A 115,343-nucleotide genomic window follows, 5' to 3' on the forward strand; every position below is an offset into this window, starting at 1 on the left:
GAGCGACAGTCTGAGCGTAAGCGAAGACCGGCCCGACGCAGGTAGTAACTAGAAAGCACGCTGAAAGACGCGCCGCTGGCCTGCCCGGCGCATCCAGCTAAACAGCTCTAACTTGACAGGGAGGGACGTTTAGCGGAAACAGCAAAAGCACTCCCCCGTGAACCCCTGACAACGTATGAACGGGATACCTTCAGCACGAACTGCCCAACAAACTGCAATTTGAAAAAGTCCGTTGACACGTTGTGAATGAACTGCTCCCCCTATGAGTACAGTTTTATGTTTCTCTGTATCTCATAGGGGGAGCATATCCTTCTGGCAACGAACTTTTCTAATTAAGGAACTATTTCACAGCCCTTTAGTATTCTCTTTTACAGCTTTGCAATCTCATGCAAGGTTTCCACAATCAGATCTACCTGCGGTTTGACCGTTTCTAAGAGCAGGCGTTCTTTCGGGCTGTGGATATCCATAGTGGTCACACCGATAGACACCATATCAAGCTGCGGATTCTTGCGGAAGTGCCAGCCGCATTCGAGGCCGGCATGGATGGTTTCAACCTTCATGTCCTTGCCGTTCTGCTTCTTGAAAGTATCCGCCATGATCTTGGCCAGCTTGCTGTCCTTGTTTTCTTTCCAGCCCGGGGACTGCGTGCCGATATGGGCCGTGAAGCCCGTCAGTGCGCCCCATTCTTCGGCCATGAAGCGGAATTCGTCGAGCTTCTGGTCCACAGCGGAACGCGGGAAGTACTGGATCTTGACTTCCGTGTCCGTGATCTCAACCACGCCCAAATTGGCAGAAGTCTCCACGAGCCCCGGAATCACCGTAGACATGGCAAACGTACCCGTATGCAGGATGGTCAGCAAACGAATCAGACGGGTTTTATCCCCGGCCGTCATGACCTGTTCCGGTGCAGTTACACTCGTCAGCACAAACTGTGCATGCGGATCTACACTGCCATACATCTTGTTAAAACGCTCTTCCTGATCTTTGAGTACCTTTTCAATCACAGCCTTATCCAAATCCGTCACGATAACCATGCGGGCATCGTCAGGAATCGCATTGCGGGCCTTGCCGCCATTGAAGGCTGCCAGTTCCACTTCGCCCTCCCCGGACAAAGCTGCCAGCGTCATAGCCAGCGTGCGGATGGCATTGCCCCGGCCATCGCCGATGCGCTCGCCGGAGTGGCCGCCTAAGAGGCCCTTGACCTCGATCTGCCAGGCAGCGGAAAGTTCCGGCTTCACCCATTTTACTTCCCGAGAAAAGTCAAGGTTGACACTGCCGGCACTGCCCACCGTCAATTCATCGTAGTTTTCCGAATCGCAGTTGATCAGGAATTTGGCATCCTGCAGGTGTTTGGCATCGAGATGGATGGCACCGGTCATGCCCTGCTCTTCATCCACGGTCACGATCATGCGCAGCGGACCATGGTCCTTGGCATTCTTCAGGATATAGATGGCTTCCGCCACGCCGATGCCGTCATCGGCGCCGAGACTCGTGCCATCAGCACGCAGGAATTTCTCGTCGCGTACGAGCTTGATCGCATCCTTGAGCGGATCGAAAGCCACGCCTTCTGCAGCTACGCAGACCATATCCATATGCCCCTGCAGAATGGTCAGCGGAGCATTTTCAAAGCCCGGGCAGGCAGGCTTGTCGGCGATGATATTATTTTTCTCGTCCTGCGTTACCTTCAAGCCCATTTCCTGCAGATAATTTTTCAGGAAATCGCTGACGGCCTGTTCATGGCCGGACTTGCGGGGAATCGCAGCAAGTTTAGCAAATTCAGCTAATACGCCTTCTAAAATTTCGTTGTTCTGTTCCATAATATCTCCACCTTTATACATAGAAATAGACCAGACAATCCCCGCAGGACTGCCTGGTCTAACTAAAGCTAAATTATCAACGGGCAGTTATCAATCCGTCAATGCCATCGTCATGGCTTCTGTCACATCCACCCCATTGGGCACATAAAGCATAATCTGATTGGAAACGCGCTTAGCTGAGCCATCCAGAACATAGCATACACCGTTTACGAAATCACAGATACGGCGCTGTTCTGCAGCCTCAATCTGCTCGTAATTCACCACGCAAGCTTTGCCAGCTTTGAGATCATCCGCAATCGCCGTCACCTGGTCAAAGTTCTTCGGTGCAAAGATCTGCATCTTGAGCTGCGGCTGCTTCGTGGTATGCACGGTCAGCTGCGGCTGCTGCTTCTTCTGCCGGAACACCGGTTCCTGAGTATAGCTGGAACGTTCCATGCGAATGGGTTCACCATTGGCTACCTTGTATTCCTCTGCATAGCTGGTGCTGGCTGCCGCACTGCGACGGCTGGCCTTTGCTGACTTCTGCTGCTGTTTGGCTGCCTTTGCCTCTTCCTCTGCTTCTTCAGTGTAATCAATCTCATCCTCTTCAGGAATAGGCATAATGAGATCTGCCAATCCCATCAACTTGTCCGTAATCTTTGACACTGCCCCCATTTTCGATCGTCCTTCCAGTAATTTAGTAGTTTATATTGCCTGTAGTCAAATACATCAACAAATAATTCCATTTAACATATCTTATAATAGCATAGTTCTTTTCAAAATGCAAAATTCCTGCTGAAAAAATATTTTTTCAGCAGGAATTATTTTACTTATTTATCATTATCAGCCTTTGCGGGCATTCTTGGCTGCACGGCCACGAACCGTACGGTCAAGGATGGACTTGCGCAGACGGATGTGTTCCGGCGTTACTTCGACCATTTCATCATTGTTGATGTATTCGATAGCCTGTTCCAAGGAGAGGATTCTCGGCGGCGTCAGGCGGATTGCTTCATCGGAGGAAGACGTACGCATGTTGGATACGTTCTTCTTCTTGCAAGGGTTGATGTCGATATCGTTATCGCGGGAGTTTTCACCAACAATCATACCTTCATAAACCTGTTCGCCCGGCTCGATGAACATCACGCCGCGATCCTGCAGGGAGAAGATACCATAACCGGTGGTCTCGCCCTGTTCGAAGGCAACGAGGGAACCGCGCGTACGGCCCGGGATGTCACCCTTGTACGGAGCATAGCCATGGAACACGTGGTTCATGATGCCGTTACCCTTCGTGCTCGTGAGCAGTTCGGAACGGAAACCAATCAGGCCGCGGGCCGGAATGGTGAATTCGAGGCGCATGTAACCAGCCGTCTCCGTCATGTTCGTGAGCTCAGCCTTACGCGTGCCAAGACCTTCCATAACAGCGCCCATGTATTCCTGCGGCACTTCAACCGTCAGGTTCTCGATCGGTTCGCAGAGCTGGCCATTGATGGTCTTGTAAACAACTTCCGGTTTGCCGACCTGCAGTTCATAGCCTTCACGGCGCATAGTTTCGATCAGGATGGAGAGATGCAGTTCGCCACGGCCGGAAACCTTGAACACATCAGCAGAATCCGTTTCCTCAACCTTCATAGCCACGTTGGTCTCGATTTCCTTGAACAGGCGGTCACGCAGGTGACGGGACGTTACGAACTGACCTTCACGGCCGGCAAAGGGGCTCGTGTTGACACCGAAAGTCATGGACAGCGTCGGCTCGTCGATGTTGATGGTCGGCAGAGCTTCCGGATTTTCAGCATCGGCAACCGTGTAACCGATGGATACATCGCCGAGGCCGGTCAGGGCAACGATCTCACCCATGCTGGCAGATTCGCTCTCTACGCGCTGCAGGCCCTGATACGTGAATACCTTGCCAATCTTGGCCTTGGTTTCCTGGTCGCCATTGATGATGCAGACATTCTGGTTCGGCTTAGCCGTACCGCGGATGATACGGCCGATGGCCACGCGGCCTACAAAAGCATCGGATTCGAGCGTCGTAATCATCATCTGCAGCGGAGCATCCGGATCACCATGCGGAGCCGGGATTTCCTTGACGATGGTTTCCATCAGCGGTTCGAGGTTGTCGTTGTCGTCATCCATGCTGTACTTGGCAATACCGTCACGGGCCGTAGCATAGATAACCGGGAAGTCGAGCTGTTCATCATCGGCATCGAGTTCCATGAAGAGTTCGAGAACTTCATCATAAACATCGTCTACACGCTGATTCGGCTTATCGATCTTGTTGATGACCACGATCGGCTTGAGCTTCTGCTCAAGAGCCTTGCGCAGCACGTACTTCGTCTGAGGCATCGGGCCTTCAAAGGCATCTACGAGCAGGACAACGCCGTCAACCATGTTGAGAACACGTTCAACTTCACCGCCGAAGTCAGCATGGCCCGGGGTGTCCACGATGTTGATCTTTACGCCGTTGTACATAACAGCCGTGTTCTTGGACAGGATCGTAATGCCGCGCTCACGCTCGATATCGCCGGAGTCCATGACGCGTTCCGCAACCTGCTCGTTGGAACGGAACACATGGCTCTGCTTCAGCATGCCATCAACCAGGGTGGTCTTACCATGGTCAACGTGGGCGATAATGGCAATGTTTCTCAGATTTTCATTGGTCGTCATACTCATTTTAGTGTAATCTGCCTCCTAATATAAAACAAGAAAGGATACAAAATTGTATCCTCACTTCAACTCAACATAACGTATAAATTTTATCCTAAGGAACCGTACCTGTCAAGGATTTTCTAACATTATTCCAACTCCAGGCCAACAGGACAATGATCGCTGCCAAAAATCTCATTGTGGATGGTGGCATCCTTGATTCTTTCCTGTAACCGCTTGGACGTCACAAAATAGTCAATCCGCCATCCGGCGTTGTTGTCCCGGGCTTTGCGCAGGTAAGACCACCAGGTATAGATGCCCGTGCGCTCCGGATACAGGGTGCGGAAGGTGTCGATAAAGCCGGCATCCAGAAGCTCGCCAAACTTGCCGCGCTCTTCATCAGTGAAGCCGGCATTGTGATGGTTCGTCTTCGGATTCTTGAGGTCAATCTCCTGATGGGCCACATTGAGGTCCCCGCAGATGACCACGGGTTTCGTTTCATCCAGCTTCATTAAATAGGCCCGGAAGGCATCCTCCCATTCCATGCGGTAGGAAAGCCTCTCCAGTTCCCGCTTGGAGTTCGGCGTATAGACCGTAACCAGAAACATTTCGGGAAATTCCAGCGTGATCACACGGCCTTCATGGTCGTGCTCCTCAATGCCGAGGCCATAGGTGACACGCATCGGCTCGATGCGGGAAAACACCGCCGTACCAGAGTAACCTTTCTTTTCAGCACTGTTCCAATACTGCTTATAGCCCGGCAGATCGAGGATGGCCTGATCCGGCTGCATCTTCGTTTCCTGCAGGCAGAACACATCGGCGTCCAGCTTGCAGAATGACTCCATAAATCCCTTTTTCAGGCAGGCCCGCAGGCCATTGACATTCCAGGAAATAAACTTCATCGTCTACGCCTCCCCTGTTACGGCAGTGTCTTGAACTGCCCAATCGGCCAGAACACCAGCATGGCCTTGCCCTTGATGAGATCTAAAGGAACAAAGCCAACATCGGCAAAGCGGCTGTCCTCGGAATTGTTGCGGTTATCCCCCATCACGAAGATGGTGCCTTTCGGAACTGTGGATTTCGGATATTCGCTGCGGGTGGGTTCGAGGATATAATCCTCATTCAGGAGCTGGTCATTGACAAAGACCTTGCCCGCCTTGATTTCCACCGTATCACCGGCCGTCGCGATCACGCGCTTGATGAAATCGCGGCTGCGGTCGCGGGGATATTCAAATACGAGGATCTCGTTCTTCTGCGGCTCGCGGAAGTTATAGATGAACTTATTGACCACCAGCCGCTCCTGCGATTGCAGTGTCGGCCGCATGGACGGGCCATCCACGATGTATAATTCCACGATAAACTCGCGGATAAAGAAGGCCAGCACCACCGCAATGACGATGGATATCAGCCAATCCTTTGCTTCTTCGCCTAATGAACTCATAGGGGTTCCTCCTCTTGTTGTATTTGCTCATCTTACGCAAAAATAGGGACTGCTCGGAAGCAGTCCCTACCGTTACGCAGATTAGCGTTTTTCTTTGATACGAGCAGCTTTACCCGTAAGGTTGCGCAGATAATAAAGTTTTGCACGACGGACAACACCGCGGCTGACAACTTCAATCTTAGCAATACGCGGAGAATGAACCGGGAACAGACGTTCTACGCCGATGCCGTAGGAAATACGACGAACGGTGAAAGTCTCACGAACGCCAACGCCCTGACGAGCGATTACGCGGCCTTCGAATACCTGAATACGCTCACGGTTGCCTTCGACGATCTTTGCATGTACGCGAACCTTGTCGCCAGGTGCAAAAACGGGAATGTCGCTGCGGAGCTGTTCTTTCTCCAGAGTCTCGATGATGTTCATTTTTATTTTCCTCCTTAATCAGACGTTCGTGGCAAGCTCATGCCTGCTCAGAGGACCGCCCACATACCTAAGTAGTTTATCATAAATACAGGAACGCTTCAATACCTAAAAAAAATATTTTTACATTTTCTCTGCCAGTATATCGGCGGCGGCCAGAAGCCCCGCAATCATCGCGCTCGGGCGCGGTGGGCAGCCCGGGATGTAGATATCCACAGGCACGACCTGGTCTGCGGCACCGACGATGGCATAGCTGGCGCCATAGGTTTCGCCGCCTGCGGCACAGGCACCGCAGGCCATCACGAGACGCGGTTCCGGCATGGCTTCATAGGACATCCTAAGTGCCTGTTCCAAATTCCGCGTGACCACGCCCGTGACCATCAACAAATCTGCATGGCGCGGGCTGGCATCAACATGGACACCATAGCGGTGCAGGTCGTAGATGGGATTGGACATGGCACCCATCTCGAAGTCACAGGCATTGCAGGAACCGGCGTCGAGATGACGCACATGGAGGCTGCGGCCCAATTTCTGCCGAATCACTTCTGCCGTAACTTCAGCGGCCTCCTCAGTGATGACCGGCATGGCCTCTTCCCGGCTATGCTGCAGGCTGCCCATGGCCCGCTCCACACATTTGCCGCAGAAGATGCATTTTTTATAGTCAACGGCATATCCCTGCCCATTGTCTGAAGCGGCAAAGGCGCCCACCGGGCAGGCTTTGGCACAGGCTTCGCGCATGGCTATACTGCAGCTGCCCGTGATTTTCCCGCGGAAGCGTTCACTGCCGGTGAGGGAAATCTTTTCGGTGGCGATCTTATCGCCCAATAATCGTTCTATTACCTTAAACATATTCGCTCCTCACTTAACGGTCAATGCAGGCATAGCAAAGCTCGAAACTCTTATTGATCAGCGGGAAATCGGGAATGATATCCCCCTGCACCGCAATGGTCACGGCCGGCCAGTTCGGATAGGACGCACTGCGAACAAAGATACGGTCAATCTTGCCCTCCTGCATGGCCACGAACTGGAAGTTGCTGCCCCGGGCCGATTCGCTGAGGCCCCAGTCATCGCCGCTTACTTTTGACCAATCAATCTGACAAGTCAGATTGACGGCGTCATTTGACTTGTCATTCTGGAGCATGCCTATGAGCTGGCGCACAAGCTTAAAGGATTCCGTAAGTTCGGCAATGCGCACAGCAAGTCTTGCTGCCACATCACCAGTTTTTTCTGTGACCATATTGAAGTCCAGTTCCGGATACAGGCCGTAGGCAAAGTCCTTGCGGCTGTCATGGGCAAAGCCCGAAGCGCGGGCGCCCACGCCCACCATGGCCAGATCCACGGCCGTTTCCTTGCGCACAATACCGGTCGTGCGCACACGGTTCTGGAAGTTGGCCTGCTGGGCAAACATTTCCGTCAGGTCATTTACGCTGACCTCTGTCTTATCCATGATATCGGCAATATCCTTGCAGAGTGCACTACTGATATCCTGGCGCACGCCACCCGGAACGATCACGCCGCGCAGGAAACGGTTGCCCGCAATGCGTTCCTGCAGGCGCATCAGCATTTCCTTCGTGCGGCCACCGAGGCTGATGGCGGGATTGAAGCCCACACCGGCGGGGATATTGCCCAGGTCACCCACATGGTTGGTGATGCGCTCGATTTCCATGAGCAGGGTGCGGATGATTTCCGCCCGCCGGGAAATCTTTACGCCCGCAATCTTTTCCACAGCCTGACAGAAACTCCAGGTATTAGCAATGGAGCAGGCACCACAGATACGCTCCACGATGGGCAGCGCCTCCTCCGGCGTCTTACCTTCCATGACTTTTTCGAGGCCGCGATGGGTATAGAACAGGCGCGCATCCAACTGCAGCATGGATTCGCCGGCCTGACTGAAGCGGAAATGCCCCGGCTCGATGATGCCCGCATGGATGGGCCCCACCGGCACTTCATAAACGCCCTCACCGCGGGCCACGCTCATATCCATGCGGCGGCTGCCATGCACATCGGCGTCTTTCTCCACGGACTTGCGCAGGGGATAGAAACCTTCGGGGAAAGTGTCATGAAGCACCAGCGGACGCGGATCGGGATGGCCCTGCGGCACGATGCCGAACATATCCTGAATCTCCCGCTCGTACCAGGCAGCAGCCGGGATGAGGGGCGTCAGGGACTCATAGCAAAGGGACTCCCCTTCGCCGAACACTGCCTTGACCGCTTCGAGCTTATGCTCGCCCAGGTTCTCAAACACCGCATAGATGGCATAACCCTTGACTGCCGGATTTTCCGTTTCATCCCGGCCAAACATAGCCGTCAACGGATTCTTGCCGCCGTTGGACAAGATATTAGCCGTGCCGCGGAAATTTTCGGGTTTGACGATTTTCAAAGACCAATCTGCCATCAGCATACACCTCCCAGTACTATCTTCGCTGCTGCCTTCAGCATGGTGCCCACAAAGGGAATCTCATAGGCAAAGGCACTCACCAAGCCGCTGGCCGCCAGCATCAAAAACAGCACGGCGCTGTCCAGACGCCCCATCAGCTCACCAGCCGCCTTGCGGGTGGGCTTGCCACCCAGCATGCGCATGGCATGATAGAGGATACCAATCAGCATACCGGCAAGCAGAACCAAAGCCAGGATACCCAGATACGGATGCTCCGCCTGGAAGAAACTGGCAATGATATAGAACTTGCTGAAGAACACGCCCATGGGCGGCATGCCCAGAATGCCCACGATGCCCAGCAGCCAGAACATTGCCGTCTTGGGGGCCTGCTGCATCATGCCATGGATGCGCATCATATTTTTCGTGGCGTAGGTTTCCATGATGGTACCCGCCGTATAGAACAGCATGTATTTGACCAGAGCATGGTTAAACATATGCAGGAGTGATGCCTCTGCGGCCATCGGCATGAACAGGCCGAAACCTGCTGCCAGAAGGCCGAAGTTTTCCATGGAGGAATAGGCCAGCATGCGCTTCACGTCACGCTGCACCACCACAAAGGGCACGGCCAGCGCAATGGTCAGCAGACCAAAGCCCACATACATGGAACTGATGAAATCCAGCCCGACCACGGGCATCACAATGGCCGTAGCGCGCAGGAGCACATAGAGCGCACAGATGCAAAGTGCGCCCGAGAGCAGGCCACTCGTAAGTGCCGGCGCTTCCGAATGGGCATCGGGCAGCCAGGCATGCATGGGCGCCAGGCCAATCTTCGTGCCATAGCCTACGAACAGGAAGGCAAAGGCGAGCTTTGCCACTTCTGGATCGAGCATCTGGGCATGAATAGCCATAAACTCCCAGTTCAGAGGCAAAACATCTCCCATGGACTGCAGCTGGCCGTAGTAGAGGATAATCGTACCCAAAAGTGCCAGACAGATGCCCACGGTGCAGACCATGACATATTTCCAGGCCGCTTCGAGGGAGGTACGGGTGAATTTGAAGGCCACCAGCAGGGCCGAAACCAAGGTCGTGGCTTCAATAGTCACCCACATCAGACCGAGGCTGTCCACCGTCACCACGAGCATCATGGTCCAGACGAAGATATGGGACAGCGCATAGAAACGGCCTTCGAGATGCGTGAAGCGCCGCAGATAGCCATAGCGGATATTCGTATCGCGCTCCAGATAAGCCTTGCTCGTCCAGGCAAAGGCCAGATAAAGTGCCCCCACGATCAGGAGCATCCAGATGCTCAGGGCATCCACATAGAAAAATCCCATCCGGATTGGCGTATCCGGATGCAAGGAGAAGTTCATCCCCAGATCCAGGATCAGGCCGAAAACCACCGTGGCCGTCAGCCGGTCGGCAACGTGCAGGAGCTTCAGTCCCAGCACATTAGAGGCTGCCACCACTGCAAAGAGCAGCGGCAGTCCCAGTATATAATAAAGTTCCATAAACTACCTCAGCCCTTCAACTTTCTCATTACCGTCGTATCCGTGGTCATAAAGGAAAGACTCATGCGATTGGTCAGGATCACCAATACCACCACGGCAATCAATACATCCAGGAACACGCCCAGCTCCACCACGAGCGGCAGACCTTCCGTGATGATCAACCCCAGCAGATAAATGCCGTTTTCCAGCGTGATCAGGCCGCATATCTGCAGGATGGCGCGCTTGCGCATGACCATCAAAGCCAGCCCTGTCATGATCATCATGATGGTGGCCGCAAAGATATCCTGCTCCATCGGATTGAGCATAAAGCGGTTGCCCAGCACATAGCCGAAGACCAGGAAAGCCGCCGCAGCCACCGTCGAATAGTTTACATTGATATCGGAAAAGATTTCCCGGTCATCGGTAATGCGTTTGATGAGCTTCAGCATCGCCATGGGAATAAAGATGACCTTTACCCCCAGCGTCAAAGCAAAGGGAATCAGCGCATGCATCAGCCCATGATTGAGACCGGCCAAGAGACAGGCACAAGCTACGATCACCGACTGGGCCATCAGCGCCAGCACCGAGCGGCGCAGCTCCATCACGCGTGTCTGTACAAAGACCACGAAGAGGAGCAAAACTACCAAATATTCCATTTTCTCCTCCTTACTGCGCAATGATGGCTACGGCCAGCATGATGACCGCCGCCGACAGATAAACACGGACTTTGAACAGGCGCATCTTATTGTTGAGGATTTCCACCAGACCAATCAGAAGCGCACTCAGGAGAACCTTGACCGCAATGGGCAGCGGCAAGGGCAGATAAAGCGTGCCGAACAGCACCAGGAACGAAAGCATCTTGAGCATGCTGCCCAGATGGATATAGCTCAGGAGACGTCCGGAATATTCCAGCGTCATGCACTCGTGGATCATCGTGAGCTCCAGATGCGTATCGGGGTTATCCACCGGCAGGCGGCTGTTTTCCGCCAGCATCACGAGGAAGAAGGCCACGCCGCCCAGTACGGCCGGAACCGTGAAATAGAAGGCATTGTAGTCAATGACCATCTGCGAGAGCATCGTCGAACCATAGCGGGAGGCATTCAGGAGGATGGCCAGCATCACCGCCGGTTCCACTAGTACGGAAATGTAGATTTCACGGGAGCCGCCCATGCCGCCAAAGGCCGTGGCCGAATCCATCGAGGCCAGTGTCATGAAGAAGCGACCGAGCGCCAGCACATAGACGAACACAAAGGCATCACCGAAACGGATATTGCCCGTAAGCAGCCCCGGCAGCATCATCGCCGCCATGATGCTGGTCACCAGATAGACGATTGGTGCAGCCAGGAATACCCAGCTCGTATACTTCGTCACAATGACGGGTTTGCGCCACCATTTCCAGAGGTCGAAATACTCCTGGAAGATGCTGGCCCCCTGCCGCTTCTGCAAAAATGCCTTCGTCTTGTTGACAATTCCGGCAATCAGGGGAGCACAGGCCAGTAAAATCAGGGCCTGCAGCGCCGCATTATAGAAACTCAAGGCCATCTTTTACATTCCTCCCCAAATAAGCACAATGACCATGGCAATCATGGTATAACCGATATAGAGCCGCACACTGCCCTGCTGCACAATGCGCAGGGTGTCGGCCACTTTTACCATGATGTGTTCCACCGGATGGTAGAGACGATCCGTGAACTGGTCGGGAATCATCAGATTATAATGTAGCTTGCGTCCAAAATAAGCATGATCCCGCTGCAAGAATACGCGCTCGCGGCGGGGCTTCAGGATAAAGTCAAACGCCCGGCGCAGCGGCTTAGAAAAGCCCGTGGCCGTATACTGCTGGCGGCGGGTTGGTTCCGTACCGCAGTTCCAGGTCACATCCTGATGGACGATGACCTTATTACCGCCCAGCGTCAACGCCAGCAGCGCAAACAGCAGGAGCCCTGCAATCATGATCAGCCAGGGATTGAAGACCGCTTCCGACTGGCCGCCATTCCACCAGAGGCCGATAAAGTCACCGGCCGGAATGGCCAGCGGGCTGTCAATAAGAACCTGACGCATCAGGTTGACAACCGGTGCCGGCATGATGCCCATCGCAAGGATGGCCACGGCTTCAAGTCCCATGCCACAAAGCATCGTAAACGGCATCTCATGGGCTTTGAGCACGAGATTGGAACGGCGGCGCCCTAAGAAAGCCACGCCATAGAGCCGCACGAAGCAGCCCAGCGCCAGAGCACCGGTCAGCCCCAGCAGAATAAAGGCAAAGATGACGAGCAGGCGCAGTTCCGGCCGGCCTGCTTCATAGGCCAGGGACATCATGCCCTGCAAGGTCAGCCACTCGCCCACCAGACCTGCCGTAAAGGGCAGCGAAGCCAAAGACATGGAGCCCACCAGTGTAAAGGCCGCCGTCCAGGGCATCTTCTTCAATAGCCCCCCCAACAGTTCCACATTGCGGGTCCCCGTGGCATGCATGACCGCACCTGCGCTCATGAAGAGCAGGCATTTCATCAGGCTGTGGGCCACAGAGTGCACCAGCACCGCCGTAAAGGCCACCACCGAAAGATACGGCTTATCCATGGCCATCAGGAGCATGCCGCAGCCAAAGGCCGCAAAGATGATGCCCATATTCTCCACCGAGGAATAGGCCAGGATGCGCTTCATATCCTTTTCCATGGAAGCATAGAGCACACCCAGGAAGGCCGAAATCAGGCCAATCACCATCACGATCAGGCCGTAAGCAAAAATATCTGCCCCGATAAATTCAAACACGAAGCGGCCAAAACCATAGACCGCCACCTTCAGCATCACGCCGCTCATGAGTGCCGACACATGGGACGGTGCCGCCGGATGAGCATTGGGCAGCCAGACATGCAGCGGCATCAGACCGGACTTCAGGGCAAAGCCAGCAAAGGCACAGCCAAAGGCGATATGCTTCATGACCGGCGAAAGTTCGCTATGCGCTAAATCCACAAAGGCAAAGCTCTCCGCCCCGCTGCCAAGGATGTAGAAGGCCACGAGGATGGCCGCCGTGCCCAGGTGCGTCATGACCATATACTGATAGGCCGCACCCACCACATGCTTCTTCCCGCTCTCGTGGTTGACCAGCAGGAAAGATACCAAAGCCATGACTTCCCAAGCCAGGATAAAGGTAAAGGCGTCACCAGCCAGTACCACCAGCACCATGGAGCCTAAGAACAGGTTCCAAAGGCCGGCCAGCTGCCGGATGCGCTCACCTAAATACCCCCGGCCATAGCCCAGGCCATAGATGCTAACCGCCGTGCCTGACAAGCCGATGATCAGCAGGAAAGCTGCGGCCCAGCCGTCCACCACCATTGAATAACGGCCCAGCTGCCACAGGCCGCCAGTGCCCAGCCCCATGATTTCCAGCAGGGCCAGACCAAATACCATGAAGCTTGCCACCGAGGCCAGCCCCATGGATACATAATGGGCAGCCAGTTCCAGCCGTTTGGGCCAGACTAACGCCAAAGTGCCAAGGCCATAAAGCCCCAGCGCCCCCATAAATGATTCCATACGTTCCTCCCTAATATAATAGCTTATGATAAATTATAGTAACCTTGACATTATAACGCAAAGAAAGTTTGCTGAAAAGGCCTGCTATAAAAAAAGTGATTGACCAGTCAATTGACCGGTCAATCACCCTTATTCTGCCTCATTCTGCATTGCTTCAATTCCCTGCTGGAACTCTTCCAGACTCAAGGTGAAGTACGGAAGTTCCTGCAGGATTCCATAGACTTCCTGCTGGCTCTTCGCTTCATCCAAACGTGCTTCCAGTGATTCTTCCGTCAGCGCATGGAACAGCATATGCTTGATCTCTTCGATATCCATCATACAGCCGCCTTTTTCTTCACATCATCATCTTCGGTCAGACGGGCCGCATATTCCGGCTGGTCTTCAAAGATAATCGTCGGTGCCAGATAGAAACCATTGAAGCGCGTGGCGCTGACGCTCGTATAGGAACCCATTTCCGTCACGAGCACCTTGTCCCCGATCTTGAGCTCCGGCGCCATGAAATCGCGATAGAGCACATCAATGCCATCGCAGCTCGGACCGCCAAAAGTCGAAGGCTTCTTCGCCCCCTTGCCGAAGCAATGCAGGGGATAAGTCCAATGGTCATACATGATGCCGGAGAAGCAGCCGTAGATGCCTTCATCCAGGATATACCAAGGTTTCTCACCGCGCGTTTTCGTGCCAATAACCGACGTGACGAGATTCACAGCCGTACCGCACATATAGCGCCCCGGCTCCGTCCAGACGGCCGTATCCGGGAACAGGCGGTCAATCTGCTTGTTGATGGCTTCCATCATCGCCGCGAGGTCCACATTGAGACCTTTGGCATCAGGAACCGGGAAACCGCCGCCGATATCGAGGTCCGTCAGGTGCATGCCCATCTCCTCAGCTTCATCAAATAGCCGGCGGGCCACGAGCAGAGCTTCCTCATAAGCCGCCGTGGACAGGGACTGACTGCCCACATGGAAGCAGATGCCCATGGCATGCAGGCCGGCATCCTGTGCAGCCTTCAAGAGTTCAAGCGCCTCTTCCACGGGTGCACCGAACTTCGTATTGAGATCGACCAGGGCCTTGTTGTTGCGCACGGCAATGCGCACCAGCACATCAGCCCCGGGTACTGCCTTGGCCATCTTGTCAATTTCCGACGGATCATCAAAGGTAAACCGGCGTACATTATAGTCAGCCGCAGCCTTGAGGCCGCGCGCATCCTTTACCGGATTGGCATATATCATCTGCGAACCATCTACGCCCAATTCATGGAGCATCTCCATCTCACCAGCCGAAGCCACATCAAAGTGGGAACCAAGACCGGCCAGCAGAGATAAGATCTCCGGCGTAGGATTCGCCTTCATCGCATAGAACACTCCCGCCCGCGGCAAATGACGGCGCATAAACTGGTAGTTTTCCTCAACCTTGTCCAGTGAAGCCACCAAAAAGGGCGTCGGGATACGCTTGGCAAGCGTTTTTACCTCTTTTTCGCTAAGTCTGAAATTTTTCATAACACAACCCATTCCAATAATAGATTTAAGATGAATTGACAACTGTTCATCTCATAGGTTACATTGTAATATAAATGATACAAATTAACAATATAAAATAAAAATAAAAACTCCATTTGCCCAAAACTGCGCAAGAACTACAATACGCAAAAATTTTTTCAAGGGTGTCAAGTAAAAATACTTGCACCCCCCCGCTTTTTGTGCTAAAATACCATTATTGTGTGTTAGGAGCAGTAGGCTCCCACAGGTTTAAGGAGGTGTAACACATGGCAAGTGTTTGCGAAATCTGCGCTAAAGGCGAACTGTCTGGCAACAATGTCAGCCATTCCCATCTGAAGACGAGACGCACTTGGAAGCCGAACATCCAGCGTGTACGCGCTGTTGTTGAAGGCGAAGTTAAGCGTGTCAATGTCTGCACGCGTTGCCTGCGTTCTGGTAAGGTTCAGCGTGCCCTTTAATTTGCGCATAATATCACCAAAAGCTGATATATCATAAAATAACCCTATCGCGATTGCGGTAGGGTTATTTTATTTCTAATGAAATTAGTGTAAGATAGGAATATATTCTTTATGAAAGCAGGTTCGCCATGAAAGTCAAAGATAATTTTATGCTGATAAAAAATGCCCGCATTGAAAACAACGAACGCCTCTCCCTGAAGGCCAAGCGGCGCCTGGAAAAATCCAAGGCCGACAACACGCTCAAGGCCTATGCCTGCGACTGGAGCGATTTTTCCGACTGGTGTGAGCACCACGGCGTGTCAGACCTGCCCGCCACGCCGGAAACCATCGTCAACTACATCAATGACCTGGCCGACGATGCCAAGGCCAATACCGTTTCCCGCCGGGTCACGGCCATTTCCGAGAACCATATCGCCGCCGGCTTCAGTGGGCGCCATAACCCCGCCAAAGACGGCATCGTACGGGCTGCCATGTCCGCCATCCGCCGCGAAAAAGGCACCTTCCAGCGAGGCAAGTCTCCGATTCTGATGGAAACTCTCTACCTGCTGGCTGACCTGTTCGATGAGGAAAAACTCTCCGGCCTGCGGGACAAGGCCCTGATCTTCCTGGGCTTTGCCGGCGCTTTCCGCCGTTCAGAACTCGTGCGCATCCAATATGAGGACTTATCATTCACCCCGCAGGGTTTGATCATCTTCGTCGCCCATTCCAAAGGGGACCAGCTCGGCCACGGCGAACAGATTGCCATCCCCTACGCCCCCCAGGCGGAAATCTGCGCAGTACGAGCGCTAAAAAAATGGCTGGATACCGCGCAGATCCATCAGGGCCCGATCTTCCGCCCTGTCACCAAAGTGCAAAGTCTGCGCAATACCCAGCTCTCGGATAAATCCGTAGCCTTGATTGTCAAGAAATATGTACGCCTGGCCGGCCTCGACGAGCACCTCTTCGCCGGCCACAGCCTACGCCGCGGCTTTGCCACCAGCGCCGCCCAGCACGATATCGATGCCCTGACCATCATGCGCCAGACACGGCACAAATCCGAAAAGATGGTCCACCGCTATATCGAGCAAGGCAATATCTTCAAGGATAACGCCCTTAGCCGTATGTACAACAAATAATATATTCCAAAAACGGGAACCCTCAAATAAAGGGCTCCCGTTTTACTTACTTGAATTCCACAAACTCATCGATCCGGGCTCCGCCCTTGATCATGGGCTCCACAAAGCTGCGCCATACGTTGAGGACAATGATCCGCGGATGGTCTTTATCTTCCAAGGCACGTTTCAGCGCCTCGGCAAATTCCTCCTGCGTGGATACCGTTTCAGCCTTGATGCCGAAACTGCCTGCATAGGCGGCATAATCCATCTGATAGTCAAATTCGCAGGCGATATAGCGTTCCTGATACATAACCTTTTGCAGCTGGCGGATCATGCCCAGGCTGGTGTTGTTGACAATAAGGGAAATCACCGGCAGGTTCAGCCGGGCGATGGTATAGAACTCGTTGCCCGTCATCTTGATGCCGCCATCGCCAGCCACGTGGATGACGCGTCGGCTGTCGCCGTAGTACATCTGCGCGCCCATGGCGGCCGGCAGTCCAAAGCCCATCGTGCCAAGGCCGCCGGAGGTCAGCCATGTACGCGGTTCTTCAATGCGCAGATGCAAGGCCGCCCACATCTGATGCTGGCCTACATCCGTAGCAAAGGCATAGGGCTTGCCCTTGGTATTCTGCGCCACCTGATGCAAAGCCCAGGGAACCGTCAGACGGTTGACATGATAGTCATAGTCATAGGTCTCTTTCCAGGATTGGATCTGTGACCACCATTCATCGATATTGCCCGTGGCTTCCTGCTTCATCAAGAGGCCAAGGATTACCTTCATATCGCCGGCTAACCCCAGGCTGTTGCCGATATTCTTGTCGATTTCTGCCGGATCGATGTCGATATGGATGAACTTGGTGTCCTGCGTGTATTTCTTGACGTTGCCCGTCTGGCGGTCACCGAAGCGGCTGCCAATGGCAATGATCAGGTCAGCGGCCGCAATGGCATGGTTCGCGGCCTTCTCCCCGTGCATGCCCGCAAAGCCCAGGGACTGCGGATGTTCCCGCGGGATTGCCCCAAGCCCCATCAAGGTATGGGCTACGGGCAGATTATACTTTTCCACAAAGGCCATGACTTCAGCCGTGGCCCCTGCCGAAATCACACCGCCGCCCACAATGACCACGGGCTTTTGCGCCTTGACGATTTCCCGAGCCGCTTCGGCCACACAAATCAGAAAATCCGCATCGGGCTTGCCTGCTTTCTTCGTGCAGGCCGGTGCATCCTCCCAAGCCACTTCCTTGAAGAACAGATCTCTGGGCACGTCCACCAGCACAGGGCCCGGACGCCCCTTTTTCGCCAAGGTGAAGGCTTCACGGATCGTGCTGATCAACAGGCGGGCATCCTTGATCTTGTAGTTATGTTTGGTTATGGGCATGGTCACATCGAGGATATCCGTCTCCTGGAAGGCATCCCGCCCCAGAAGCGCCGTATCCACCTGACCGGTGATGGCCACTACGGGGATGGAATCCATAAAGGCCGTGGCCAGCCCCGTCACAAGGTTCGTGGCTCCCGGACCGGAGGTAGCGATGCAGACACCCACTTTTCCCGAAGCACGGGCATAGCCGTCAGCGGCGTGCGCGGCGTTCTGCTCGTGAGTCACGAGAACCTGCTTTATCTCCTTGCTATCATATAAAGCGTCGTATAAAGGCAGAATCATCCCCCCGGGATAGCCAAACACCGTATCGACGCCCTGTTCTTTTAAACATGCAACGACTGCCTGTGCTCCGTTCATAATTACACCCTCTCGCTGATGATTTTGGTGATTTCGCTGGTATTTACCTTCGTAAAGCCTTCCTTCCAGAGATCCGGCGTGCGATACCCCTCGGCCAAGGCCGTATCCACGGCTGCCTCAATGGCATCGGCCGCCTTCTCTTCGTGCAGGGAATATCTGAGCAGCATAGCCGCCGACAAGATCGTGCCAATCGGATTGGCGATGCCCTGTCCGGCAATATCCGGTGCACTGCCATGGATGGGTTCATAGAGGCTCGTGCATTCGCCGATGGATGCGGACGGCAGCATGCCGATGGAACCACCGACCACGGCTGCCTCGTCCGAAAGGATATCGCCAAAGAGGTTGCCCGTCACGATGACGTCAAACTGCGTCGGCTTTACGGCAATCTGCATGGCGCAGTTGTCCACATAGAGATTGTTGCACTCCACTTCCGGATATGCTTTCGCTACTTCTGTCACCGTACGGCGCCAGAGGCGGGAAGTGGCCAGCACATTGGACTTGTCTACAGAAGTAACCTTGCCACGGCGCAGTTTGGCCGTTTCAAAGGCCAGCTTGGCAATGCGCTCAACTTCGGGCACGGAGTAGTTCTCCAAATCCCAGGCGCGCTCTGCACCATTATGTTGCTCAGACTCGCATTTCTCGCCAAAGTAGATACCGCCAATAAGTTCACGCACGATAACCAAATCTGCACCGCGCACCAGTTCCGGCTTCAGTGGCGAGTATTCGATCAGGGCATCGGCGACCTTGACCGGACGCAGGTTGGCATAGAGCCCGAGTTCCTTGCGCAAGCCTAAGATAGCTTTTTCCGGACGCTTGGCCGGTTCCACCTTATCCCATTTATCGCCGCCCACGGCACCAAACAGCACGCCATCGGCAGCCTTGCAGGCATCGATGGTTTCCTGCGGCAGCGGCGTGCCGAATTTATCGTAGGCCGTACCGCCCGCATCATGGTAAACAAATTCCAGCCCCAAGCCGAATTTTTTATCCGCAACTTTTAATACTTCGACAGCAGAATCCGTGATTTCCTTGCCAATACCATCACCAGGAATAACCGCAATCTTATATGCCATAGATATCACACTTATCCTTTCTGTTTGATATACTCAATCAAGCCGCCGGCCTCGGCAATCTCCTGCACGAAACCCGGCAGGGGATGCGCATGGAACACGTCACCTGTGGTGAGGTTCTTGATTTCGCCGGTGGTCACATCCACCTGCAGTTTGTCGTCGGCATGGATCTTTTCCACATCATCGCCGATCTCGAGCAGGGGCAGGCCGATATTGATGCCATTGCGGTAGAAAATCCGTGCAAAGCTCGCAGCAATCACCACGGGAATGCCGCTGGCCTTGATGGCTACCGGCGCATGCTCGCGGGAAGAACCGCAGCCGAAGTTGCGGCCGCCCACCATGATATCGCCTTCCTGAACATTGCCTGCAAAACTTTCGTCAATATCCACCATGCAGTGACTGGCCAGTTCTTTCGGATCAAAGGTATTGAGATATCTTGCGGGGATAATCACATCGGTATCAATATTATCCCCATAGCGCCAAACTTTTCCTTCTAATTTCATCACTGTACCTCCTCTGCCGTGGCAATCCGGCCCAGGATTGCACTTGCCGCCGCCACATGAGGGCCAGCTAAGTAAACTTCACTATCCACATGGCCCATACGGCCACGGAAATTGCGATTGGTCGTGGAAACGCATTTTTCCCCGGCCGCCATGATGCCCATATAACCGCCCAGGCACGGACCGCAGGTCGGCGTGGAAACAGCACAGTCCGCATCGATAAAGGTATCGATATAACCGCGCTTCATGGCTTCCTTATAGACTGTCGGGCTGCCCGGAATCACGATGCAGCGCACGCCATCGGCCACCTTATGGCCTTTGAAGATTTCCGCCGCAATCTGCAGGTCTTCCAAACGGCCATTGGTGCAGGAACCGATGATGACCTGCTGGATAGCGATAGGCTCCTTGATATCCTCCACTGCTTTCGTATTACCTGGCAGATGCGGGAAGGCCACTACAGGTTTCAGCGTTGACAAGTTAATCTCGACTACCTGGCAGTATGCCGCGTCATCGTCAGCAGCTACCGGTTCAAAGGGCTTCTTGACTCTGTCTTTGACATATTCTGCCGTGATTTCATCATAGGGGAAGATACCGGCCTTGCCGCCCGCTTCAATGGCCATATTGGAAATGGTCAGACGGTCGGTCATGGTCAGGCTCTTGACGCCTTCACCGGCAAATTCCAGCGACTTATAGAGGGCACCATCGACGCCAATCTGACCAATCAATGTCAAAATGACATCCTTGCCGCTGATGCCGGCAGGTTTTTGACCGGTCAATTCGACTTTGATGGCCTGCGGCACCTTGAACCAGGCTTCGCCCGTAGCCATTGCCGCGCCCAAATCCGTGGAGCCTACGCCCGTGGCAAAACCGTTGACCGCACCATAGGTGCAGGTATGGGAATCCGCGCCGATAGTCAGCATGCCCGGTGCCACAATGCCCTGTTCGGGCAGGATGACATGCTCGATGCCCACGCGTCCCTGCTCAAAGTAATGGACAATCTTATGTTTGACCGCAAAGTCCCGGACAATCTTGGCCAGTTCTGCGGATTTGATATCCTTGGCAGGCTGGAAATGGTCCGGTACCAGCGCAATCTTCTCGTTATCAAAGACCGGACGGCCAATGCTCTCAAAGATTTTGATGGAAGGCGGGGCCGTGATATCGTTGGCCAGCACCATATCCAGTTTACAGGTCACCAGCTGGCCCGCTTCCACGCGTTCCAGGCCGGCATGTTTCGCGAGAATCTTCTCGCTCATCGTCATACCCATGCTCTCACTCTCCCGTTATCTACAAGAAAAGCCTTCCCGATAGGTGGAAGGGGAAGGCTTCTCACTACTGTTCAATTTAAAACATTCGACTTAAATGGATATATTCCTGCTTTTCAGGCGTTTCATACTTAGTCTTTGGCCAGATCATCTGCACCTCTGAGCCACGGCATCATGTTGCGGAGCTCCTTGCCGACCTTCTCAATCTGATGTTCGGAATGGAGACGGCGCTGAGCATTGAAGTTTGCACGGCCGGCAGCACGGTTTTCGAGCAGCCAGTTGCGGGCGAAGGTACCATCCTGGATTTCTTTCAGGACTTTCTTCATTTCCTTCTTGGTCTCTTCCGTGATGATGCGCGGGCCTACCATGTAGTCGCCATATTCAGCCGTATCGGAGATGGATTTGCGCATCTTCGTGAAGCCGCCTTCATAGCAGAGGTCAACGATGAGCTTCATCTCATGGAAGCATTCGAAGTATGCCATTTCAGGCGGATAACCTGCTTCTACGAGGACTTCGAAGCCGGTCTGCATCAGCTGGCAGACACCGCCGCAGAGGACAGCCTGCTCACCGAAGAGGTCTTCTTCCGTCTCATCGCGGAAGGTAGTCTGCAGAACGCCGGAACGCGTAGCACCGAGGCCTTTGGCATAGGCCAGGGCAATGTCAAAGCACTTGCCGGAAGCATCCTGATGCACAGCGAACACAGCGGGAACGCCAGAACCTTCCGTATACGTACGGCGCACGAGGTGGCCAGGGCCCTTCGGCGCAACCATGAACACATCGACATTAGCGGGAGGAACGATCTGCTGGTAATGGATGTTGAAACCATGGGCAAAAGCGAGAGCACTGCCGTCCTTCAGGTTCGGGGCAATCTCATTCTTGTAGACGTCAGACTGCTTCTCGTCCGGAATCAGGACCATCGTGATGTCTGCTTCTTTGACAGCATCGGCGACGTTCTTGACCGTCAGGCCGTGTTCCTCGGCAACTTTCTTGGACTTGGAACCTTCATAGAGGCCGACGACCACATCAACGCCGCTCTCCTTGAGGTTCAGGGCATGTGCATGGCCCTGGCTGCCGTAACCAATGATGGCAACCTTCTTGCCGTTCAGAACTTCCCAGTTAACATCCTGATCATAATAAGTTTTTGCCATAGTACTCTCTCTCCTCACAATGTTCATAAATAGTATGCTCACCGCGTTCCAACGCAATCAGGCCTGTACGAATGACCTCGGCGATGCCATAAGGCTTGACGAGATTCAAAAATGCCGTCACCTTATCATCGCTGCCCGTCAGCTCGAAGATCAGCGTGGAGGAATCCACATCCACCACATGAGCCCGAAAAAGTTCGGCCATCTTCAAGATATCCAGGCGGCTCGTGTCACTAGCCTTGACCTTTATCAGCGTAAGTCCCCGGCAGACTGCATTCTTCTCATCCAAACGCTGTACGGCCTGCACCACCGGCATCTTCTCAAGCTGCTTGATGATCTGCTCGATGAGATCCTCATCGCCGTGAATCACCACCGTGATGCGCGAATACCCCTCTTTCTCCGTCACGCCAACCGCGAGACTGTCGATATTGAATTCGCGTCTGGAAAACATACTTACAACACGGACCAGCACACCAGTCTGATTTTCCACAAACACAGACAAGACATGTTTCATCCTGCAATCCCCCTCTGGAATCGTACATCACACGCAAACATCATAACACAAACTCCGTGCACATTCAACATGTAACGTTGTAAATATGTATACATTATTGCGCGAATAAACATTTTTGTCAACAGTATTTTGTAACTTTTCTTGAGTTATTTACGGATTTTTTGTATATTATTCCACCCTTAACATACATACCCCCTTGTATTCCGTGTATCGGTTGCACTTTTGTCCATTTCAGCGAATTAAAAAGTTTTTCTTGTTACTTTTTTGCGAAAATTATCGCGAATTGTATAATCTTGCGATAGCCTCACTGAATATGATACAATTTACCTTCACTATAAATTCTCATCCAGATAATTGGATTTTGCTTTAGAAAGGATTATATCTTGCGAAAAACGATCAATCTTCCCCATACAGAACTGATTCCTGATCTGCTGGCTATCCTGCCTGACTGGTACCGTGGACAGGCAGACGCCCGGGAACTTCCCTGGCGCAGCGCCCCTACGCCCTATCATACCTGGCTGTCGGAAATCATGCTGCAGCAGACACGAGCCAGTGCCGTGATTCCCTATTATGAACGCTTCCTGTCCGCTTTGCCCGACATCGAAGCACTAGCAGCCTGTGATGATGACCGGCTCATGAAACTTTGGCAGGGCCTTGGCTATTATTCCCGGGCCCGCAATCTCAAGAAAGCCGCCATTGTCATCTGTCAGGAATACGGAGGGAAGCTGCCACAGGATTTCACAGCTCTGCTAAAACTTCCCGGCATCGGCCGCTATACTGCCAGCGCCATCGGCTCCATTGTCTTTGGCCAGCCCTGCCCCGCCGTTGACGGCAACGTACTGCGGGTTCTATCCCGGGTACTTGCCTCAACCGCCGACATCGCTGCCCCTGCCACGAAAAAAGCCATGGAAGATACGCTTGCTCCTCATTATCCCAGTGGCAGCACTGCTGGTGAGCTCAATCAGGCCTTCATGGACCTGGGTGCCACCATCTGCCTGCCGCATGGCATGCCTCATTGCGCTTGCTGTCCTCTCGCCAGGATTTGTCTGGCGCATGCCGAGGGCCTGGAACTGGAGCTTCCTCAAAAGAGCTCCGCCCGCCAACGCCGGCAGGAAAAACATACCATCCTACTGCTCCGGCAGGGAGATACCATTGCACTGCATCAGCGCCCCGCCAAAGGGTTGCTGGCAGGTCTCTGGGAATTTCCCAACCTGCCGGGCAAACTCCGGAAAGACGAAGTCATCCGCTGGCTGGCAGAACATGATTTAGAGGCAGAAAAATTGCAGATACTCCCCCCCGCCAAACATACCTTTTCTCATATCGAATGGCAGCTTTCCGGCTGGCTGGTAGAAGTTGCTCCCGCTACGGGGCTGACCGTCAGGGATAACAATCTGCCTTTTGTCTGGGCAAATTCGCAGGAAATTGCAGAACACTACAGCCTGCCTTCGGCTTTTCAATATTATTTTCCTTTTTCATAATAAATAAGCCCTAAGCAGCAGGAATTTTATTTGCAAGCACGAATAAAAGAAGCAAAGAGTTTATATGGATGTGGGATACTGATAGAACTTTTGAGAGGTGTTTGCATATGTTCAAATTTTTCGATGCGCCCCAACGAGCCGAAGCCGCTGCGCCGGCACCAGTCCCTACGGCAGCCACAGAACTGACCGATATAAAAACTGCTTATCTATCCAAGAGCGAGCTGACCGCCCTGCGATTGAAAGATCTGGCAGATGTAGCACAAGGCGCCGCCATGATCGTCGGTTTCGTTTCCCCTGATCTGGATGTACCGGAAGTTGCCCGGCTGATTAAAGCTGAGATTCCCTCCAGTACCAAATTGCTGCTGATGACCACATCGGGTGAGCTCTGCCGTCCGCAGGGCAGCCATACACTATATTGCGAAGCACCAGAGCATCGAGGCAAAGTCCTTTTGCAAGCCTTCTCCAATCGCATGATTGAGAACACCTACACCATGCATATCCCCCTGCCGGATGCAGACCTGCGCAGCGGCAATGTGGATATGACGGTCAATGACCGCGTAAAGGCCATCCAGAGGGAAATCGAGCGGCATACACCGCCTTTCCGTCTCAGCATCGGCCATTGCTTTGCCATGGTCTACATCGATGGTGTTTCCAGTTGTGAAACCTTCGTTTCCGAAGCCATGTTTGCCTCGGGCAAGTTCCCCATCCCCTTTATTGGTGGCAGTTCTGCTGGCAACCTGGATTTCGCCCATACTTATATCTATGACGACAACACCTGTTTGGAAAATCATGCGGTAATCATCCTTGTGCGTTTGCATAAAGAATACCGTTACGGCATTTTCAAGTCTCAGGCCGTTGAACGTACTGACAGCTCCGTAATCATCGGCTCAGCCAACAGCGCCCTGCGCTATGTGGAAACCGTCGAAGGCCCTGAAGGGGAAGTTCCCATCATCGATGCTCTCAAACATTATTTCCACGTGGAAACCACCGCTGAAGTACAGGCCAGGATGCAGGATTATACCTTTGCCACCGATGTCAACGGCGAAGACTTCATCCGCACTTTGTCGGGCTTTGATGAGGCTAATAACCGTATCAACTTCTTCTGCGATGTGGTTACCGGCGAGCGGCTTTACCTGATGAAGCGTATTTCCCTGGATCAATCTTTGTCCCGTGACCTGCGCAAATACAATCAGAATAAGCCTCAGCCTATAGGCGGCATCTTAAACGACTGTATCCTGCGCCGCTTAGGCTATCCGGATGAAATCAAGCATATCGATGAATTCAAGGATATTCCTGTTGCCGGTTTCTCTAGCTTCGGTGAAATCGCCGGCCTGCATGTCAACGAAACCCTGACTGCCATCTTCTTCTACCATGTACCGACAGGTACCATTTTCTCCGATGAATACATCGATAATTTTGCCAAAATCTATGCCAACTGCAATGCGTTCTTCTACAACCGCATCATCGATCGGCAGAAACACACGGACAAGCTCAAGGATAACCTTATCAGCATGTTCCAGGATTATCAGTCCAAGATGCCGGATATCGTCAAGACCATTATGCGGATGTCTCAGGACGTAGATCAGATCCAGGCTGCCATCCAACAGCTTTCCGGCGGCATCGACGAACAGAACGGCCTGTTCAACCAGCTTACGGACAGAAATCGGGAAATCACCCCGAAACTGGATATGCTCTCCCAAAGCACCCAGAAAATCGACGATGTCATGAAGATGATTAACGAGATTGCCGCCCAGACCAACCTGCTGGCCCTCAATGCGGCTATCGAGGCCGCCCGGGCTGGAGAAGCAGGACGTGGCTTCTCCGTTGTCGCTCAGGAAGTACGCAAGCTGGCAGAAAACACCCAGACCAATCTGCACGTCTCTGACGAAGCCATCAGTTCCCTGCTCCATGACGTAAACGAAATCGACAAGATTCTCGTGGACAACAAGGACTTTGAACAGCAAATCAATGAATTTGACGAAAACTTCTCTAAGCAGATGAAGGCGCTGCATAAAAGCCTCAACGAAGGCATCGCGCATATCCAGAAATCCACCCAGTCCATCAAGGCACTCGAAGCAATCAATAACCGTACGAGTTTGGAAATGGAAAAACTCACCACGATTATCCACAATATTGAAATGGGCATTTAAACCATAAAAAGACAGCCTGACCAGTAATTGATCAGGCTGTTTTCTTATGCGCATTTCTCTTTACGAGGTAAAATTCTTTTCGGCATAATCCTTGATAAACTCAATAAATTGCGTATCTACTGCAGACAGGCCCTTATAGGTTCCCCAATTGAGTGCAATCTGCACCTTGAGCGCCGGTTTCAACGACCGGCGTACAAAAATCTTTTCCGAACGGGTAACAAAATCCGGCAAAATGGATATCCCCATGCTGTTAGCCACCAATTGCTTAATCGTTTTGATCTGCGTCGTACACAGGGTTATCTTCGGAACAAAACCTGCCTTATGGCATTGTTCATAGACAGCCTTATACTGATAAGTATTGGGATGCTGCATGATGAATTTCTCATTTTTCAGCTGAGAAAAAAGTATTTCCTTCTCGGCTGCCAGCTTGTGCTGAGGCGGAATACAGATACTCATGGAATCCCGCATGATGATCAGTTCATTTTCTCTGGCATTTCCAGGCTCTCCCAGGACAATCCCAAAATCCAGTTCACCGAGCTCAATGCGTTTGCGCACCTCTTCAGAATCATTGAACTCCTGCACATCCAGATCGACGTCGGTGAATATCTGCTTGAACTTGGTGAACAGATCCGGAAATAAATAAGCCTCCACCATGGGGGGAATCCCGAAATGAATGGTTTCGCGCTTATCCTGGCGATAGCGCTCCATATCCTTCAGCGCCACGGCTGCAGCCTTCATGATATGTTTGGCATGAAACAGGAAGGCCTGTCCTTCTTCCGTCAAATGTACCTGCTTCTGCCGCCGGTCAATAAGCAGCAGCCCCAACTCTGCTTCCAAGGCCTTTATCGCTTTCGTAACAGAAGGCTGCGAAACATGCAGTGCCTCTGCCGTGCGGGTAAAATTCTTCAACTCGCTGATTGCACAAAAATACTCTAACTGCCGAAATTCCATAAACCGTGCCCCCATACGTAAAATTTCAGTTCTATATCCCATCTGCTTGTCTATTCTCTATGCAGAAGCAACGTTATAATCCATTATACTACATTTTTAATTTCTGGGCATGGCTAATTTCAACGCATCACCGATGGTTTCCGCACCATAAAGTTTGATTCCGTTTACCTCACCGGTCAGCTGGCGATAATTCTTCATGGGCAGCACCACATGTTCAAACCCTAAACGCTTGGCCTCGTTGATGCGTACATCTGCCTGACCTACGGCCCGGACTTCGCCGGACAGCCCCACTTCGCCGAAGACAATGGTCTTGGGCCGGATCTGCCGGTTGGCAAAGCTCGAAGCCATGGCTACGCAGATGCCTAAGTCGGCGGCAGGTTCATCAATCTTGATGCCGCCTGCGACCTTGACATAGACATCACAGGCACCGACCTGCAGATGCACGCGTTTTTCAAGCACCGCCAACAATAACTGAATCCGCTTGATATCCACAGAATCAGCCGTGCGCCTTGGCGGCACGTAGGGAGTAGGTGCAACCAGGGCCTGCAGTTCCACGAGCAGGGGCCGTGTGCCTTCCACTGTAGGAATGATGACCGTACCGCTATCCCCCTCCCTGTCGGACAGGAATAATTTGGACGCATCCGGCACATCCACGAGCCCCACATCACGCATCTCAAAGAGCCCTAGCTCATTGGTGCTGCCGAAGCGGTTCTTGACCGCCCGCAGCACCCGGTATTCGGCATTGCGCTCTCCTTCGAAATAAAGCACGGTATCCACGATATGTTCCAACACACGGGGACCGGCTAAGTTGCCCTCTTTGGTCACATGACCAATCACAAACGCCGCAATGCCCCGGCCCTTGGCAATACGCAGGATGTCCACAGCACACTCGCGTACCTGGGATACGCTGCCCGGCGCACTCTGCACTTCCGGCTTGAACACAGTCTGGATGGAGTCGATAACCAGCAGATCCGGCTTGGTATTTTCAATATGTGCTTCGATGGTCTCCATATTGGTCTCGCTGACCACATAGAGCTTATCCGCAATGGCCTTGAGCCGGTCACCGCGCATCCGCACCTGCCGGGTGCTTTCCTCGCCTGTCACATAGAGCACACTGCGGCCAGCACGGGCCACATCCGCACAGACGCGCAAGGTCAGGCTGGACTTACCCACACCGGGATCGCCCACAATTAGCACCATGGAACCAGGAATCACGCCGCCGCCCAGCACCCGGTCCAGCTCTCCTGAACCCGTACCAAAACGCGGTAAATCTTCAATGGCTACTTCGCCTATCGGCTGTGGCTTCTGAGCATCCGAAAGCCCCAGCCGCAGACCGCCGCTGCTGGAACTGCCCCCCGTTTCCGGTGCCACTACCTCTTCCACCATGGTATTCCAAGCCCCACATCCCGGACATTTCCCGAGCCACTTGGGCACTTCATAGCCGCAATCCTGACAGACAAAGACTGTCTTTTTCTTTTTGGCCAATAATATCCATCCCTTCGGTTCAAAAACTTCAAAGAAGAGCAGGTAATCCTGCTCTTCTCGTTATATCTTCTTTTTTACGATCCGTATAATACTCCGCCCCAGCCAGACGATGGCCCAGAAAAAATTCACGACGAAGTTCCAAAGCCGCCCGCTAGTATCCTGCGGAGTGAGTTTATTGCGGGACATGTTCCAGCTCCTTGCGCTTTACAGACCGCTTGGCTTTTTTCGTGAATTCCAATTCATTGCCACTCTTGCGCACAACGATGGTATCGCCGGCCTTGAACTTGCCTGCCAGCAGCATTTCGGCAATCTCGTCCTCGACCAGCTTCTGGATAGCCCGTTTCAACGGACGGGCACCGAATTTGAAATCCGTGCCTTCGTCCACCAGCTTGCCCCGGGCAGAGGGACTGATATCCAGCTGGATATCCTTTTCCTGCAGGCGGCTGCGCACATCCTGCAACAGGATATCCACGATTTTTGCCAGATCTGTGCGTCCCAACGGATGGAACACCAGCTGTTCGTCCACGCGGTTCAGGAATTCCGGCTTGAAAATATGCTTTACAGCTTCCAGCACGCGCTTTTCTGCTGCCTTTTCCTCAGCTTCTTTTTCGTCCACATTGCCCACGGCAAAGCCCATGGAGCTCTTGGCTTTCTTCAGAAGGTTCGAGCCAGCATTGGAAGTCATGATGATCACGCTGTTGCGAAAATCCACGGTGCGGCCCTGGCCATCGGTCAGACGGCCATCATCGAGCACCTGCAGCAGCAGGTTGAACACATCCGGATGGGCTTTCTCGATTTCATCCAAGAGGATAATCGAATAAGGCTTGCGGCGCACCGCATCTGTAAGCTGCCCGCCCTCCTGATAGCCTACATAGCCCGGAGGCGCCCCGACCATCCGGGAAACCGTGTGCTTCTCCATATATTCGCTCATGTCGAAGCGGATAATTGCCTCTTCCGAGCCAAAGAGGGCATCGGCCAACGTACGCGCCAGCTCGGTCTTGCCCACACCGGTAGGCCCTAAGAACAGGAACGAACCGATGGGACGCTTGGGATCCTTGAGCCCCGAACGCGCGCGGCGGATAGCCTTGGCCACGGCCTTGACAGCCTCTGACTGACCGATTACCCGCTTGCCCAGAATCTTTTCGAGCTTCAACAGCCGTGCCGATTCCGTAGCAGCCAACTGGCTCACTGGAATGCCCGTCCATTGGGAGGTCACGGCCGCAATATCCTCAGCTGTCACCGTGATATGGCTCTGGCCCTTTTTCGACCAATCCTTGCGGTTTTCATCCAATTCTTCCTTGATTTTCAAGGCCTTATCCCGGATGCGGGCCGCCTTTTCATAATCCTGGGCAGTAATCGCCGCTTCCTTCTCCACCAGCAGCTGCTGAAGCTGATCGCGCAGTTCCTGCAATCTGGCAGTAGGCACAACCTGACTCATACGCACCTTGGATGCCGCTTCGTCCATCAAATCGATGGCCTTATCCGGCAGGAACCGGTCCGTGATATAACGGTGTGACAGGCGCACCGCAGCCTTGATGGCCTCATCTTCAATGGTCGCATGATGGAATTCCTCATATTTGCTGCGCAGGCCATAGAGAATCTTCTCTGCATCCCCCAGATCCGGTTCCTCCACCATGATGGGCTGGAAGCGGCGGGACAGGGCCGCATCTTTTTCGAGATACTTCTTGTACTCATCCAGCGTGGTCGCACCGATAATCTGGATTTCGCCACGGGACAGGGCCGGTTTCAGGATATTAGCTGCATCCAACGCGCCTTCACCTGCGCCAGCTCCCACTAAGGTATGCATTTCATCGATAAAGAGAATGATATTGCCCGCCTGCTGGATTTCTTCAATCACGCCCTTCAGGCGTTCCTCAAATTCCCCGCGGTATTTGGCCCCAGCTACCAGCGAAGCCATAGACAGGGAAACCACTTTCTTATCCTGCAGCATATAGGGCACCGTGCCGTCCACGATGCGCTGGGCCATTCCTTCGGCAATGGCCGTCTTGCCCACGCCCGGCTCACCTAAGAGCACGGGATTGTTTTTCGTGCGGCGGGACAGGATCTGAATCACCCGCTGGATTTCCGTTTTCCGGCCAATCACCGGGTCCATCTGCTCTTCACGGGCCATCTTATTGAGGTCACGCCCGTATTTTTTGAGCAACGGTGTACCTTCCCGTTGATGACGGCCATGCTTGTGTTCCGGCAGCGGGCCGTCGCCTTCGGGGTGCTGGCCGTCGATGCGGTCCATGACTTCCTCCTGCAAAGCATCGGGATCGATGCCCATGAGCTCCAGGACTTCTACAGCCGCGCCTTCGGTTTCTTCCAACAGACTCAGCAGGATATGTTCCGTGCCGATATAATTATGCCCCAGATTCTGGGCCTCTTCATACGCCCCCTCCATCACCCGCTTGGCACGGGGAGTATAGTAGGGATTGTCCCCGGGATACTCCGCCTCCCGGGAGGCTATGCGCTGCACCTGGGCAGCCACCTTTTCAAAGCTCATACCCAAAGCGCCCATGGCCCGAGCCGCCAGGCCTTCTCGTTCATGGAGAAGGCCCAGCAGGATATGTTCCGTGCCAATATAGTCCTGGGCCAGGTCCCTTGCCGCATATTGGGCAAATTCAATGGCTTTGATGGCCATATTGGTAAAATGATTGCGATAATCCATAGTCATTCCTCCCGGCGTACATGATGCTGCTCCATCAGCCGCCGCATATGCTGCGCCCGCAACCGGTCAATTTCCGTCTTGGACAGGTTCTCGTTGGCCGCCAGATTCTGCAGGAAGCTGGTACGGCTGCTCAGCAGCAGCTGTCCATAACATTCCGGTGCCAGACCGCGGATCAATTTCAAATCCATTCCCAACCGCAGGCGGGACAGCAGTTCCAAAGCTTCCTTTTCCGATAGCAAGCGAGCGTAAGACAACGTACCAAATGCCCGCCAGACTTCATCTTCCAGCCGTTCCTTCATGTAGAGAGCCAATGCCTTGCGGGCCCGGCGTTCATGGGCCACGATCTCCGTCACAGCTCCGCGCAGGTTATCGATCAGCTCCTGCTCGGAATAGCCCAAAGTCAGCTGATTGGCAATCTGGAACAAACAGCCCGGCTGCTCCTTCTCATCGCCGAATAGTGGCCGTACAGCCAACCCCAATTGCGGTGAGATATTGATGATATTGCTGACATTGCGGGTAAAGACGAGGCCCGGCAGATGCAGCAGGACACTGGCCCGCAGGCCCGTTCCTAAATTGGTGGGGCTCGAAGTCAGATATCCCATCTTTTCATCAAAGGCAATATCCAATTTGCTCTCTAGCAGATCATCCATCGCAAAGGCCAGCTTGAGCGGCTTGGCCAGATCCAATCCCGTTGTCACACATTGGATGCGGATATGATCTTCTTCGTTGACCATTACGCTGGCCTGCTGGCTAGCACCTAAGAACACCGTCCGGTGTTGAGGATTGCGCAGGAGATTTTCGCTGATCAGCTGCTTCTCCCGCAGGACTTCCCGCTGCAGATGGGAAAGTTTTTCCATTTCCACACCAACAAGTTCCTCCCCAGTTACCTGAGAAAGCTCCGGCATCACCGCAGCCAAGCGGTCTTCCACCAGCTTGAGTTCCGACAGGCTGGCCCGATTGGGGAAGGGCAGATCCCGCAGATTCCGGGAAAGCAGAATCCGGCTGGCCAGTACCACATCACCATCGGCCTCCGCGGGCTTCAGCCAGCAGAGACTACTATCCTGTAATAACTGTTCAAGCATTCTTTCTGCCCCCTTCCTTGGCAGCCAATTCCTGTTTCATAGCCCGCACCTTGTCGCGCAGCTCCGCGGCCTTTTCATATTCTTCCTTCTCCACGCAGGCCTTCAACTCCTGCTGCAAGAGCACAATGTTTTGTTTGAGTTCCAGGGTTCCGCCGCTGCGATGGGGAATCTTGCCTCGATGGACGCTGGAACCATGGATACGCCGAAGCATGGGTTCCAGCTGCTGGCGGAAGGTCGCATAGCAGGCAGCACAGCCAATCTTGCCCTGCTGGCTGAAATCCCGGTAACTCATACCGCAGCGGGGACATACCAACTCCCCGGCCGCATTCTTTTCCGGATTTTCTCCGGCAGGAGCACTGTTGGTGCTGTTGAAGATTCCCCGCAGGAAATCATCTACCGACACATGCCGCTTATCCTGATGCGGCACATTCACAAATTCACTATAATTAGCGGCGCAGGACTCGCAGAGGTTCTTCTCCACCCGGCCATTGGGACCAATCTGGGTGATATGCACCACGGCTTCATGGCGCCCGCAATCATCACATAACATATCCGTTCCCCCTTACGAGAAATTTTCCAAGGTCAGCAGCATCGTCTTGAGCATCCGTACCCGTTCTTTATCCGTGATGCTCTCGGACTGGAAGATGGACACGACAAACTGCATCATCAGCGAGGCCTCACGCGCCGTCACCATCTCATGCTGCAGGAGATATTTGATCATTGACTGCACCACCGGCAGTTCCGTATCCGGCTTGATAGCCGCCAGCATGTCCTCATAGACCATATTCTTGACCGGCACCTGCACGATGCGAATAAACCCGCCCAAGCCACGGCGCGACTCCACCACAAACCCCTTGTCCTGGGTAAAGCGGGTGGACAGCACATAACTGATCTGCGAAGGCGCACAGGAAATCTCGTCGGCGATATCCGTGCGCCGCAATTCCACCTTGCCATCTTGCTGAGTGGCCAGCTGCCGTAAAATATAGGCTTCAATCAAATCGGCAATATTGCTCACTTTCATCACCTTCTATAAATTCAATTACAATTGACCATTTGACTTTTACTCTATTATATTTGTTTTTTTGACTTTTGGCAAGAAAAAATAGAAGCGCATCTGCGCTCCTATTCTTTCTTGCTATCATTTTTTACCCGTGCTGCCTCTTTTGGTCATCGGAATTCCCTGTTTGCACAGCGGACATTCCTCAGGCTTGTAGGTTTCCACATCCATATGCAGGAGTGCCGTGCAGGGCACGTCACCGAAGCTGGCTTTGCCGCCGCTGCGATCAACGAGCATGCTCACGGCTACGGGAATGCCACCATGAGCCTTGACCACTTCAATGACTTCCTTGATGGAGCCGCCGGTGGTCACGATATCCTCCACGATCAGGCAGCGTTCTCCTTCATGCAGAGTGAAGCCGCGACGGAAGGTCATCTTACCGTCCACACGTTCGGTGAAGATGGCTCTGGTGCCCAGAGCCTTGCCCGTTTCATGGGCCAGCAGGATGCCGCCGGTCACAGGACCGACTACCGTTTCGATATTGGCATCCTTGAATTTCTCAGCCATGGCCTGGCAGAGTTTTTCCGTATATTTCGGCTGCTGGAGCACGTTGAATTTCTCCACATAGTGGGGGCTGTGCAAACCGGAGGTCAAAAGGAAATGACCATCCATAATCGCGCCCGTTTCAATCAGTAATTCTTTTACTTCCTGTTCCGTCATCTTATCGTACTTTCTCCATTTCTTCTATAATCTTCAAAGCGGCGATTTTCGGATCAGCCGCGGCATAAATCGGACGGCCAATCACCAAGTGGGTGGAACCATCCTTCAAAGCGTTAGCCGGCGTAGCAATACGACTCTGGTCGTTGACATCACTGCCGGCAGGTCTTATGCCCGGCGTGACAATCAGGAAATCATCGCCGCAGGCCTGCCGGATAAGGGCAGCTTCCTGCGCCGAGGCCACCACGCCATCCAAACCGGCTTTCTTGGCCAGCTTGGCATAGCGCACGACGGCACTCTTGATCTGAATAGCTTGTCCGAGGCCTTCCCAGTCTTCCTGATTGATGCTGGTCAGTACCGTAACTGCAATCAGTTTTGGGCACTTAATGCCCATTTTTTCCGCTTCTGCATGCATCCTGTCCACGGTGGTCTTCATCATCGTGTAACCACCGCTGGCATGCACGTTGAGCATATTTGCCCCTAAGCGCATCAGGGAACAGATACCGCCCGCCGCTGTATTGGGTATATCGTGAAGTTTGAGGTCCAGAAAAACATCTTTTCCCTGTTCCTTGAGCCAGGTTACCACCTGAGCGCCCACACTGTAAAAGAGCTCCATGCCTACCTTGTAATAGGACACACTGTCTCCTAATGATGTCACCAGCCGTTCCACATCTTCCATCGTGTGGAAATCCAAAGCTGCTATCAAGCGTTCATCTGCCATAACCGGGCCTCCTGTATACTGTAAAATTGAACTTAAAGTGCTGCACCGATGATATCCCGTACCGACTCGATATGCTGCTGGGCCAGATAATCGTTGATGCCATCGCAGATTTTCATGGTCACAGCGGGATCATTGAAATTGGCCGTGCCGACTGCCACTGCACTGGCGCCAGCCAGCAGGAACTCAATGGCGTCCTCTGCTGAGCTGATGCCCCCCATGCCGATAAGCGGCACTTTGACGGCTTTCGCCACCTGATAGACCATGCGCAGGGCCACGGGCTTCACGCAGGGGCCGGACAGGCCGCCGGTGATATTGCCCAAGGTGGGCTTCTTCGTGCGGATATTGATTTCCATACCTAACAGAGTGTTGATCAGGGAAATGATATCTGCGCCCGCATCCTCCACGGCTTTGGCCATGGTGACGATATCCGTTACGTTAGGCGAAAGCTTCAGGATAACCGGCTTTTTCGTATGGGCCTTGGCTTCTTTGACCACTGCCGCCGCAGCTTTGGGATCTGTGCCAAACACGATGCCGCCCTCCCTGACATTCGGACAGGAAACATTGAGTTCAATGGCCGCCACTCCGGGCACATCCAGCATTTCTGCCAGCACACCGTATTCCTCCGCGGTACTTCCCGAGATATTCACGATTACATTCATGTTGTAATTCGCGAGGCGGGACAAAGTTTCCTGCAAGAAAACGTCCACACCGGGATTTTCGAGGCCGATGCAGTTGAGCATGCCCATGGGCGTTTCCGTAATGCGGATGCCCTCATTGCCCCGGCGGGGCTTTAAGGTGGTGCCCTTGACCATGACGCCGCCCAATCTGGAGAGGTCCACGAATTCGGCAAACTCCTCGCCGAAGCCGAAGGTTCCCGAAGCGGTCAGCACTGGCGTATTCATCTGGATACCGGCAATACTCGTCTGCAGGCGTTTGTCTGCCATATTGATTGCTCTGCTCATCTGAGGTCAAACACCTCCTCTGCCCAGAAAACCGGGCCATCCTTGCAGACCTTCTTGCGCTGGCCGTCCGTGGTATCAATGGAGCAGGACAGGCAGGCACCCAGGCCACAGCCCATGCGCTTCTCCAGCGATACCTGACAGGGCACATTATATTCCTGCGCAATCTTGGCAATGCCCTTCATCATGATTTCCGGACCGCAGGCGATGACTAGATCGTAATTTCCTTTGGCCAGCAGTTCCGGCAGCAGCGTCGTGGTAAAGCCCTTCGTACCGCAGGAACCGTCATCCGTCGTGCAGAATACTTCCTGCACATGCGGCGCGTAGATTTCCTGCCAGAAGAGTTCCCGCTCGCAGCGGCCACCCATCAGCACATCCGCCTGCCCCTGCAAATGCTGGGCATAGAACAGCAGCGGCGATAAGCCCATACCGCCCCCAACTAATAGCGGGCGGCTGGCTTTGCAGCTAAAGCCATGGCCCAAGGGCCCCAGCACATTGATCATAGTGCCTGTGGAAAGTGCGGACAGGGCTTTTGTGCCCTTGCCCACCACTCGGTAGATAAAAGCCACCGTGCCCTTCTGCAGGTTTACTTCTGCTATGCCCACCGGGCGGCGCAGGGTAAAGGCACCACTGGGGATCTGCAGCTGGACAAACTGTCCCGGCTCTGCCTCCCGAGCGATTTTCGGCGCCTCTACCTCCAAACGCCATACATTCTGGGCTAATTCCTTCTGCGCAACAATCTCGCCATCAATGGCAAACTTAGGCAAGATCGTCACCTCCGCCTACATAATCCTGAATGGCCAGCGAGTAAACCAGACGGCGTTCCCGCATGAAGCTCAGCACCCGCATGACTTCCCAGGCAGTATCCAGCGAGGTCAAGCAGGCAATGCCATGCTCAACGGTCGCACGGCGGATCTTGAAACCATCCTTGAGGGAATGTTTGCCCTGCGTCAGGGTATTGATGACCATATGGATCTTGCCGGTCTTGATTTTTTCGATGATGTCGGAGCTGCGCTCATGCACCTTGCCCACTACTTCCACATCGATACCCATGGACTTGATGGCCTTGGCGGTACCTTCCGTAGCGGCAATGTTGAAGTCCAGTTCCGAGAAAGCCTTGGCCAGCTGTTTCATCTCTTCCTTGTCCTTGTCGGCTACCGTGAAGAGCACGCAGCCTTTGGTGGGCACATTGATGCCGGAGCCCACGATGGCCTTGTAGAGAGCTCTTGCATAGTGATAGTCAATGCCCATGACCTCGCCCGTGGATTTCATCTCGGGCCCGAGAGCGATATCCACATCCGTCATCTTGGCAAAGGAGAAGACCGGTGCCTTTACGGCCACATAGGGCTTGGGCGGTACGAGGCCCGTGCGGTCACTGACTTCCTTGAGGGAAGCCCCCAGCGCAATGCGAGTGGCCAGGTTCACCATCTTCACATCCGTCACCTTGGACAGGAAGGGCACAGTACGGCTGGAACGGGGATTCACTTCGATGATGAAGACCTCGTCATTGACCACAACGAACTGGATGTTCAGGAGGCCCTTGACATGCAGGGCCACAGCCAAACGCTTGGTGTAGTCGATGATGGTGTAGAGCACCTTGGCGGGCAGAGTCTGCGCCGGATATACGGCGATACTGTCGCCGGAGTGCACGCCTGCGCGCTCCACATGTTCCATAATGCCCGGAATCAGCACATCGATGCCGTCGGAGATGGCATCCACTTCCACTTCCGTGCCCTGCATATAGCGGTCAACCAGCACCGGATGGTCCGGCGTAACCTTGACGGCACGGCTCATATAGTCGCGAAGTTCTGCTTCGTTGTAGACGATTTCCATGGCCCGGCCGCCCAGTACATAGGAAGGACGTACCATGACCGGATAGCCGATGCGCTCAGCCCCGCTGATGGCATCTTCGAGATTGGTCACGCTGATGCCCTGCGGACGGGGAATCTGCGTCTGTGTGAGGACTTCATCAAAGCGCTCGCGATCCTCTGCCCTATCGATATCGTCAACAGAGGTACCGAATACCTTGACACCAGCCTTCTGCAAGGAAGCTGCGAGGTTGATGGCCGTCTGGCCGCCGAACTGCACGATAACGCCTTCAGGCTTTTCCTTGTCGATGATGTTCAGCACATCCTCGGTGGTCAGCGGTTCGAAATACAGTCTATCAGAGATATCGAAGTCTGTGGATACGGTTTCCGGGTTATTGTTGATGATGATGGCTTCAATGCCCATCTCTTTAAGCGCCCATACGGAGTGTACGGAGCAGTAGTCAAATTCCACACCCTGACCGATGCGGATTGGACCGGAACCCAGCACGATGACCTTGCGCTTGTTGGAAACTTCCACTTCGTCCTGCTCCCCGCGGAAGGTGGAGTAGTAATACGGCGTAGCAGCTTCGAACTCAGCGGCACAGGTATCGACCATCTTGTAACAGGGCAGGACGCCCATGCTCTTGCGGGTAGTGCGGATCTCGTCTGCCGTCTTGCCCGTGATTTCGGCGATGGATACATCAGCAAGGCCTACGTTCTTAGCTGCCAGCATCAGGCTCGGCGTCAAAGCGTCATTTGCCAGCTGGTTTTCTACCTGAGCGATGTTGTTGATCTTATTGATAAACCACTTATCAACCTTTGTGATGTTGTGGATTTCATCGACGTCAGCAATGCCACGGCGCAGGGCTTCGGCAATGACGAAGATGCGCTCGTCGTTGATGCGGGTGAGGTTCTTCTTAACCCGTGCATCATCCCAATCCTTCATCTTGGCCATACAGAGGCGGTGCACACCGATTTCCAGCGAACGCACGGCCTTGAGGATGGCACCTTCAAAGTGACGGTCAATGCTCATGACCTCGCCCGTGGCCTTCATCTGAGTGCCCAGCGTCTTGTCGGCATAGACGAACTTATCAAAGGGCCAGCGCGGGAATTTCACGACGCAGTAGTCCAAGGACGGCTCGAAGCAGGCTTTGGTCTTCTGGGTGACGGCATTGGTGATTTCATCCAGCGTATAGCCGATGGCAATCTTGGCGGAAACCTTGGCGATAGGATAGCCCGTTGCCTTAGAAGCCAATGCCGAAGAGCGGCTCACACGGGGATTTACTTCAATGACATAGTAGCGGTTGCTATTAGGGTCCAGGGCATACTGGGCGTTACAGCCGCCTTCGATGCCCAGTTCACGGATAATGCGCAAAGAAGCGCTGCGCAGCATCTGATATTCATGATCCGTCAGCGTCTGGGACGGAGCCACGACGATGGAGTCACCGGTATGCACGCCCACGGGATCGAAGTTTTCCATGTTGCAGACGGTGATGCAGTTGTCATTGCCGTCCCGCATGACTTCATACTCGATTTCCTTCCAGCCGGCCACACTGCGCTCGATGAGCACCTGACCAATCAGGGAGTAGTTGAGGCCCTTGATGACGATATCGATGAGCTCTTCTTCATTCTCCGCAATACCGCCGCCGGTGCCGCCCATGGTGTAAGCCGGACGCACGATTACGGGGTAGCCGATGCCACTCGCGAATTCCACGGCGCTAGGCACATCTTCGACAATGGTGCTTTCAGGAATAGGCTCACCGAGCTTTTCCATGGTTTCCTTGAAGAGTTCACGGTCTTCCGCCTGCTTGATAGCCGTCAGCGGCGTACCGAGAAGTTCCACACCGTACTTTTCGAGCACACCGCGCTCAGCCAGCTGCACAGCCAGGTTCAGACCAGCCTGGCCACCCAGGGTTGCCAAGAGGCCGTCCGGTTTTTCCTTGGCAATGATTTCTTCGAGGAACTCCGGCGTCAGCGGTTCGATATATACCCGGTCAGCAATATGGGTATCCGTCATGATGGTAGCCGGATTGGAGTTTACGAGTACAACTTCCAGCCCTTCTTCTTTGAGGGCCCGGCAGGCCTGAGAGCCAGCATAATCAAATTCTGCTGCCTGACCGATGATGATGGGGCCAGAGCCAATAACCATTACTTTTTTGAGATTTTCCTTCTTTGGCATCTTATTCTCCCTTCAACATGGTCCAAAATTCGTCAAACAGATAGAGGTTGTCGTCCGGGCCCGGCGAGGCTTCCGGATGATACTGCACGGAGAACAGCGGCAGTTCCTTGTGGCGCATGCCCTCCACCGTGCCATCGTTGACATTGATATGGGTTACTTCCAGAGGCAAATCCTTCAAGGACTCCTCCTCCACCGCAAAGCCGTGGTTCTGGGAGGAAATCTGTACCTTGCCCGTGCGCAGGTCCTTGACCGGCTGGTTGGAGCCGCGGTGACCGAACTTGAGCTTGTAAGTCTTAGCGCCCAGGGCTCTGGCAATGAGCTGATGGCCCAGGCAGATGCCGAAGATGGGCTTCTTGCCAATGAGTTTCTTGATTTCCTCCACGATTTCCGGCACATCCGCAGGGTCGCCAGGGCCGTTGGACAGGAAAATCCCATCCGGGTTCATCGCGAGGATATCTTCTGCTTTCGTATCTGCCGGTACCACCTGCAGCTTGCAGCCAATATCGTGCAGAGAAGTCAGGATATTCTGCTTGACGCCAAAATCCATAGCCACCACCAGCGGTGCATCTTCCTGTTCGGCTTCCATGGTGTAAGCCTGCGGCGTGGTCACTTCCATAACCACTTCTTTTTTGATGGGCACAGCCATCAGTTTATCGATTTCTGCCTGCGTGGCATCCTCGGGTACGATAATCCCCTTCATGGTACCGGCGTTGCGGATCTTGCGGGTTACGGCGCGGGTATCCACATCATAAAGGCAAGGGATATTCTGACGCGTCAAGAATTCTGCCAGACTCTCCTCATAATGCCAGTTGCTGCCCAACTCGCAGAGCTCGCCGATTACAAAGCCGCCCACAAAGGCCTTGCGGGACTGCATGAAAATCTCCGCAATGCCGTAGTTGCCTACCATTGGATAGGTCAGCGTCAGTATCTGGCGGCAATAGCTGGGGTCCGTCAGGCTTTCCTGATACCCCGTCATGCTGGTGTTGAACACCACTTCGCCGGTGGCCCGGCTATCATTCAATAACTGCCCCGTAAAAACGCTGCCGTCTTCGAGGATTAATTTACCCTTCATGAAAACACCTCATTAATTATGTTAGCAAATATGTCAGTCCAGAACTTTACCATCCTGCATAACTACTTTACCTTTGACCATGGTCAGCACTGCCTTGCCTTTGAGCTTACGCCCCACGAAGGGGCTATGGCTGCCCTTGGTATAGAATTTCTTTTCGTCAACCGTCCATTCCAGTTCCGGGTCAATGACCGTGATATCCGCCTGCGCGCCAACGCTCAGATTACCTGCTTCCAGTCCGAAAACCTTGGCCGGTTCGTAGCTCATCTTGGAAACAATCAGCGGCAGGTCCAGCTTCTGCGTGTGGTACAGATCCGTCAGCATGATGCCCAAAGATGTTTCAAGGCCCGGGAAACCACTCGGTGCAAAGATGTACTCCCTGTCCTTTTCTTCCTGCGCATGCGGGCTGTGGTCGGTGACGATGGCATCAATAGTGCCATCCTTCAAACCTTCGAGAATTGCCTCACAATCCTTTTGAGCACGCAGGGGCGGATTGATTTTCGTGGAGGTGTCAAAGAGGTTGACACACTCTTCCGTCATGGTCAGGTGCTGCGGCGTAGCTTCAGCGGTTACCTTGACGCCACGTTTCTTGGCCTGACGCACGATGTCAACGGAACGGGCCGTACTGATATGGGCTACGTGGACGCGAGCACCGGCATATTCCGCCAACAGCACATCCCTGGCTACGGCGATATCCTCCGCTACGGATGGACGACCTTTAAGGCCCAGCATGGCGCTGCGATGACCTTCGTTCATCACACCCTCTTCTACCAGCGTCGTTTCTTCCTCATGATTGATGATTACCTTGTCAAATGTATGGAGATAATCATAAGCATTGAGCATCACCTTGGCATTAGCATCAAAATGTCCGTCATCCGAGAAGGCTACGGCACCGGCTTCAAGCATATCGCCCATTTCGGCCAGTTCCTTGCCTTCCTGTCCCTTCGTCACCGCGCCGATGATTTCCACATTGACACAGGCGGCTTCCTGTGCGCGCATTCTGAGGCTACGCACGAGGGCTGCCGTATCCACAACCGGTTTGGTATTGGGCATGGTGCAGATGGTGGTAAAACCGCCAGCGGCTGCCGCCTTGGAGCCGGAAGCAAAATCCTCTTTGGCCTCCTGACCAGGTTCTCTGAGATGCACATGCAGGTCAATAAGCCCCGGCGTTACTACCTTGCCCGTAACATCGAGCACTTCATCTGCCGCATCCTTTATGCCATTGGCAATCTGAGCAATCTTGCCATCTTCTACCAGCACATCTGCCACTTCATCGAATTTCGTTTCCGGATTGATTACACGTCCGCCTTTGAGCAAAATTTTCATGCCTGTTTTCCTCCCGTCAGCACCAAGGTAAAGAGCGCCATGCGCACAGCTACGCCGTTCTGTACTTCTTCCTGAATGGCCGAATTCTGACCGTAAGCCGTGAAGGGCGAGATTTCCCAGCCCTTGTTCATGGGGCCCGGATGCAGGATCAGCACATCATCCTTGGCCAGTTTCAGGCGCGTATCGTTAAGACCGAAGATACGAGCGTATTCTCTTGTCGTCGGGAACAGGCCGCCCTTCATGCGCTCGAGCTGGATGCGCAGCACTTCGATGACATCGGCGTTAGCGATGGCATCTTCAATGCGCTCATGCACCACGATGCCCGGCTCTTCATAGAGGAAGCGCGGCAACAAGGTCTTGGGGCCGGCGATATGCACTTCCATGCCCATCTTGCGCATGCCGTAGATATCGGAGCGGGCCACACGGCTGTGCAGCACATCACCGATGATGGCTACCTTCAGGCCTTCCAGATGGCCCTTATGCTCCTGGATCGTGAAGAGGTTCAGGAGCCCCTGGGACGGATGCGCATGCGCACCGTCACCGGCGTTGAGGATTACTGGGCTGACCACGCGGGAAGCGTATTCCGCCGCGCCCTCTGCCTTGTGGCGCATAACGATAGCATCCACGCCCATAGCCTCGATGGTGTAGAGCGTATCTCTAAGGCTTTCGCCTTTGACGATGCTGCTGGAACCTGCCGTGATGTTGACCACGTCAGCCCCGAGGTATTTGCCCGCCAGCTCGAAGGAAGTACGGGTACGGGTGCTGGGTTCATAGAACAGGGTAACAATGGATTTACCGCGCAGGGTTGGTACCTTCTTGATATCCCGATGAATGATGTTCTTCATTTCCTTGGCGGTTTCAAGCACCAAGCGAATTTCTTCCGGGCTGAAATCCTCCAGGCCCAAAACATTCTTTCCCCGCAGGGATACATTGTTTTTCTCCAAGTCATTCACTCCTTAACAGGTTGACATAAATAATTATACATTAAAGTTGCATAAACTTTCAAGAGAGAAATCATTGTCTTTGCAAAATTGCCCGCATATCGATAATCAAGTATCAAAAAAGGGAGCTTCCTATGCGTATGCATAAGAAAGCTCCCGCTTTACTTCAGGTTATAGTTATACTACTAGCTATATGACAGGGTCCCCTTATGCGCATCGCAGTACGCATTTTAAAAAGGCAATGTATTCATTTGTCCTTGAGCAGCTCTCGTCTGCTTTGTTAACATTATAGCCTGCCTGTCACTTAAATGCAACCCTTGTAAGCAATTTATTGTATTTTTTATTGGACTTTTTTTCTTAGATTTACTCTGACATCATAGAACGTACTGCCGTCCGCCCTATCGGTCGTCCGCTGGTGTGTCAGCAGATTCGTATTGCCCGCAGCTGTATGTTCCCGCCACCAGATGCCTTCACTGACCACAGTCCCCGCTTGCACCCGCTCGGACAGTTTGACTGTAAATTCCGCCTGCCCCTGCGTATTTTCCGCAATCACCGTGTCACCATCCAGGATATGACGGCTCTGCCCATCGGCAGGGTTCATCATCAGGACCATGATATTGCCCCTGGTCAATTCCTCGCGTTCGTTGAAGGAACTATCCAAAATCCGGGGATCGGGACTATTGATCAGGATAAACTCTTCCTTATCCTCTGCCAGATGCGGCGGCAGATAATCCGGCAGCTGCATATCGAGCGCCGGATTCAGGATTTCAATCTTCCCCGAAGGCGTCTTGAAAGCCAGTTTGTAATTCTCGGGCAGAGGCAGTTCCACCGGTTCTCCCTGAGCCAGGTTGTCTTTATCCACAGGCAGCGGCCAGGCTTTATCCGTGCTGGCGATAAACTTTTCGACCAGCTCCGTTTCGCTCTGCTGGAAAAAAGCATCCTCCAGCCCCATAGCTTCTGCCAATAACTGTGCCACCTGCCAATTGGATCTGCTCTCCCCCACAGCGGGAATAACCGGCTTGGCACGCTGGATCACATACTGTCCATAAGAATAGTAGATATCCTCATGCTCCAGCGAAGTCGTAGCCGGCAGTACAATATCGGCATAAAGCGCTGTATCCGTCATAAAGCGCTCATGCACCACCGTGAACAAATCTTCCCGCTTAAGCCCCGCCAACACCTTGTTCTGATCCGGTGCCGTACAGGCGGGATTAGAAGAATAGACAAACAGGCTCTTCACCGGCGGCTGCAGGGAGCTGTCCGTCAGCACATCTCCCAGCTTGATCATATTGATATGACGAACATCCTTCTTTTCCATATCCGGGCGGCGGATGATGTCCTTATCAAAGGCATGACTGCCGGAGGAGGAGGTCAGCAACCCGCCTCCGTCCTTGGCATAAGCCCCCACCACCGCCGGCAGGCAGGTAATGAGCCGGGAAGTCATCGCTCCGTTGCCATAGCGGGACTGGCCGCTGCCCAACCGGATAAAGGGAGCTTTGGCCGCAGCAAAAGCCCGGGCGAAAGTCTCTATCCTCTCTGCATCCAGCCCTGTTATAGCCGCCACTTTTTCTGGCGGATACTGTGGCAGGACTTTTGCTTCCAGTTCCTGCCAGCCCTGCACATAACGGGCAATGAAATCTTCATCCGCCAGATTTTCCCGCGCCAGCACATGCAGCATCCCCAAAGCCAGCGCACCATCCGAACCGGGCTTCACGCAGATGAATTCATCGGCATATTGAGCTGTTTTCGTTTCATAGGTATCCACACAGACGATTTTAGCCCCGTTTTTCCGGGCGATATCCACATCGTGCTTGAAATGGATATCCGTGGCCAGCATGCTGATACTCCAAAGGATGATATAGTCACTTTTCTGTGCTTCCTGAGGAGCTGTCGGCAAAGTCCCCCCCATCAGGGAGCGATAACCCTCTGCCTTGGCCGGAGCACAAATCGTACGGTCAAGGCTCGAAGCGCCCAGGGCATAGAACAGGGCATGACCGGCACTGTATTGGATGGTTCCCATTGTCCCGGCATAGGAATAAGGCAGAATTGCCTCCGCCCCATATCGATCAATGATTTCCCGCCAACGGCTGGCAATCTCAGCGACAGCCTCCTGCCAGCTGATAGAGACAAACTTTCCCTCTCCCTTTGCGCCCATGCGCTTTAAAGGTGTCAGTAAGCGTTTGGGCGAATGGACCGTCCGCTCATAATGGGCCATCTTCGGACAAAGCGTACCGCGGGTAAACGGATGCGCCGGATCACCCTCGACTTTGATTGCTCGTCCATTCTCCGTCGTGATCAATAACCCGCAACAATCCGGGCAATCATAGGGACAAGCGGATTTATTTATTTTCATTAGGAATCAACTCCAGCGTAAAAAATATAACGCCTTTATTATAACGCAAAAACCAACTTATACCAATATAGCATTACCACAGCTGATTAATTTTGCTTCACTCTCTTTACCATCCTATATAATGTAGCCTTTGATATCCCTAATTTCACAGCCGCCTCATCCGCAGTTATATCCTGCGCTTTCCATTGAGCATAGACCGTATTCCAATTTTGGGGAAGTGCAACCTTAGGCCGGCCATACTGGACACCAGCCTTTTGAGCAGCTTCTATCCCCTGCCTTTGCTTTTCGCGACGTTTGGCAGCAGCCTCCGCATCAATCCGCAGTTCGCATTCAATCTGATTGCTGATTCGCTCCCGGCCTTCGTCCGTCAATCGTCTGTATTGCTTTAACAGCTGCTTGTCCTGCGGTGCCAAAGAGGTACCCTCTGAGCCATTATTATCATAACCGACCAGCTCATCGAGCGAAATCCCATAGAACTCCGCTAACCGGATCAATCCCTTTATATCAGGAGAACGCCTGCCACATTCATAATTCGCATATGTTGCACGACTAACACCAAGGGCATCTGCAACCTGTTGCTGTTTATACCCGTGCAGTTCACGCCATTCGAGTAATTTTTTATCGATATCAATCATAAATTATATTTCCTTAAAGAGAACAATACAGGAGCCAGCCTGTTCATGTCATCATAGCGCCTACTTTTATGACCGGATTTTTCTCAGCAATTCTTCAGTCTTCTGCTTCATCAAAGCATCATCATGTCGCGACTCTACATTCAGACGAATCACCGGTTCTGTATTAGACTTACGCAAATTAAAGCGCCATTTATCAAATTCCACTGACAAGCCATCTATTTTCAAGACTTTGCCTTGGGAGCCGTATTCTGCTTCTATAAGGGCTAATATCTCATCGGCATCCCTTACCTTGCTATTGATTTCACCAGAGCAGGGATACTGTTCCATACGCTCCTTCATCAGTTCAGATAAAGATTTTCCGGACTTAGAGATCAGTTCCAGCACAAGCAACCACGGAATCATACCACTGTCACAGTAAGAAAAGTCCCGGAAATAATGATGAGCGCTCATTTCGCCACCATAAATGGCATTTTCTGCCCGCATCTTTTCCTTGATAAACGCATGCCCGCTCTTTGACATCACCGGCACGCCGCCATTTTCCTGCACCAGCTCTTCCGTATTCCAGGTAAGGCGTGGATCATAGATAATCTTTTCTCCTGCATTCTTCTGCAGGAACGCCTGGGCCAAAAAACCTACCATATAATAACCTTCGATAAAGTTCCCCTGTTCGTCAAACATGAAACAGCGGTCAAAATCTCCATCCCAGGCAACACCGGCATCAGCCCCAGATTCACGGACAGCTTTCGCCGTAGCCTCACGATTTTCAGGCAGCAGTGGATTCGGTACGCCGTTGGGGAAATTACCATCCGGCTGATGATGAACCTTCACCATCTCAAAGGGCAGATACTTCTCCATCACATCAAGGATAGGTCCTGCCGCACCATTGCCAGCATTGACAACTACCTTCAATGACTTCAACTGGGCCACATCCACGTAGGACAGGATATGCTTGACATAATCTTCAGCAATATCCAACTTTTCCACTTTGCCAACATTACCAACCATAGCAGGCAAATCACCCTCAGCTACCTTTGCCTCCAAATCCCGCAAGCCGGTATCTCCGGAAATCGGTCTGGCTTCCTGCCGCACAAACTTCATGCCGTTGTACTCTTTCGGATTATGGCTGGCGGTAATCATAATCCCACCGTCTAACTTCAGATGAGCCGTGGCAAAGTAAATCATCTCTGTGCCACACTGGCCGATATCCAACACATCACAGCCAGACTCCATCAGGCCCTTAATCAAAGCCTCCTTCAACGCTGGGCCAGACAAACGGATATCATTGCCGACAACCACTTTCTTTGTCCCGAACAGGCCAGGGAAAAATCTGCCAATACGATAGGCAATCTCCTCATTTAGCGTCTGCGGATAAATCCCGCGAATATCATAGGCACCAAAGGCCTCTGTGCAATAACTCATTAGTTCATTCCTTACCTTGTCAACGCTCTGCCCGCATGGGATTATTCAAGAAATCCTCATAGGCCAGTTTAATGCCATCCTTTAACTCCGTCTTGTAAGTCCAGCCCAACTTCTCAGCCTTGGACACATCGAGGAGCTTACGGGGCGTACCATTGGGCTTGCTGCTGTCCCAGGTGATTTCTCCTTCGTAGCCGATAACCTCTGCCACCAGTTCAGTGAGTTCCTTGATGGTGAGTTCCTTACCCGTACCCGCATTGACGGTTTCATCGCCGCTATAGTTGTTCATCAGGAACACGCAAAGATTGGCCAAATCATCAACATAGAGGAATTCACGCAAAGGTGAGCCATCCCCCCAGCAGGTCACCTTGGTAAGCCCCTGTTCCTTGGCTTCATGGAAGCGACGGATAAGCGCTGGCAGTACATGACTGTGCGTAGGATGATAGTTATCATTGGGCCCATAGAGATTGGTGGGCATTACGGAAATATAATCCGTACCATACTGTTTGTTCAGGAACTCACAGTACTTAAGCCCGGAAATCTTAGCTAAGGCATAAGCCTCATTGGTTTTCTCCAGTTCCGAAGTCAGCAGGCAAGATTCCTTCATAGGCTGAGGAGCCAAACGGGGATAGATACAGCTGGAACCAAGAAACTCCAGCTTCTTGCAGCCATTCTGCCATGCTGCATGGATCACATTCATCTCCAGCATCATATTGTCATACATGAAATCTGCCAGAGCCTCACTATTAGCCACAATGCCGCCAACCTTGGCCGCTGCCAGGAATACATACTCCGGCTTTTCCTGAGCAAAAAATTCATTGACAGCTACCTGATCAATCAGATCCAGCTCTTTATGTGTACGGGTGATGATATTCGTATACCCCTGCCGTTCAAGTTCCCGCACAATGGCTGAGCCCACCATGCCGCGATGGCCAGCCACATAGATCTTTGCATTTTTTTCCATCATTACTATACGCCTCTTTATTCCCACTTAATTTTATCTGCTTTGGATATGGCCTCGCCTATCTGCACTTCCATAATAGTCATACGGCTTTTGGCTGTGATCTTATGCTTGGAGCCTACAGGCAGTTCCACAATATCTCCGGCCTTGACCATACGCTCCTGCCCATCCAGCAGCACTGTGCCTTCACCACTGACAATATTCCAGATCTCCCGACGATGCTCATGGCTATGGTAGTTCATACCATGCCCCGCATTAAGCGTTACCTTTATGGTGAGACTTTCGTCTTCCACGTCTATAATCTGAAAGCTGCCCCAGGATTTTTCAGCAAACATCACCTGCTGGGTAAGATTTTCCACATAGGGCTTGATATAGCTGGAAGCATCCTTATCAGAAACCAAAATCCCCTCTGGGCTGGCAGCCACTACCAAATTCTGTGCTCCCATAACGAGAATGGGTACATCCATCTCGTTGACCACATGAGTATCCCGGCAGCTATCATCCATTGTCACATCACCAATGAAAGGCTCATGCATGATTTCCGTCAGGGTATTCCAGGTACCCAAGTCTTTCCACTCCCCGGCGTAGCGCAGAACGCCAATGCTGGACTCCTTTTCGACAACAGCATAGTCAAAGCTGATTTTCGTCAGATTGCCATAGTTCTCGTATAGATCTTCATAGCCTTGGAAATCAAGAAGTTCATGGGCTTTTTCCAGTACATACCCCAACCGATAGGCAAAGACACCGCTGTTCCACAAAGCACCCTTTTCGATATACGCAGCGGCTTTAGCTGCCGTAGGCTTTTCTTTAAAGGAAGCCACCTTGCTGATTTCGTCCTTGGAAACCGGCATAATATAGCCGTATTTCTCACTGGGATATGTGGGCTCAATGCCCATCAGCATCAGGTCAGCCGTGCCTTGCGCCGCCAATTCAGTCAATCGCTGCACGGACTTGTAATAATCCGTGGACACATAAGGATCAACAGGACATACAGCCACAGCCTCATCCATTCCCACACCTTTCACATCATGAAGGTAAGCACTCACCAACACAATAGCAGGAAATGTATCCCGGCGACAGGGCTCCACGGAAATATCCACATGATCCCCTAGCTGATTCTTCAGCGTAGACACCTGAGACTTGGACGTAGCCACTGTGATATCCGCTGACTTGTCCACCCTGCGAATTTGCCGAAATACTCGCTGGGCCATGGAGATATACTCTCCATCTACCTGCGGAAACAACGGGATAAACTGCTTGGAGCGAATATCATTAGACAACGGCCATAGGCGTTTGCCGGAGCCACCGGATAATAGAACAATATGCAGATTTTCCATCATTTTACAATACCCTTTTCCAGGAATTCTGCCAAATTCACATGCTCCTTCAAGCGCTCAGCAGCAACCTTTTCCATATCATGTTTCACCATGATTTCCACCAGCTGCTCAAAAGTCGTCTTCGTCGGATTCCAACCAAGTTCTTTCTTCGCCTTGGTGGGATCCCCCAAAAGATTCACGACATCCGTTGGACGATAGAAGTCCGAGCTTACTTCAACTACCACTTTACCCGTAGCCTTATCGATGCCTTTTTCCTCCATACCTTCGCCTTTGAACTCCAGCTCAATACCGGCATGATGGAAGGCCAGCCGACAGAACTCACGAACTGAGTGCTGCACGCCCGTTGCAATGACGAAATCCTCCGGTTTGTCATGCTGCAGAATCAGCCACATGCACTCCACATAATCCTTGGCATACCCCCAATCGCGCAGACTGTCGAGGTTGCCAATATACAGTTTTTCCTGCTTGCCCTGGGCAATGCGGGCAGCTGCCAACGTAATCTTACGCGTAACAAAGGTCTCGCCACGGCGCTCCGATTCATGGTTGAAGAGAATACCGGAGCAACAGAACATGTTATAAGCTTCACGGTACTCCTTCGTAATCCAGAAACCATACTGCTTGGCCACCGCATAAGGAGAATAGGGGTGGAACGGCGTATTCTCATTCTGAGGAACTTCCTCCACCTTGCCATAAAGCTCCGACGTGGAAGCCTGATAAATACGGCAGGTATCCTTAAGACCGCACAGACGGACAGCCTCCAGAATACGCAAAACACCCGTAGCGTCCACATCTGCCGTAAACTCTGGTGCATCAAAGGAAACCTGTACGTGACTCTGTGCCGCCAAATTATAGATTTCATCTGGGCGTACTGTGCTGATGACAGCCATCAGGCCCATGGAATCGCCCATATCACCATAGTGCAGATGGAAATTCGGTCTGCCCTCCAAATGGGCTATTCGCTCACGATAATCCACTGAAGAACGACGGATTATGCCATGTAACTCATAACCCTTATCCAACAAAAACTCTGCCAAATAAGAACCATCCTGCCCGGTCACACCGGTAATTATTGCTTTTTTCACTTTCTTATTTTCCTCCTCAAAAAAAACAATCATACCACGCCTTGACGTAAAAGGTCAGTTAAATGAATAATACCCACAGGAATTTTATTTTCGTCAATAACCGGCAATACCGTAACCGGGCGGGGTTTGTGCTTTTCCATAACCGACAGGGCCGAGGACGCCATGGCCTCCTGCTTGATGGTCAGCGGCGTGCCGAACATGATATTGCCCACAGCCTCATCCAGGAATTTGTAATCCTTGGCCAAAGCACGGCGGATGATACCATCGGTGATGATACCCACCAGCTTGCCGCTGTCATCCACTACGGATGCAGCGCCCAAGCCCTTATCCGTCATGATGAAGAGGGCATCCTTGGCCGTCTTGTCCTTATGCACAATGGGGTTTTCGTCCCCGGTATGCATGACATTCTTGACCGTGAGCAGAAGTTTTCTGCCCAAAGCCCCACCCGGATGGAACAGGGCAAAGTCCTGGCTCGTGAAGTCCCGGACGCTCATCAGGGCAATGGCCATGGCATCCCCCATGGCCAGCGTTGCCGTGGTGCTGGCCGTAGGTGCCAAACCTAAAGGACAGGCCTCCTTCTCCACGCCGATATCCACGAAGTAATCGCTGTTCTGCCCCAGTTGGGAATCCCGGCGGCCGCACATGGCGATGATCTTCGCACCAATGCGGTGGATGATGGGCAGGATGTTGACCACTTCCGTGGACTCGCCGCTGTTGGAGATGGCAATGACCACATCGTTTTCCGTGACCATGCCCAAATCCCCGTGGAAGGCCTCGCCAGGATGCATAAAGAAGGACGGCGTGCCCGTGCTGGCAAAGGTAGCCGCCATCTTGCGGCCGATATGGCCGGACTTGCCCATGCCGGTCACCACTACGCGGGCCTCGCACTCCAGGATGCACTGCACCGCCGCTACGAATTCCGCATCGATACGGCTCTTCAGTTTATCAACAGCTGCTGCCTCAATGGCCAGAGTGTCCAGCGCTGCCTTTTTGATCTGTTCTACCAATCTTATCCCCTCAACTTACAACTAAGCCAATCGCAATTATTTCGCTTTATGGCGCACGATTTCATGAATGGCCACGGCATCCTTCAGCAGGTCTTCCAGCTTGTCCAGGTAAACCATATTAGCCCCATCGGACAGTGCCTCTTCCGGATTGTCATGCACTTCCAGGAACAGGGCATCGATGCCCACGCCCACAGCGGCCCGCACGAGGTATTCCACATACTCACGGTTGCCCGCAGACGTCGTGCCATTGCCCCCCGGCAGCTGTACGGAATGAGTGCCGTCCATCACGACCGGATAACCAAAGGAACGCATGATGGGCAGGGAACGCATATCCACCACGAGGTTATGATAACCAAAGGAGGCGCCGCGCTCCGTCAGCATGATCTGGTCACAGCCGCTTTCATGGAGCTTGTCCACCACATTGCGCATATCCTCCGGCGCCAGGAACTGTCCCTTCTTCACATTGACCACACGCCCCGTCTGGGCAGCCGCATGGAGAAGATCCGTCTGACGGCAAAGGAACGCCGGAATCTGCAGGATATCCGCCACTTCCGCCACGGGCTTAGCCTGGGAAGTCTCATGAATATCCGTTACCACCGGCACGCCCAGTTCCTCTTTGATGGTCTTGAGCATCTCCAGCCCCTTCTTCAGCCCCGGCCCGCGGAAACTGTGATAAGAAGAACGATTGGCCTTGTCAAAAGAAGCCTTGAATACATAATTGATATCAAGCCGCTCACAGATTTCCTTAATGGTACGCCCAATCAAAAGGCAGCGATCCAGCCCCTCAAGCACACAAGGCCCAGCCAAAAGCATCAGCTTCTCACCACCGCCAACAACAAAATCACCTAATTCTACTTGATTCATTTTTCTTTCTAAGTCTCCCTTCATCATCTCTCAGTGGCTTCATATTAACCACCAGCCAATCTATAATCTATTCTTCACCTAATTCAACTAACATTTTATCATTCCATTTTCTAAATATTTTAAAAATTTGCAATGGTAATATAACATCCAACCAAACAAGTGACAAAGTCATCCCTAAAGCAATCCCTTCTAGTCCCATATTTGCCATTAACGACCAATAATAGGTAAAAGGAATTACAGAAACTGCTGTCAATATCCATGTCAACATCTGAATATTAATATCACCAATGCCATTTAATAACATACATGAAACATTGCAAAACATTATCTCCACATAGTAAAAACCAATCAATCCCAGCAAAAGATTACTGTATTCTAAACGAATGTGCATCCACAAATAAATTACCTGATCAATAAATAGTGCTACCACTAAAAATCCCATTATAATTCCTACAGTTAAGTATAAACTTTTACGAAAAACTCTACCTATCCACAAATAATCATGCCGCACATACGCTTCGGTATATGCTGACCACAAAGGTGTCATAGCCAAATTTTGTAGGACAAAAGAAAACCCCATCACTTTAGATATAATATCAAAGGTTCGTACATACTCTGGCCCCAAAAATTCAGTTATCAACAGATTATTAAACGTAAACCCAAAGATACAGCATATCTGAATGATAAAAAATTTAATTCCTAAGTTACTGATGCTACGCACCTTGTTAAACTGAAAATATTTTAACCATGGGAACACTTTCCATTGGCAATGAAAAAAATAGCCAATAAAGGCGAGTCTTGAAGATATCATAGCAACACCAAAGGCAAATACAAAGTAGATTAGTCTATGACTAGGTTGCAATGTCAGATAATAAACTACAACTAGCATAACCAGACTATGCACTATGCCTATCCCTCCTACCATTGCGGCTTTTTGATAGGCATAGTAAATTTGATTGATAACAGATAACACAAAAGCCAAAATAACAAAAATACCAGTCCAATAGGTGACTTCGTATAATACCTGTTCTGTTACAGCTGTAGTATTAAACAGTTTTTGCATATTAACAGTAGACATCACAATATGAAAAACTACAAAGAAAATTGTACCTAAACACATCATGGTCCACACACCTGTTGATATATAAGCACGTATTTCCAGCAAATCTTCACGAGCGACCGCTTCTGCCAGCTTATTCCGCAATCCTAATCCAATGCCCATATCCAACATATTTATCCAATTCATCACTGAAAATAATGTCACCCAAATACCATACTCAACTTCAGATAGATAATGCACTGTCAATGGTAAAAGCATAAAAGACAGGAGCACACCTAACGCCTTAAGTCCAACGGAATAAATAATATTTTTCTTTAAGTTTTTACTTCTGTTATTTGAAGTATCTAATCTCATAAATTTCCTCTGCTACTCACTTGTAGGAATATCCTTAATGTAACGTGCAGGATTTCCAGCCCATATCTGATTAGGCGGTATATCCTTGGTGACCACAGAACCAGCCCCTACTACGCTGTTTTCACCAATAGTAACCCCCTTTAAGACTATAACACTAGCTCCTAGCCAAGCTCCGTCTTTGATGTGTACCGACTTTGATTTTACATGCACATCGGGTAATCTTACACGATTATCCTTTCGTAGGGAGTGAAAATCCGTATCATATATACGGCAATCTCCCCCAATGTATACATCTTCTCCCAACTCTATTTTTTGCCATGAACAAAAAGTCGTATTGGAGATTCCAGTACCACGACCAATAATAATCTGCGCACCTGATCGCACATTAAAAGTACATCCTGATTGTCCACCAATAGCATTATAACGAATATTCGAATTTATTGTTATATCATCAGCGAGGAATATTTCTCCTTCTCCACATACATTTATTCTGCCACGTATTTTCACATTTTGCCCCACAACAACTTTCCTACTATAAAATACAAAGTTATTCCACAACTTATCTATAGCCCATCTAATCACATCTACGACAAACATTAAAATTCCACCTCCTATACCAGCCTATTCAACATTTAAACATGTATTATTAGCTTATTGCACTTATAAAGTTTTCATAATACTGTTTCTGTGTGAATCTTTTTGCCCTATTAAAGCTTTTTTCTCCCATAACCTTTCTTTTCTGTGGATTATAAGCTAATTTAATAATCTCTTGCCGAAGATTATTAATTAAATTTTCATTCCGCTCTATAATCACAGCACACTCCTCGGAAACATATTCTGTCATGCCTCCTGACTGTGTTACAATAAGTGGCAAACCTGATGCCATGCCCTCAATTGCCACTAATCCTGCTGCCTCTTCCCAAAGAGAAGGTATGCACTGTATATCTGCCAATTGATAGTATTGCCACAATTTATCATTTGACATATAACCAATATGTATCATCTTGTGTTTATTTTCTGCTATCATTTCATCTATTTGCAACTCGTAGGTATTTTTCTGTGCCTCAGCAAAGCCGGTACCACCCACCAACAGTAGTTTTATACTCTCATCATTTATAGCTGCTACAGCTTTTACCAATTCCCTGACTCCTTTAACAGCCAGTATGCGGCCTACATACAATACAATAATATCCTTTGAGCCAAAACCAAGCTCGGCACGCAATTTAAGCTTAATATCATTAGAAATCATTCTAGTAAAAAGATTCAAATCTATAGCATTGTAACATATCTTTATATCTTTTTCATCATAGTAACTAAGCCAAGGATTTTGACAAAACTGGCTCACCACTATAATCCTGTCATATAAGGGTCTAGTCTGCGGAATTTCATGGAGATGACTGTGATATGCAACCGACATGGGCAAATCACTAAATTTATAATATCCTGTTACTTGACAGTCTTCTTCCACTACTAGCCATTCAACATCTGCCATAGTTTTCAGTAGACAATATGCCTGCCACAAATAGCTACTTTTCATTATCCTTGACAACAATGGAAAAATCTTATTCCCATACTTCAATAAACGATATATAACCTTTGCTGTTGAACTTTCTCTCAGAAAAATAAACTTCGTATAAGGATAATCTCTTGCCTTTTGACGAGCTTTTTCATCATCACAGCAAATAATCGTCAAATCCAATTTTTTCTGACTTTCATTTTCTGCAATCAACATTTCCATAAGCGTCGCCACTGCCCCTCCATTTACAGCAGGTATAGCTTCCGCTCTTTGCCCTAGTATAACAATTTTCTTCATAAGCGACTTAGTCATTTTAACCGTCCTTCGCCCCTGCCACACCAACGACAAATTCGATTTGTACAGGTATGTTTTTTACAACTAATATAATAATTTTTCCACTTACGAATTTTATCCGTAACACCAAAAACATCAGTAATACCAACCAAAACTCTCTTATATAATGGACGTGCCAGTTCACTTCGCCTACAATCATTAAAATTTAGATTTAACTCCCTATAAACTCGTTCATCCTCATCCCAGCAAGCAGTTATATCACTACTAAGCCCACCAGCATCAGCTTCAAAAAACGCCACAATATCGTCTACGTATTTAATCCGTACGTTTTCATCAAAATAACATTGCAAAAAGAATTTATAATCCGATACGATCTTGTAGTTTTCATCAAAAGGATACTTCTCTAAAAGCTGCCGACGCACAAACATGGCCGCATGCCCAACCATCCCCCCTTGATAAGTTTCCTTATTTCTAGCATCCCGGTTAGAAAAAACTTTTTGCCGTCCTACCTTTGGATATACAAGGTATTCATTACAACTTAAAATATCCGGCATATCGCTGAAATGATGAATTATCTTAGCTATAGCATCTTTTCCAGCTAAAGCATCATCCGAGCCTATATACTCCACATAATCGCCAGAAGCCATTTTCCATCCTTTATTAAAAGCATTATATATACCAGTGTCTGGCTCGCTAATCCATTTACTTATACCGTATTCATATTTTCTAATCTTCTCCACCGTACCATCAGTTGAGCCACCATCTACAACAATAAATTCAATATTTTTATAAGTTTGCTCAACCACACTAGCCAGTAATTGTTCGATTTTATTTTCTCGGTTATACACAACTGTGATAATCGATATCTTTGGCTGATACATCTTTTTCCTCCCAATGATTCATATAAAAAGTAGTAGCTTCAAAAAAAAGTAACCAATGCAAACAAAGTCCACCAGTACTTACCGTTACAGGTAACCCTCCAATCATAAAAATCAATCCTAAAATCAGTACATCATAACGCAAATTTTCCCGTGATACTGACAGCATTCTATACAAAGCATACACACCCAAAATTCCCATATTCATCAACATAAATATAGAAAAATCATGAATGTACTGAACGTGCCAGGATATACCTAATAGCGGTCTAGCCATGAACACCTGCCAGCCTTCGTAAATACTGACAAAACGAGCAATAGTCGATCCTATACCGCTATTACCACCAATAATACCAATACCGACAAAACCATTGTTTTTACCTAAAAATTCTATCACTTCTAGTGCATCCATCAAACGGTTATAAAGATAATCATTTTGCGAAATTACATATGAAACGATTATGCATACACCAACAAAGGAAAGAAGAATTAATTTGCGGCACAAAAAAAAACCAAAGACTGAACCGCCATTCTCTCTAATACGAAGAAGTATTGTACAGCAAGCAATAATAAATAAAAACCACACAGACGAGAAACCACCAGTAAGAAGCATTAATACCAAGCATAAAAGGAATGTCATATTACTATATGTCTGTGGTACATTCCAGCCTCTCTTTTGAGCAAATTTCCTTAAAATATTTCCCAACAACATAAGCATGGCAATATTGAATAAAACGCAATTATAATGGGATGGTTCCCTTGTTCCCCCTTGCAATGTGTAAAAAATTCCATCGCGAATCCTAGCATCCGTATAAATCGACTCTTCATTTACTCCTAGCAATATGGCAGCGAAGTCAAAAGTGAATGTAAGATTGCCAATAACATTTTTTACTATAAATTCAAAATAACCGTAATATATCACATATTTCAACCAGCCAACAATTCTCATATAGGGAGAGATAAACCATTCAAAACTATATATTTGCTTAAAAATAAGGACTTCAAAAGCAAAGATAAATACTTCCCATAGTGGACGCAAAAAAGAACTAACACTTGGAACATATTGATACATTAAACATTTCCCCGCCACATATCCATCCCAACTTATTTTCGAACTTTGTTCCGGCATCAACAGTCCATCATATGGTAGCAATTTTTCATAAATCATCCCAAATATAATAATAGTAATAAAGCCAATTACCGTCATAAGAATATTCTTTTTTAAGTAAACACGCCCACTAAATAATAGATAAAACGAATATATTAGAAGGCAGTAACCAGCAACACCATATAACGATGATACTTCATGTTGTCCAATCTTAAAAAAATAACCTTGAAACCAACATAACTGTAATACACATACAGTTGCAAATAAGTCAGCATAACGCTTTTGCCAACAATTTTCTCTTAGCATAATATATAGAAGTACACCTATAACGATTATAGATAATATAGGCACCAAAGTAACCTCCAAGCTTTTCAACAACCAACAGTATTTTCACTAAAATGATTTCTTCGATATATAGTATTTATTCTAAATATAACAAGCAACATTAGCACCAATAATATTGCTTTATAAACGCATAAAATTCTCAATCCACCCATCCACAGTATACTTCTCGATTTTATCATTTTCTATATTTTCATAAGGGGAATTCAAAAACTCGTTTAATGTAGCATAGCTATCTATATTAATTATAAATATGTTATTAGAATTATAGAATTTTTCATTTACAATATTCTCATTATTTGTAATTAATTTTTTTTTGTAAAACATTGCTTCTACTGAACGCCATGTTAACCCACTCTGCCCTTCTTGAACAATTTCTAAAATGCACTTACTCCCCCATTCTTTTTGTAAAAGGTCGATATATTCTATTTCATTCTTTTTAATTAGTATATTTTCATCATCACTTTTACATGCATCATCCACAACAATAAATTCATAGGTAATATTATTTTTTTTCAATTCCTTACCTATATCAAGCAATGCTTGTAATCGATTTTTATTCAATCCACAAAAGAATACATCTCTAGATATATCATTACTCGATGGCATATCATACATTCTTAAAACTTGATTATTGTATTTAATTCCATATTTTCTACAATCATCCAAGTCAAAACTACTGACAAAAAAATCAGGATAGTTTACATTTAATAATTTTTCTACATCTTTTCTCCCATTATATGTCAATGTGTTTCGCTGTTTATCCACACTATTCCATAGCCAATATACAATCTTTGCATTTTTCTTTCTTTCTTTGACTATATATTTTATAATATCTAGAGGATATGTACATTCAAACACTATTATCAAATCATAATCAGCAATGTTTTTTTTGGTAAAATCATAAAACCATTCGAATTTTGGCAAGCTACATGCATGCCATAATCTTTTTATTATTTTTCCTAAAAAATTACATTTTTTATATGCATAAGACAAATCTATCTCTGTATCCACAAATAATTCTGCTGTATAATTTCTTTTATTAGCAATTATAAGAACCTTCAATATTACCCTCCATTCTATTAAGCAATTTTTCAACATCATTTATTGATATTTCACTATCATCAAAAAAATCAATATTTATCAAATAGCTCATTACATATTTTCGCAATTGCTCTCCATTCATCTTTGCATAGAAGCTTCTACCTAAAAACTTTACATTTTTATTCATAATCATTGCCTCTAAACCAACTGTTGAATTAATTGTAATAATTTCATATGCATATTTTATTATCTCGAAAGTATTATCATTAACCAATATAAAGTTACTATTCTTTCTTAAACCTAGTAATTTGTTAATGACTTGATAATCACTTTCCTGTGGATGCGGTTTAATCACTAATTTTTTGTTCAACTTTTGGGCACGATCAATTGCTATTTTAATCGAATCATCGACTGTAACATCACTATTAATTAACACTTGCGTATCATAACTTACTTGCAACGGTAAAAAAACATATTCATCTTGATGTTTTTTATATATATAATTATCAAACTGAAAATTATTGCCAAAATTCTTAACCAATCCTAGAAATCTCTTAAATATGTATTTTTTATTATATCCAACATGAGTTACAAAAAAATATCCTATTACATCCAGCAAAACCTTAAAAGACAAGTCCGTAAATCTACTTTTCGCCTGCGGAACTTTTATTTGTCTTTCTTTATATAACAAATATTTTTCTCGCCAATCATTGTACTCAGCTACATTATCACTGTATCTGTCTAGTATTTGAATGTTATTGTATATTTCAGATTTAGCATTTGTACCAAACTTATCGACAAATAATTTACCAGGCAAATTAGAAACTTCGCAGAATAAGACCTTCTTATAATACTGTCTTGCAAAATTACTTGCTGCACGATGTTCCACATTTAGGCCATTCCATATGATTATACCGTCTACTGGCTGTTTTTTTTCGATTTGTTCTAAATCAGCGAATACGACATTATATAAGCACGCGCATTCATCGGAATTCATTCTATTCGATAGCACTTCCACTTGATCATTAAACTTGACACTATGTATTTTCTCAAATCTAACTTTTTTCTTTTTAGCTATCGTAGTATCAAACCCATGTTTTTTTAGAAACATGTATGCCGAATACTGTATTGTGTAGAAATGAACTTTACAATCCATACTATGCAATACTTCTGCCAATCTTGCTCCAAATTTTGCCTGCTTATAAGTTGATAGCATAATAATAACTTTATTCATCATCCAAGAATCTTCCCTAATATTTTGATATCATTTTCTATTTTCTTTGCGTATTACTTACATTGCTAAGCCATTAAAGAATATCATATATTTTTACCACCATTGCCAGAAAAATGTGATGTAGTCATTTATTTTGTATTATCTTGATCTCCTAAATTCAACAAATCACCAATATCTATTGAATAGCCTTCATTTAATGCTTGCATTCCAGATTTATCGCCAGCCTTTGTAATTCCCAAATCTTTCCGTGTTATAGCAGAATCTCCAGCAGCCTTTGCCCATAAATCATCTTTGCTAATTGCCTTCTGATTGTTTTTTTTATCATCTGCCATGATATTGCCTCCTAAACATTCCACTGTAAATATTTAATAAAAATAATTACGATTTCCGACAACTTCTTTGTATCGGCAGTAGCTTTTGGTTCAAATACACCAATTATAGTAACTACTAACAATGCTACAATCGTCCTTTTTATTAATTTTACGCACTCATCCAATTCATTATATTTTTTATCAATCAATTGATTGTTTTTAAAAGTTGCTCGTTCATAAATCCCTGTTATATATCTTACTACTTGATTTTGATGTGCCAGCACCATATTATATTCAACAATATCAGCACTATCAAGCCTATTCATTTTTATAGATGATAATACTTTGATTAATTTAAAAATTAGTGATATTGTCCGATAGCAAGCATAACTGATTGCAAATCCATATATAACAAGCATTATCCATTCGTAAAGCATATTGGGCATTTTTATCTTCTCAATATTCGATAATGCACCGGTTAACATAACAAATATAAATGCACAAACAGTCAACATGATGTAGACTTTGTTATCCAGCCTGTCTAATCTTTTTATACAATGCTCGTATTCAGTTTTTGAAATTTCAAGTACTGTTTGAGGATTATTTTGACAATTATATATTGGCTTATTAGCTGCAGTATTCTCAGTTTTGTTTATAGACATTATATAGTCTTTAGAAACGTTATTTTCGTCAGAAACATTCACAAAATACTTCATATAATTAAACGCATATTATAATTTTATAGTAAAAAGTTCACTTTCTTACCGAAACAAAATCAGCAAAATTAACGCGAAAATTCTCTATACTGAACCGTTCTGCATTATGTCGGCATTTTTCTGCTCTTATTCCTTCATTATCACTCATCTTTGTTACAGCTTCCCTTATATCAGCTGCATCCTGTCTATAAAAGAAAATACCTGTTTCATTTTCTTTTACAGTTTCAAGCGCTCCGCCTTTTCCATAGGCAATCACTGGAGTTCCGCAAGCCTGTGCTTCTACTGGCGTAATCCCAAAATCCTCTTCAGCTGCGAACACAAATGCCTTGGCATGTTGCATTTTTTCTTTCATCACTTCAAAAGTCTGATATCCCATCATGGTTATATTTTCTTTGGCAATGGCTTTAATTTTTTCATAGTCCGGGCCATCACCTATTACTATCAGTTTCTTATCCGGCATTTCATTAAAAGCTTCTACAATCAGCTTCACTTTTTTATATGGCACCAAACGGGAAGCAGTCAGATAGTAATCTTCTTTTTCCTCACAGTATTCAAAAGCATCAATGTCTACCGGCGGATAAATCACTTTTGCCTCTCTGCCATATACCTTCTTTATACGTTTAGCGATAAATTTAGAGTTAGCAATGAAGTAATCCACACCATTGGCCGTTCTTGTATCCCACATGCGCATATAGTGCAAAATTATTTTTGCCAACCAGCCTTTAAGACCGTGGTTCAGATTTGACTCTTCAAGATATTGATGCGTCAAATCCCAAGCGTAACGAATCGGACTGTGCACATAGGAAATATGTATCTGATTAGGCCCGGTTAATATGCCTTTTGCCACACAATGTGAGCTGGATATGACCAAATCATAGTCTGTCACATCTAATTGTTCTATCGCCAACGGCATTAATGGCAGATAACTGCGATAATGTTTTTTTGCTCCGGGCAAATTTTGGATAAAGCTTGTATGCGTCTTCTTATTTTTTATGAAATCGCGTTGCCCTTCGGGCAAGAAATCTACCAAACAAAAAATATCTGCTTCCGGGTAAATATTTAATATCTGTTCTACTACACGTTCTGCACCAGCATAAGTAACCAACCAGTCACAAACTATAGCAATCTTCATACATCATGCCTCCCGCCTGTAGCATACCAAGCTATAACAAAAAGCAAACATACAACCTAATACAAAACCAATAGCTGTGATAAGTATTTTTTTAGGCGATGCTGGTTTGTCTTCATCTGGCAGGTTAGCCGCATCGACAATCTGGATATCCATACTGTCCATGGCTTCTTTCAGCTTTTTATCCTCTGCCTGCTTGATAAGGTTGGTATATATCTGTTCCTTAATGCTGGTATCACGCTGAAGGTTCAAATATTCCAGCACGGCTTTTGGGAAACCATCCAGTTTCTTTTCTTCCTCTTCCCGACGCTGTCTTATGGCCGTTTCACTGGCCTTAGCTACGGCTACGCTGACTTCAGCATTTGCCTGTTCACCGATAAGACCTGCCTGAGTGGAATTCATTGTGGTGTATTTGGAGGCTACGATGGTATTCACTTCACTGGCCAATTTCTTTTGCAGGGCATCAATTCTTTCTTTAGCAGAAATGATGCTCGGATGTTCTTCCGTATAACGTTCCCTTAATCCCACCAGATTTACTTGAGCATCTACAATCTGCTTGCGCAGCCCCATAACGATCTCATTATCGTTGATGTTATAATTCTGACTGCTAGAGCTAATATCTCCCAGTTTTGCACCCACAGCATCCAGTTTTGCCTGGTTGGCCTTTTCCTGTACCTGCATGTTGCTGATGGCTTCATCAAAGGCACTCATTTTTGACACAGCAGCCTTGGCCTGTTCATCCGGGCTATAGATCTTATGTTCCTGCTGGTATTCAGCGAATTTGGTTCTGGCATCTTCCGCATCTTTTTTCGCTTCGTCAATACGTTTTTCCAGGAATTTCACCAGCAGACTCTGGGTTTGCTGGTTCATATCCGTCTGCAGGAGCAGGAAGTTGTCTACTACGCCCTGGGAGATTTTCTGGGCTTCTTCCGGCGTCCTGCCCTTGGCGGTAACGGTTATAAGGTCCGTCTGCTTGGTATTCTTGATATCCAGATATTTCTTAGCAAAGTCTTCAGCCTCAGGCTTTTTCTTTTCATCTTCCCATTCCATATCGTTGATGATGGGTTCCAATACGCGGCGAGATTTCATCAGTTCCATATAATTAGTAGCAGAACTGCTGGCACCTGTGTTCACTCCCATCATTGCCGCCATAGCTGCTGCACCGCTAATATCCTGACCAGCATTTCTGGTCTGTACCAATGTTGTAGATTCGTACTGTTTCGGTAGGATGAAACTGATGCCAGCCGCCAATAGAGTGCAACCAATGATGATGCCTCCTACCTGTTTTTTGTGGTCAATAGCGACATTGGCTAATTTGCCGAGGTCGATGGTGTCTTCTTCTAAATGTTGTGGTTTATTTTCCATTGAGATTTGCTCCTTAAAGTTATTTTTGAGGTTTAAAACCACCTCATCCACCGCCTTGCGGTCCCCCTTCCCCTCAAGGGGAAGTCTTTTTAGTATGCACCTTTGCCGAAGAGGACGGCGGTGAAGGTTTTGGCCAGGTACATGATGTCGAGCCATACGGACCAGTTTCTGACGTACCATGTATCCATGGTGACTCGTTCTTCGTATGTGGTGTCACTGCGGCCACTGGCCTGCCACATACCGGTGATGCCTGGAAGTACCATGGCATATTCACGGAAATACTGCCCGTAACGTTCGATTTCTTTTTGTACAATGGGACGCGGGCCAACAAGACTCATATCACCCTTGATGACGTTCCATAGCTGTGGCAGTTCATCCAAACTAGTTTTCCGCAGGAAACCACCTAACTTGGTAACTCTGGGATCATTGGTCAGTTTGAAGGACTCTTCCCATTCCTTCCTAGCTTCGGGATTAGCGGCCAGATATTCTTCCAGTTTTTCCTGTGCATTAGGAATCATCGTTTGAAACTTATAACAGGGGAATTCGCGGCCATCTTTACCGATACGATGATGGGCGAAGATTACATTCCCTTTGTTATCGATTGCAACCAACACACTTACAAGCACAATAATCGGCAGAATCAGCAATCCACCGCCAAGCGTGCAAACCAAGTCAAACGTTCTTTTGTAAATCCGATTGCGTCGCATGGCAAGGTTATTGCGCATATGCAGCATCAATATCTCTTCTGCAAACAAAACCTGCGCTTCTACCCCCATCATCGGTGTGCCAATCAAGTCCGGAACATAGGACAGATGCCTTACATGCGGCTGGACTGTAGTAATCAGATGCTGGAGTTTATCCCGTCCCATACCCGGGGCCGTGATGATCACCGTTTTGGCATTGCTGTTTTTTATAATCTGCTCTGCTTCATCCACAGTCCCCAACAGGTTATAATGCTTGGGAATCTTATCCGAAATGGGATTATCGTCAATGAAGCCGGCGATATTATAACGATAGCCCAAGTCATCCTTGAAGAAATGCAGGGCACGCTCGGCAGTCTTGCCAGCGCCAATCATGATTACGTCCTCATAAAGATGATGGCGGTGTTTCAGATACAGGCTGACTGCAAGGCGTTCCAAATAGATTGTCAATAGCATCAATAGCCAGAAAATTACAAAGAAAGAGCGCGGTGCCTGCCAATTCGTGAAGAAATAGAGTGCTGCCACACAGGCCAGCATTGCATAGGTCACGCCATAGAATATGCTGCGCACAGTGTAGATGAACGGCTGCATGTTGTTGTAGATCCTGGACTGGGCCAGGAACAACAGGAAGGTCAAGGGCAGCCAGAAGTAAAGATAGCTCCTGTGGATTGACATGTCATAGATTGACGTTGACAATTGACCGGTCAAAATGACGGCCAGATAGTCCATCGTCAAAAACAGGACTGGTGTCAGATAGCGCCTCGCCTTCTGCCTTATGGAGTTGTTATTTGATGTTGCAGTCAATGTCATTTCTTCCCCTTACTTTTCAGCCTTCATATTGGCCAGGGCGTATTCGCAACACTGACGCACGAGATTATTAACCGATACATGCTCATGTTCAGCTACTTTCGTTAGTTCCTCCAACAAACTCTGTGGAAGACGAAAGGTTTTATTGAGCATTTCTTCAGTTTGTTTAACTTCGAACATTCTTAATTCTCCTTTGCATTTTTACACACTCCATTATATTAGCACATATGCCCCCCCCCACAAGACATTAACTAAAAAATTTTCCATTTACTCTGCGCATATGGCAATTTGCATTTAAATATTACATTTTTTCCTATTGCAGATTTGGTTGCATATCGAAATAAAGACACAAAAAGAGAGCCTTACATAACCAGTCAGTTACATAAGGCTCTCGCCTGATTTACTCTATTTTATTGTTCTTTATACGTGAGAAAGGCCGATGCTGCCTTCATACCGTCTACCGCCGCACTCATGATGCCGCCGGCATAACCTGCGCCCTCGCCCATGGGATAGAGGCCAGCCACGCCTTCTGCCTGCATATTTTCCCGGCTTCGGCGGATACGGCAGGGCGCCGACGATCTGGCTTCCACACCGGTCATAACGGCGCCTTTATGGGCAAAGCCCTTGATTTTCCGATCAAAATGCGGCAGGGCTCCTTCCAAGGTCTGCGTGAGGAAAGCCGGCAGGCACTTGTGCAGATCCACAGCTTTCACGCCCGGCTGATAGGTCGGCGTGGTCAGGAACTGCGTAGAACCGGCTGTACCCGTCAGGAAATCGCCGACCGTCTGCACTGGTGCATGATAGTTCCTGCCCCCCAGCTCAAAGGCCAGTTTTTCCAGCTTGTCCTGCAGGTTCATGCCCGCCAGCACTTCCCGGCCAAAATCATCCGGTCCCACCTGCACCAGCAAGGCACTATTGGCAATGCCAGAGTCGCGCTTGTAGTTGCTCATACCGTTGGTGCATACCTGCCCTTTGAGCGACGTGGCTGCGACTACCTGCCCGCCCGGACACATACAGAAGGAATACGCTCCCCGGCCCGTCCGGGGATCTTTGTATGTCAGGGCATAATCGGCTACCGGCAGCAGCGGATGCCCTGCATCTTCCCCATACTGGGCTTTATCGATGAATTCCTGCGGATGCTCGATGCGCACGCCGATGGCAAAAGGCTTGGCTTCCATCTGCAGGCCTTTGCCCAGCAGCATGCGATAAGTATCCCGGGCCGAATGGCCGATGCCCATGAAGACTTCCTGACAGGGAATGCGTTCCTCGCCATTGACGATGACCGCCTGCATCCTTCCCTGTTCGATTTCCAGATCCGTGACCTGTGCCTCAAAACGAACTTCGCCACCCAGACGGATGATCTCCTGCCGGATATTCTTGACCACGCCCTGCAATAGATCCGTGCCGATATGCGGCTTATGCAGATAGCGGATCTCTTCCGGGGCTCCTGCTGCGATGAACGCCGCCAGCACATCCTGTATATGTCCATCGCTGATGCGGGTGGTCAGCTTGCCATCCGAGAACGTACCTGCCCCGCCCTCGCCAAACTGTACATTGGATCTTTCATTCAGCGTCCCTGTCTGCCAGAACAATTCTATCGCTGCCTTGCGGCTGTCCACATCCCCGCCCCGTTCCAGTACCAGGGGATTCCAGCCAGCCTTGGCTAGTGTCAGGGCAGCAAACATCCCCGCAGGGCCAAAACCGATCACCACAGGACGCAACTCATCTTCCCGACACGGACGGAAGTTCAGGGCTGCCGTTTTCTTCAGCGGCAGGATTTCCACATTCTTATCCTTGCGCAATTTTTTCAACACATTCTTTTCCGGCATGTTGACTTTGACGTCCAGCATATAGACGAACTGTACCGGCGCGCCATGATAGCGGCGGGCATCTACAGCCTTACGCACAATTACCACCTCAGCAACAGCCTGAGGTGGTAATTGCAAGCGTTTGGCTGCAAGCATTTCCAGGGGTGCCTTCTCATCAAAAGGCACCTGCAGATTTTTGATACGAATCACTTGTAGCTTCACTCCATACTTTTTTCTGTTTTCTTGCTTTTCACCGCGATATGCACCAGCACATCATGATTGGTTACGGTCACCCCGGAGGGGAGTTCCAATTTCACGGTCTTGTTGGTATTCTTCAGCACATCAGCCAGCGATACTTTCTCCGTCGGGACGAATGTAAGATTGGCAATGATGTTTTCCGAACCTGCAATCTCGATCTGTAGCGGTTCCGGCTTCAGGGACACGAGCTCCAGATTATCCGGCAGGTCATCGCCGGGCACAGGCTTGATAGTGACAATCTTCTTGGTAAGGCCACGGGCCATCTGTACGGAAACATACATGGTCGAAGGCTGGATGGTAATGCCGGACACTTCCTTGCCCTCTGCGTTGATAGCCGTCAGCGGCACCTGCAGGGCAAAATCCGTATCATTCTTGCTGGTAAGTCCCACATAGCCGATCAGCCGGTCCACTTCCGTGACCAAAGAGGCCGGACCTTCCACCAGCACTTCCGCACTGGCCTGGCTGACGCTGGCCACCGTGACGCCGCTGGCCGGAGAACCATTGACATTGATATCGGCCCGGACTTTCCGGGTGATGATGGGATCGAGATTGACCTCCACCGTTGCCGGTGTCATATCCACGAGCTCGAAGCCGGCAGGCATTTCCATGCGCACCTTGTACTCCTTCCTGCCCTCCTCAGCACCACGCAGGTCCACATAAGCATGGAAATCGGCGTCGCTGTTGCTGACAAAGAGCGAGCGGGCACCGCGAACCGTAACCTTGATCTTATCCGTTCCCTGCGTGACCTTGTAACCTTCCGGGGCATTCAGGAGCTGCACCTGCGCCGTAAAGCTGCCTTCTGTTGACGGATTCTGGTCATTCATCACATAGCCCCAAAGGATCACCGCAATCAAAAGGGCGACAATCTTGGCCGCTAAATTACGTTGTACCAAACTGCGAAAGCGTGAAATCATTTCTTCTTCCTCCAGTTCATCACCATATCTTTGATGCCCGTGGTCGGCACTTCAAAGGCAGGCATCAGCACCTCTTTCAGATATTCCGGACTCAGATGCCGCATGATATGGCCATTTTCCGCTACGGAAATCGTGCCGGTCTCCTCGCTGACCACCACGATCAGCGCATCGCACTGCTCGGACAAGCCGATAGCAGCCCGATGACGGGTGCCAAGTTCCGTAGATAACGCACGGTTCTCCGTCAGCGGCAGCAGACACCCCGCTGCTATCAGCCGGTTGCCCCGGATAACCGTTGCCCCATCATGCAAAGGCGTATTGACGATAAAGACATTGAGCAGGAACTCTTCCGAAATGAGGCCATCGATCTGGATGCCCGTAGCGCTGACATCGTTGAGTCCCATATTGCGCTCAATAACCAGCAATGCACCGGTCTTCGTTGCCGAAAGCTGCTTCACCGCCTTGGTGATCTCATTGACGACATTGCGGGCTTCCTCATCATCGAGTAGCGCAGCCGTTCCCAGGAACCGCCCCTGTCCCAAATGTTCCAGCGCCCGCCGCAGTTCCGGCTGGAAGACGATGGGCAGAGCCACAAAGAGCAGAGTCACGGCCTTCTGCAGGAGCCAGGAAATCACATGCAGATCCAACCAACTGCAGACCATGGTCACAGCTAGCAGGACCAGGATACCCTTCACCAATGTGATGGCCCGGGTATCCTGCAGCATTTCGTAAACTTTATAGAGAATTGCTGCCACAATCAGGATATCCAACACATCGAACCAACCGATGGTGGACAGTATTCCATGAAATTGTACCGGCAAGGAAAAATCAATTGGCATAAAACAAAACTCCCCAGTGTTACACTTCCGTTATATCTCTAGCTACTATTATATGAAAAATTCGCGTTCTTTGTAAAGAACTCCTTGTAACTATTGTAAAAGTTTACGCCTTTTTTCTAAAAATTATATGAAAAAAAGAAGATTTGCCGTTAATATACGACAAATCTTCTCTAATCCATGGCTTATTTGATTTCGCGGATCCAGCCTTCCGGTGCTTCCACCGTGCCCATCTGCACACCACGCAGCGTGTTGTAGAGCTTGGTAAGGACAGGGCCCATTTCCTGCATGCCGCTCGGGAACTCGATGGTCTTGTCCTTGGCCACGACCTTGCCCACCGGGCAGATAACTGCAGCCGTGCCGCAAAGACCAGCCTCGGCAAAGTCTTCCAGTTCCGTGAACTTCACCGGACGATGCTCGACCTTGTAGCCCAGGTTCTCAGCCAGAGCCACCAGCGAACGGCGGGTGATGGACGGCAGGATGGAATCGGACTTCGGCGTCACGATCACATTGTCCTTGGTGACGAACAGGAAGTTGGCACCACCGGTCTCTTCCACATAAGTACGGGTTGCCGCATCCAGATACATATTTTCATCGAACCCATTCTCATGCGCAACGATATAGGGGTGCAGGCTCATGGCGTAGTTGAGGCCTGCTTTGATATCGCCCGTACCATGCGGAGCAGCGCGGTCAAAGTCGCTGACGCAGATGGTGATTGGCTTGATGCCGTTCTTGAAGTAAGAACCTACCGGCGTACCGAAGAGACGGAACTGATATTCATCGGACGGCTTGACGCCGATGACCGGGCCAGTAGCGAACAGATACGGACGCAGGTACAGGGCACCGCCGGATTCATAGGGAGGAATCCAATCCTTGTTGGCAGCGACAACCTGATCCACGGCCTCCATGAACATCTCTTCCGGAACCGGCGGCATGACCAGCCGCTTAGCGGAATCCACCATGCGCTTTGCATTCAGGTCAGGACGGAAGGTAACGATACGGCCATCTTTGGTACGATAAGCCTTCAAGCCTTCAAAAACTTCCTGGCAATACTGTAAAATACCAGCGCACTCATTGAGCACGATCGTGGCATCTTCTGTCAAACCACCTTTGCCCCATTTGCCATCTTTGTAATTGGCCACATAGCGTTTGGTAATCGGTTGATAGCTAAAACCGAGATTTGACCAGTCAATGTTTACATTTGCCATACTAAAACCCCTTTTCTTTTTCACGAAAGTAACTTTATTCTATGCTTGTAATGTACAAATGTCAAGGGATTTTGTACATATTTAGAATTTGTGCGCTTATTTCACTACTGCACCCGTGCTGGCCGAAGTCGTCATGCGGGCATAGCGGGCCAGATAACCGTGTTTGATCTTCGGTTCCGGTTTCTGCCAGTTTGCCCGGCGCTTGGCCAGTTCTTCGTCGCTGACCGCCAGTTCCAGCTTGCGGTTCGGGATGTCAATGGTAATCTCGTCCCCATCTTCAATCAAGGCAATCGGACCGCCTTCCATCGCTTCGGGGGAAACATGGCCCACACAGGCCCCCTGGCTTGCACCGCTGAAACGACCGTCGGTGATCAGGCCGACTTTGAGCCCGCGTCCCGTGATGACTGCTGTCGGGTTGAGCATTTCCTGCATACCCGGACCGCCCTTGGGACCTTCGTAGCGAATGACCACTACATCGCCGTCATGGATCTCACCGTTCATGATGGCGTCGCAGGCTTCCGGTTCCGAATCATAGCACTTGGCCTTGCCCGTATAAGTCAGCATATCCTCAGCCACTGCCGATGCCTTGACGACAGCATAGTCCGGGGCCAGATTACCCTTGAGCACGGCAATGCCACCTTCGGAACGGTAAGGCGCCTCCACCGAATGGATTACATTGTTATCCTCTACCGGCGTATTCTTGATCCTGTCACCCATGGTGCCCGTTACCGTCAGGGCATCGAGATGGATCAGATCCTTCTTGGCCAGTTCATTCATCACGGCCGAAATGCCGCCTGCCTCGTTGAGGTCGACCATATGATGCTTGCCGGCCGGGCTGAGTTTAGCAATATACGGCGTGCGGCGGGAAATCTCATCAAAGAGCGGTGCCGGAATCTCGATGCCTGCTTCATGGGCAATCGCCGTCAGATGCAGCACCGTATTGGAGGAGCCGCCAATGCCCATATCCACGGTGATAGCGTTTTCAAACGCCTTCTTCGTCAGGATATCGCGGGGACGGATATTGTTCTTCAAGAGGTCCATGACCACCGCACCGGCGCGCTTGGCCAGCAGGCGGCGTGCGCCCGTATAAGCAGCCGGAATCGTGCCATTGCCCGGCAGTGCCATGCCCAGTACTTCCGACAGCGAATTCATGGTGTTAGCCGTAAAGAGGCCCGCGCAGGAACCGCAGCCTGGGCAGCATTTTGCCTCGAGATCTGCCATTTCCTCTGCGCTCATGTCGCCAGCAGCAAACTTGCCGGCGGCTTCAAAGGCCTGGCTCACGCTGACATCATGGCCCTTATAACGGCCAGGCAGCATCGGGCCGCCGGATACGACTACAGCCGGGATATTCAGACGGGCAGCGGCCATCAGCATACCGGGCACGACCTTGTCGCAGTTTGGGATCAGGATCAGGGCATCGAAGCCGGAAGCCATCGTCACCGCCTCTACGGAATCAGCGATAAGTTCCCGGCTGGCCAGGGAATACTTCATGCCTGTATGCCCCATGGCGATACCATCGCAGACACCGATAGCCGGGAATTCGATTGGCGTACCGCCGGCAGCAGCCACACCTAATTTCGCCGCTTCCGCGATTTCCCGCAGATGGATATGGCCGGGAATGATCTCATTAAAGGAATTGCAGATACCAATCAGAGGTTTGTTCAAATCCTCCGGGCCATAGCCATTGGCATGGAACAGGGAACGGTGGGCGCAGCGGGTGGCGCCTTTTTTTACATTATCGCTAATCATCTTTCCACTCTCCTAAGATATTGAATCGAAATATAGTTACAAGTTTACAACTTTACAAGCGATTTTGCAAGCAATGTGTTAAAATTCGATACCTTTTTGTGCTTTGATGCCTTTTTGATACGGATGTTTGATCTCCTTCATCTCCGTGACCAGATCCGCCCGCTCAATCAGAGACTCAGATGCATCCCGGCCGGTCATGACCAAATGCAGTTCCTCGGGGCGCAGATCCAGAAGTTCCAGCATATCCGCTTCCGCAATCAGCTCATATTTCACGGCATAGTTGATCTCGTCGAGGATGATCAGGTCCCATTTGCCGCTCTGGATCTCTTCCTGGGCGCGCTGCAAGGTTTCTTTCGCCGCTGCCTCATGCTCCTCCTTCGTCGTAGGCCCTTTATTGGTAAAGCCCAGACCACATTGGTCAATCTCGATGCGGTCATCGATATTCTTCAAGGTTTCAATGGTCTTAAGTTCACCATAGGTGCATCCCCCCTTGATGAACTGCAGGATCAAAACCCGAAAGCCATCGCCCCAGGCGCGGACAGCGAGTCCTAACGCTGCCGTCGTCTTTCCTTTGCCATTTCCCGTATGTACGATTACCAGACCTTGCTTTTTCATTTTCACATCACCTCAAAAATATGCTATACTAATTATTATAATTATAGGTAATTAAAGAAAATCCTGTTTGTGTTGGTGTTATTTATGAAGAAATTTTTGCTATTCACCCTGATTATTTTAAGTTTTACCATATTATCTGCCTTTGTGGCGGAAAAAACGGATGTGCTGGGATTGCGTTCCCTGACGCTTTCGACCTCCTTTGATGAGCAGGACGGGCAGCTGGTCCTTTCCTGGGATCCCCTGCCCTATCCCTGCTTCTATAAGGTAGAAAGCTACTCTCCCACCACCGGGTTGGTGGAGGGGGAACCCGAAGCCAAATTCTGGGGCAGTGAATATACCATGAATGCGTCCTATGCCGTGCCCAGCAGTGCTATTCCCATGAACTACCGGGTAACTGCCTATGGCATGTTCGGCCCGCTCACAGAGCCATCCGCGCCGATCCTGAACCCGCTGCATACCAAAGATCCGGTGAGCCCCAGTGTGATCCGCCATTACGGCGAAAATCACCCCGCAAGCCTCATGCCGTTCCTGGTCTGGCATTCTGTCCCCAACGCAGTCTGCTACGAAGTCGAGCTTTTGGCCGGTAAGCCAGCCCAGGAAGGCGGCACCGCCCCGGACAAGAACAATCATCTGGAAAGCACCCAGCTCATCTTCACCAACGGCTGGCAGGCAAACCTCAAGAAATATGCCAACCGCAAATTCATCTACTGGCGGGTACGGGCTCTGGACATCCATCATCAGCCCATCGGCGAATTCTCGCCATCAGAGGAGCTCTACATCAATCCGGAACTGCCCCAGCCTGACCATCCACTGCTCAATGAGTTCGACCAGATGCCGAACTTCGAGATGCCCATCTATCCGGTCTATCAGTGGATTCCGCTCAATAACATCGAGCGCTACGAGGTGGAACTCATAATCCATCCCCCCGCAGCCGAAAACGATACCCAGCCCACTGCCGACGCCGCCTGGCGCAAGATCGTCAATTCCGCCACGGCCTGCTATGACGAGTATCCCCGCCCCTATGCCGGGGATTACTACTGGCGGGTACGCGGCATTGACAAGGCCGGTAATCCTGTCGGCACCTGGTCCGATACCGCGCACTTCGTGGTCAAGCAACAGCCCGAGCGGGTACCGGTTGCCGTCCTCGGTGACAGCATCACCCATGGCGGCGGTGCCGTATCCAATTCGCCAGCCGCCTTGGAGTACAGTTACACGACCTACTTCGATTTCCCCTGCCTGAATCTCGGGCGCAGCGGCGATACCTCCACCATGACCTTGCAGCGCTTCGACCAGGATGTGCTGCCCTTCAGACCGTATAACCTCATCATCCTGACCGGCACCAACAGCCTGCGGGCCACGAACATGCAGCCGGATCTCATCATCAACGACCTGGATGCCATCCGCCAGAAATGCGAGGCCAACGATATCCGCCCGATTTTCCTGACGCTCATGCCCATCAATCCGGGCAATATCCAGTTCGCCTTCCATACACCCACCGACAAGAAATGGGAAGCCAAGCTGCTGCAGGTCAACACCTGGATTCGCAGCCAGCCCTATCACATCGACCTCGAACCCTATTTCTACGATGCCAGCCATAAAGTCATGGACACCCAGTTCAGTATCGACGGCCTGCATCCGGACGTGCGGGGCAAGATGCTGATGGGCGAAATCATCAACCAACATAAAGATCTGTTCATAAAATAAAAACTGCCTCTCGCTATGAGAGGCAGTTTTTTTGCTTAGGTTTACTTTTATGCCTGGCAGACCTTATGCGGATTCAGGATGTTATTGGGATCGAATACCTTCTTGATGCCCCGCATCAGCACGAGGCTGGCCTCCGGCAGGGACTCATTAAGATAGGGCTTCTTCACAAGACCGATGCCATGCTCGCCGGAAACCTGACCGCGCAGGTCATGGGCTTTTGCATACATGCGGTTCATGGCAATGCCCAGGAGATCCTGCCACTTATCTTCAGGCAGGTCATCCCGCAGAATGTAGACATGCAGATTGCCATCGCCGGCATGGCCGAAGGATTTGATGCGGATGCCAATTTCCTGCCGCAGCTGATGGACAAACTCCACAAACGCATTGACCTTATTGCGCGGCACAACCACATCCACCTCATCCATCATGCTCGTGGAAGCCTTGATGGCTTCGAGGAAAGCACCACGCGTCTTCCAGACCGGCAGGCTGCGCTCTTCCGTATCGGCAATCAGGATATCGATAGCCCCTTGATCTAGGCAAATCTGCGCTGTTTCGTCATAGTAGGAAGCGATCTCTTCCATCGTATTGCCATCAAATTTCAGCAGCAGATAGGCATCGGCCTGATTGTCCGGGAACTTGCGCCCCAAATACTCCTCGGCATCGAGGATGACTTCACGTTCCATGAACTCAATGGCCGTCGGTACAGATTTTGCCTGAATGATCAGCGGCACCGTGCCGATTGCCTGTTCCAATGTCGGGAAAGGAACGAGCAGGCTGACGCTCTTCTTCGGCAGTGGCAGCAGCTTCAGGATGGCCTTGGTCACAAAAGCCAGCGTGCCTTCCGAACCAATCACCATATCCTTGAGGTCGTAGCCAGAGCTGTTCTTGACCACCTTGCCGCCAAGCTGCATGATCGTGCCATCGGCCAGCACCACTTCCAGCGAACGCACATAGTCACGGGTTACACCGTATTTCACAGCCGTCATACCGCCCGCATTGGTGCTGATATTGCCACCGATGGTAGCAGATTTCTCACCCGGATCAGGTGGATAGTAAAAGCCTCTCTCTTCCACGTAATTACGCAGTTCCATCAGCAGGACGCCCGGTTCCACGGTCAGCGTGAGATTTTCCTCATCGAGTTCCAGTACGTGGTTCATCAGTGTGGTATCGATCATGATGCCATGTTCCACGGCTACGGATGCCCCGACCAGACCGGTACCTGCCCCGCGCGGCGTCACTGCGATATGATGTTCGTTGGCATAGGCCATGAGCTTGGATACTTCTTCCGTGGAAGTCACCCGTGCTACCAATGACGGATAGGACTTTTCACTGGCCAGTTCATCATGGCTGTATTCCTCATTGATCTCCTCACCAAACAGCAGGCGTTCTCGATCCATAAAGCCAGCAATAATATCTAAATCTTCTTTGGTAATCTGTTTGTATTCCATCATGCGATCTTCCTCCCCTGCTGAATCTCGTCAATCAGCTGCGGTATAATCTCGTACAAATCCCCGACTACGGCATAGTTAGCCACCTTGAAGATGGATGCCTTGGGATCGCTATTGATTGCGAAGATTTCTTCCGAATGTTCCATGCCAGCCACGAACTGGATGGCACCGGAAACGCCGCAGGTGATGATGAGCTTCGGCCTTACTGTACGTCCCGAAAGGCCAATCTGCCGCTTGGCATCCATCCAACCCGCTTCAATCAGCGGACGGGTGCAGGCAAAATCGCCGCCCAACGCTTCGGATAATTTATATACCAGTTCCAGATCTTCCTTTTTCTTGATGCCGCGGCCGGCCACCACCAGCACATCGGCATGCTCGATGCTCTTTTCCTTGGGTTTCTTGGTGATGCCCAAAACGGCAATCCGGGAAGCCAGGGATTTTTCCGGTACATCAAAAGCTTCTATCACGCCATGCGCCTCCTCGCTACGCTCCGGCGCGTCCATGATCTTATAACGAACCGTAGCCATCTGCGGGCGGGTGTTCGGCGTCAGGATTTCCGCCATGATATTGCCGCCAAAAGCCGGGCGGATCTGTACCAGATCGGAGTTCTCGTGAATATCCAACACCGTGCAGTCAGCCGTGAGGCCCGTATGGAAGCGAGCGGCAACACGCGGTGCCAGCTGGCGCCCCACCGGCGTTGCGCCTACCAGAATGGCAGCCGGCTTCACCTGCTTGATGAAATGCTCAAAGACCTTGGCATAGGATTCCATATTGAATTCACCCAAGGCTTCCTTATCGCAGACATAGACCTTGTCCACACCATAGTGGCGCAGTTCCTCAGCACCTGCACTGATGTCATGCCCCATAAAGAGCGCATAGACCTGCTGATGGATCTTATCCGCCAATTCCCGGGCCTTGCCCAGCAGTTCATAGGAAACCGGGTGAATGCGGCCATCCACATGATCGATATAAACGGCAATCCCCTGCCATTTGCTCTTGTCGATCTGCGGCTTTGCCTCATCCTCCACAAATTCCATGGCGCCATTGCCCTTCTTCACGCAGAGCTTGCAGAGACGGCAGGCTGCCGAGATTTCCACCTTGCCATCCTTCTCCGTCATGGCACCAAACGGGCAGATGGCCATAAGCGCCTTGATATCCTGAATCTTATCCTGATGTACAACTAATTTTCCCATTTATGAAACCTCCCAAGTTTTTACGCGATAAATTTCTGACTCTTCAGCAGGCTGTACATGCGGTCTGCCAGTTCCTCACCACTGCCCTGCCAGGTCTCTCTGGCCTTGTGGGATTCCGGCGGGAAGATGCGCTGCACCTGAGTCGGCGAACCATTGAGTCCATAATGATGTTCATCCGTATCGCTCATATCGCTCAGCGTGTAGGTTTCAATATCACGGCTGGCCGTTTCCTTGGATTTCTTATAGGACGGCAGGCGCGGTTCATAGATGTCCTTCTGTACCGTCAACAGACAGGGGAACGAAACCTTGAGCCGTTCCACATCTTCAGACATCTCCATATCCACCAGGATGGAATCATCTTCGACGCCTTCCACCTGTTTTACATTGCAGACACATGGAATGCCGAGCTGTTCGGAAACCTCCGGACCGACCTGGGCCGTATCACCATCTGTAGTCTGCAGTCCGCAGAGAATCAAATCGAAGTTACCAAAGCGCTTGATTCCCTGAGAAAGCGTATAACTCGTAGCCAGCACATCCGCACCGCCAAATTTGCGATCCGTTATGAGAGCCCCCTTGTCTGCTCCCATCGCAAATGCTTCATATAATATCTTTTTGGCAGGCGGCGGCCCCATGGTCAGTACATTGACCGTACCGCCATACTGTTCCTTGAGGCGCAGCCCCGTTTCCAGCGCAAAAAGGTCATATGGATTCATCTTGGCATCCGCCCCATTGCGCTTCAGTACACCGGTTACCGGATCGACCTCAACTTTGTTAGAACCTGGAACTTGCTTGATACAAACGAGAATATTCATTGCTTTCACCCTCCTTGCTTATACTAATTCGTCATATGATTCCTAATTCCTTCTATTGGATAAAATTTTCTTTCAATTGTGAAATAAATAACTATCACGAACTAAGACGAATCTTCAATAATAAATGCCTATGGCATTATCGATTAAATTTTGTTATTATAGGTACGTACTAATTTTTTATCGAGGTGTTTTATCTTTATGCAAACCGCAAGTCCACCACGCAAGCCACGTCTCGCTGCCATTGAATACATCCGCGGCATCTCCATGATGGGGGTTATCGGCATCCATATCGGCTCTCAATACATCATGAATCCTGCCGCCAATATCCATCTGGTGGCGCTCTTTGAGACCTTCACCCGCTTCAGCGTGCCGATATTCTTTTTCATCTCGGCCTTTGGCCTGTTCTACAATCTGAATCTCAACGAGCCCTTCAACTTTTGGAAATTCACTAAGCGGCGGCTCAAGACCGTACTGATTCCCTATCTGGCCTGGTCATTATTCTACCTTTACCATGACGGTCTGCTCTACGGCGTGGACTTTCCCGATCCTCTGCATCTGCTGTCCATCCTGTTCTTTGGCAACGCCAAGTATCAGCTCTACTTCATGGTGATCCTGCTCTGGTTCTATCTGCTGATGCCTCTCTGGATTGCCATGGTACGCCGCCTGACCATTCCGCGCCTCGGCTGGCTGCTGGCCTTGCAGATTGCCTTCGATTACTGGTCAAGTTTCAGCACGTCCTTCAATATATATGTCTACGGCCTGCCCGATGACAGCATCCTGAAACCCTTTTTGCTGTACCGCCTGAACTATTGGGTATTGCATTACTTCTTCATCTTTCTGCTGGGCGGCTATCTCTCCGTCCACAGCGCAAGATTCATGGAGTTCATGAAATCACATCTGCATGGCCTGACCTGCTTTTTCTTCTTCACCTTGGGCGGGCTGATGACCTATTACTACGAAAAGATCTATTTTGACGGCTATACGGCACTGGAAGCCATCAACACAGCCCATCAGCTCTGTCCCTGGGGCATCCTCTACACCATTGCCGCCAGCCTGTTCTTCTTTGCCGTCTTTACCTATCAAAGCTATCCCCAAAGCTGGAATAGCCTGCTGCATATCTTAGGCAAGCATTCCTACTTCGCCTATCTGGCCCATCCGCTCTTCATCACCTATATCGGCCTTTGGCTGCAGAACACCGGCCATCTTATGACAGCCCCGGTCGTGATTGCGTTCTACTTCGCCACGCTGCTGCTCTCCATACTCGCAGCCATCGCCTGCCGCCAGCTCGGTACTTATGTGCCCATCATCAACAAGCTGACCATTGGTGTCTATCCGAAAAAATGACAACGACAAAAAGGCAGTGAAAAGTTTCGCATTACTTTTCACTGCCTTTTTCCTATCCTATTTTACTTTCCGCAGGGGAAAGATGATTTCCTGCCCCCTGCCATTGGCAAATACATCGGCTTCCACATGGAAGATATCCCGCAGGCATTTGACCGTCAGGACCTCCCGCGGCTCGCCCTGGGCCCGGACTCTGCCGTCCTGCAGCACGATGACCTCATCGGCATATTGCAAGGCATGGTTGATATCATGCAGCACCATGATCACCGTGATCTGCTGCTCACGATGCAAGTCCTGTACAATATCCATCACCTGCAATTGATTGGCAATATCCAGATACGTTGTCGGCTCATCCAATAGCAGGATCTCCGGCTGCTGGGCCAACACCATGGCCAGGAACACCCGCTGACGTTCACCGCCTGACAGATCCTGCACCCGTCGGGGCGCAAAATCTGCAATCTGCGCCGTTTCCATGGCCCATTTCACCGCCCGCTGATCCGCTTCCCTGTCCTGCGTAAAAAAACTTCGGTAAGGAAAGCGCCCGTACTCCACGAGATTTTCCACCGTGACATCGGCAGGGGCCATGGTTCCCTGAGGCAAAATCGCCATTTGACGGGCCAGCTCCCTGCGGCCGAAGCTTCCGATATCCCGGCCATCCAAAAGGATCTGTCCTTCGATATCCCGGTTCAGCGCCGCAATCGCCTTGAGCAGGGTTGATTTGCCTGCTCCATTGGGGCCGATGATGGCCGTGCGCCTGCCCGCCGGAAACTTCACGGAAATATCATGCAGAATCTTTTTTCCATTGACCGCCACCTGCAAATTCTGTGTTTCTAAGGTCATCACAATTCCCTCCTTAGCAAAAACAGAAAGAAGGGCGCGCCGATAATGGCCATGATGATGCCCACCGGCAGTTCCACCGGCGCAAAGGCAATCCGCGCCACTGTATCACAGACCGTCACAGTCCCAGCGCCCAATAGCGCCGTAGCCGGCAGCAGCCAGCGATAATCCGAGCCGATCAGGAGTCTTGCCGTATGAGGCACAATCAGCCCCACAAAGCCCAATAAACCCACCACAGACACGGCGCTGGCCGCCAGCAGGGCAGCGATAGCCGACAAGGCTATGCGCGCCAGCCCAACCCGCAGGCCCAAACCTTTTGCCAATTCATCCCCCAGCTGCAGGATATTCAGATGGCGGGCGCCCCCCAAAGCCAGAATAACCCCCAGCAAAGTGTAAGGCCAGAGCATTTCCACCTGGGGCCAGCTGCGGGCCGATAAGCCGCCCACCATCCACATCAGGGCGCCATGCACCCGGTCACTGTAGAAAATGAGCAACGCCGAAATACCGGCACCGAAGAAAGCCGACACCGCCACACCAGCCAACACGATGCGCAAGGGGCTGATGCCGTTCTTCCAGGCCAGGATATAAATGAGCACTGCCGCTCCCATGGCACCGATAAAGGCCGCCGGCGTGATCAGATAGGCATAAGCCGGGAAAGCCAGCATGATCAGGATGCCGAAGATGCCCGCCCCCGACGAGATGCCGATGATATGCGGATCAGCCAAAGGATTGCGCATCACCGCCTGCAATATCGCCCCGGACAAAGCCAGATTGATGCCCACCAGCAAGGCCACAATGGTGCGGGGCAGGCGGATATTGTAGAGGATCTGCCCATGGGCGCCGCTGATATCTCCGCCCAGTGCCTCCAGTGCTTCGGCCCAGGGTATCTCCACCGAGCCCCTGGACATGCTCAAAATGAGTCCAAAACAAGCAAAAGCGGCCAACACCGCCATAAGCAGCGTCCGCCGTTTTGCCGATGATTTAAAATCCATCTGCATTATTGAAAGACCTCAGGATACAGGCACTTGGCCATCTGTTCTACGGCTTCCGGATAATGAATGCCAGGGCTCAGCAGGAACAAATCCTGTGGCAGGTAGTAGACCTTGCCCTCTTTCACAGCCGTCACCGACTGCCAGGCAGGACTCTGCAGCGTCTTGTCCATACCAACCTTGATATCCTCCATCTTGCCCATGCTCGTGATGAAGAGCACTTCCGGATTCTTTTCCACCAATGTTTCCAGGCTATAGGGAGCAGCATCCGGATTCTTGGCCAAAGGTTCCATGCCGCTCGCCACATTTTCCCAGTCCAGCATCTTCACGATGGAACCGGCAATGCTGCCATCGAGCTGCACCGTCAGCCCCTGGCTCGTGCTATGAATGATGGCGGTACGGCGCTTATCTGCCGGTATCTTTGCCTTGACCGCTGCGATCTTTTCATCCATGCTGCTGACCAGCTGCCTGCCCTTGTCGAAATTTCCCGTGACCTTGGCTAACGTCTCTACTTCCCGCTTGACATCTTCATAACTCTTCATATCCAGCACCAGCGTCTTGATGCCATTGGCTTCCAAGGTGTCCACGAGCTTCTCATTCATGCCCTTGTTGATGATCACGAGATCCGGCTGGCAGGCCATGATCTTTTCCGCGTCGATCTGATATACCTTGCCCACGCTGGTCAGTCCTTTGGCATAGTCCGGCATCTTCGTCTTAGAATCCGGACGGCCTACGACCAGGTCTGCACCACCTACGGCTTCCAGCGGCTCCAGGAAGGAGGCCGAGGTCACCACGATGCGGGCAGGCTTTTGGGCCAATTCCACACTGCGGCCCAAATCGTCTGTCACCACGGCAAAACTCTGCTGCCCGGCCGGCTGATCAGCAGGCTTGTCACTGCCACAGCCAGCCAGCAATACCGATACTGCCATCATAACCGCCAAAAAAAAATCTATCTGGCGCTTCATAGTATCATCCCCTATTTTTAGTTCTTACGCGTCAAGATCGTGGAGAGATAGTTCAGCTTATCCTTCTTGTGCGCTAAGACATCATAGATGATCTTTTCGTCATCGAGGCCGGCACGGCTGACGAGGACGGCCTGTTCCGCCATTTCGTTCTGATCCAGCATATCGGCCACTTCTTCAAAGTTCTTGTAAACCTTCATCAGCACCACATTATCTGCGGCCTGCATGGCCTTCTCTACCTTTTCCGGGCTGGCCGTAGCCGGAATGATGGAGAGTACATCATCCCCTTCCACGATGGGATAGCCCAGCTGACTGCCAATAGCCGCGAAGGCCGGAATCCCCGGGATGGTCTTGATTTCCACACCGGCATTTTCCAGCAGGCGGAATACATAGATATAGGTGCTGTAGAACATGGGATCGCCGATCGTCAGGAAAGCCACATTCTTGCCCGCATTCAGCAGCTCCAGAATCTCCTGCTTATTGGCTTCCCAGGCATCCGTGCTGTTCTCCGCAAAGCCCTTGACCATGGGGAACACCTGATAGACAATCTCCACATCTTTTTTCAGATAAGGTTTTGCTACGGACAGGGCCACACTGCCATCCTTCTTCTCCGTCTTGGGCGCGATCAGCACATCCACCTGCTCGATGGCCTTGATGGCCTTCACCGTCAAAAGTTCCGGATCGCCAGGGCCTACGCCGATACCATAAAATATTCCACTCATATTCCAAACCTCCATAAATAAGTTGTCTTAGCCTATCATACTATGCTGACTATTCCCTGTCAAATATTGAGGAAGCCGTCTGTCCCTTTCTGACAGGGAAAACAGACGGCTTTAGTGTGTCATGTGGATGAATATGATTAAATCTTATTTTTCTAATGCGTTCCAGGCATCTTCAGCCCGTTTCACATAGAGGTCACGGATGGCCTTGTTTTCGCCGATGCCATGGATATAGGCATCAACCTTGTAGCCGGCTTTTTCCAGGATGGACTTATGGGAATCTTCTTCCGCACCAGCCATATCGTTGTTGGCATGGTCGCCAGCTACCATCATCATGGGCATGAGCGTTACATGCTTGATGCCGTTCTTCTTGAGTTTCGGCATAACCGTCTCGAGGTTTGGCCAGCCCTCTACCGTGTAGACATAGACATTCTTGAGGCCCATTTCGTCAATCTTGGCCTGAATCACGGAGTAGTACGCATTGGAAACCTGCGGCGTGCCATGTGCCATGATCAGGATGGCATCATCTTTGCCCTGCTTCGGGAACTGCGTGGAAAGCGCCTTGATGGTCTCCGTCACATCATCAGCCTGCTCTTCCTGGCCCTGCCAGTACATCAGGGACGTGCCCAGCGTCATTTTCTTGAACTGATCTTTGTAGTTATGGTATACACCGATATCGTAGTTGTATTCCATGCCCGGAATAACATCCAAGGATGCCAGTGCTACACGGGTATAACCTTCTTTTTTCAGCTGTTCGAGTGCTTCTTCCGGCGTCGGATAGGTGATACCCTCATTCTTCTTCACGCGGTTGATGATGATATGGGAGGTATAAGCCGTAACTACCTTCGTATTCGGATGCTTAGCCTGGATTTCTTTTACCGTAGCATCAATGGTCTTTTCCCGGGTATCCTTGAAGGTCGTACCAAAGGTCATAACCACGATTGCATCCTTATCAGCCTGGTTAGCCATTGCCGGGTTCTCATTCTTGAGCACGCCAATCTCTGCAGCCTGTTTCAGCGCTTTGGTCGGAGCCTTGACTTCCTCATTCAGCTGATAAGCTGCCTCTGCCGGTACATAGCTTGCGGAAAAAGCTGCCCCGCAGGCAATCGCTGCTGCTAACATTTTCTGCCAATTTTTCATAAACAAAAACCTCCCTAAACTGCTGCACAAGAAAAAGCACCTTTCCCGCGGCAGCGCAAAAAGATGCTCTCATCACAAATGACGAAATCCCCTTCCTATCGCTCGCAGGTTCAGCAGCATCCCAACAGCTGCTACGGTGATTGTCAAACAGGCAGTTCTCCTGGCTCGGTTCATCGCTCCTCTGCGCCTTCCCAAAGGCTTTGCCTTCAGTGACTTAACTATGCAGATTCGCTCCCCTTACAGTGGCGGGACCGCGCTGGCTTATTCCAGCTTCTCTTTTCAGCAACCGGATGTGCGCCGGTTTGCACCTGTTCCTTCTTATGCAATTCAAACTGTGAAATAACTCACAGGCAGTATTATAACCTATTCTCATAAATTTTTCCATAGCTGAAATTTATTTTTCTTGAATTTATGAAAAAAATCCATGAACCTGCCGCTTGGCAAGGCTCATGGATTCCAATCACTTATTTAGTTCTGCTCAGCCAGCGGCTTCATGGTCGGGAACAGCAGTACGTCGCGGATGGAAGCGGCATCCGTCAGGAACATGACGAGACGATCGATGCCGATGCCTACGCCGCCCGTCGGCGGCAGGCCGTATTCCAGTGCCATGACGAAGTCTTCGTCCATGCCATGAGCTTCATCATCGCCGGCTTCACGCTGCTTGAGCTGATCCTCGAAACGGCCCTTCTGGTCGATCGGGTCGTTGAGCTCGGTGAAACCATTGGCCAGTTCGCGGCCATAGATGAAGAACTCGAAGCGGTCCGTGATGCGCGGATCGTCCGCATTACGCTTGGCCAGCGGGGAGATTTCCGTAGGATGCCCCGTGATGAAGGTCGGCTGCATCAGGGTTTCTTCGACTTTTTCCTCGAAGGCCTGATTCAGGATGCCGCCGATGCCATGGCGCTCCTCGTAGGGAACACCGATCTCATCAGCCAGCTTGCGGGCTTCTTCCACCGTTTCACAGGCCATGAAGTCCTTACCCGTAGCTTCCTTGACTGCATCGTTCATGCTGATGCGCTTGACCTTGGACAGGTCGATTTCCACACCCTGATAATTGATGACGGAAGTGCCCAGCACCTTCTGCGCAGCATTGACGACAATACCTTCCGTAAGGTCCATCATGTCCGTGTAATCGGCAAATGCCTGATAGAACTCAATCGAGGTGAATTCCGGGTTATGACGCACGTCCATGCCCTCGTTGCGGAAGATGCGGCCGATTTCGTAGACACGGTCGAGGCCGCCGACAATCAGGCGCTTGAGGTTGAGTTCCGTAGCGATACGCAGGTAAAGGTCGATATCCAGCGTGTTGTGATGCGTGATGAACGGACGGGCTGCTGCACCACCAGCGATGGTGGACAGGACCGGCGTCTCCACTTCCAGATAGCCGCGTTCATCGAGATACTCACGGATGGAATTGATGGTCTTCGTGCGGCGGCGGAAGGTCTCACGCACATCCTGATTTACGATGAGGTCAAGATAGCGCTGACGATAGCGGATATCCACGTCCTGCAGGCCATGGAATTTTTCCGGCAGCGGACGCAGGGATTTGGAGAGCAGGTCGAAGTCTTCTACGCGCACCGTGACTTCGCCGCGATGAGTCTTGAATACCACGCCGCGGATGCCGATGATATCACCGATATCGAGACGGCGGAACTGCCCCTTGTACTTCTCTTCGCCCAGTACGTCGATCTTGAAGTACACCTGAATGTTGCCCGTGCGGTCATTCAGCGTGCAGAAGGATGCCTTGCCATGGCCGCGGATAGCCATCAGACGGCCAGCGATGAATACTTCGGGGCCCTCTTCGTCCCCTTCCAGATGATCGTATTCCTTCTTGATATCTGCTGCATAAGCCGTCACGTCAAAGCGATGGCCAAAGGGAGCCACGCCCATTTCCTGGAAGGCTGCCATCTTTTCACGGCGAACCTTCATCATCTCATTCAGGTCTTCCACAGGAGCCTGCTGATTCTGCTTATTTTCTGCCATTTACGCAAATTCTCCTTCTATTATTGTCTTACTTTAAAATATCCTTGATCTCGTATTTAATCACACCAGCCGGAGCGTGTACGTCAACAACAGCGCCACGCTTCTGGCCCAGCAGTGCCTGGCCCAGCGGGGATTCGTTGGAAATCTTGCCCTCATCCGGATCTGCTTCGGTGGAACCTACGATCATGAAGGTTTCCGGGCCGTCTTCAGCAAATTCCAGGTCAACCACAGAAACCTTGGACCCCATCTGCACGACATCGCCGCTGCCGGCCTTGATGATATCGGAGTTGCGGATCTTGGCTTCCAAATCAGCGATTTCGCCTTCGAGGAATGCCTGTTCATTCTTGGCATCATCGTACTCGGAGTTCTCGGACAAGTCGCCCAGGGCGATTGCAGCTTTCAGACGCTCTGCAATCTCGATACGCCGTACGCTTTTCAAATAATTGAGTTTTTCTACGAGTTTATTATAACCATCTTCGGTCAGCATGACCTTTTTATCTGCCATGTTAAACGCCCCTTTGCAAATCATATATTAAGTAACTGTATTATTGTACCCCGCCCGCCCCTTTCCTGTCAACCGTATTGGAGCAGTACACAACAAAAAAGGGATAAATCCGGAAAAGATTTATCCCTTCTTGAAAAATCTATGCTTAGATCATGTTCTTGACATAGCTGTCATAGAGAGCCTTGAGTTCCTCTACTTTATCGTACATCTCAACCTGCAGGCCGGATGCAGCAGCGTAGTCGCCTTCGTTCAGGGCGTTGATGAGCAGCGTGAACAGGGACTTCTCATCAATGCTGTCCTTGGCCAGATATGCGCGGATGCCGTTGATCTTGTTCCAGTTGTAGGAATCCAGATCCGTTACATACTCAGCCTTGATTTCCTTGGCAGCGCGGACGATATCGCGGTTTTCCGGAATGATGCGGGAGATGAGCTCCGTCTTCCAGCGCAGCAGAGCGCCAGCGCGGAATGCATCGATGATGGTGTCATTGAGAGCACCGCCAGCGGTGATGACGGCCTTCTTGTCGGCATAGTTCTCGAAGTTCTGCATGTTTTCCCAAACCGTTGCAGGAGGTGCACCGAACAGGCGGTCACGTTCTTCGTCCGTGTAATCTTCGAATACATCATCCTCACTGCGGTATGCGCGGTTCTTCTCCAGATAGAAGCCTTCTTCGCCAGCTTCCTTGGAAAGTTCGGTCAAGAGTTCGCTCGTCGTGTGGTTGACTGCCACCTTGATACCATCAAGGCATGCAGAGTAGATGGCTGCGAGCACCAGATAGGTGTTGGTGTACGGGTTGCAGGCACGCAGCTCGAAACGGGTTGCATACGGATTGCCCAAGTCACGAATCAGACCGGCCAGGATGGTACGGTTACGGGACGGGATTTCCGGCGTCTGGCCCAGGGAAGTTACGATACATACCGGAGCTTCGAAACCGGGTTTCAGACGGTTCAGGGAGTCATTCGTAGCGGATACGAACGGATTGATTGCTTCATAGTTCTTGAGCATGCCCATCAGAGAGCCATAGCCGATAGCACTCATGAAGTCCTTGCGCTGGTCATCAGCCGTGAAAAGGTTATGAACCTTGCCGTCTTTCGTGACAGCAGCCATGCCGATATGGGTGTGCTCACCGTTACCGGCCAGACCAATCATCGGTTTCGCCTTGAAGCTTACTTCGAGACCGATGGAACGGAAGGTTTCCTTGACCACCATGCGGACGAGGATTTCATTATCGGCTGCCTGCAGGGCATCAGCGAAGCGCCAGTCTACTTCGAGCTGTTCACAGACATGCGTCATGTTGCCGCTGCCATCGATCTGTGCTTTGAGGCCGCCGACTTCCTTATGGCCCATCTCTACCTTGAGGCCGTATTTATCGAGTTCGAGCAGGCAGTTTTCCATAGCCGTGCGCACAGCGCCATGGGTGCGTTCCCAATACTGTTCCTGCATGACCTGAGAAGCGGACATCTCTTCGATAGCTGCTTCTTCCAGCGGCGTCTTCACCCAGAATTCCAATTCCGTTGCGGAGGTGAACTGGATGTCAACTACATCATTACCGTTGACGCTTTCGAGACCGGAAATCTGCGGATGCTTCTTGAAGGTATCGAGCAGTTCTTCCTTGACATAGTTCAGCGTGTCAGCCAGCACAGCACGGGAGTCCACACGCTTGCCTTCATGTACGAGGAAGGACGGAATACGCAGGGTACCAACCGGCTTGCCCGTCTCTTCATCGTAGAATTCCATATTGTAATCCACGAACCAGTTTACGGAAGGATCGATAGGCATATCGACTTTAGCGTTGTTCAGGGTGGCGATACCCGTCAGCACAACGGAAGAACCGTCCGTCTGTACAGCAGTGCCGGCATAGAAATCATCGATATCTTTGATGAAGATGCGGACCGGAATCTTTTCGTCCGTATCGTTACCAGCCATATCCACGCCCACGAGGGAAACGAACTTGATTTCCGGATGCGCTTTAAGCTGCTCGATGATTTCCTCTTTCTTCGAATTCGCCGGAATCACATACAGTAAATTTTCCACGTAATACCACCCTTTCAAATCAAAACACAACGAAAAAACCATGCAGACACACCCCTGTCGGGGTTTCTATCCACATGGCTCCATTGCCATAAATCTTCTGTTCTCTGAAATGTATATTAGCATAGAGTTGCAAAGTTGTAAAGTGTTTTTTTGTGATTTTTTACATTTCAGTCCACGGCAATCAGAATGCCGTGCGTCACCACAGGAAACTCAGCAGCGTCCTGCAAGGTTGTCGTATAGATCGTCTCATCCTCATAGGACAAGCGGCTGCAGATGTATAATCTCGTCTCCTGGGGCCAACCGATATTGCAGAGTACCTCCGCAATGGTATGGGAATTATGTTCGCCATCCGTCAGCATTCCCAGTATTTTCCCCGGCTGATAGGCGACTTCACTGGCACCGGGCACGCGGCCATGGAAACTGGCCAGCGTAGCATCATGCCAGGGCAAGGCAAGTTTCGCAAAAGCATATTGCATCGAGCTGATACCGGGAATCACCTCGATAAGCTCTGCAGGGAATTCCCGCCGCAGAGCATCGAGCAGGGAATAGTATCCAGGATCGCCGGAAACCATTGCCACCACATTTGCCTGCTGCAGCCTGTCGCGGATAAAGGCCATCACGCCGGGAATATCGGCGGTTATGGCACAGGTATCCTGCCCGGCATGGGAAAACTCTGCCAGGGCGCGCTTACCGCCAACTAAATAACGGGCAGCCTGGATCGTTTTCAGCCCTTTGGGCACGATATAGTCCGGATTGCCCGGGCCAATGCCCACTACGATAATCTTATTCTGCTTGTTCATCCGGCAACTTCCCTCCTAAATTCCGGCAGATTTCCCGGGCTGTATCATCCATGCCCAGTAATTCACCGGTCAAAGTCACGAGCACCGTGCCCACCTGCATCTTCTGGAAAAGATAACGCTGAGCCCGGGTGCTGGCTCGCATTGCCAAAGCCTGACAGACTTTTTCCTTCAGTCCGGCCTGCGCCAATACAGCCAAAGCATCCTCCGTGGTATTAGCATTCAGTACGGCCTGCACCTGCTGCGTGGTCAGCCCGGCTGCAGCACCATAAGCCGCCATGGTTTCCAGCCGCCCATCGGCAATGCGGTTATGAGTATAGAAGCAGCCCGCCGCTACTTTAATCAGCTTGCCGATATGGCCAAAGAGCAGCACGCGCTTGATTTCCCGCTTCTGCGCAGCTTCGAGCATGAAGCCGATGAAATTGCTGGTCTGCACCATGGCTGCTTCCGGCAACTGCCATTCCTTTGCGAGCCGTTCACCGATCTTGCCGGGCACGAAGATCAGTTCCTCATAGCCTGCGGCCTTAGCCACATCAATCTGCGGCACCAGCGAATTCTTGAAGCCTTCTTCGGACATAGGGCGCAATACCCCTGTCGTGCCGATGACGGATATGCCGCCTTCAACGCCCAGAATGGGATTCAGTGTCTGTTTGGCTAGTTCCACACCAGCAGGAATGGAGATGGTAACCTCCAGCGGTACTTTATCCGTGCCCAACACATCCGCCACAGCATTGCGGATAAGCTGCCGGGGGCCGGGATTGATCGACGGCTCCCCTACCGGCACCGAAAGGCCCGGCTTGGTCACCGTGCCGATGCCCTCCCCTGCCTTGAAAATGACTTCTGCCGGTGCATCCGGCAAATGGCGGATGGTGGTAAAGACCGACACACCATTGGTGATATCGGGATCATCGCCGGAGAATTTTACGACTTCGGCGGTCAGGACATCATTTTCCTTGGTAATATTTTTTACGGGTATAATAAGCTCCGTGCCATCTAAAGCACGGAGTTCAATCATATCCCATTCATTTCCCTGTTCATAGAGCAGAGCAGCCTTAACACCAACTGCCGCACAGGCGCCAGTTGTATAACCGCTTCTCAACGTATCTGACATTTTATTTACCCCTTTTGTAAATTGCAGTTTATCGGGCAGTTCGTGCTGAAGGTATCCCGTTCATACGTTGTCAGGGGTTCACGGGGGAGTACTTTTGCTGTTTCCGCTAAACGTCCCTCCCTGTCAAGTTAGAGCTGTTTAGCTGGATGCGCCGGGCAGGCCAGCGGCGCGTCTTTCAGCGTGCTTTTTAGTTACTACCTGCGTCGGGCCGGTCTTCGCTTACGCTCAGACTGTCGCTCCCACAGCAAAAGCACTCCCCCGTGAACCCAAGAAACGGAATTGACAATCAGCACGAACCGTTGCTCCCATAACAAGAACATCGATGTAATTGCGGCTTCCAGCCGGAACATATCTGCAGACACAAACAAAGCTTTGGGTGGAGGCGGGGATGCTTATTCGCCGACGGAACGACTGCCTGAACGAAGTGAAGGCTGGCCCGCAAACCGTTGTTACTGGAAACTGAGCTGAATATACGCGCCGCCGGCCTGCCCGGCGCAGGTTGCTAAAAAAATACGTACTTCTGCTGGCGGGTCATTTAGTGGAGTGGCGAAGAAGTATCCCCGCCTCCGCCCCACTACGCTGTAACAGATTTAGATTAAGCTCGCATTGACAAACTGCAATTTCTTATTTGTTCAACTGCCTGTTCAGGAAGTCGCGGCCGAAGACTGTCAGTGTATAGTACAAGCCAATCAGGAACGGGATATATTCGGCCACCATGCGCCAGCAGACGGCGATGATGCCGACGGTGCCGGCGGGAACGGATTCGCTGAACAGGTACACGAAGCCGCCTTCGGCCACGCCGGACCCCCCTGGCGTCGGCGTGAAGTAGAGCAGCATGTTCAGGAAAATCATGCGCCCCATGATCGTATACCAGTCCGCATCCGTCACGCCCAAGCCCAGCATCAGGCAAGGCACGATTGCGTAGATGCACAGGAGGTTCAGCCCCGACTCGACAAACACCCAGAGCATTTTCCACGGTGCCTTGGACAAGAGACCGATGGCACATTTGGTATCCCGATAGAACGCAAATATCTTACGGCGTCTGTCGTTATGCATCCGGCGGGTGAAGCGGATCACAAAGTAATCCAGCGAGCCCTGTCTGGCCCCCACCACGATGGCGATGATCACCACAAAAGCAGTCAGCGTGATGGCCATCAATGTCTGGTTGGATATGCCCGGCACGATGCCATTGTCGTGCAGGAATATCAGGGGCATGCAGAGCACCAAGAAGAAGATGGACAGCAATGTGCGCACGATGACCAGCACGGTGGCTTTGCCCGCAGGCACGCCCGCATGGCGCAGGAACATCAGCTGGGCCACAGCGCCGCCGGTGGCTCCCGGCGTCAGCAAAGCCAGAAAGTAATTGCCAAAGACCACCTGCACGGCCTGATAGAGGGTTATCTTCTCATTGGACATCTTGACCATATGCATCAGGCGGCTGCCGTCAAAGAAGAGTCCCAGTCCTACAGCCAGCACAGCCAAAACAATCGACCAAGGCTGAAAGCGATTTAGATTTTTCAGGGTATTGATATCAACGGTGGTATAGATGACGATGCCGGAGATGATGACCACCAGCAGGATCAAACCGATAAACCGTTTGTAAACTTTACTCATGCAAACCGTCCCTTGGGATCGTTATAGTTCTTCCTCATGCGCCGCATAGGCACTGTGATTGTGGATGGACTCATAGTTCTCGCATTCCACCGAGAACCAGCCCAGACCTTCGAGTTCCCGCAAAGCCAGCACCGTATCCCGCAGGATGTCTTCGACAAATTTCGGATTCTCATAGGCCGCTTCGGTGACAAATTTTTCGTCTTCGCGCTTGAGCAGCGGATAGATGGGCGATGAGCCCTGCTTTTCCACGAGCTCTGCCAGATCTTCAATATAGATGCAGTCATAGCCATCCTTGAAGCGCAGCTGGATGCGGGCCACAGAGCGCTGATTGTGCGCACCATAGCTGGAAATCTCCTTGCTGCAGGGGCACAGGGAAGTAAAGGGCACTTCCACCCCCAGCTGGAATTCCATATTCTGTCCCTGTTCCTTACGGCCTGTAAAGCAGCAGTCCAAATCCAGCACGGAAGTCTTGCCGCTTACAGGAGCCACCTTGTCTACAAAATACTTGAAGGACAATTCTACTTCTGCAGCGTGCGCTTCCAATTTTTCCAGAGCCTCTTCCAGCATGGACTCCATCTCCGGCTCAGCCAGCGGTTTTCTGCTCCAGGGCATCAGGATTTCCAGGAAGCGGCTCATATGCGTGCCTTTGTACTGGCTGGGCAGCGCTACGGTAAAGCGAACCCGGGCCAATACCTGCTGATAGCTGCCATCTTTGGTCTTGATCAGGAAGGGCAGATGCGCTTCCTTGATGCCGACCTTCTGGATGGCAATGCCACGCTGGTCTTTGCGATTCTGTACGTCCTGCATCTTATTCCCTCGTCTCATATTCCACAGGATCTTCCACACCGGCCTCGGCAAAGCCCTGCAGGCGCAGCTTGCAGCTGTCGCAGACACCGCAGGCCTTCTCGCCGCCCTTGTAGCAGCTATGGGTGAACTGCAGCGGTGCACCGAGCTTGGAGCCTAGCTGCACGATTTCCTTCTTGGACAAGTCCTGCAGCGGCGTCTCGATCGTGATCTTCGTGCCATTTACGGCTGTTGCCGTAGTCGCATAGTTGGCCAGATCCTGGAATTTCTGGATGAACTCCGGACGGCAGTCCGGATAACCGGAATAATCCACGGAGTTCACGCCGATATAGACATGGGTGGCGCCGACCACTTCGGCATAGCCCATGGCATAGGACAGGAAGATCAGATTGCGTGCCGGTACATAGGTCACAGGTACATCCTTGCGCTCCACATCTCCTTCGGGTACATCGATATGGCTGTCCGTCAGGGCCGAGCCGCCGATGGCTTCCATATTGGTCTCAATGATCAGATGCTTGGGCACCTTGTAGAAATCGGCAATCTTCTTCGCACCTTCGAGCTCGATGCTATGGCGCTGATGATAGTTGAAGCTGATAGGATAGACCTCATAACCTGCTTCTTGGGCCACAGCCATACAGGTACAGCTGTCCAGACCACCGGACAGCAGTACCACTGCTTTTTCTTTTGCCATTACTTACATCTCCTCAAAAATCAACCACGGATTGCCTTGATAGCGGCAGCCACATCCTCAGCGCCATAGACAGCCGAACCTGCAACGAGCACATTGGCACCAGCTTCCTGTACGAGCTTGCTGGTCTCAGCATTGATGCCGCCATCGACTTCGATATCGCAGGTAAAGCCCATATCCTTGATCGTATGATAGAGCATATGGATCTTCTCGAGCTGGGACTCGATGAACTTCTGACCGCCAAAGCCCGGGTTCACGGTCATGATCAATACCATATCCACATCCGGCAGGATTTCTTCAATCATGGAAAGCGGCGTGCCAGGATTCAGGGCAATACCGGCCTTGCAGCCTGCGGCTTTGATCTGCTGGATGATGCGGTGATGATGGCGGGCAGCCTCCCAATGGAAGGTGATGATATCCGCACCAGCTTCGGCAAAGGTTTCAATATGGGTTTCCGGATGCTCCACCATCAGATGTACATCGAAAACAGCCTTGCTCGTGGGACGCAGGGATTTCACTACCAGCGATCCCAGCGTAATATTGGGTACGAAACTGCCGTCCATCACGTCGATATGGATGTATTCGGCACCAGCATCGGTGACTTTCTTCACTTCATCGGCCAGATGGGCAAAATCAGCGGACAAAATGGAGGGTGCTATCTTGATCATTTATATTCCTTCTTTCGTTTCAATTGCTGTGCTTCCTGAATTTCCTTGTATATGGTCAGGTAAGCGTCGTAACGTTCCTGCGAGATCTCTCCGGCAGCCAGCGCCTCTTTGATACCGCAGTCCGGCTCATGGGTATGGCTGCAGGGAGCAAAGCGGCATTGCCCCAAGCAGGGGCAGAACTCCGGGAAATAATGGGCCAGGTCTTCCAAGGGAATCTCGCCCAGCTCCATGGCACTGAACCCCGGCGTATCGACAATAAAGCCGCCTGCATAGGGCAACAGCTCGGCCACGCGAGTGGTATGCCTGCCGCGCTTAATCTTGTCACTGACATTGCCAGTTGCCAACGACAGCGACTCATCGATCACATTGAGCAGGGAGGACTTGCCCACGCCGGACGGTCCGGCAAAGACTGTCGTCTGCCCGGCCAGGACCTGCCGCAATTCCTCCATGCCCTGCTTCTCCTTGGCGGATACCCGCAATACCTTGTAGCCCGCCTGTTCGTACAGGCTGAGGAATGCGGCAATATCCCCATCATACAGATCACTTTTATTGACGCAGATGATGATATTGTGCAGGCCGGACCACTCCGCGAGTACCAGAAAGCGGTTCAGCAGCAGCGGATGCAGGTCCGGCTGGGCTGCCGCAAAGGTCAGGATCACCTGCGTGACATTGGCCACAGCGGGACGGCGCAGCAGGCTTTCCCGGGGCAGCTGTTCTTCCACCACGCCCGTGCCATCGGGCAAGCGGCTGATGATGACCTTGTCCCCTGTGACCACGCCCTGCGTCTTCCGCGTTTTCTTGAACTTGCCCCGCAGTTTGCAGGTCACAAGCTCCTGTTCAGTCTGTACATAGAAGAAGCTGTTATAGGCCTTGATGATGCGGCCTTCCTCTCTATCCATAAATGCTCCTCGCTACACCTTTAACGGCTCTTGGCAGCTTCATCGGGTTTAGGTGCGGCAGTTTCCTGTTTGCCGCTGTCCTTCTTCTTGTTCTTGCTGCCCTTATCTTCATCCTCAACCTTACCGGCTTCGGCAACTACCAAATGAATGGATTCACCTTCCAATGCCTCAGCACCGCCGCCCGGGCTCTGGCTGATAACGGTACCGGCAGCCTGTTTGCTGGCCTTGCGCTCCACACTGCCCACTTTGAAGCCGGCACTGGTCAGTGCCTTCTGGGCCGATTCCAGCGGCAAGCCCGTTACATCCGGCACCCCGGAGGATTTCTTGGCCTTCTTGCCCTTGCTGATGACCAGATCGACGGTTTCGCCCTTGGTCACCCGGGTACCAGCCCGTGGATCCGAAGCGATGACTGTACCAGCCTCTTCCTCATCGGAGGTCCGCTCCGAAACACGGCCGACCTTGAGGCCCATCTTTTCAATCTTGGCGATGGCATCTGCCTTCTTCAGGCCACGCACATCCGGCATCTCGATATTCTCGCCGCCCTTGCTGACCTTGATGGTCACAAGACGTTCTTCCTTGACCTTCGCACCAGCTTCAGGATTCTGGGAAATGACCATGCCGGCGGGCACATCGGCACTGAATTCTTCATCCACCTTGACGCGCAGGCGCTTGTCCTCAAGGATCTGCTTGGCCAAGGTCATCTGCTTGCCCGTGACGTCAGGCACTTCCACTTCCGCCGTGCTCCAGAACTTGCCAAAGCTCATGAAAGCTCCGACAAAGAAGCCCATCAAAAGCACCATCACGAGGCCGGCGATAAATTTCTTGGACTTGAAAATGGATTTCTCTTCGTCACCATCTTCCTCATAATCAGGCTCCCGATAGCGCTCCTGCCGCACAGGGCGCACCGGCTCCTGCATGCGGGGCAGGACCTGCGTAGCATAGGGATCGACTGCGCCGGCCCCGGCATTGAAGCCTCCGAGCATCTGCTGTGCCTGGCTGATATCCTGCACAAGCTCGCTGCTGCTCGGACGCATATTGGCATCCTTCTGCATGGCGCGAGCCACGATAGCCTCCACCACCGGCGGGATGGACGGTTCCAGCTGCCGCACGGAGCGGGGCTGCTCCTGCAAATGTTTCATCGCGATGCTGACTGGCGTTTCCCCCGTAAACGGCAACTGACCGGTCAGCATCTCATACATGACCACGCCCAGCGCATAGACGTCGGAACGCGGCGTGATCATCGTGCCCTTGGCCTGCTCCGGTGAGAAGTAATGCACAGAGCCCACCACATTACCCGTATAGGTCATCGTAGATTCCGTCACGGCCCGAGCAATACCGAAATCTGCCACCTTGGCACTGCCATCCGGCATCATCAGGATATTATGAGGCTTGATATCGCAATGGACCAGATTGTTGGCATGGGCATGCGCCAGAGCACTAGCAATGTCCCGGGCCACATGCAGAGCATCAGCCACACTCAGATGGCCTTCCTGCTTGATCTGGTCCTTCAGAGTGCTGCCCGGCACATATTCCATGACGATATAGTGATCATCCCCCATGACGCCGACATCATAGATGTTGACGATATTCGGATGGGACAGCTTGGCTGCCGCCTGAGCCTCCCGATGGAATTTCTGGATGAATTCCGTATCCCGCTTGAATTGTTCGTGGAGGATTTTCACCGCCACGGTGCGGTCAAGCAGTACATCCCTGGCTTTATACACGTCGGCCATGCCGCCGCCGCCAATGAGTTCCTGCAACTCATATCGATTATCCAAGACACGCTGGTTCATTGAATTTCTCCTTCCCCAAGGCTTTATCATAATTAATTCTGTAGACTTAAGATTATCTTGCGAGCAATCGGCGCCGCCACCTTACCGCCGCCACCGCCATTTTCCACGATGATGGCAAAGGCGATATTGCGATTACGCAGTTTGGCCGAACCGATAAACCAGGCATGGTCCTCCCCTTGGGGATTCTCTGCCGTGCCGGTCTTGCCAGCTACTTCCACACCGCTGACCTGGGCAGCCCGGCCCGTCCCCTTGGTGACCACATCTTCCATATAGTTATGGATCTTGGCCGCCATTTCCGCGGTCGTAACCGTCAGCCATTTTTCCGGTGCGGCCCGATGAACCACTATGCCGCTGGGCGTAATGACCTCCTGCACCAGATACGGCTTCATCACCGTACCGCCATGGGCAAAGGCCGAAGCCAGGAGCGCCATATGCATGGGCGTGACCAGCAGCGTACTCTGACCGATGGCCGTCTGCGCCTGATCGCCGGTGCCCAAAGTGCCAAATTCCGGCAGATGAGACGATGTCATAACGATCTCGCCGCCGATTGACTGGTCAAAACCAAAGCGTTCAAAGGCCTTTTTGAGCTTCGCATCCCCGAGGCGCATGCCCAGGGTACCAAAAGTCACATTACAGGATTCCGTCAGCGCCTTGCGCAGGTCCACACGGTTATGGACCTCGCCATGGCTCTCGCGGATGCTATGTCCACCGCCAACATCCAACACGCCGGGACAGTCAAAAGTTTCCTGCTCGCTCGTGACGCCCTCCGTCAGTGCCGCATCGGCAATCATGGGCTTGATGGTCGAGCCCGGTGGATAAAGCCCCTGCACCGTGCGATTCAGGAGCGGGCCATCGGCCTCCTGTGACATGCTCTTCCAGTTGGCCTCAACATTATTGGGATCATAGGAAGGCGAGCTGACCATAGCCAGCACCGCACCGGTATCGGCATCGAGTACCACCACAGCGCCCTTGCGTCCGGCAAGGCCATCGAATGCTGCCTGCTGGGCATCGGCTTCAATGGTGGTTTTCAGATCATTGCCACGTTCCGTCTGCAGCAGCTGGGATACGGGACCAAGCCTGGTCATATCCGCAGTCAGGCCCAAAAGCTCCCGGTTGGCATGGCCTTCCAGACCGGCACTGCCGATATTCTCGCCATTATAGCCGGTCACTTGCGCCATCACACTGCCCAGCGGATAGTTGCGCGAACCATCATCATTGGTCTGGGCCAGCACGCGGCCATGGGCATCCAGGATCGTGCCGCGCCGGATATCGGCCTTGGCCGCCGCGCCCCGCATATTCAGCGGATTTTCCGCAAGTTCCTGCCCCTTCCATACCGCCAGATAGCCGATATAGATGGATAACACCGCCACCATCAGGAGCAGGAAAGCACCAACCTGCAATATTTGCCGTTTTAATTTCCAATCAGACATTTTTCTGCTCCTTGGTCAACGATAACAACATGGCCAGCAGGATAAAGCTGGAAACCATGGAACTGCCCCCATAACTTACGAAGGGCAGGGTAATACCGGTAAGCGGCAGGAATTTCGTCACACCCGCCACGATGATGAACATCTGCAGGAGAATCAGCACCCCGCAGCCAGCCATCAACAATGCTTCGGTAGTATTCTTGAGCCGCAGGGCACCTTTGATGCCCCGCCAGAACAACAGCGCATAGCAGATGATCAGCATGAGTCCGGCCGTCAGTCCCATCTCCTCCACGATTGCCGAGAAGATGAAGTCCGTATGCACCTCAGGAATAAAACCGGGATGACCGAAGCCAAAGCCCGTGCCCCAAAGACCGCCGGTGCCGATGGCAAACAGCGACTGCACGACCTGATAGGCCATGCCATTTGGATCAGCCCAAGGGTTCAGCCAGATATCAAAACGCACCCGCACATGTCCGAACATGGCATAGCTCGCTGCCGCCGCCATGCCCATAAAGGCCAGCGCCAGGAATACGTAAGACTTGCTGCCCGTGGCCATATAGGTCATAAGCACCGCCATGCCGAAGAACAGCAGGGCCGAGCCCAAATCCTTCTCGACCACGAACATCAGTACCGCCATGCCCCAGATGCAGATCAAGGGCGCGATAAACCGCAAAGGCGGCAGCCGCAAAAACAAGATCTTATGCGCTGGCAAAGTCAGCACCTTGCGATGGTCGGACAAATACGATGCCAGGAAAAACAACAGCACAATCTTGCCAAACTCCGAAGGCTGCAGCGATATCGGTCCCAAGACCAGCCAGTTCTTGCTGCCGCCAATCTCCGTGCCAAAGAGCAAGGGCAGCCCCAAGAGAATAACACAGCCGATTCCCAACAGATAAGGGTAATTTAGCATCTGCCGGATCTTCGGCCAAAGCCGGATGACCAAAAACATCACGAGCATGGCGATGCAGAGCCATTGCAGCTGCCGCAGGAGCAGTGCCGGCTTTAACCGGGCAATCTCTACGAGGCCGATGCTCACCAGCATCAGGATGATCGGCAGGATAAAGGTATCCAGCTTGCGGCGGATGACTACCATTTGAATAACAATAGTCAAGAATACCGCTATCACTAAATAAGGTACATAAGTCAAGGGATCCTGCAAAGTGTTATTTGTCACTTTTTGCACAGAGCCCTGCATTTTCAGATAAAGAATGGTCATACCGCAGAGGAATATCCCCAGCGGTGCGGTCAGGAGTCCCCAATTTTTCATACGAGGCTCACCACCACAACGGTCACATTATCCCGGCCACCGGCGTTGAGCGCCTGCTCTACCAAGCTATGGGCAGGATCATCTTTCCCCTGGCAAAGCTGCCGGGCGATTTCTTCATCCGTCATATGCTTCATAAGTCCATCCGTGGCCAAAAGCAGGGTATCGCCATTGGTTACGGCAAGCTCCCCTGTATCCACCACGAGATTTTCCATGGCGCCTACCGCGCGCGTCAGCATATTGCGCTGGGGATGGTTCTTCGCCTCTTCCCGGGTGATGGTGCCTTCCCGCACCAAATCCTCCACATAGGAATGGTCCTGCGTAAGCTGTTCCAACTGCCCGCTGCCCTGACGCAGCAGATACAGGCGACTGTCACCCACATGGGCCCAATAGGCTTTGCCCCTGCCCTCATCAACATGCAGCATGGTAGCAGTGGTGCCCATGCCCTCGCAGCCAGGATGTTCCCGGACATAGTCACGGATGGCGTCATTGGCCGCCAGGATAGCAGACTGCATCGCACCGGCATCGATATGTTCACGGCCGGATAACGCCTGCTGCACGGTATCCACCAGCATCTGGCTGGCCACCTCCCCGGCAGCTTCACCGCCCATGCCATCTGCCACAGCATAGACCGTATCAAACACGGCGAAATTATCCTCATTGCCCTTGCGCACTAAACCCACGTCGGTGGCTTTATAAACTTGCTGCAACTTATTCACCTCTCGAATTTCAGGGTAACCATACCAATGCGAATCTCATCATTGGGCTTCAAATAGGCTTTCCCTTCCAGCATCTGGCCGTTCACATAAGTATGGTTCACAGAGCCTAGATCTTCAATCACATATTGGGCCCCATGCAAAAATATCGTCGCATGACGGTGGGAAACGAAGTTCTCCGGAATGATCACATCATTTTCCGCTCCGCGGCCAATGGTTATCTCATCCCGGAAGGCAAACCGCCGCCCGCTGAGACTTTCCTCATTGGCTTCCAGCACCGTAAGTACGGCTTCACTGGCCTTCACCACCGGCCGTTTCTGCTTTTTCATTTCCTGCTTCACTTCACCGAACATCTTTTTCGACAGGCTGACGGTAAAATAAATCAGCCATAGAAGCATACCATATTCCAGTGCTACTCTTGCCACTTTTATGGCCATGGCTGCACCTTGCATCAAATCACCTCGTATATAAGTACCGTTTCCCCAATCTGGATTTCATCGCCAACGCGCAGACACAGGGAGTCCACCGGTTCACCGTTCACAAAGGTGCCGTTGGTGCTTTGCGCATCATAGAGCACATGGCGGTGATTCTCATAGGCAATCCAGGCATGCAGACGCGATGCCTTCGTATCCGTCAGGATGAATTCATTCTTCTCCCGGCGGCCAATGTAAATCTGATTTTCGCCAAATTCCAGATAAGCGTCCAGATCCGGCCCTTCCACCACCTTGAGCGAAACGATTTTCCGCTCCGGCGGCAGGTTCAGCGGCTGTCTGCCACCAGGGAAAGCCGGTTTGGTCAGTACCAATGTATTGGGCTCTTCACAGACTGCCTGCGCTTCTTCTTCCTCGGTAAAGCGGGCTTTGAGCTCAAAGAGGCCCCGCTGTTTTTCTCCATCAGCCTGACAAAGAATCGTCAGCTTGCCCGGCATCACATAATCCTGCAGGATAACCTGCTTTTCTGCCACGCCATAGAGTTCCTCTATGATCCGTTTTGCGCAGAGCCGTTGGTAATCCTCCCGGGCGAGAAAAAAGACATATTGATTGGGCACCTGCCGTCCGGCCTTGCCTTTGCCCTGCCGGGCAATCTCCTTTTCCAGCGCCTTGGAAAGCTCCACCGGTTCCAGATCGCTGCTGAATTTCTTATTGAAGAATCCTTCGATATGATTTTCCAAAAAGGATTCCCATTTGCCAATCCCCATATGCTGCACCTCCCCGCTTAGAATTGCCTTAGAAAATTTATTTTTTGTTCTGCAAATGCTTGTTGCGCAGCTGGCCGCAGGCCGCCTGGATGTCCGTACCCATTTCCCGGCGCACGGTCACATTGACATGATGGCTGGCCAGATAGCCTTCAAACCAGTCAATCCGCGCCTTAGAGGGGCGCAGCAGATTGCGTTCCACCACGGGATTGATGGGAATCAGGTTGACGCTGGCCAATTGGCCATGCAACAGCGACACCAGTTCCTTAGCCTGTGCCTCGCCATCATTGAGCTGGTCGATCAGGATGTATTCGTAAGTCACCCGCCGCTTGGTCTTATCGGCGTAGTTTTTCGCCGCTGCTACCACATCCTTCAAGGGATACTTGCGGTTGATAGGCATGATGTCCGAGCGCAGTTCCTGATTGGGCGCATGCAGCGATACCGACAAGGAAATCGGTATGCCTTCCTCAGCCAATTGGTACATACCTGGCACAATGCCCGAAGTGGACAGGGTGATATTACGATAGCCCAAGCCTAACGTATAAGGCTCATGGACAAGACGCAGGAACTTGATGACCTCATCGTAGTTCATCAAGGGTTCCCCGCTGCCCATGATTACCATGGTATCCACCTTGCTGCCAGACTCTTCCCGCAACATATCATTGATGACCACGGCCTGCGACAGGATTTCCCCGCAGGTCAGATTGCGGGCCATACCATGGAGCGTCGAAGCGCAGAAGGCGCAGCCCATATTGCAGCCGGCCTGGGTGGACACGCAGATACTGTTGCCATAGGGCTGGCGCATGAGCACCGTCTCAATGGCAATACCATCAGCAAATTCCAGCAGGAATTTCGTGGTTTTCTGATCCTGAGAATCCAATCTAGCTTTGATTTTGGGACGGCCAATGGTGAAATTAGCCGTAAGCTCCTGCCGCAAATTCTTGGGCAGATTGGTCATGGCGTCAAAATCTGCCGCCCCGCGCTGATAAAGCCATTCGGCCACCTGCTTGGCCCGATATTTCGGCACCTTGTAAGGAGCCAATGCTCCCTGCAATTCCTCTAAGGTCATGCCAAATAAATTCGTCACTATTTCTTATCCTTTCGCCTTGCGCATGCGCGCGATAAAGAAGCCGTCCGTACCATCCCGCTGGGGATAGAGCTGTACCATTTGTTCTTCCCGCTTGACAGGCAGGAAATCCCCCGTCTGCTCTAACGTAAACTCCGGATGACGGGCCAAGAAGGCTTCCACCACCGCATCGTTTTCAGACCGGTCAATGGTACAGGTACTGTAGACCAATACGCCGCCAGCTTTTAGTGCTTTGGCCGCGCTATCGAGGATTTCCCCCTGCAACGGCGGCAGGGCCGCAATTTCCTCGGCACTCTTATTCCAGCGGGCATCAGGCTTGCGCCGAAGTACCCCGAGTCCGGAACAGGGCGCATCCACCAGCACTCGGTCGGCCATATCTTCGTATTCTTCGCCCACTTCCCGGGCATCCAGCAAAGTGGGTTCGATGATATCTATGCCCAAACGCTGCGCATTTTCTTCGATACGCTCCAGCTTATGTTCGTAAATATCCCCGGCCACGATGCGGCCCTCGTTGTGCATCAGCGCGGCCATATGAGTGGTCTTGCCGCCAGGCGCACTGCAACAGTCGATGATCAGCTCGCCGGGCTGCGGATTCACCACATGGGCTACGAGCATGGAACTTTCATCCTGCACCTGGCAAAGGCCGTCCTGCAACGGTGCCAGTTTATCCAAGGCACCATGAGCCGTAACCAGCACGCCTTCGGGCGTCCACTGACTCTCCTGCACTTCGGCACCAGCCTGCTCTAAAGCCTGCATCAATTCTGCGCGGCCTGTTTTCAGCGTATTGGTGCGCACAGAAAGTACGGGCTGGCCATTATCAAAGTCGCAGAGTTTTTCCGCTTCCTCAAAGCCAAACTGCTTTACCCAACGCTTGACCAGCCAATAAGGATGCTGGCTTCTGAGCGCCAGCCCTTCTGTGGCCTTGCCCTTGCCTTCGGGGAACTTCGCTTTCTCCGGCTCACGCACTGCCGTGCGCAGGACCGCATTGACAAATTTCACCGTGCCCGCATGGCTGTATTTCTTCGTCAGCTCCACCGCCGTGTTGCAGGCCGCAGAGGCGGGCACCTTGTCCAGATAGAAGATCTGGTAGAGGCCCAGCCGCAGGATTTCCCGTACCATTGGCGGGATTTTCTTCAAAGGGCGGTTCACATAGCGGCGCAGGATCCAGTCCAGCGTATCGCCAGCCTTTACGGCACCATAGACCAGTTCCGTCACAAAGCGGCGGTCCTGGTCGGAAAGGTCCGCCTTGCGCAGATGACGGGCCAAGGCCACATTGGCATAGGCCCCTTCCTCATGCACTTCGTTCAATATCTTAATCGCGATTTCCCGCGCTTTATCCATTATCTTGCTCCTTGGGAATGATGATTTTCTCGAGCTGGGCACGGACTTCCTCCATGTCCACATGGGTGTTATAGCAGGGTCCATTGGGCCGGATATTCAATACTCCCACCGCCGGCAGAGGATAGACATCCTGAATCCCGCTCATGAGGTCACGCTCGCAGGCGATGGCCAGCACCGCCTTGGGGCGGGTATTGTAGACAATCTGCCGCGCCAAAGTGCCACCTGTCGCCACAAAGAAGTGGAAGCCCATCTCGTCGGCCAAGGTCACCAGCGAACCGATATCACAGCCGCCGCAGCGCTTGCAATTATGCGGGTCACGGGTAATCTTATGCGGACAGGTGGCCAGCTGCAGACAATGCGGTGTCACCACCAGCAGTTTGTCCGCCGGCACCCTTATACCCATACGGTTGAACATCAGATTGCTCGTGGCAATGAAGGACCCCTCCAGCTGTCGCTTGCCGATGCCAAAGATCTTGGCTACATAGACGGCCACCGGAAAGAGCAGATTGATCAGCTCATAGTTCTGCCGCTGCAAAAAGGGCAGATAGGGCCAGCCCTTTACCGCCAGCACCATATTGAAGATGGCCAGCAAAGCCCCGCCGCAGGCGAGCGCCAAGACCGCGCCCACAATCATCGGCAGAGGCTCGGCAATCTCAGCCAGCCCCAACCGGGCAATATGCCAAACGCCATAAAGCAGCACTGCTGCCAGGACTGTCGTCAGCAACAAAATGCCGATAAACAGCCTTTTCTTATGCCGGCCTGGCAGTTTTATTGTTTTTGTTTTATTCTTTTGGGTAGAATCTGTCATGGAAACCTCCAAACTCTCCCCTTGCCTTCCATAACGCAATCAGGCAAAGCAAGCGCCATCAGCAAAGCCATGGCCATTCAGATAGTCCGCCGCCCGCATTTTCTTCTTGCCGGGTGCCTGCAGTTCCAGAACCTCCAGCACTTCATCCCCCGCAGCCACAAAGAGACCGGCCTTTTTATCAGCCTTCACGATGCTGCCAGCAGGAGCTGTTGCCTTCTCGCCCGTACGGCGGGTGCGCCAAATCTTGTACTTGGCCCCGTCCAGGCTGGTATAGGCGCCAGGCCAGGAATTGAGGCCACGCACCAGATTATGCACTTCCTGTGCCGTCTTTGACCAGTCAATCTGACCGGTGGTTTTCGTCAGCATCGGCGCATAATTGGACTCTGACGGCTGGGGCGTACGCGTGAGCGTGCCGTCAGACAGCTGCTCCAGCGTATCCATCAGCACCTTGGCACCCATACCCATGAGACCGTCATGGACTTCTTCCAAAGTCGTATCCTCTCCGATGGGGAATTCGGCCTTCAAGAGCATATCGCCCGTATCCAGGCCTGCATCCATGAACATGGTGGTCACGCCGGTCTTTTCCTCGCCGTTGATCACGCACCACTGCATCGGGGCCGCGCCGCGGTAGCGCGGCAGCAGGGATGCATGGACATTGATGCAGCCGTATTCGGGGATATCGAGAATGCGCTGAGACAGGATCTGGCCAAAGGCCACGACCACCATCAGATCCGGCTTCATTTCTTCCAATTTGATGGTAAACTCTTCCGTCTTGATCTTTTCCGGCTGATAGACCGGCAGATCATGTTCGACAGCCCAGGCCTTGACTGGCGAGGGCATCATCTTTTGGCCGCGTCCCCGGGGCTTATCCGGCTGGGTGATCACGGCGATGACCTCACACTGCTCGTGCAGGGCCGCCAGGCACGGTACGGCAAATTCCGGCGTGCCCATGAAAACTACGCGAAAGTTCTTCACGACTTATTCCCCCTATGGACGCTGGTCGCAATGTCAATAAACAGCTGGCCTTCCAGATGATCCAGCTCATGCTGGATGCAGCGGGCCAAAAGTCCCGTGGCGGTCAGATGCTGACGCTTGCCGCGGCGGTTGGTGAACTCCACCTTGACCTTGGCGGCGCGCTTGACTTCGCCATAGATATCCGGCACGGACAGGCAGCCTTCCGTATCCACTTCCTCCCCTTCCTTGAAGATGATTTCGGGATTGATGAGTTCCAAAAGACCATGCTCATCCTGACAGTCAATAACCACGAGACGGATATTCTGGCCAATCTGCGGCGCGGCCAGGCCGACACCATCATTTTCGTACATGGTCTCGGCCATATCATCCATGAGTTTTTTCAGTTTTTTATCAATACGTTCTACAGGTACGGATACCTGCTTCAGGACGGGATTACCCGCCTTCAACACTTCTAATAATGCCATATATTCTCCTTACTTCTTGTTCAACTTGCCTGCGCCCACGGCAATCTGCAACACCGTTTCCCCAGCTTTCTTGAGGGATTCCAAGGGCAGGTATTCAAAGCGGCCATGGAAGTTAGCGCCACCCGTGAAAATATTCGGGCAGGGCAGGCCCATGAAGGACAGGCGTGCGCCGTCCGTGCCGCCGCGGATAGGCTGTACATCCGGCTCGATGCCGGCAGCCTTCATGGCCTCTTTGGCCAGTTCCACAACATACATATTGCCATCTTCAATCTTTTCCAGCATATTGAAGTACACATCATGATGCTTCACTTCCACGCGGCCTTCGCCATATTTCTGATTGAAGAAAGCGGCCATCTGGTCAAGATATGCCTTGCGCTGCGCAAACTTTTCCTTGTCATGGTCGCGGATCAGCATGCTCATGGTGCAAGTTTCCACATCACCGCTCAGCTTATAGACATGGAAGAAACCTTCGTGGCCTTCCGTATACTCCGGCTTCTCACCAGCCGGCAGCATCTGCTGCCATTCGCAGGCCAGGGACAGCGCATTGATCATCTTGTCCTTGGCATCGCCGGTATGGACGCTGACACCATGGAAGGTGATTACCGGGTTGGCCGCATTGAAGTTCTCATACTCCAGACCGCCCAGTTCACCGCCATCAATGGTATAGGCAAAATCAGCGGCAAATTTTTCCACATCAAAGAGGTCCGCACTGCGCCCCGTTTCCTCATCGGGCGTAAAGCCTACCCGAATCTTACCATGTTTGACTTCCGGATGCTGTACCAAATATTCCATGGCACTGATGATTGCCGTCACCCCAGCTTTATCATCAGCCCCTAAAAGCGTCGTGCCATCGGTGAACATGATATCCTGTCCCTTGTATTTGAGCACTTCCGGGAAAGCCTTGGTCGAGAACACGATGTTCTGTTCTTTATTCAGCACAATATCCTGGCCATCGTAATCCTTGACGATCTGCGGCTTGATATCCTTGCCGGAAGCCGACGGGCTGGTGTCCATATGCGCAATGAAGCCCACGATCGGCGCATCTTCCATACCGTTAGCCGGCAGGGTAGCCATCACATAACCATGATTATCGAGTTCCACGTCGCTAAGCCCGATCTCCTTCAGCTCCTCGGCCAAGTGCTTTGCGAGCACCAGCTGTCCCGGCGTGCTGGGGCAAGCCTTGTCATTGTCCTCATCAGACTGGGTATCAAAGCTCACATAATCCTTGAACCGTTTCACCAAAATATCCATGCTTAATTCCATGAAAAAACACCTCGAAATAATTTTTGTTATCATACAACGTTTTATTATAACATAACTGCCTGCCGTAAAAAAGCCCTTCCTCATGCTTCTGCCGCCTGCCATAAAAAAAAGCTGCCGCAGCAGCTTTTTTCTCTCACTTCTTTACCGTAATATGGACAATTTCATCTTTATAGTAAGGAACTGTTGTCTTCACGCCCTGCGGGCAGTCAAAATCTGCCGGACGGATCTTGAAGGTATCTTCGGGAATAACCGCCCAGAAAATCACATCCACCTTCTTGGAAGAAAGTGCCGCGGCCCTTGCACCGCTGTCCACCTGTACGATTTCAATATTCCGTTTCAGGCGCTTGCCGATTTCTGCCAGCACAGCCGTGTTGAATCCTGCGGGTTTGCCATTGGCCAATACCAGGTCGATAGGCGGCAGGTCACCCGTGACGGCCACCTTGAGCGCCGGGCGTCCTTCTACCGTTTCCAATGGCACTGCCGGCGGCTCCTCGCCGGCCTTCACATTCTTGATATATTCCTGCACCAGCTTATCCAGCGTGCCATCATCCTTCATCCCCTTAATGGCCGCATTGAATTCTTCCAGCAAAGCCTTATCATCTTCCCGCAGAGCACAGCAGAAACCATCCTCGAGTTTGGATTTCCGGAATTCTGTCTGGGTAAACTTGTCATTCTTGGCCATGAGATAATCCGCCACGCACTGATAGGTACTCAGTTCCTGAATGCTCGTGGATTCGAGCCCCATCTGCATGGAATTCAGATTTTCATAGTAGGTGATGCTAAACCGCATATTGCTGGGAAAATTCCCCCGCTTGCCAGCTTCCTTCAGCAGTTCCTCCTGCCGCTGCTCGCTGATGTTCATATTCTTCAGCATGCCCAGCTTCACAGGCCCGCCATCGGAAGATTTACCGCCATCGCCGCTCGTCCCGCACCCTGTCAGCACAGCCCCGGCCAGAAGGCAGCTCATCAGAAGCCCGACCGTTTTCTTCAACCCCAGCTTCATATTCATCTTCCATCCTCCTTCAAAATCTTTGACCAATCGTTTTATTTCACGCCTTTATGTTGTCTTAATATTCTATAAAAGATGGTATTTTCCTGCATATCCTTTTGCTTTTATTGCTTTTCTATTGCTTATAACACAAAAGGCCTGACCGGTCAATTAACCAGTCAAGCCTCTCATTGCCTATTATGCCATCAGCCAATCTTCAGTTTTTCCTGTGCCGATACATGGCGGTCAAAGCCTACATCGGTCTTGCTCATGCCTAAGGCAAAGCCCACGAGCTGCTGCAAGTGCAGGATGGGAACCTGTGCCTGGGAATGCACGGCTTCGCGGCCTTCCGGCTCGTACATGTCAAGCTGCATCTGACACAGCGGGCACGGGGTGGCAATCGCCATAGCCCCAGCTCTGTCGGCGCTGTCCACGATCTGACCAGTCACGGTCAGGACATCGTGTTCAGCGGCCAGCTGAGCATGGAATCCGCAGCACTTGCGGTTGGCATCGAACCAAACCGGTTCTGCGCCCAACTTGCGGATCAGACGTTCCAGATATTCCGGATGCTTGCCATCGCCATGGTCCATGACTTCCTGCGGACGCAGGATATGGCAGCCATAGTAACCGGCAATCTTGACACCCGTCAATGGTTTTACGATCTTGCCGTCCAACAATTCCGGATGGTCATCGAGGATCCAGAGGAAATGGGTTACCTTGCTGGTGCCCTTGTACTCATAAGGATGGCCGGATTCCTTCAGAACCTTATTGACCTTTTCCTTGAGTTTCTCATCTTTGTCGAGACGCGCCTTGGCCGTGCGCAGCTGCAAGGTGCAGGTGTTGCAGACGGTCATGATGTCCAGCCCCATGTTCTCGGCAATGGAGATATTGCGGGCATTGACCACCAATGCGGCAAAATCATTGACGCCCTGCGCATGGGATGCACCGCAGCAGGTCCAGTTGGGGATGTCTTCTACTTCAATACCTAACTTCTCACAGACTTTTTTCAGCGAAGTGTAGGCTTCAGCTGCTGCACCTTCCAGCACGCAGCCCGGGAACAATGCGTACTTCATAATTATTCAGCCTCCTTCGCTGCCGCTTCGGCATTTTTCACGATCTTACGGATGGTTTCGATTTCGGGATTCACCGGATGCTTATCCAGCGGATTCATCTTGCCGACACGCATGAGGCGGATAGCCATCGGTGCGCGCAGACCGGCCATGAAGAAACCTTCAGATTTGATATTCAGTTTGGACTCATCCAGCGTACCAGATTCGCTGATATCGTCATAAATGGCTTTTGCATGGCGGGCGCCAACATTGTCATCGAGACCTTTCTTGAAGGTAGCTTCCTTGAGCTTTTCGATAGCGCCGGCAGGATCGAGACCTTTCGGACATTTTGCCGTGCATTCCTGGCAGTTGAAGCAGCGCCAAAGACCGGCGTCCACTACAGCTTTCAGATGTTCTTCGGGGCTCTTGTCGCGGGAGTCTGCCACGATCTTTTCCGCCTTGACGAACACGAACGGATCGAGGAAGTCATCCTGATTCAGGCTGTTCTTGTTGCATTCGGATACGCAGGAACCGCAGAGGATGCAGCCGGCGTATTTCTTATACTTGTTGAAATCCTCAGGGGACTGCTTGCAGCCCGTTTCCTTGGAGAATTCGTCCTTCGGATGAACCACCGGTTTGATCTTCTTGATGCGGGCATATTTCGGATCCCAATCCACAACCAGGTCACGGATGACCTTGAAGTTCCCCAATGGCTCGATGGTGAGTTCCGTGGTATCATAACGCTTCACGAGGTTTTCTACGAGGATTTCGCAGGCCAGTTCGGCATTGCCGTTGACACGGACAGCGCAGGCACCGCAGATACTGGAACGGCAGGAGCAGGTGAAGGACAGCGTCGGATCCTGTTTCTCCTTGATTTCAATGAGGGCTTCGAGAACCGTCATGCCGACTTTGATCGTTACGGTGTAGTCCTGTTCCCATTTCTTGCCTTCTACGAAGCGATGGATTCTAAGTTTCACATCCATAATCAATACTTCCTTTCTTTCGGCTGATATTTCGTGATCACGACATCTTTATATTCGGCACGATATTTGCCGGTATCCTTATCCTTGAAAATCAAGGTATGTTTCAGGAAGTTCACATCATCACGCTTCGGGAAGTCTCTGCGGGAATGGCCGCCGCGGCTCTCCTTGCGGGCCAGAGCACCCTGCACGATAGCATGGGAAATCTGCAGGAGGTTGCCCAGCTCCACATACTGTTCAAATGCCGTGTTATAGACATGAGAATTATCGCCTACATAGCAATGCTCATATTCTTTCTCCAGCGCATCCAATTCTGCCGTAGCAGCCATGAGCTGGCTTTCTTCGCGGAATACGCCGACCTTGTACCACATGGTATTGATCATGGCATCGCGAATTTCCGGCACGGTCTTGTTGCCTTCCTTGCCGCGGTTGGTTACGGTCTCGAATTTTTCCTTCCACTTATCGCAGCCCTTGGCCAGAGCATCCTGACTGCCTTCATAGGAATTGGCTTTGGCAAATTCAGCAGCGCCGTCACCTGCGGTATGACCGAAGACCAATACTTCCGACAGGGAGTTTGCGCCCAGACGGTTAGCACCATGTACGGATACGCAGCTGCATTCACCAGCCACATAGATACCCTTGACGCGGCTTTCACCGGTCTTGAAGTCCGCCATCTCGAGGCCGCCCATGGAATAATGGCAGGTCGGGCTGATCAGTACGGGTTCCTTCGTGATGTCAACGCCAGCAAAACGGCGGGACAGGTCATATACCTGACCGAGACGCTCATGGATGCGTTCAGCCGGAATCTTGGTGAAATCGAGGTATACACCGGCATGGATGCCCTCGCCGATACCACGCCCCTGCTCGATTTCCGTAGCGATACCACGGGCTACGATATCACGGGTAGCCAGTTCCATTTTCTCCGGCGCATATTTGGCCATAAAGCGCTCGCCATCCTTATTGAAGAGCAGGGCGCCTTCTGCACGGCTGGACTCGGACAGCAGCACGCCGTTGGCTGACAAGCCCGTCGGATGGAACTGTACCATTTCCGGATCTTTGAACGGAATACCCACGTTCATGCCGGCAACGATGCCGTCACCCGTGGAGCTGTACGGATTGGACGTACGCACCCAGTAAACGCGGCCATAACCGCCGGTGGCGATGATAATGGATTTTGCCGGCACACCGAGCAGATTGCCAGTACGCATATCCATGGCGATAACGCCGTTGAGTTTGTCGTTCTCCCGGCTGATTTCCAGCATCTGGCACTCGGAGATAAAGTCAATGTTGTTTTCCAGGCACTGCTCAAAGAGGGTGTGCACCATGGCATGGCCCGCACGGTCTTCGAAGTAGGAAGCACGCGGGTGGCTATGGCCGCCCATCTTACGCTGATGGAAGGCGCCATCTTTCTGACGATTATAAGGATACCCCATATAATCCATTTCATAGATGTTTTCACCAGCATGCTCGGCGAAGTATTCCACAGCGTCCTGGTCGCAAAGATAGTCACCACCCTTGATGGTATCAAAGACATGGGACTCAACGGTGTCTGTCGGATCGCTCACACCCGTAACACCGTTCATACCGCCCTGAGCCATGGTGGATGCGGAACGGGTTGGAACCATTTTCGTCATCACGGCCACTTTCAGGTCCTTGCGTTCTGCTGCAGCCAGTGCGGCTCTCATGCCGGCACCACCGCTGCCGATTACCAGGACATCATAGGTCACATCGCCCGTCTTTACCTTTTCCGGAATGTTCTTGTTGCCATCCCAGGCAAAATACGAGCCTGCTGCCAGTACAACACCGGCCGCTGCCGCTCCCTTGATAAATGTGCGGCGCGAAATTTCCGTTGCCATATTGCTTTTCCCTCCTAAAATAAATAGGCTTTCTCAATTCATCCCAAGACGAGATTAACTAAGACTATTATATATAAATAGGAGCTATAAGAAAAATACATACTCCTTATAGCCCCTATTGAAAATTCCAATACGGTTTTATCAGAATTTGAATTGTTTCAACGCTTCTCGCTGCTCATGAGCCATATTGGACAGGGTTTCGCTGGCGGAGGCGATTTCCTCCGAGGAGGCCGACTGCTCTTCGGTGGCCGCCGATACGGATTCCATATGCTGGGAGACCACCTGCCCCTTGGCGGTGATATCCTCCATAGAGCGGGAGATATTGCTGGCATCTTCATTGACAATGCCGATGGCCTTATCCATCAACACGGTCTTTTCCGCCCCATTTTCCACCAGGTCGCGTATCTGGTCAAATACCCGCTGCAAATCTTCGACAGACTGAGCACCAGCCACCACGGCTTCGCAGCCCTGATTCATGGATTTGACCGCCGCTTCCGTATCCTTCTGCATGGTCATGATCAGCTGGGAAATCTTTTCCGCAGCTTCTTCCGATTGTTCAGCCAGCTTGCGTACTTCTTCGGCCACTACCGAGAAGCCTCTGCCCTGCTCACCGGCCCGGGCCGCTTCAATGGCAGCATTGAGAGCCAGCAGATTGGTCTGGCTGGCGATATTGGAAATGGTATCGACAATGGCCCCAATCTCTTCGGAACGGGAACCAAGCTTGCCCACGATTTCAGCCGTATCGCTGACGGTTTTTTCTACGCCGCGGATCTCGCCCACGGATTTTTCCAATACATCATGGCCCCGTTCCGCTTCCTGCGCCGCCTGTTGGGAGTTTTTGGAAACCTCCGTGGCATGAACGCGCATTTCCTGAATGGAACCATTGACCTTCACGAGCATCTGCTGGCTGTCAGCCAAGGCCTGCTCCTGATCCATGACCAGATTCGCCGATTCACCCACGGCCTCTGCCGACTGCACCGCAGCCTGCGCCGACTGCAGCGAAGCCTCCTTGAGATTGCCGGAAGCATCATTGATGCTCTGTACCGTCTTGTAAATACCTTTCATATACGATGCCATCTTATCCTGCATTTCCATCAGGATTCTGGCCAGATGACCGAATTCGTCTCCGCGGTCAAAGGACACACCGCTGGCACGAAAATCCCCATCCCGGAGTTTTTCGCAGCCGGCCTCCATGAATCTCAAAGCATCGGTAACACTCTTGGCAATCACCTGGCTGATCACGGCCTGTACCACGAGGGCCACCAAAGTCACCACCAGGATGGTCATGGCTGCTGTGCCATTAGCCGAGCTGCTGGCTTCATTGCTGGCCGCTGCTGCCTCATTGATCTTCTTCTGCTGCCCATGCAGGGCATCGCGCAGGGCTACCGTAGCCGGCGAACCTTCTTTTTCATACACGTGCATGGCTTCTTCCGAATTGCCTGCCGCAGACAGGCTCATGACCTTGTTCATGACGCCCTGATATTTCTGCCACTGACTGTCAATCTCCGGAATATTGCCCAGTTCCGAATTCTTCATAGCCTCCTTATACGCAGTGATAGCCGCATCAAAATCCGTTTGGGCCTTCTGTTGCTGGCCTTTGACGCGCTGCAGATGCTCCGGATTATCCTTGAGCATCACCGCCTGCAGGGTCTTGACCATCATGACGCGGCTCTGCTCCACCGCCGTTCCCAGATGCTGTACGCCCTGCATTTCCCGGTTGTACATGTTTTCCATGGCAGTATCGGCGTTGTTCAGTGAGCGATAGCCCACCAGACTGATTGCGATCATGGCTACAGCTGCCACAGCCACAATCAACAGCAGCTTGAACGACACCTTGATGTTGTCAAACATACCATAATTCCCTCCTATCTTCTTCTCCCAATAAAAAAAGCAAGCAAAGTGTCAGAATACTCTTTGCTTACTTTATTCGCGAAAAAAATTATCCTCCCTGCAACAGTTCAATAAATTTTCTTGCTGCCTGGGATAAATGTTTATTCTTGCCAAAGGCCGCCACCAACTGGCGTTCTTCCACTTCTTCATCCAGATTGAAGAAGAACGGCGGCTCCGACCAGCGGCCGTTATTGACCACCATATCGGTCACCAAAGTTGCCCCCATGCCCGCTGCACAGAGTTCTGCCGCATCCACGATGCTATTGGCCTCAAAGACCACATCCGGTGTGCATTGCGTCTCCATGCACAGGTCACTGTAAATCTGCGACATGCGGCGGCTTTCCTGCAGACGGATAAAAGGCTGACCATGCATCCGGGCAAAGGACATGGTCGGATAAGGCTCACAGTTCACCTGACCGTATTTCTGCACAAACGGATGATGGGCAGGCAGGGCCAGCAGTGTCCGCTCCCGCAGCAGCGGAATCCGTCCGAAATTGTTTTCCAGCGGTTCATAGAGCAGGGCAAAATCCACTTCGCCTGCTGCCACTGCGGTCTTTAATTCACTGACGCTATGCTCCTTGACCATCAGCCGGATGCCCGGATAGCGG

Annotated in this window: 104 protein-coding genes and 1 riboswitch (1 of these 105 running past the window's edge); of the genes, 7 read left to right on the forward strand and 97 right to left on the reverse strand. The window is 51.4% G+C overall.

The genetic code is table 11. From position 1 onward, the window contains the following. Positions 1–368 precede the first annotated feature (368 nt). The 14 genes from pepD to BLQ59_RS00070 form a co-directional block, all read right to left on the reverse strand. On the reverse strand, positions 369–1,817 hold the full coding sequence (gene pepD / locus BLQ59_RS00005) for a beta-Ala-His dipeptidase (protein WP_074570458.1): 1,449 nt from the start codon (positions 1,815–1,817) through the stop codon (positions 369–371). A 90-nt stretch (positions 1,818–1,907) separates the two neighbouring features. Then, positions 1,908–2,471: a cell division protein SepF gene (locus tag BLQ59_RS00010; RefSeq protein WP_074570460.1), complete on the reverse strand. Its 564-nt coding sequence runs from the start codon at positions 2,469–2,471 to the stop codon at positions 1,908–1,910. A 168-nt stretch (positions 2,472–2,639) separates the two neighbouring features. Continuing rightward, on the reverse strand, positions 2,640–4,460 hold the full coding sequence (typA, locus tag BLQ59_RS00015; RefSeq protein WP_041914690.1) for a translational GTPase TypA: 1,821 nt from the start codon (positions 4,458–4,460) through the stop codon (positions 2,640–2,642). Between the two features lie 128 nt (positions 4,461–4,588). After that, positions 4,589–5,341, reverse strand: coding sequence for an exodeoxyribonuclease III (locus BLQ59_RS00020; protein WP_074570463.1), 753 nt, complete (start codon positions 5,339–5,341; stop codon positions 4,589–4,591). 17 nt (positions 5,342–5,358) lie between these two features. Then, complete coding sequence (lepB, locus tag BLQ59_RS00025) at positions 5,359–5,880, reverse strand: signal peptidase I (protein WP_074570465.1); 522 nt, start codon at positions 5,878–5,880, stop codon at positions 5,359–5,361. 81 nt (positions 5,881–5,961) lie between these two features. Beyond that, positions 5,962–6,303, reverse strand: coding sequence for a 50S ribosomal protein L19 (gene rplS, locus BLQ59_RS00030; RefSeq protein ID WP_014424772.1), 342 nt, complete (start codon positions 6,301–6,303; stop codon positions 5,962–5,964). A 120-nt stretch (positions 6,304–6,423) separates the two neighbouring features. Further along, positions 6,424–7,149 (reverse strand): NADH-quinone oxidoreductase subunit NuoB, encoded by a 726-nt coding sequence (gene nuoB / locus BLQ59_RS00035; protein WP_074570468.1) that lies wholly within the window; start codon positions 7,147–7,149, stop codon positions 6,424–6,426. A 13-nt stretch (positions 7,150–7,162) separates the two neighbouring features. Continuing rightward, on the reverse strand, positions 7,163–8,695 hold the full coding sequence (locus BLQ59_RS00040; protein WP_074570473.1) for a hydrogenase large subunit: 1,533 nt from the start codon (positions 8,693–8,695) through the stop codon (positions 7,163–7,165). Next, a complete protein-coding gene (locus BLQ59_RS00045) occupies positions 8,695–10,185 on the reverse strand; it encodes a proton-conducting transporter transmembrane domain-containing protein (protein WP_074570478.1) in 1,491 nt (496 codons plus the stop codon). Before BLQ59_RS00045 ends, BLQ59_RS00040 begins: the two co-directional genes overlap by 1 nt. Positions 10,186–10,193: 8 nt before the next feature. Next, complete coding sequence (locus BLQ59_RS00050) at positions 10,194–10,820, reverse strand: hydrogenase (RefSeq protein ID WP_074570481.1); 627 nt, start codon at positions 10,818–10,820, stop codon at positions 10,194–10,196. A gap of 10 nt (positions 10,821–10,830) precedes the next feature. Next, positions 10,831–11,706 (reverse strand): respiratory chain complex I subunit 1 family protein, encoded by an 876-nt coding sequence (locus BLQ59_RS00055; protein WP_074570483.1) that lies wholly within the window; start codon positions 11,704–11,706, stop codon positions 10,831–10,833. Positions 11,707–11,709: 3 nt separating this feature from the next. After that, a complete protein-coding gene (locus tag BLQ59_RS00060) occupies positions 11,710–13,692 on the reverse strand; it encodes a proton-conducting transporter transmembrane domain-containing protein (protein ID WP_074570486.1) in 1,983 nt (660 codons plus the stop codon). Positions 13,693–13,821: 129 nt separating this feature from the next. Then, positions 13,822–14,010 carry a hypothetical protein gene (locus BLQ59_RS00065; RefSeq protein WP_074570487.1) on the reverse strand — a complete coding sequence of 63 codons (189 nt, stop codon included), beginning with the start codon at positions 14,008–14,010 and terminating at the stop codon, positions 13,822–13,824. After that, positions 14,007–15,188: a type III PLP-dependent enzyme gene (locus BLQ59_RS00070; RefSeq protein ID WP_074570490.1), complete on the reverse strand. Its 1,182-nt coding sequence runs from the start codon at positions 15,186–15,188 to the stop codon at positions 14,007–14,009. Before BLQ59_RS00070 ends, BLQ59_RS00065 begins: the two co-directional genes overlap by 4 nt. A 266-nt stretch (positions 15,189–15,454) precedes the next feature. On the opposite strand from BLQ59_RS00070, the gene rpmB reads away from it, so the two are divergent. Together rpmB and BLQ59_RS00080 are read left to right on the forward strand one after the other, a co-directional pair. Next, complete coding sequence (gene rpmB, locus BLQ59_RS00075; RefSeq protein WP_014424781.1) at positions 15,455–15,646, forward strand: 50S ribosomal protein L28; 192 nt, start codon at positions 15,455–15,457, stop codon at positions 15,644–15,646. Between the two features lie 149 nt (positions 15,647–15,795). After that, entirely contained in the window at positions 15,796–16,761 is a 966-nt protein-coding gene (locus BLQ59_RS00080; protein ID WP_371118260.1) for a site-specific integrase, read from the forward strand. A 46-nt stretch (positions 16,762–16,807) separates the two neighbouring features. Here the strand turns inward: BLQ59_RS00080 and ilvB are convergent, their stop codons facing one another. The 6 genes from ilvB to ilvN form a co-directional block, all read right to left on the reverse strand. Beyond that, positions 16,808–18,472, reverse strand: coding sequence for a biosynthetic-type acetolactate synthase large subunit (gene ilvB, locus BLQ59_RS00085; RefSeq protein ID WP_074570496.1), 1,665 nt, complete (start codon positions 18,470–18,472; stop codon positions 16,808–16,810). 2 nt (positions 18,473–18,474) lie between these two features. After that, positions 18,475–19,542, reverse strand: a complete 1,068-nt coding sequence (leuB, locus tag BLQ59_RS00090) for a 3-isopropylmalate dehydrogenase (protein ID WP_074570839.1) — start codon at positions 19,540–19,542, stop codon at positions 18,475–18,477. Between the two features lie 11 nt (positions 19,543–19,553). Beyond that, positions 19,554–20,042, reverse strand: a complete 489-nt coding sequence (locus BLQ59_RS00095) for a 3-isopropylmalate dehydratase small subunit (RefSeq protein ID WP_074570499.1) — start codon at positions 20,040–20,042, stop codon at positions 19,554–19,556. Beyond that, positions 20,042–21,304 carry a 3-isopropylmalate dehydratase large subunit gene (leuC, locus tag BLQ59_RS00100; RefSeq protein ID WP_074570500.1) on the reverse strand — a complete coding sequence of 421 codons (1,263 nt, stop codon included), beginning with the start codon at positions 21,302–21,304 and terminating at the stop codon, positions 20,042–20,044. The genes BLQ59_RS00095 and leuC overlap by 1 nt, the downstream gene beginning before the upstream one ends. A gap of 128 nt (positions 21,305–21,432) precedes the next feature. Continuing rightward, a complete protein-coding gene (gene ilvC, locus BLQ59_RS00105) occupies positions 21,433–22,449 on the reverse strand; it encodes a ketol-acid reductoisomerase (RefSeq protein WP_074570501.1) in 1,017 nt (338 codons plus the stop codon). Continuing rightward, positions 22,430–22,960 carry an acetolactate synthase small subunit gene (gene ilvN, locus BLQ59_RS00110; protein ID WP_014424788.1) on the reverse strand — a complete coding sequence of 177 codons (531 nt, stop codon included), beginning with the start codon at positions 22,958–22,960 and terminating at the stop codon, positions 22,430–22,432. Before ilvN ends, ilvC begins: the two co-directional genes overlap by 20 nt. 383 nt (positions 22,961–23,343) lie before the next feature. On the opposite strand from ilvN, the gene mutY reads away from it, so the two are divergent. Beyond that, a complete protein-coding gene (gene mutY / locus BLQ59_RS00115; protein ID WP_081342376.1) occupies positions 23,344–24,438 on the forward strand; it encodes an A/G-specific adenine glycosylase in 1,095 nt (364 codons plus the stop codon). A 107-nt stretch (positions 24,439–24,545) separates the two neighbouring features. After that, positions 24,546–26,588: a methyl-accepting chemotaxis protein gene (locus tag BLQ59_RS16470; protein WP_074570503.1), complete on the forward strand. Its 2,043-nt coding sequence runs from the start codon at positions 24,546–24,548 to the stop codon at positions 26,586–26,588. Between the two features lie 60 nt (positions 26,589–26,648). Here BLQ59_RS16470 and BLQ59_RS00125 read toward each other — a convergent pair whose 3' ends face one another. From BLQ59_RS00125 to cobO, 41 genes are all read right to left on the reverse strand, one after another. Continuing rightward, positions 26,649–27,539 carry a LysR family transcriptional regulator gene (locus BLQ59_RS00125; protein ID WP_074570506.1) on the reverse strand — a complete coding sequence of 297 codons (891 nt, stop codon included), beginning with the start codon at positions 27,537–27,539 and terminating at the stop codon, positions 26,649–26,651. 96 nt (positions 27,540–27,635) lie between these two features. Continuing rightward, positions 27,636–29,024 (reverse strand): DNA repair protein RadA, encoded by a 1,389-nt coding sequence (gene radA / locus BLQ59_RS00130; RefSeq protein WP_074570509.1) that lies wholly within the window; start codon positions 29,022–29,024, stop codon positions 27,636–27,638. Between the two features lie 172 nt (positions 29,025–29,196). Beyond that, complete coding sequence (locus BLQ59_RS00135; RefSeq protein ID WP_074570511.1) at positions 29,197–31,695, reverse strand: ATP-dependent Clp protease ATP-binding subunit; 2,499 nt, start codon at positions 31,693–31,695, stop codon at positions 29,197–29,199. 2 nt (positions 31,696–31,697) lie between these two features. Continuing rightward, complete coding sequence (locus BLQ59_RS00140; RefSeq protein WP_074570514.1) at positions 31,698–32,777, reverse strand: ATP--guanido phosphotransferase; 1,080 nt, start codon at positions 32,775–32,777, stop codon at positions 31,698–31,700. Continuing rightward, entirely contained in the window at positions 32,770–33,327 is a 558-nt protein-coding gene (locus BLQ59_RS00145; RefSeq protein ID WP_074570519.1) for a UvrB/UvrC motif-containing protein, read from the reverse strand. Before BLQ59_RS00145 ends, BLQ59_RS00140 begins: the two co-directional genes overlap by 8 nt. Before the next feature lie 12 nt (positions 33,328–33,339). After that, positions 33,340–33,792 carry a CtsR family transcriptional regulator gene (locus tag BLQ59_RS00150; protein WP_014424797.1) on the reverse strand — a complete coding sequence of 151 codons (453 nt, stop codon included), beginning with the start codon at positions 33,790–33,792 and terminating at the stop codon, positions 33,340–33,342. A 123-nt stretch (positions 33,793–33,915) separates the two neighbouring features. Beyond that, on the reverse strand, positions 33,916–34,494 hold the full coding sequence (gene pyrE / locus BLQ59_RS00155; protein ID WP_074570521.1) for an orotate phosphoribosyltransferase: 579 nt from the start codon (positions 34,492–34,494) through the stop codon (positions 33,916–33,918). 1 nt (position 34,495) lies between these two features. Further along, positions 34,496–35,212 carry an orotidine-5'-phosphate decarboxylase gene (gene pyrF / locus BLQ59_RS00160; RefSeq protein ID WP_074570524.1) on the reverse strand — a complete coding sequence of 239 codons (717 nt, stop codon included), beginning with the start codon at positions 35,210–35,212 and terminating at the stop codon, positions 34,496–34,498. A gap of 32 nt (positions 35,213–35,244) precedes the next feature. Beyond that, positions 35,245–36,174 carry a dihydroorotate dehydrogenase gene (locus BLQ59_RS00165; protein WP_074570527.1) on the reverse strand — a complete coding sequence of 310 codons (930 nt, stop codon included), beginning with the start codon at positions 36,172–36,174 and terminating at the stop codon, positions 35,245–35,247. After that, a complete protein-coding gene (locus BLQ59_RS00170) occupies positions 36,171–36,938 on the reverse strand; it encodes a dihydroorotate dehydrogenase electron transfer subunit (protein ID WP_074570529.1) in 768 nt (255 codons plus the stop codon). The genes BLQ59_RS00165 and BLQ59_RS00170 overlap by 4 nt, the downstream gene beginning before the upstream one ends. After that, a complete protein-coding gene (carB, locus tag BLQ59_RS00175; RefSeq protein ID WP_074570532.1) occupies positions 36,931–40,158 on the reverse strand; it encodes a carbamoyl-phosphate synthase large subunit in 3,228 nt (1,075 codons plus the stop codon). Before carB ends, BLQ59_RS00170 begins: the two co-directional genes overlap by 8 nt. Before the next feature lies 1 nt (position 40,159). Continuing rightward, positions 40,160–41,230 (reverse strand): glutamine-hydrolyzing carbamoyl-phosphate synthase small subunit, encoded by a 1,071-nt coding sequence (gene carA / locus BLQ59_RS00180; protein WP_074570534.1) that lies wholly within the window; start codon positions 41,228–41,230, stop codon positions 40,160–40,162. A 33-nt stretch (positions 41,231–41,263) separates the two neighbouring features. Next, the gene (locus BLQ59_RS00185; RefSeq protein ID WP_074570537.1) at positions 41,264–42,553 is read right to left on the reverse strand and encodes a dihydroorotase; all 1,290 of its coding nucleotides are present in this window, start codon (positions 42,551–42,553) and stop codon (positions 41,264–41,266) included. Further along, positions 42,550–43,497, reverse strand: coding sequence for an aspartate carbamoyltransferase catalytic subunit (locus BLQ59_RS00190; protein ID WP_014424829.1), 948 nt, complete (start codon positions 43,495–43,497; stop codon positions 42,550–42,552). Before BLQ59_RS00190 ends, BLQ59_RS00185 begins: the two co-directional genes overlap by 4 nt. A gap of 337 nt (positions 43,498–43,834) precedes the next feature. Continuing rightward, the gene (locus tag BLQ59_RS00195; RefSeq protein ID WP_074570541.1) at positions 43,835–45,847 is read right to left on the reverse strand and encodes a molybdopterin-containing oxidoreductase family protein; all 2,013 of its coding nucleotides are present in this window, start codon (positions 45,845–45,847) and stop codon (positions 43,835–43,837) included. Between the two features lie 86 nt (positions 45,848–45,933). After that, the gene (locus tag BLQ59_RS00200; RefSeq protein ID WP_074570543.1) at positions 45,934–46,482 is read right to left on the reverse strand and encodes a helix-turn-helix domain-containing protein; all 549 of its coding nucleotides are present in this window, start codon (positions 46,480–46,482) and stop codon (positions 45,934–45,936) included. Positions 46,483–46,548: 66 nt separating this feature from the next. After that, positions 46,549–47,901 carry a phosphohexomutase domain-containing protein gene (locus BLQ59_RS00205; protein WP_074570546.1) on the reverse strand — a complete coding sequence of 451 codons (1,353 nt, stop codon included), beginning with the start codon at positions 47,899–47,901 and terminating at the stop codon, positions 46,549–46,551. A 19-nt stretch (positions 47,902–47,920) separates the two neighbouring features. Continuing rightward, entirely contained in the window at positions 47,921–48,865 is a 945-nt protein-coding gene (locus tag BLQ59_RS00210; RefSeq protein WP_074570548.1) for a GDP-L-fucose synthase family protein, read from the reverse strand. Between the two features lie 14 nt (positions 48,866–48,879). Further along, positions 48,880–50,199 (reverse strand): sugar phosphate nucleotidyltransferase, encoded by a 1,320-nt coding sequence (locus BLQ59_RS00215; protein ID WP_081342377.1) that lies wholly within the window; start codon positions 50,197–50,199, stop codon positions 48,880–48,882. Next, positions 50,196–51,278: a GDP-mannose 4,6-dehydratase gene (gmd, locus tag BLQ59_RS00220; protein ID WP_074570845.1), complete on the reverse strand. Its 1,083-nt coding sequence runs from the start codon at positions 51,276–51,278 to the stop codon at positions 50,196–50,198. Before gmd ends, BLQ59_RS00215 begins: the two co-directional genes overlap by 4 nt. A 29-nt stretch (positions 51,279–51,307) precedes the next feature. After that, complete coding sequence (locus tag BLQ59_RS00225; protein ID WP_074570551.1) at positions 51,308–52,285, reverse strand: KpsF/GutQ family sugar-phosphate isomerase; 978 nt, start codon at positions 52,283–52,285, stop codon at positions 51,308–51,310. A 36-nt stretch (positions 52,286–52,321) separates the two neighbouring features. Beyond that, positions 52,322–53,149 carry a 3-deoxy-8-phosphooctulonate synthase gene (gene kdsA, locus BLQ59_RS00230; RefSeq protein ID WP_074570553.1) on the reverse strand — a complete coding sequence of 276 codons (828 nt, stop codon included), beginning with the start codon at positions 53,147–53,149 and terminating at the stop codon, positions 52,322–52,324. A 67-nt stretch (positions 53,150–53,216) separates the two neighbouring features. Next, entirely contained in the window at positions 53,217–54,563 is a 1,347-nt protein-coding gene (locus tag BLQ59_RS00235) for a lipopolysaccharide biosynthesis protein (protein ID WP_074570555.1), read from the reverse strand. 12 nt (positions 54,564–54,575) lie between these two features. Beyond that, a complete protein-coding gene (locus tag BLQ59_RS00240; protein WP_074570558.1) occupies positions 54,576–55,160 on the reverse strand; it encodes an acyltransferase in 585 nt (194 codons plus the stop codon). A 49-nt stretch (positions 55,161–55,209) separates the two neighbouring features. Then, positions 55,210–56,376, reverse strand: a complete 1,167-nt coding sequence (locus tag BLQ59_RS00245; protein WP_176756674.1) for a glycosyltransferase family 4 protein — start codon at positions 56,374–56,376, stop codon at positions 55,210–55,212. 11 nt (positions 56,377–56,387) lie between these two features. Beyond that, the gene (locus tag BLQ59_RS00250; RefSeq protein ID WP_074570564.1) at positions 56,388–57,254 is read right to left on the reverse strand and encodes a glycosyltransferase family 2 protein; all 867 of its coding nucleotides are present in this window, start codon (positions 57,252–57,254) and stop codon (positions 56,388–56,390) included. Then, positions 57,214–58,734, reverse strand: coding sequence for a hypothetical protein (locus BLQ59_RS00255; protein WP_176756675.1), 1,521 nt, complete (start codon positions 58,732–58,734; stop codon positions 57,214–57,216). Before BLQ59_RS00255 ends, BLQ59_RS00250 begins: the two co-directional genes overlap by 41 nt. 90 nt (positions 58,735–58,824) lie before the next feature. Then, entirely contained in the window at positions 58,825–59,766 is a 942-nt protein-coding gene (locus BLQ59_RS00260; protein WP_074570566.1) for a WaaS/CpsH family glycosyltransferase, read from the reverse strand. Further along, a complete protein-coding gene (locus BLQ59_RS00265; RefSeq protein WP_074570569.1) occupies positions 59,744–60,982 on the reverse strand; it encodes a capsular polysaccharide export protein, LipB/KpsS family in 1,239 nt (412 codons plus the stop codon). The genes BLQ59_RS00260 and BLQ59_RS00265 overlap by 23 nt, the downstream gene beginning before the upstream one ends. 125 nt (positions 60,983–61,107) lie before the next feature. Beyond that, positions 61,108–61,311 (reverse strand): hypothetical protein, encoded by a 204-nt coding sequence (locus tag BLQ59_RS00270; RefSeq protein ID WP_074570572.1) that lies wholly within the window; start codon positions 61,309–61,311, stop codon positions 61,108–61,110. An 11-nt stretch (positions 61,312–61,322) separates the two neighbouring features. After that, positions 61,323–62,006 carry a hypothetical protein gene (locus BLQ59_RS00275; RefSeq protein ID WP_074570577.1) on the reverse strand — a complete coding sequence of 228 codons (684 nt, stop codon included), beginning with the start codon at positions 62,004–62,006 and terminating at the stop codon, positions 61,323–61,325. 37 nt (positions 62,007–62,043) lie between these two features. Beyond that, positions 62,044–63,138 carry a glycosyltransferase family 4 protein gene (locus tag BLQ59_RS00280; protein ID WP_074570580.1) on the reverse strand — a complete coding sequence of 365 codons (1,095 nt, stop codon included), beginning with the start codon at positions 63,136–63,138 and terminating at the stop codon, positions 62,044–62,046. Between the two features lie 3 nt (positions 63,139–63,141). Continuing rightward, positions 63,142–64,500, reverse strand: coding sequence for a GumC family protein (locus BLQ59_RS00285; protein ID WP_074570582.1), 1,359 nt, complete (start codon positions 64,498–64,500; stop codon positions 63,142–63,144). 89 nt (positions 64,501–64,589) lie between these two features. Beyond that, complete coding sequence (gene wbaP, locus BLQ59_RS00290; RefSeq protein ID WP_256324556.1) at positions 64,590–66,005, reverse strand: undecaprenyl-phosphate galactose phosphotransferase WbaP; 1,416 nt, start codon at positions 66,003–66,005, stop codon at positions 64,590–64,592. Between the two features lie 15 nt (positions 66,006–66,020). After that, positions 66,021–66,188, reverse strand: coding sequence for an Arc family DNA-binding protein (locus BLQ59_RS15660; RefSeq protein ID WP_074570587.1), 168 nt, complete (start codon positions 66,186–66,188; stop codon positions 66,021–66,023). A 230-nt stretch (positions 66,189–66,418) separates the two neighbouring features. Beyond that, positions 66,419–68,026, reverse strand: a complete 1,608-nt coding sequence (locus BLQ59_RS00300) for an NAD(P)/FAD-dependent oxidoreductase (RefSeq protein WP_074570590.1) — start codon at positions 68,024–68,026, stop codon at positions 66,419–66,421. 8 nt (positions 68,027–68,034) lie between these two features. Beyond that, positions 68,035–68,988 (reverse strand): CdaR family protein, encoded by a 954-nt coding sequence (locus BLQ59_RS00305; RefSeq protein ID WP_074570593.1) that lies wholly within the window; start codon positions 68,986–68,988, stop codon positions 68,035–68,037. Beyond that, positions 68,985–69,824: a diadenylate cyclase CdaA gene (gene cdaA, locus BLQ59_RS00310; RefSeq protein ID WP_074570595.1), complete on the reverse strand. Its 840-nt coding sequence runs from the start codon at positions 69,822–69,824 to the stop codon at positions 68,985–68,987. The genes BLQ59_RS00305 and cdaA overlap by 4 nt, the downstream gene beginning before the upstream one ends. A gap of 182 nt (positions 69,825–70,006) precedes the next feature. Beyond that, complete coding sequence (locus tag BLQ59_RS00315; protein WP_371118261.1) at positions 70,007–71,053, reverse strand: branched-chain amino acid aminotransferase; 1,047 nt, start codon at positions 71,051–71,053, stop codon at positions 70,007–70,009. A 72-nt stretch (positions 71,054–71,125) separates the two neighbouring features. Further along, positions 71,126–72,778 (reverse strand): dihydroxy-acid dehydratase, encoded by a 1,653-nt coding sequence (ilvD, locus tag BLQ59_RS00320; RefSeq protein WP_074570601.1) that lies wholly within the window; start codon positions 72,776–72,778, stop codon positions 71,126–71,128. Between the two features lie 78 nt (positions 72,779–72,856). Beyond that, on the reverse strand, positions 72,857–73,393 hold the full coding sequence (gene cobO, locus BLQ59_RS00325) for a cob(I)yrinic acid a,c-diamide adenosyltransferase (protein ID WP_074570603.1): 537 nt from the start codon (positions 73,391–73,393) through the stop codon (positions 72,857–72,859). An 84-nt stretch (positions 73,394–73,477) separates the two neighbouring features. Here cobO and BLQ59_RS00330 point away from each other — a divergent pair, with 84 nt between their 5' ends. Then, positions 73,478–75,097 carry an SGNH/GDSL hydrolase family protein gene (locus tag BLQ59_RS00330; protein ID WP_074570604.1) on the forward strand — a complete coding sequence of 540 codons (1,620 nt, stop codon included), beginning with the start codon at positions 73,478–73,480 and terminating at the stop codon, positions 75,095–75,097. Between the two features lie 47 nt (positions 75,098–75,144). On the opposite strand, the gene BLQ59_RS00335 is transcribed toward BLQ59_RS00330, so the two are convergent. The 3 genes from BLQ59_RS00335 to BLQ59_RS00345 are packed head-to-tail and all read right to left on the reverse strand — an operon-like array spanning position 75,145 to position 78,550. Continuing rightward, positions 75,145–76,548, reverse strand: coding sequence for an FAD-binding oxidoreductase (locus tag BLQ59_RS00335; protein ID WP_074570607.1), 1,404 nt, complete (start codon positions 76,546–76,548; stop codon positions 75,145–75,147). Continuing rightward, on the reverse strand, positions 76,545–77,738 hold the full coding sequence (locus tag BLQ59_RS00340) for an electron transfer flavoprotein subunit alpha/FixB family protein (RefSeq protein WP_074570608.1): 1,194 nt from the start codon (positions 77,736–77,738) through the stop codon (positions 76,545–76,547). The genes BLQ59_RS00335 and BLQ59_RS00340 overlap by 4 nt, the downstream gene beginning before the upstream one ends. 20 nt (positions 77,739–77,758) lie before the next feature. After that, the gene (locus tag BLQ59_RS00345; RefSeq protein ID WP_074570611.1) at positions 77,759–78,550 is read right to left on the reverse strand and encodes an electron transfer flavoprotein subunit beta/FixA family protein; all 792 of its coding nucleotides are present in this window, start codon (positions 78,548–78,550) and stop codon (positions 77,759–77,761) included. 198 nt (positions 78,551–78,748) lie between these two features. On the opposite strand from BLQ59_RS00345, the gene BLQ59_RS00350 reads away from it, so the two are divergent. Continuing rightward, on the forward strand, positions 78,749–79,894 hold the full coding sequence (locus tag BLQ59_RS00350; protein WP_074570613.1) for an acyltransferase: 1,146 nt from the start codon (positions 78,749–78,751) through the stop codon (positions 79,892–79,894). A gap of 57 nt (positions 79,895–79,951) precedes the next feature. Here BLQ59_RS00350 and BLQ59_RS00355 read toward each other — a convergent pair whose 3' ends face one another. The 10 genes from BLQ59_RS00355 to cbiD form a co-directional block, all read right to left on the reverse strand. After that, the gene (locus tag BLQ59_RS00355; protein WP_074570617.1) at positions 79,952–80,731 is read right to left on the reverse strand and encodes an ABC transporter ATP-binding protein; all 780 of its coding nucleotides are present in this window, start codon (positions 80,729–80,731) and stop codon (positions 79,952–79,954) included. Continuing rightward, entirely contained in the window at positions 80,731–81,726 is a 996-nt protein-coding gene (locus BLQ59_RS00360; protein WP_081342378.1) for a FecCD family ABC transporter permease, read from the reverse strand. The genes BLQ59_RS00355 and BLQ59_RS00360 overlap by 1 nt, the downstream gene beginning before the upstream one ends. Further along, positions 81,726–82,682, reverse strand: a complete 957-nt coding sequence (locus BLQ59_RS00365; RefSeq protein WP_074570620.1) for an ABC transporter substrate-binding protein — start codon at positions 82,680–82,682, stop codon at positions 81,726–81,728. Before BLQ59_RS00365 ends, BLQ59_RS00360 begins: the two co-directional genes overlap by 1 nt. A gap of 17 nt (positions 82,683–82,699) precedes the next feature. Beyond that, on the reverse strand, positions 82,700–83,401 hold the full coding sequence (cobI, locus tag BLQ59_RS00370) for a precorrin-2 C(20)-methyltransferase (protein WP_074570622.1): 702 nt from the start codon (positions 83,399–83,401) through the stop codon (positions 82,700–82,702). Between the two features lie 144 nt (positions 83,402–83,545). Further along, a complete protein-coding gene (locus tag BLQ59_RS00375; RefSeq protein ID WP_074570625.1) occupies positions 83,546–84,538 on the reverse strand; it encodes a sirohydrochlorin cobaltochelatase in 993 nt (330 codons plus the stop codon). Between the two features lie 133 nt (positions 84,539–84,671). Next, a riboswitch (cobalamin riboswitch) is annotated at positions 84,672–84,865 on the reverse strand. 141 nt (positions 84,866–85,006) lie between these two features. Continuing rightward, positions 85,007–86,521, reverse strand: a complete 1,515-nt coding sequence (gene lysS, locus BLQ59_RS00380) for a lysine--tRNA ligase (RefSeq protein ID WP_074570627.1) — start codon at positions 86,519–86,521, stop codon at positions 85,007–85,009. 28 nt (positions 86,522–86,549) lie between these two features. After that, positions 86,550–87,026: a transcription elongation factor GreA gene (gene greA, locus BLQ59_RS00385; protein WP_073089526.1), complete on the reverse strand. Its 477-nt coding sequence runs from the start codon at positions 87,024–87,026 to the stop codon at positions 86,550–86,552. A 145-nt stretch (positions 87,027–87,171) separates the two neighbouring features. Beyond that, entirely contained in the window at positions 87,172–89,058 is a 1,887-nt protein-coding gene (locus tag BLQ59_RS00390; protein ID WP_143005229.1) for a type I glutamate--ammonia ligase, read from the reverse strand. Between the two features lie 167 nt (positions 89,059–89,225). Beyond that, on the reverse strand, positions 89,226–89,858 hold the full coding sequence (gene cbiE / locus BLQ59_RS00395; protein WP_074570632.1) for a precorrin-6y C5,15-methyltransferase (decarboxylating) subunit CbiE: 633 nt from the start codon (positions 89,856–89,858) through the stop codon (positions 89,226–89,228). Then, positions 89,842–90,966 (reverse strand): cobalt-precorrin-5B (C(1))-methyltransferase CbiD, encoded by a 1,125-nt coding sequence (gene cbiD, locus BLQ59_RS00400; RefSeq protein WP_074570633.1) that lies wholly within the window; start codon positions 90,964–90,966, stop codon positions 89,842–89,844. The genes cbiE and cbiD overlap by 17 nt, the downstream gene beginning before the upstream one ends. 279 nt (positions 90,967–91,245) lie before the next feature. On the opposite strand from cbiD, the gene BLQ59_RS15840 reads away from it, so the two are divergent. Beyond that, complete coding sequence (locus BLQ59_RS15840; protein ID WP_176756676.1) at positions 91,246–91,434, forward strand: hypothetical protein; 189 nt, start codon at positions 91,246–91,248, stop codon at positions 91,432–91,434. 156 nt (positions 91,435–91,590) lie between these two features. Here BLQ59_RS15840 and BLQ59_RS00405 read toward each other — a convergent pair whose 3' ends face one another. The 23 genes from BLQ59_RS00405 to BLQ59_RS00515 all read right to left on the reverse strand — a co-directional run. Next, on the reverse strand, positions 91,591–92,580 hold the full coding sequence (locus tag BLQ59_RS00405; protein ID WP_074570635.1) for a lysylphosphatidylglycerol synthase transmembrane domain-containing protein: 990 nt from the start codon (positions 92,578–92,580) through the stop codon (positions 91,591–91,593). A 21-nt stretch (positions 92,581–92,601) separates the two neighbouring features. Next, complete coding sequence (folE2, locus tag BLQ59_RS00410; protein ID WP_074570637.1) at positions 92,602–93,387, reverse strand: GTP cyclohydrolase FolE2; 786 nt, start codon at positions 93,385–93,387, stop codon at positions 92,602–92,604. Position 93,388: 1 nt separating this feature from the next. Next, positions 93,389–94,075 (reverse strand): 7-cyano-7-deazaguanine synthase QueC, encoded by a 687-nt coding sequence (queC, locus tag BLQ59_RS00415; protein ID WP_074570638.1) that lies wholly within the window; start codon positions 94,073–94,075, stop codon positions 93,389–93,391. Between the two features lie 20 nt (positions 94,076–94,095). Then, complete coding sequence (gene rpe, locus BLQ59_RS00420; RefSeq protein WP_074570641.1) at positions 94,096–94,740, reverse strand: ribulose-phosphate 3-epimerase; 645 nt, start codon at positions 94,738–94,740, stop codon at positions 94,096–94,098. Continuing rightward, positions 94,737–95,639 carry a ribosome small subunit-dependent GTPase A gene (gene rsgA / locus BLQ59_RS00425; RefSeq protein ID WP_074570642.1) on the reverse strand — a complete coding sequence of 301 codons (903 nt, stop codon included), beginning with the start codon at positions 95,637–95,639 and terminating at the stop codon, positions 94,737–94,739. The genes rpe and rsgA overlap by 4 nt, the downstream gene beginning before the upstream one ends. A 20-nt stretch (positions 95,640–95,659) precedes the next feature. Next, positions 95,660–97,432, reverse strand: a complete 1,773-nt coding sequence (gene pknB, locus BLQ59_RS00430; protein WP_074570643.1) for a Stk1 family PASTA domain-containing Ser/Thr kinase — start codon at positions 97,430–97,432, stop codon at positions 95,660–95,662. Between the two features lie 32 nt (positions 97,433–97,464). Next, positions 97,465–98,862, reverse strand: coding sequence for a peptidoglycan D,D-transpeptidase FtsI family protein (locus BLQ59_RS00435; protein WP_074570645.1), 1,398 nt, complete (start codon positions 98,860–98,862; stop codon positions 97,465–97,467). Next, the gene (locus tag BLQ59_RS00440) at positions 98,855–100,126 is read right to left on the reverse strand and encodes an FtsW/RodA/SpoVE family cell cycle protein (RefSeq protein WP_074570647.1); all 1,272 of its coding nucleotides are present in this window, start codon (positions 100,124–100,126) and stop codon (positions 98,855–98,857) included. The genes BLQ59_RS00435 and BLQ59_RS00440 overlap by 8 nt, the downstream gene beginning before the upstream one ends. Continuing rightward, positions 100,123–100,842 carry a Stp1/IreP family PP2C-type Ser/Thr phosphatase gene (locus BLQ59_RS00445; RefSeq protein ID WP_256324557.1) on the reverse strand — a complete coding sequence of 240 codons (720 nt, stop codon included), beginning with the start codon at positions 100,840–100,842 and terminating at the stop codon, positions 100,123–100,125. The genes BLQ59_RS00440 and BLQ59_RS00445 overlap by 4 nt, the downstream gene beginning before the upstream one ends. Then, the gene (locus tag BLQ59_RS00450) at positions 100,839–101,264 is read right to left on the reverse strand and encodes an FHA domain-containing protein (RefSeq protein WP_256324558.1); all 426 of its coding nucleotides are present in this window, start codon (positions 101,262–101,264) and stop codon (positions 100,839–100,841) included. Before BLQ59_RS00450 ends, BLQ59_RS00445 begins: the two co-directional genes overlap by 4 nt. Before the next feature lie 26 nt (positions 101,265–101,290). Further along, positions 101,291–102,037, reverse strand: a complete 747-nt coding sequence (locus BLQ59_RS00455; RefSeq protein ID WP_074570653.1) for an FhaA domain-containing protein — start codon at positions 102,035–102,037, stop codon at positions 101,291–101,293. A gap of 37 nt (positions 102,038–102,074) precedes the next feature. Continuing rightward, complete coding sequence (gene rlmN, locus BLQ59_RS00460; RefSeq protein WP_176756677.1) at positions 102,075–103,121, reverse strand: dual-specificity RNA methyltransferase RlmN; 1,047 nt, start codon at positions 103,119–103,121, stop codon at positions 102,075–102,077. Between the two features lie 6 nt (positions 103,122–103,127). After that, positions 103,128–104,462 (reverse strand): 16S rRNA (cytosine(967)-C(5))-methyltransferase RsmB, encoded by a 1,335-nt coding sequence (gene rsmB / locus BLQ59_RS00465; RefSeq protein ID WP_074570655.1) that lies wholly within the window; start codon positions 104,460–104,462, stop codon positions 103,128–103,130. After that, positions 104,455–105,270, reverse strand: coding sequence for a DUF116 domain-containing protein (locus tag BLQ59_RS00470; protein WP_074570657.1), 816 nt, complete (start codon positions 105,268–105,270; stop codon positions 104,455–104,457). Before BLQ59_RS00470 ends, rsmB begins: the two co-directional genes overlap by 8 nt. A gap of 39 nt (positions 105,271–105,309) precedes the next feature. Next, the gene (fmt, locus tag BLQ59_RS00475; protein ID WP_074570659.1) at positions 105,310–106,245 is read right to left on the reverse strand and encodes a methionyl-tRNA formyltransferase; all 936 of its coding nucleotides are present in this window, start codon (positions 106,243–106,245) and stop codon (positions 105,310–105,312) included. Next, positions 106,242–106,709 carry a peptide deformylase gene (gene def / locus BLQ59_RS00480; protein ID WP_074570661.1) on the reverse strand — a complete coding sequence of 156 codons (468 nt, stop codon included), beginning with the start codon at positions 106,707–106,709 and terminating at the stop codon, positions 106,242–106,244. The genes fmt and def overlap by 4 nt, the downstream gene beginning before the upstream one ends. A 9-nt stretch (positions 106,710–106,718) precedes the next feature. Continuing rightward, a complete protein-coding gene (gene pepT, locus BLQ59_RS00485; RefSeq protein ID WP_074570664.1) occupies positions 106,719–107,972 on the reverse strand; it encodes a peptidase T in 1,254 nt (417 codons plus the stop codon). A 133-nt stretch (positions 107,973–108,105) separates the two neighbouring features. Beyond that, positions 108,106–108,981 carry a transporter substrate-binding domain-containing protein gene (locus tag BLQ59_RS00490; RefSeq protein ID WP_074570666.1) on the reverse strand — a complete coding sequence of 292 codons (876 nt, stop codon included), beginning with the start codon at positions 108,979–108,981 and terminating at the stop codon, positions 108,106–108,108. A 185-nt stretch (positions 108,982–109,166) separates the two neighbouring features. Further along, positions 109,167–110,033, reverse strand: coding sequence for a CoB--CoM heterodisulfide reductase iron-sulfur subunit B family protein (locus tag BLQ59_RS00495; protein WP_074570669.1), 867 nt, complete (start codon positions 110,031–110,033; stop codon positions 109,167–109,169). Between the two features lie 2 nt (positions 110,034–110,035). Beyond that, entirely contained in the window at positions 110,036–110,992 is a 957-nt protein-coding gene (locus tag BLQ59_RS00500) for a succinate dehydrogenase/fumarate reductase iron-sulfur subunit (protein ID WP_074570671.1), read from the reverse strand. A 2-nt stretch (positions 110,993–110,994) separates the two neighbouring features. Beyond that, on the reverse strand, positions 110,995–112,845 hold the full coding sequence (locus BLQ59_RS00505; RefSeq protein WP_074570674.1) for an FAD-binding protein: 1,851 nt from the start codon (positions 112,843–112,845) through the stop codon (positions 110,995–110,997). A gap of 141 nt (positions 112,846–112,986) precedes the next feature. After that, positions 112,987–114,696, reverse strand: a complete 1,710-nt coding sequence (locus tag BLQ59_RS00510; RefSeq protein WP_074570677.1) for a methyl-accepting chemotaxis protein — start codon at positions 114,694–114,696, stop codon at positions 112,987–112,989. Positions 114,697–114,784: 88 nt separating this feature from the next. After that, positions 114,785–115,343, reverse strand: the 3' portion of a protein-coding gene (locus BLQ59_RS00515; protein ID WP_074570680.1) for a LysR family transcriptional regulator. The gene runs 347 nt beyond the window's last position; the window shows 559 of its 906 coding nt (coding positions 348–906); its start codon lies beyond the right edge, outside the window — the gene reads right to left on this strand; its stop codon occupies positions 114,785–114,787.

The sequence above is a fragment of the Pseudoselenomonas ruminantium genome, assembly GCF_900104055.1.
Taxonomy (GTDB): domain Bacteria; phylum Bacillota; class Negativicutes; order Selenomonadales; family Selenomonadaceae; genus Selenomonas_A; species Selenomonas_A ruminantium_C.

Excerpts from the sequence above, each read along its gene's own strand:
- BLQ59_RS00195 (WP_074570541.1), bottom strand. The coding sequence starts at position 45,847 with ATGAAAATAAATAAATCCGCTTGTCCCTATGATTGCCCGGATTGTTGC.
- BLQ59_RS00215 (WP_081342377.1), bottom strand. The coding sequence starts at position 50,199 with ATGATGGAAAATCTGCATATTGTTCTATTATCCGGTGGCTCCGGCAAA.
- lepB (WP_074570465.1), bottom strand. The coding sequence starts at position 5,880 with ATGAGTTCATTAGGCGAAGAAGCAAAGGATTGGCTGATATCCATCGTC.
- BLQ59_RS00045 (WP_074570478.1), bottom strand. The coding sequence starts at position 10,185 with ATGGAACTTTATTATATACTGGGACTGCCGCTGCTCTTTGCAGTGGTG.
- BLQ59_RS00350 (WP_074570613.1), top strand. The coding sequence starts at position 78,749 with ATGCAAACCGCAAGTCCACCACGCAAGCCACGTCTCGCTGCCATTGAA.
- BLQ59_RS00345 (WP_074570611.1), bottom strand. The coding sequence starts at position 78,550 with ATGAATATTCTCGTTTGTATCAAGCAAGTTCCAGGTTCTAACAAAGTT.
- BLQ59_RS00070 (WP_074570490.1), bottom strand. The coding sequence starts at position 15,188 with ATGAAAAATTTCAGACTTAGCGAAAAAGAGGTAAAAACGCTTGCCAAG.
- BLQ59_RS00440 (WP_074570647.1), bottom strand. The coding sequence starts at position 100,126 with ATGAAAAATTGGGGACTCCTGACCGCACCGCTGGGGATATTCCTCTGC.
- pepT (WP_074570664.1), bottom strand. The coding sequence starts at position 107,972 with ATGGAATTAAGCATGGATATTTTGGTGAAACGGTTCAAGGATTATGTG.
- BLQ59_RS00200 (WP_074570543.1), bottom strand. The coding sequence starts at position 46,482 with ATGATTGATATCGATAAAAAATTACTCGAATGGCGTGAACTGCACGGG.
- nuoB (WP_074570468.1), bottom strand. The coding sequence starts at position 7,149 with ATGTTTAAGGTAATAGAACGATTATTGGGCGATAAGATCGCCACCGAA.
- BLQ59_RS00490 (WP_074570666.1), bottom strand. The coding sequence starts at position 108,981 with ATGAATATGAAGCTGGGGTTGAAGAAAACGGTCGGGCTTCTGATGAGC.
- BLQ59_RS00495 (WP_074570669.1), bottom strand. The coding sequence starts at position 110,033 with ATGAAGTACGCATTGTTCCCGGGCTGCGTGCTGGAAGGTGCAGCAGCT.
- BLQ59_RS00205 (WP_074570546.1), bottom strand. The coding sequence starts at position 47,901 with ATGAGTTATTGCACAGAGGCCTTTGGTGCCTATGATATTCGCGGGATT.
- BLQ59_RS00265 (WP_074570569.1), bottom strand. The coding sequence starts at position 60,982 with ATGATGAATAAAGTTATTATTATGCTATCAACTTATAAGCAGGCAAAA.
- BLQ59_RS00340 (WP_074570608.1), bottom strand. The coding sequence starts at position 77,738 with ATGGGAAAATTAGTTGTACATCAGGATAAGATTCAGGATATCAAGGCG.
- BLQ59_RS00280 (WP_074570580.1), bottom strand. The coding sequence starts at position 63,138 with ATGAAGATTGCTATAGTTTGTGACTGGTTGGTTACTTATGCTGGTGCA.
- BLQ59_RS00165 (WP_074570527.1), bottom strand. The coding sequence starts at position 36,174 with ATGAGCAGAGCAATCAATATGGCAGACAAACGCCTGCAGACGAGTATT.
- pyrE (WP_074570521.1), bottom strand. The coding sequence starts at position 34,494 with ATGACGGAACAGGAAGTAAAAGAATTACTGATTGAAACGGGCGCGATT.
- folE2 (WP_074570637.1), bottom strand. The coding sequence starts at position 93,387 with ATGCAGGACGTACAGAATCGCAAAGACCAGCGTGGCATTGCCATCCAG.
- BLQ59_RS00270 (WP_074570572.1), bottom strand. The coding sequence starts at position 61,311 with ATGGCAGATGATAAAAAAAACAATCAGAAGGCAATTAGCAAAGATGAT.
- BLQ59_RS00335 (WP_074570607.1), bottom strand. The coding sequence starts at position 76,548 with ATGATGGAATACAAACAGATTACCAAAGAAGATTTAGATATTATTGCT.
- cdaA (WP_074570595.1), bottom strand. The coding sequence starts at position 69,824 with ATGCCAATTGATTTTTCCTTGCCGGTACAATTTCATGGAATACTGTCC.
- BLQ59_RS00250 (WP_074570564.1), bottom strand. The coding sequence starts at position 57,254 with ATGTATCAGCCAAAGATATCGATTATCACAGTTGTGTATAACCGAGAA.
- BLQ59_RS15660 (WP_074570587.1), bottom strand. The coding sequence starts at position 66,188 with ATGTTCGAAGTTAAACAAACTGAAGAAATGCTCAATAAAACCTTTCGT.
- ilvD (WP_074570601.1), bottom strand. The coding sequence starts at position 72,778 with ATGATTAGCGATAATGTAAAAAAAGGCGCCACCCGCTGCGCCCACCGT.
- BLQ59_RS00095 (WP_074570499.1), bottom strand. The coding sequence starts at position 20,042 with ATGAAATTAGAAGGAAAAGTTTGGCGCTATGGGGATAATATTGATACC.
- lysS (WP_074570627.1), bottom strand. The coding sequence starts at position 86,521 with ATGGCAGAAAATAAGCAGAATCAGCAGGCTCCTGTGGAAGACCTGAAT.
- BLQ59_RS00405 (WP_074570635.1), bottom strand. The coding sequence starts at position 92,580 with ATGAGTAAAGTTTACAAACGGTTTATCGGTTTGATCCTGCTGGTGGTC.
- rpe (WP_074570641.1), bottom strand. The coding sequence starts at position 94,740 with ATGATCAAGATAGCACCCTCCATTTTGTCCGCTGATTTTGCCCATCTG.
- BLQ59_RS00455 (WP_074570653.1), bottom strand. The coding sequence starts at position 102,037 with ATGGGGATTGGCAAATGGGAATCCTTTTTGGAAAATCATATCGAAGGA.
- leuC (WP_074570500.1), bottom strand. The coding sequence starts at position 21,304 with ATGGGTATGACGATGAGCGAGAAGATTCTCGCGAAACATGCCGGCCTG.
- pepD (WP_074570458.1), bottom strand. The coding sequence starts at position 1,817 with ATGGAACAGAACAACGAAATTTTAGAAGGCGTATTAGCTGAATTTGCT.
- BLQ59_RS00365 (WP_074570620.1), bottom strand. The coding sequence starts at position 82,682 with ATGAAGCGCCAGATAGATTTTTTTTTGGCGGTTATGATGGCAGTATCG.
- pyrF (WP_074570524.1), bottom strand. The coding sequence starts at position 35,212 with ATGGCAGATGAACGCTTGATAGCAGCTTTGGATTTCCACACGATGGAA.
- BLQ59_RS00065 (WP_074570487.1), bottom strand. The coding sequence starts at position 14,010 with ATGATGGATATCGAAGAGATCAAGCATATGCTGTTCCATGCGCTGACG.
- BLQ59_RS00285 (WP_074570582.1), bottom strand. The coding sequence starts at position 64,500 with ATGGAAAATAAACCACAACATTTAGAAGAAGACACCATCGACCTCGGC.
- BLQ59_RS00055 (WP_074570483.1), bottom strand. The coding sequence starts at position 11,706 with ATGGCCTTGAGTTTCTATAATGCGGCGCTGCAGGCCCTGATTTTACTG.
- ilvB (WP_074570496.1), bottom strand. The coding sequence starts at position 18,472 with ATGAACGGAGCACAGGCAGTCGTTGCATGTTTAAAAGAACAGGGCGTC.
- rsgA (WP_074570642.1), bottom strand. The coding sequence starts at position 95,639 with ATGGATAGAGAGGAAGGCCGCATCATCAAGGCCTATAACAGCTTCTTC.
- BLQ59_RS00235 (WP_074570555.1), bottom strand. The coding sequence starts at position 54,563 with ATGAGATTAGATACTTCAAATAACAGAAGTAAAAACTTAAAGAAAAAT.
- kdsA (WP_074570553.1), bottom strand. The coding sequence starts at position 53,149 with ATGAATCAAGTAGAATTAGGTGATTTTGTTGTTGGCGGTGGTGAGAAG.
- BLQ59_RS00135 (WP_074570511.1), bottom strand. The coding sequence starts at position 31,695 with ATGGATTATCGCAATCATTTTACCAATATGGCCATCAAAGCCATTGAA.
- BLQ59_RS16470 (WP_074570503.1), top strand. The coding sequence starts at position 24,546 with ATGTTCAAATTTTTCGATGCGCCCCAACGAGCCGAAGCCGCTGCGCCG.
- BLQ59_RS00240 (WP_074570558.1), bottom strand. The coding sequence starts at position 55,160 with ATGTTTGTCGTAGATGTGATTAGATGGGCTATAGATAAGTTGTGGAAT.
- BLQ59_RS00305 (WP_074570593.1), bottom strand. The coding sequence starts at position 68,988 with ATGATTTCACGCTTTCGCAGTTTGGTACAACGTAATTTAGCGGCCAAG.
- BLQ59_RS00145 (WP_074570519.1), bottom strand. The coding sequence starts at position 33,327 with ATGTTATGTGATGATTGCGGGCGCCATGAAGCCGTGGTGCATATCACC.
- BLQ59_RS00210 (WP_074570548.1), bottom strand. The coding sequence starts at position 48,865 with ATGATGGAAAAAAATGCAAAGATCTATGTGGCTGGCCATCGCGGCATG.
- BLQ59_RS00435 (WP_074570645.1), bottom strand. The coding sequence starts at position 98,862 with ATGTCTGATTGGAAATTAAAACGGCAAATATTGCAGGTTGGTGCTTTC.
- cbiE (WP_074570632.1), bottom strand. The coding sequence starts at position 89,858 with ATGAACAAGCAGAATAAGATTATCGTAGTGGGCATTGGCCCGGGCAAT.
- pknB (WP_074570643.1), bottom strand. The coding sequence starts at position 97,432 with ATGAACCAGCGTGTCTTGGATAATCGATATGAGTTGCAGGAACTCATT.
- BLQ59_RS00080 (WP_371118260.1), top strand. The coding sequence starts at position 15,796 with ATGCTGATAAAAAATGCCCGCATTGAAAACAACGAACGCCTCTCCCTG.
- def (WP_074570661.1), bottom strand. The coding sequence starts at position 106,709 with ATGGCATTATTAGAAGTGTTGAAGGCGGGTAATCCCGTCCTGAAGCAG.
- cbiD (WP_074570633.1), bottom strand. The coding sequence starts at position 90,966 with ATGTCAGATACGTTGAGAAGCGGTTATACAACTGGCGCCTGTGCGGCA.
- rpmB (WP_014424781.1), top strand. The coding sequence starts at position 15,455 with ATGGCAAGTGTTTGCGAAATCTGCGCTAAAGGCGAACTGTCTGGCAAC.
- BLQ59_RS00020 (WP_074570463.1), bottom strand. The coding sequence starts at position 5,341 with ATGAAGTTTATTTCCTGGAATGTCAATGGCCTGCGGGCCTGCCTGAAA.
- BLQ59_RS00140 (WP_074570514.1), bottom strand. The coding sequence starts at position 32,777 with ATGCTTGAACAGTTATTACAGGATAGTAGTCTCTGCTGGCTGAAGCCC.
- BLQ59_RS00510 (WP_074570677.1), bottom strand. The coding sequence starts at position 114,696 with ATGTTTGACAACATCAAGGTGTCGTTCAAGCTGCTGTTGATTGTGGCT.
- BLQ59_RS00060 (WP_074570486.1), bottom strand. The coding sequence starts at position 13,692 with ATGGAATCATTTATGGGGGCGCTGGGGCTTTATGGCCTTGGCACTTTG.
- ilvC (WP_074570501.1), bottom strand. The coding sequence starts at position 22,449 with ATGGCAAAAACTTATTATGATCAGGATGTTAACTGGGAAGTTCTGAAC.
- leuB (WP_074570839.1), bottom strand. The coding sequence starts at position 19,542 with ATGGCATATAAGATTGCGGTTATTCCTGGTGATGGTATTGGCAAGGAA.
- greA (WP_073089526.1), bottom strand. The coding sequence starts at position 87,026 with ATGGCAGATAAAAAGGTCATGCTGACCGAAGATGGTTATAATAAACTC.
- BLQ59_RS00010 (WP_074570460.1), bottom strand. The coding sequence starts at position 2,471 with ATGGGGGCAGTGTCAAAGATTACGGACAAGTTGATGGGATTGGCAGAT.
- rplS (WP_014424772.1), bottom strand. The coding sequence starts at position 6,303 with ATGAACATCATCGAGACTCTGGAGAAAGAACAGCTCCGCAGCGACATT.
- BLQ59_RS00185 (WP_074570537.1), bottom strand. The coding sequence starts at position 42,553 with ATGAAAATTTTGCTCAAAGGCGGACGTGTAATCAATCCGGAAACGAAA.
- carA (WP_074570534.1), bottom strand. The coding sequence starts at position 41,230 with ATGAAGGGTAAATTAATCCTCGAAGACGGCAGCGTTTTTACGGGGCAG.
- BLQ59_RS00245 (WP_176756674.1), bottom strand. The coding sequence starts at position 56,376 with ATGAAGAAAATTGTTATACTAGGGCAAAGAGCGGAAGCTATACCTGCT.
- BLQ59_RS00050 (WP_074570481.1), bottom strand. The coding sequence starts at position 10,820 with ATGGAATATTTGGTAGTTTTGCTCCTCTTCGTGGTCTTTGTACAGACA.
- BLQ59_RS00330 (WP_074570604.1), top strand. The coding sequence starts at position 73,478 with ATGAAGAAATTTTTGCTATTCACCCTGATTATTTTAAGTTTTACCATA.
- BLQ59_RS00040 (WP_074570473.1), bottom strand. The coding sequence starts at position 8,695 with ATGGCAGATTGGTCTTTGAAAATCGTCAAACCCGAAAATTTCCGCGGC.
- cobI (WP_074570622.1), bottom strand. The coding sequence starts at position 83,401 with ATGAGTGGAATATTTTATGGTATCGGCGTAGGCCCTGGCGATCCGGAA.
- rsmB (WP_074570655.1), bottom strand. The coding sequence starts at position 104,462 with ATGGATAAAGCGCGGGAAATCGCGATTAAGATATTGAACGAAGTGCAT.
- BLQ59_RS00505 (WP_074570674.1), bottom strand. The coding sequence starts at position 112,845 with ATGGCAACGGAAATTTCGCGCCGCACATTTATCAAGGGAGCGGCAGCG.
- ilvN (WP_014424788.1), bottom strand. The coding sequence starts at position 22,960 with ATGAAACATGTCTTGTCTGTGTTTGTGGAAAATCAGACTGGTGTGCTG.
- BLQ59_RS00360 (WP_081342378.1), bottom strand. The coding sequence starts at position 81,726 with ATGCAGATGGATTTTAAATCATCGGCAAAACGGCGGACGCTGCTTATG.
- BLQ59_RS00500 (WP_074570671.1), bottom strand. The coding sequence starts at position 110,992 with ATGGATGTGAAACTTAGAATCCATCGCTTCGTAGAAGGCAAGAAATGG.
- typA (WP_041914690.1), bottom strand. The coding sequence starts at position 4,460 with ATGACGACCAATGAAAATCTGAGAAACATTGCCATTATCGCCCACGTT.
- carB (WP_074570532.1), bottom strand. The coding sequence starts at position 40,158 with ATGCCAAAGAAGGAAAATCTCAAAAAAGTAATGGTTATTGGCTCTGGC.
- BLQ59_RS00275 (WP_074570577.1), bottom strand. The coding sequence starts at position 62,006 with ATGAAGTATTTTGTGAATGTTTCTGACGAAAATAACGTTTCTAAAGAC.
- queC (WP_074570638.1), bottom strand. The coding sequence starts at position 94,075 with ATGGCAAAAGAAAAAGCAGTGGTACTGCTGTCCGGTGGTCTGGACAGC.
- BLQ59_RS00375 (WP_074570625.1), bottom strand. The coding sequence starts at position 84,538 with ATGAAAAATTGGCAGAAAATGTTAGCAGCAGCGATTGCCTGCGGGGCA.
- BLQ59_RS00125 (WP_074570506.1), bottom strand. The coding sequence starts at position 27,539 with ATGGAATTTCGGCAGTTAGAGTATTTTTGTGCAATCAGCGAGTTGAAG.
- cobO (WP_074570603.1), bottom strand. The coding sequence starts at position 73,393 with ATGAAAAAGCAAGGTCTGGTAATCGTACATACGGGAAATGGCAAAGGA.
- BLQ59_RS00470 (WP_074570657.1), bottom strand. The coding sequence starts at position 105,270 with ATGACAGATTCTACCCAAAAGAATAAAACAAAAACAATAAAACTGCCA.
- BLQ59_RS00355 (WP_074570617.1), bottom strand. The coding sequence starts at position 80,731 with ATGACCTTAGAAACACAGAATTTGCAGGTGGCGGTCAATGGAAAAAAG.